The organism is Bradyrhizobium sp. BWC-3-1 (assembly GCF_032917965.1).
GTDB classification, from domain to species: Bacteria; Pseudomonadota; Alphaproteobacteria; order Rhizobiales; family Xanthobacteraceae; genus Bradyrhizobium; species Bradyrhizobium canariense_D.
On sequence record NZ_CP136625.1, the window covers coordinates 3077384 to 3191970 of the forward strand.

The window sequence follows — 114587 nt, forward strand, 5'->3', positions numbered from 1 at the left end:
ACGGAATCGAGTCCGCCGAGGATCGCCGCCGGAAACACCTTAATGCCGTAGCCGGCCAACCCGGACGAGACGCCGTTCACCACGGCAACGACGACGCCCGCGACGGCCGAAACCGTCGCTGAGATCGCCCACGCCATCGCGAACACGCTTTTCACGGAGATGCCGAGCGACTGTGCCACCTGCTGGTTGAACGCGGTGGCGCGCATCGCAAGTCCGTACTTCGAGGCGCGGAAGAACCAGGCCATGCCGATCATCATCGCGACCGAGACGACAAGGCTCATGACATAGACGGTTTGGATCTGGAGCCCGAGCAGGCTGACGGACTGGCTCTCGAACACACGCGGGAACGGCTGTGGATTGACACCGAACATCCATTTCAGCGTCGCCTGCAGCACGGTGGAGAGGCCGATCGTCACCATGATGACCGAGATGATGGGTTCGCCGATCATCGGTCGCAGGATCAGGACCTGCACCGCGATGCCGAACACGAACATGAACACCAGCGTCATCGGCATGCCGATCCAGAACGGCACCTGGTATTTCGCGAGCAAGGTCCAGCACACCCAGGCGCCGACAAGCAAGAGCTCGCCCTGCGCGAAATTGACGACCTGGCTAGCCTTGTAGATCAGCACAAAGGACATCGCGACCACGCCATAGAGCGTGCCGACCACGAGGCCGTTGACCAGGAGCTGGATGAGGAAGGCGGTGTTCATGAAGTGGTGCTCGCTGACAAATCCGGCGCGCTCTTCCCCTCTCCCCTTGTGGGCGAGGGTGGCTTCGCGAAGCGAAGACGGGTGAGGGGTTGTCTCAGCAATGAACGCGCGGAGAGAGGACCCCTCGCCGAAGTGAGGGTAGAGCGGGCTGCGGAGATGCCCTCTCCCACAAGGGGAGAGGGCGCAGCAATATGCATTGCACCTGTGATTGCCACGAAGTTCACTCCGCCGCCTCCGCCAAATGCCCCGGTCCGCCGAGATCCACCACTCGCAGCGTCGTCCGCACCCTTTGCGTGGTGCCGTCCTGGAAGCGGATCACGGTGTCCACGGGGATGTCGGCCTGGCCGCGGTAGATCGCGCCGATGATGCCTTCGTATTTTTCGTTGATGACGCTGCGGCGGACTTTCCGCGTGCGGGTGAGCTCGCCGTCGTCGGCGTCGAGCTCCTTGTAGAGCAGCAGGAAACGGGAGATGCGCTGTGCCGGCGGCAGTGTCGCGTTGACGGTCTCGACTTCCTTCTTGAGTAGCGCATAAACCTCGGGCCGCGAGGCCAAGTCGCTGTAGGTCGTAAACGAGAGCCGGTTCTTCTCCGCCCATTTCGAGATGATGGAGTAGCGGATGCAGATCATTGCGGCGAGCGCGTCGCGGCCCGAGCCCAGCACCACGGCTTCGGCGATATAGGGGGAGAACTTCAGCTTGTTCTCGATGAATTGCGGCGAGAAGCGCTCGCCGCGCGAGGTCTCGGCCAGATCCTTGATGCGGTCGATGACCACGAGCTGGCGATTCGCGTTGAAATAGCCGGCGTCGCCCGACAGCATCCAGCCGTCCTTGACGTCGGCGACGCTCGCCTCCGGGTTCTTGTAGTAGCCGAGGAACATGTTGGGATGCCGCACCACGATTTCGCCGACGCCGTGGACGTCGGCATTGTCGATGCGGATCTCGACGCTATCAGCCATCGGCACGCCGGTGGTGTCGGGATCGACCTTGCCCGCCGGGTGCAGCGTGTAGGCGCCCAGCAGCTCGGTCTGGCCGTAGAGCGTGCGCAGCGGCACGCCCATGGCCTGGAAGAACTTGAAGGTCTCGGGCCCGAGTGCCGCGCCGCCGGTTGCGGCTGAACGCAGGCGAGTGAAGCCGAGGCGGTCGCGCAATGCACGGAACAGGATCGCGTCGGCAAAGCCGGAACGCTCGCCCTGTTCGAGCGCGGCAAGCCCGCTCTTCATGCCGATGTCGAACAGGCGCTGTTTGAACGGCGTTGCGTCCATCACCCTGGCGCGGACATCGGCGGCGATCGATTCCCAAACGCGCGGTGCAAATAGGACAAACGTCGGTGCGATCTCGCGCAGATCGTTCATCATGGTCTCGGGCTCTTCGACGAAGTTGATCTTCATCCGGCACAAGAGGCCTTTGCCGAGTACATAGACCTGTTCCATGATCCAGGGCAGCGGCAGCACCGACACGTATTCGTCGTCCGGTCCTTTCGGGTCGAAAGCGAGATAGGTCGCGCAATGGCCGAGCACGCGGCCGGCGGCGAGCATCGCAAGCTTTGGATGCGAGGTGGTGCCCGATGTCGTGCAGAGGATCGCGACGTCCTCGCCCTTGGTCGTGTCCACCAGCCGGTCGTAAAGTTCCGGTTCGCGCGTAGCCCGCGCCCGGCCGAGCTCGGCAAACGTCTCCGCCGACATCAAACGCGGATCGTCGTACTTCCGCATGCCGCGCGGATCGGAATAGATGATGTGCTTCAGCTTTGGGACGCGGTCTGCCAGGGTGAGCAGCTTGTCGACCTGCTCCTCGTCCTCGGCGAAAACGAGCTGCGCCTCGCCATAATTGAGGAGATACGAAGCTTCTTCATCGAGCACGTCGCGATAGAGCCCGAGGCTCAAGCCTCCAACCGCATGAGTGGCGATTTCCGCCGCGACCCAGTCCGGCCGGTTGTCGCCGATGATGCCGATGACATCCTGGCGTCCAAGGCCCAGTTCGACGAGGCCGAGCGCGAAGTCGCGGACCCGCGTCTGGTAGTCGTTCCAGGTGAACGGGCGCCACAGCCCAAGATCCTTCTCGCGCAGCGCAATTTCGTTGCCGTACTCCTTCGCATTGAGCCGGAGCATCTTCGGATAGGTGTCGGCCTGCGCAACGCGGCCTGCGTAATCCATCATGCCGCGCTCTCCTGCGCCGGCGGCGCATCGTCAGGATCGACCAGCACCTCGTCCTCTTCGCCGAGATAGGCGCGCCTGACGTGGGGATCAGCGAGCACGGCGGCCGGATCGCCCTCGGCGATCTTGCGGCCGAAATCCAGCACCATGACGCGGTGGGAGATGTCCATCACCACGCCCATGTCGTGCTCGATCATCACTACGGTCATGCCGAACTCTTCGTTGAGATCGACGATATAGCGGGCCATGTCCTCCTTCTCCTCGAAGTTCATGCCGGCCATCGGCTCGTCGAGGAGAATGAGGCGCGGCTCCAGCGCCATGGCGCGGGCGAGCTCGACGCGCTTGCGCAAGCCGTAGGAGAGAGTGCCGGCCGGCGCCTTTCGCACCGACTGGAGATCGAGGAAATCGATGATTTCTTCCACCTTGCGGCGGTGCTCGAGCTCTTCCTTGCGCGCGCCGGTGAGCCAGTACAGCGAGCCCGTGAGGAAATTGTTCTTCAGGAGGTGATGGCGTCCGACCATGATGTTGTCGAGCACGCTCATGTGGTGGAACAGCGCCAGGTTCTGGAATGTGCGGCCGATGCCGAGCGACGCGCGCGCGTTGGGCGTCAGGCCGGTGATGTCGCGGCCCTGGTAGAACAGCTGGCCTTCGGTCGGCTTGTAGCGGCCGGAAATACAGTTCACGATCGAGGTCTTGCCGGCGCCGTTGGGGCCGATGATCGAGAACAGCTCGCCTTCCCTGATGGCGAAGCCGACATCGGTCAGCGCACGAACGCCGCCGAATCGCAAGGACACGCCGCGCACTTCAAGACTGGTAGCCACCAAACAGATCCCTCCCGGTGATGGCGCTTTCAGTGGCGCTCTTCGTCCGTTCTATCGGGCGATCCTAGTACGACCGTGCCGGTGAGGCCATGCAGCAGATGGTCTCGACCGGAGCCGCGCCGCTCTCGTTCCCGTTTGGGATCAAAAGCCGCATCGCCCGAGGTGGTCCTCAATAGGGGAAAGCGTTAGTTTAAAATGTCTCCCGCCTGACAATTCTGCGACAAAGTTTTTGGATGGGGGATCATCCATCTTTCGTCGGATGGTGGTCGAAACGCTCATGCTGCGTTGCAGCAGAACAGGAGTGACGAACGGTGCGGCTGGCTTCGGGATCATGATTTCAGAGGATCAACTGAAGCGCGTCGCTGCCTGGTCGCGCGAGCTCACGCAAGCGGAGATCGAGGTCGCTCGTACCGGGATCACGGAGCGGTCCTACGGCACTGGCGAGACCGTCTTCATGCGCGGCGACACGTTCGACTATTGGGCCGGCATGGTCTTCGGCCTTGCCCGGATGGGTGGGGTCTCGCGCGACGGCAAGGAGACGAGTCTTGCCGGGCTGACGGCAGGGGCCTGGTTCGGCGAGGGCAGCGTGCTCAAGAACGAGCCGCGCCGCTATGACGTGGTCGCGCTGCGCAACAGCCGCGTCGCGCTGATGGAACGCAGCGCCTTCATGTGGCTGTTCGAGAACAGCGTCGGCTTCAACCGCTTCCTGGTACGCCAGCTCAACGAGCGGCTCGGCCAGTTCATCGGCATGCTCGAGGTCAACCGCACGTTGGATGCCACTGCGCGGCTTGCCCGCAGCATTGCTTCGCTATTCAATCCGATCCTCTATCCGGAATCCACCGCGCATCTGGAGATCACCCAGGAAGAGATCGGGGCGCTTTCCGGCATGTCCCGCCAGAATGCCAACCGCGCGCTGAACCGGCTGGAGAAAGAGGGCTTGCTCCGGTTGGAGTATGGTGGCGTGACTATTCTGGATATCGAACGGCTAAGGGGGTACGGGGAGGAGTGAAGCCGCGTTCGCGGCCGCAACTGCGAGCGCCGCAACCCACCGCTTGCTCTTCCGGCACGACGAGCCCATCCTTGCCGAGATCCTGGGCCATCTGACCGGGTCCAGCAGGCTGCGCCATCGCGGCGCCCGCGGGGTCTCGACCCATGAACTGCTCCTGTTGCGGTTCCGAGGTTCAGAGCGGCTTTGCCTTCTGCCCGAAATGCGGCACGAAGCAGCCGAACGCCTGCCCAGGCTGCGGCTATCCGTGCGCACCGGATTTCGCGTACTGCCCGAAATGCGGCGTCCTCGTCAGTGAAGCCTCCAAGTCAGGCGGGCAGGCATCAATGCGGGCCAGCCGCGTGACAGTCCCGACCAGTGCGTCCTCGCCACCGCTGGCGCCGACGGCCGAAGCCCAATACGGGTTTCGATCGCAGCCGGACAAGATCGACAGCGAAGCCAACCGCCGCACCATTACCGTGCTGTTTGCCGACCTTAGCGGCTTCACCACGATGAGCGAGCGACTCGATCCTGAAGTCATGCAGGCGCTTCAGAACGAATTGTTCGAGGAGCTAACGGCGGCGGTGCAAAGCTTTGGCGGCTTCGTGGACAAATTCATCGGCGACGCGCTGCTTGCGCTATTCGGAGCGCCCGCCGCGCACGAAGACGACCCCGAGCGGGCCGTCCGCGCCGCGCTCGACATGATCGGCCGAACGGCGCAACTCAGCGAACGTGCAAAGGCGTATGCCGGGTCACCGCTCCTGCTTCATGTCGGCATCAACACCGGGCACGTGGTTGCTGGCCGACTGGGTGTTGGAGTTGCCAAATCCTACTCGGTCACGGGCGATACGGTGAATACGGCTCAACGATTGCAGTCGATGGCTTCCACGGGCGAGGTGCTGGTCGGGCCGCTGACCTACCGTCTTACGCGGCATGCATTCTCATATGAATCGCTTGGCGAGGTCTCGCTGAAGGGCAAGATGGGCAGCGTCCTGGTCCATCGCTTGAACGGACCGCTCGACACGCCCCGTGCGGCACGCGGCCTCGATACGCTGGGCCTGAGTGCGCCGGTGATTGGGCGCGACGCCGAGCTCGCCCGTCTAGTCGACAATCTTGATCTCGCGTGTGGCGGCGCGGCGCAGCTGGTGCGGCTGGTCGGTGAAGCCGGCATCGGCAAAACGCGTCTGGTGGACGAATTCGTTGCCCACGCCCGCGATGAGGACCGTTTCGCCGGCGTGGCGATCCGGCGCGCTGTCTGCTCGCCGCTGGGCGAACAGTCCTATGGCACCCTTGCCGCTGTGCTGCGCAGCGCCTACGGCATCGCGCAGAAGACGACCGTGGCGGAGGCCCAGGCCAAGCTGGCGACGGCACTGTCGGAGCTCGGCCTTGCGGTCGAAGAGGCCGATCGCCTGATGCCCCTTTATTTCCACGTTCTCGGCCTCGGCGATCCGGACGCCGCGCTGCAGCACGTCGAGCCCGAGCAGCTTCGGCGGCAGATATTCTTTGCGATTCGTACCGTGTTCGAACGGCGCCTGGTCCTGTCGCCGCTCCTGATCATTGTCGAGGATCTGCACTGGGCCGATGCCGTATCGCTTGAAGCGCTGCGGTTCCTGATGGACCGGCTGGAGCGTACGCGGCTGATGCTGTTGTTTACGCATCGGCCTATGCTGGAACTGGATCAGTTCGGCTCGGGGCGGATCAGCCATACAACCCTTCGATTGCTTCCGCTTGGTGATGCAGACGGACAAAAGCTGCTCGCGGCCTACTTCAGCCACGGTTGGAGTGAACCGCCGGGAAATCTGTTCAGTCGAATCCTGGAGCGCGCGGGCGGCAATCCACTCTTCTTTGAGGAAATCATCCGCGGTCTCATCGAAGCTGGCGCCTTGGAGCGTGACGGCTCACGGTGGCGGATCAAGTCAGATGAAGCCGCCGCCGATATACCGGCAAGCATTCAGGCCCTGTTACTGGCGCGCCTGGACCGGCTGCCGCATGAGGTGCGCCGCTTGGCCCAGGAGGCCGCGGTGATCGGCCCACGTTTCGATGCGGCTCTTCTCGGTGCGATGGCATCGCAGCGGACGAAGGTGGAAGCGGGGCTCGAACTTCTGTGCGATGCCGAGATTGTCGAGGAGGTCGCGGGCGCGAACTCGATCTCGCTGCGATCTTATCGCTTTACGCAAACCATGCTTCAGGACGTGATCTATCAAAACCTGCTCTTGCAGCGTCGGATCGAGCTCCATGGACGGATTGGTGCCGCGCTGGAGCGGCTCTATGGCAATGAGCCCGAGCGCCTCGAGGACCTCATACTGCTCGGACATCATTTCAGCCTGAGCGCGAGCAAGCCGAAAGGTGCGCGCTATCTGCGCGCGGCCGGCGATCGCGCCCGCGCGACCTACGCCAATGACGATGCCATCCGCTTGTACCAACAGGCCCTCGCCGTGTTGTTGGCCGGTGGGGAACGGGAGCCCGAACGCCTGATCCTCTGCGAGCGGATCGCGGAGCTGTGTGCCGCGGCCGGCCGGAGGATCACGGCTGAGGAGCACTACCAGAGTGCGCTGGAAGGTCATCGCAATGCGGAGGACCGCATCGGCGAAGCGCGAATTCTCCGCAAGCTTGGCCGATTGTTGTGGGACACCGGCAAGCGGATCAAGGCAGAGGCGCATTATGCCGAGGCGGCCGAACGGCTGGGAGGGACCGACGCGCCCATCGAGTGGGCGCACCTCCTGCAAGAGCGCGGCCGTCTTTCGTTTCGCACGGGCGATCACGTGGCCGCCGCGAGATGGGCGGACGAGGCGCTTGGCTACGCCCGAAGCGTACCGGCGGACGCCGACAGGCAAGTCGGATTCGAGGCGGCGCGCGCCATTGCAGAGTCGCTCAACACCAAGGGGGTGGCACTGGCGCGGCTTGGCCGACACCAGGAGGCGGTCCGCGAGGTGGAGCAAAGTGTCGCAGCAGCCGAGGCCGCCGGTCTCCTCAACGTGGCCTGCCGTGGCTACACCAATCTCGGTGTGCTCTACACGATTGTCGACCCTGCGAAAGCCGTGGAGATTTGCCGGCGCGGACTCGATGTCGCGCGTCGGGTCGGCGATCTCGGGTTCCAGGCGCGCCTTCTCGCCAATTTTGCCGTTGCCTGTTGCACTTTCACCGACAAATGTACTGAGGAGGGGGTGCCGGCCGCCGAAAAGGCGATCGAAATCGACCGCGCGCTTGATCAGCGCGAACATCTCTCCGTGCCGTTGATCGTGCTCGGGCAAATCCATCAATGCCATTTCCGGCCCGATCTGGCTGCTCGTTGCTACAATGAGGCAATCGAGGTGGCGAGCGAAACCGGCGAGCCGCAGCAGCTGTTTCCATGCTATGATGGTCTTGCGACGCTGAACCTTGATCGAGGCGACATGCCCGAGGCCGAGCGATATTTCGCGCTGGCACAGGACGTCTGCACGCGGCACGGGCTTGATCCCGCAGGGCTGATCGTACTGCCGTTTCTTGACTAGATCATGTGAAGGAGTGCCATCATGTCTGAACGTCACGTCGAGGGACCACTTCAACCGGGCGATCGTGCACCGAACGTCGTGCTGGACGCGATCACACGCGACGGAAAGATCGCGCTCGAAGACTTTCGCGGACAAAGCCCGATATTGGTGGGCCTGTATCGGGGGCTGCATTGCCCGTTCTGCCGCCGCCATATCGCGGCACAGGCGCAACTTGATGCCGCCTTGCACGAGAAAGGCGTCGAAAGTCTCACGGTGGTCAACACGCCGATCGAGCGCGCGCGACTCTATTTCCGTTACCATCCGTTGCCCAACCTGCTCGCTGCGTCCGATCCCGAGCGGCTCTCGCACCGCGCGTTCGGTCTGCCCAATCTCGAGTTCACGGAGAACGAGACCGAGTGGCCGCACAAGGTCGGCATGAACGTGGTCATGAGCATGCAAGTCGACATGCCCGGCGAATTGCCCGGCCCGATGAACCGGCCCGCGGCCGCGGAGTACCTCAATAACAAGGACGGCTATGAGATAACGGAAGCCGATCAGCGCATGGCGGCAACCGGCCAGGGCCAGCTCTTCGGGCAGTTTCTGCTCGACCGCGAGGGTGTTGTGCGCTGGAGCTTTACCGAGGTGCCCGAAGGCGGCCATCGCATGTTTGCCGCGCCGAGCCCGCAGGAGCTGATGTCGGCCGCCTCGCAGATGGCAAGCTAGGCACCGCGTCAGGCGATCATTCCGCCACCTTCGGCCGCTTGTCCACCAATGCTGCCGCCATCGCCGAGACCAGCGGGCGCATGAAATAGTGGTCTTCCACCGGCGAGACGTCCGTGCGCAAACCATGCGCGGTGAGCTCGCCCGAGACCGCCGGTCCGATCGACGCGATCAGCGTCCGCTCGAGGCCCGCGCGCAGCTTCGCCTCGCTGCCGTGGGCTCTCGCAGCTTCGATCAGCCGTCGGACCTGGCCGAGATTGGTCAGCGCGATGGAATCGATCCGCCCTTCGGCCATGTCATCAATGGCGGCGACGATGTTGGCGTCCGCCGCCTTGGTGTCATAGGCATAAGGCAGCACGGTATCGACCTCGGCACCTTGCGCCGACAGCGCACCGGTCAGCGCGCTGTGATCCTTGTCGGGATAGAGCTGGAGGCCGAGGCGGTGCCCCTTCAAATCGAGTTTGCCGAGCATCTCGATCACGCCCTCGGTGGTCGGCTTTTCCGTGGTCTGCTGCGCCTCGAGCCCGACTTCGCGCAGTGCCTTGCCGGGCTTCGGGCCGCGGGTGAATTTTCGCGATCTGGCAAGCGCCGCCACGAGGGCCTGATCGAGCCCTCGTGCGACGGCGAGCTTCATGATTCGCCGCAGCCCTTCGCCGGTCATCAGCACGAGATCGTCGAAGGGTCTGTCGATGGCGCGCCGGATCCAGGCCTCGACCGGCGTGGGGTCCGGTGCATCCTGGATGGTGAACATGGGGCATTGCACGACCTCGGCGCCTTGCTCGGCCAGCAGCTTCGAAAACTGCGCCTCCTCGCGCGTTTCCAGGATCAGGATGCGGGTGCCGTTCAAGCGGTGGGCCATGAGCCTACTCCGGTCAGTCAAAGCAATCGTGCGTTCATCCTGACTCCACGGTCGGGATTGGCGCAAGGTAGGGGCGGTGATAGAGCAGGGCGCAAATCGCGGGTCGTTCCGCAGCCGCTGCCCAAACCTTCATCAAGGCCCATGCCAGATCATCAATATGTCCTGACCCTGTCCTGTCCGGATCGTCCCGGCATCGTCTCGGCGGTGTCGACCTTCCTGGCCCATAACGGACAGAACATCCTCGACGCCCAACAATTCGACGACACCGAGACCAACAAGTTCTTCATGCGGGTGGTGTTCACCGCTGCCGATCTCGCCGTGGAGCTGTCGGCACTCCAGACCGGCTTTGCCGCGATCGCCGAGCGCTTCGGAATGGAATGGCAGATGCGCGATCGCGCTGCGCATCGCAAAGTGATGCTGCTGGTGTCGAAGTCCGATCACTGCCTGGTCGACATCCTCTATCGCTGGCGCACGGGCGAGCTGCCGATGACTTTGGCCGCAATCGTCTCCAATCATCCGCGCGAGGTCTATGACGGGCTCGATTTCGGCGGGGTTCCGTTCCACTATCTGCCTGTTACGAAAGAGACCAAGCGCGAGCAGGAAGCGCAGATCCTCGATCTCGTCGCCAGGACCGGGACGGATCTCGTCGTGCTCGCCCGCTATATGCAGATATTGTCCGACGATCTCTCGGCAAATCTGTCGGGACGCTGCATCAACATCCACCACTCGTTCCTGCCAGGTTTCAAGGGCGCAAAACCCTATCACCAGGCCCATGAGGGTGGCGTCAAGCTGATTGGCGCCACCGCGCACTACGTCACGCGCGACCTCGACGAGGGCCCGATCATCGACCAGGACGTCGAGCGCATCAGCCATCGCGACACGCCTGAGGATCTCGTCCGAAAGGGCCGCGACATCGAGCGCCGCGTGCTGGCGCGCGCGATCCGCTATCATCTCAACGACCGCGTCATCCTCAATGGCCGCAAGACCGTGGTGTTCGTGGATTGATTTCCTTCACTCTCGCCGCAAGCGGCGAGGGGGCGCGACTAGCGCACCGCGGTGCCGGACGCCGAGCCCGTTGCGCCCTTCTGCGCCTGCTCTTCCTTTTCGCGATCCGCTGCCGGCATCAGTCGCTTGCGCTCGCGCTCCTTCATGTAGGCATCGTATTGCGGCGTGCCCGCCCGCGGCGGGGCGTCCGCCGGCAAGCCGCCGGCCCATTGCGGGACGTAGTCGCCCATGCCGGACGTGAGCTTTTCGTTGACTGTGCCGCAGCCGGACAGGCCCGCGGAGAGCGCGAGGAGGATCAGGAGGGAACAAGAGGATCTAGGCATTGTACGGAGGCGAGGTCAGTCGTGTTGGACGCCAGGTCAGGCTGTCGCCCGGACATTAGTCTTCAACAAGGTAAAAGAGACTTATTCGAGGTGGGTAATTGGATACCGGATTGTGCCGGCGCCAAGCCTTGCCATGTTCAAATTCGGCAAACAAAAGGCAAAATCCTCCATCCACGCGACTGGCAGCGTTTCTAGCTGCGGCAAGGGGCTCGCGACAAAGTGGCTTGGTCCGAGAGGGGGCTTTCTCGTTGACAGGTCCATTTTGTTTGTACAATCGTACAAAAGATAGCGATCGCAGTCACGATGCCGGGGTTACCCAGATGTGACCCGATATTGCTTCTGCCGTCGGCAATCGGAACGCTCGGCTTGCGCCGAATGGTCGCCAAACGTCCGATTGACAATAAGGGCGCGAAAGACGCCATGTTGCGCGCGGCATCACGCGTGCGTGAGCCAGACTTAAGGCAAGGATCGGGCACTCGGTCCGGCGCACAAGAGATTAGGAATGAAGGGGAGGGACGTCTGATGTTCGAACGCAAAAAACTGTCTAAAAGGACTGCTTGGGCCACAGCAGCTGCCGCCATCGCAGGCCTTGTGGCCGTCGCTCCGGCCAAGGCCGAGGACAGCGTCAAGGTCGGCCTGATCCTGCCGATGACCGGCGGTCAGGCCTCGACCGGCAAGCAGATCGAGAACGCGATCAAGCTCTACATGCAGCAGAAGGGCGACAGCGTCGCCGGCAAGAAAATCGAGATCATCCTCAAGGACGATGCTGCGATTCCCGACAAGACCAAGACCGCCGCGCAGGAGCTGATCGTCAACGACAAGGTCCATTTCATCGCCGGCTTCGGCGTGACGCCGGCCGCGCTCGCGGCGGCGCCGCTCGCCACGCAAGCCAAGATCCCGGAGGTCGTGATGGCGGCGGGCACCTCCATCATCACCGAGCGCTCGCCCTATATCGTGCGCACCAGCTTCACGCTGGCGCAGTCGTCCACCATCATCGCCGACTGGGCGGTGAAAAACGGCATCAAGAAGGTGGCGACGCTGACCTCGGACTACGCGCCGGGTAATGACGCGCTCAACTTCTTCAAGCAGAACTTCACCGCCGGTGGCGGCGAAGTGGTCGAAGAGGTCAAAACGCCGCTTGCAAATCCTGATTTCGCACCGTTCCTCCAGCGTATGAAGGATGCCAAGCCTGACGCGATCTTCGTGTTCGTGCCGGCCGGCCAGGGCGGTAACTTCATGAAGCAGTATGCCGAACGCGGGCTCGACAAGGCCGGCATCAAGGTGATCGGACCGGGCGACGTGACCGACGACGATCTCCTCAACAACATGGGCGACGCCGTGCTGGGCACGGTCACCGCTCACCTCTATTCCGCGGCGCATCCCTCGCAGATGAACAAGGATTTCGTCGCGGCCTACAAGAAGGCCTACGGAAACCGGCCGGGCTTCATGGCGGTGAGTGGCTATGACGGCATTCACCTGATCTACGAAGCGCTGAAGAAGACCAATGGCGACACCGACGGCACCAAGCTGGTCGAAGCGATGAAGGGCCAGAAGTGGGAGAGCCCGCGCGGCCCGATCTCGATCGACCCCGAGACCCGCGACATCGTGCAGAACATCTACATCCGGAAGGTCGAGAAGGTCGACGGCGAGCTCTACAACGTCGAGTTCGCGACCTTCGAAGCCGTCAAGGATCTCGGCAAGACCAAGAAGTGACGCACGAAAGTGCGCCATCCCGGCGCGCGCATTAGCGCGCATCGGGGATCTCGCCCTCCACTCTCGTCATGCCCGAGCTTGACCCCGGCATCTACGCGAGAACCGAACCAAGAACGGGGATGACCGGGACAAGCCCGGCCATCACGATAACGCCAAGCTGAGACGATGACCTCAATCCTCACCAACCTGTTCGATGGCGTCGCCTACGGCATGCTGCTGTTCGTGCTGGCTTGCGGGCTCGCGGTTACGCTCGGCTTGATGAACTTCGTCAACCTCGCCCATGGCGCCTTCGCCATGGCCGGCGGCTATGTCTGCATGGTGCTGGTCAACCGGATGGGCTGGCCATTCTTCGCGGCATTGCCGCTTGCATTCGTCTCCTCCGCTGCGATCGGCATCGTGCTCGAGCGCACGCTGTACCGACACCTCTATGCGCGCAGCCATCTCGACCAGGTGCTATTCACGATCGGCCTCACGTTCATGTCGGTCGCGGCCGTCGACTACATCCAGGGCTCGTCGCGGGTGTTCATCAACCTGCCGGCGGCGCTCCAGGGTCAGTTCGACCTGTTCGGCGTTGGCATCGGCCGCTACCGGCTGATGATCATCGTGATCTGCGGGCTGCTCACCATCGGTCTCCAAATGGTGCTGGCCAAGACGCGGTTCGGCAGCCGCCTGCGCGCCGCGGTCGACGATCCCCGCGCCGCGAGCGCCCTCGGCATCAACGTGCCGCAGGTGTTCGCCTTCACATTTGCTTTTGGCTGCGGCCTGGCCGGTCTCGGCGGCGCGCTGAGCGCCGAGATCCTCGGCCTCGACCCGTACTTTCCGCTGAAGTTCATGATCTACTTCCTGATCGTGGTCACCGTCGGCGGCTCGTCCTCCATCACCGGCCCGTTTCTGGCCTCGCTGCTGCTCGGCATCGGCGACGTTGCCGGCAAATATTACGTGCCGAAGATGGGACCTTTCGTGATCTACACCATGATGATCGTGATCCTGATCTGGCGCCCGAACGGTCTGTTCGGCCGCACGGCCGCGCGTTGAGTTCGCCGATGAGCGCCTCCTCCGACGTCGGCTATCACGCCCAGCGCCAGGCACGCTGGCACTATGGCGAGGCCGCTTTCTGGCTGATCGTGCTGGCCTGCGGCTTCGTATTTCCCTCGCGCTACTTGATCATGACGGATATCCTGCGGCTCGCGCTGTTTGCGATGTCGCTCGATCTGATCCTCGGCTACGCCGGCATCGTCTCGCTCGGCCATGCCGCCTTCTTCGGCGTCGGCGCGTACGCGGCGGGGCTTCTTGCGCTGCACGGGATCATCAACGAGCCCGTGCTTGCGCTTGTCGTCGCCGGCGTTGTCGCGATGGTGCTCGGCTTCGCTACCAGTTTCCTCGTGATCCGCGGCGTCGATCTGACGCGACTGATGGTGACGCTCGGCATCGCCTTGCTGCTTGAGGCATTGGCCGAACGCTTCTCCAACATCACCGGCGGCACCGACGGTCTGCAGGGTATCGAGATGCAGCCGATCTTCGGTGAGATTCCGTTCGACATGTTCGGCAAGACCGGCTTCTTCTATTCGCTCACCGTTCTGTTCCTGTTGTTCCTGTTCGCCCGCCGGGTCGTGCATTCCCCGTTCGGGCTGTCATTGCGCGCGATCAAGAACAATCCGCTGCGCGCGGCCGCGATCGGCATCCCCGTCAACCGCCGCTTGATTGCGATCTACACGCTCGCGGCGTTCTATGCCGGCATCGCAGGCGCGCTGTTCACCCAGACTACCGCGATCGCCTCGCTCGATGTGTTCGCCTTCGAGCGCTCGGCGGACCTGATGCTTGTGCTCGTGATCGGTGGCACCGGCTATCTCTACGGCGGGCTGATTGGCGCGGTGCTGTTTCGCATGCTGCAGGAATTGTTCTCGACCATCACTCCGCAATACTGGCAGTTCTGGATCGGCCTCGTGCTGGTCGTGATCGTCCTGGTCGGCCGCCAGCGCCTGCATCGCTGGATGCTGTATGTGCCCAATCTGGTCATCAGGCAGATAGCGGGGCGCAAGGCCGTCGTCGCCGTGCCGGAGAGCGACGCATGACCATCGTGCTCGAAACCCAGAATCTCGAAAAGCAGTTCGGCGGTCTGCGCGTCACCCGCGACTTGTCGCTAAAAATCGAACAAGGCGCCCGCCACGCGCTGATCGGCCCCAACGGCGCCGGCAAGACCACGGTGATCAACCAGCTCACCGGCGTGCTCAAGCCGAACTCGGGCCGCATCCTGCTCGAAGGCCAGGACGTCACGGATCTGCCCGTGCACAAGCGCGTGTTGCGCGGCCTGTCGCGCACCTTCCAGATCAACCAGCTCTATCCCGACCTGACTCCGCTCGAGACCATCGGTCTCGCTGTCTCCGAGCGCCTCGGCCATGGCGGCGACTGGTGGCGGCGGATGGGCACGCGCAGCGACGTCAACGGCGAGATCGCCGACCTCCTGACGCGCTTCCACCTGCTCGACGTCATGAACGAACAGACGGTGACGCTGCCTTACGGCAAGCAGCGCCTGCTCGAGATCGCGGTCGCGATCGCCGCCAAGCCGCGCGTGCTGCTGCTGGACGAGCCCGCCGCCGGCGTGCCCGAGAGCGAGCGCCACGACATTCTCGCCGTCGTCGGCAGCCTGCCGCGCGACGTTACCGTGCTACTGATCGAGCACGACATGGACCTCGTGTTCTCCTTCGCCGACCGCATCTCTGTCCTGGTCTCCGGCGCGCTGCTCACCGAAGGCCCGCCCGAGCAGGTCGCGCGCGACCCGCAGGTCAAGGCGGTCTATCTCGGCGAGGAGGCGGTCAATGTCTGACCTGCTCGCGATCGACTCACTTCGCGCCGGCTACGGCGAGGCCGTGGTGCTGCCGAACATGTCGCTGCGTCTCGCCGAAGGCCAGGTGCTGGCGCTGTTGGGGCGCAACGGTACCGGCAAGACCACGCTGATCAACTCGATCGTCGGCGTCACCCGTCGCTTCTCCGGAACTGTCAGGCTCGCCGGTACCGACGTCACGACCTTGCGGCCCGACCAACGGGCGCGCTCCGGGATCGGCTGGGTGCCGCAGGAGCGCAACATCTTCCGCTCGCTCACGGTGGAGGAGAATATGTCCGCAGTGGCCCAGCCCGGTCCCTGGACCGTCGAGAGGGTCTACGAGATGTTCCCCCGGCTGAAGGAGCGGCGGAGCAATTTTGGCAACCAGCTCTCCGGCGGTGAGCAGCAGATGCTGGCGATCGGCCGCGCGCTGACCCTCAATCCGAAAGTGCTTCTCCTGGACGAGCCGACCGAGGGCCTTGCCCCCATCATCGTCGAGGAGCTCTTGAAAGCGATTGGGACCATCACGCGGGCGGGCGGCATCTGCTCGATTATCGTCGAGCAAAATGCCCAAAAGATTCTGAGGCTGGCCGACCGTGTTGTGATATTGGAGCGCGGAACGATCGTCCACGACTCCCCGAGCGCCGCGCTGAAGGCCGACCCGTCGGTCCTCGAGCGCCACCTCGGCGTCGCAGGGGCGGCGACCCACTAAAAATAACTGGGAGTAAGAAATGCAGCGAACCAAAGCCCCCTTCCGCGCCGACGAGGTCGGCAGCCTCCTGCGTCCCGCCAAGATCAAGGAAGCCCGCGCCAGGCTGGAGAAGGGCGAGATCTCGGCCGACGATCTGCGCAAGATCGAGGACTTGGAGATCGAGAAGGTCGTGCATAAGCAGGCTTCGCTTGGCCTGAAGCTCGCAACCGACGGCGAATTCCGCCGCTCCTGGTGGCATTTCGACTTCCTGGCCAAGCTCACCGGCTGTGAAATGTTTCACCCCGACACCGGCATCCAGTTTGCGGGCGTCGAGACCCGGCACGACGCGGTGCGCGTGATCGGCAAGCTCGATTTTCCCGATGACCATCCGATGCTGGATCACTTCCGCTTCCTGAAGAAGGTCGCCGACCAGGCCCACGTCACCGCCAAGATGACGATCCCGTCGCCGGCGGTGCTGCACTTCCGCGGCGGCCGCAAGGCGATCTCCAAAGACGTCTATCCGGATCTCGATGCTTTCTACGAAGACCTGGGCAAGACCTACCGCAAGGCGGTGAAGGCGTTCTACGACGCCGGCTGCCGCTATCTCCAGTTCGACGACACGGTGTGGGCCTATCTCTGCTCGCCGGACGAGTTGCAGAAGGCGCGCGAGCGGGGCGACAATCCCGAGGGTCTCCAGCAGATCTATGCGCGCGTCATCAACTACGCGCTGGCTGAGAAGCCTGCCGACATGGTGGTGACGACGCATGTCTGCCGCGGCAATTTCCGTTCGACCTGGATTTCGTCAGGCGGTTACGAGCCGGTTGCCGAGACCATGCTCGCCGGCACCAATTACGACGGCTATTTCCTCGAATACGACAGCGACCGTGCCGGTGGCTTCGAGCCGCTGCGCTTCCTGCCCAAGGGCAACAAGGTCGTCGTGGTCGGCGTCATCACCTCGAAGTTCGGTGAGCTCGAGAACAAGGACGCGATCAAGCGCCGTCTCGAGGAAGCCGCCAAGTTCGCCCCGCTGGAGCAGCTCGCGCTCTCCCCGCAATGCGGCTTTGCCTCAACCGAGGAAGGCAACATCCTCTCGGAGGAGGAGCAGTGGGCCAAGCTCAGCCTCGCCGTGGAGATCGCGAAGGAAGTGTGGGGCCAATAAGGCTCCACTCGTTCACTGTCATTCCCCGCGAAGGCGAGGAATCCAGTACGCCGCTGCTTCTCGGAGAATCGCTGACTTCTCGGCGTACTGGGTCGCCCGGTCAAACCGGGCGATGACAGCTGAGGGTGAGGCACACGCACCTCACTTCTCCGCCAGATAAACCTCGCCCAGCAGCGACGAGTTCGACCACGGTACCTGCTTGTTCTTCGTGGTCGAGACCACCTCGGCCCGCACCCGCGTCAGGATCTGCTGCACTTCCGGGCCGGGCGTGCCGAGATGGCGCGAGAGCGCGGCGGAGAACGGCGAGTTGGCGCCTTCCCGTCGAGCGCGACGTGGCCCGGCGCAGTGGCGAAGGCGATCAGCGTGCCGGCGCCGAGCGTCGCGCCGGCTCCGAGACTCGTTGGCGCTGCGAGGCCCGAGGCAGCTTCGATGGCGCGGTTGGTGCCGGCTGATGCGACCTGCTGTGCCATCGGATTATTGCGGCAGGCATCGAAGATCAAAATGTTGGTGCGGACCTGGTCGTCCAGGCCGGCCATGATCGTGTCCATGTCGATCATCGCGTCCGTCATCCTCGCGCCCGCCTTGAGTTCGACGTCGACGGGAATCAGATAGTTGCGACGGTCGACCTGCACGCCGTGGCCCGCATAGTAGACCAATACGACCTGCGCCCGCGCCGCCTCCCGCAAGAAGTCACGCGTCATTTCTTGCATCGCCGCACGGTCGAGATCGACGCCTTCCGACACGATGAAGCCGGTGTTGCGCAGGCTCTTCGCGACAGCGCGCGCGTCATTGGGCGGATTGGGCAGCGCCTTGACATGCGCATAGGCGCCGTTGCCGATGATCAGCGCCATGCGCGTGCCGCGCGCGGCCGGAGCAGGCGAGGGGGGCGGCGCGGCACCGGTCTGCTGGGGAGCCGGTGCCTTCCGGCTCGGTCGTCGGTGACGGCGAATCGCGCGGGATCGGTGCGCTTGCGTCGGTGATCAGCGACAGCCGCACCTTGCGGTGGCTTGATTGGCCTTGCTGCCGGCATCGGACGCCGCGATCGCCAGCGTTGCCTTGTAGTCGTCGCTCGCGTGCGCGTAATCGCCTTTCGCCTGATAGGCCAGCGCGCGATGGGTGTAGCCCGAGATCAGCACGCTGTTCGGCGGCGTCATGATGTTGACCGGCGGCTTCTCTTTCGCGAGCCGAATCGCTTCGCTGCCGTCGGCAATCGCGCGTCCGGAATCGCCTCTGACACGCCAGATCGCGGTCCGGTTGATCAGCGGCTGCGGCAGCGTCGGGTCGAGCCCTGGTTGATGTCGGTCAGCGCGCCGTCGAGGTCGCCGAGCGCCTCCTTGGAGATGCCGCGGTTTTGGAATGAGAACGCCGATTTTGGATTGGCCTTGATCGACATATCGTAGTCGGCGATCGCGTTGGCGTAATCGCCTTTGCCGCGCCAGGCATTGCCGCGATTGTGGAAGATGATGCCAACAGGCGGGCCAAGCTTCAGCGCATCGTCGAAATCAGCGATCGCGATCTCGTAGTCGCCTTTGTCGTAATACGCCGAGCCGCGCAGGTTGTAGACCACCTGGCTCGGCTGGAGCCGGATCGCTTCCGTGGCGTCAATGATGACCTTGGCGTAATCGCCCTTCTTATTCCAGCCCACTGCGCGCCAGAAGTAGACCGTCGCGAGCTGCTCGCCTTTGAACACCTTCAGCGCGACGATCTTGCTGCAGGCATCATCTGGTCTGCGGGCGTCGTGTCGGTGGTGCAGAGCGGCCCAAACTGGTTGCGCGCCTGCGCAAAAGCTGGCGCCGACCACAGGGTTGCGGCGAGCAGGCAGAGCGTGATGAGCAGGCGACGCATTGGAGGTGGTTCCCGTAGAGGAGCGGCGTCTGTTTGGGCCCGGCAGGGAAGGTGGTTCACGGCTGCCTGTTCTACACACGGCAAACGGGGCGGCTCTACCCCTATTCCCTCGGTGGGCAGATTTTGCTAGGAGGCATTACCCAATCCCTCTGCCCACTGCGTCCCACTCCATGAAGAATGACGAAATCCTGAGCCAAATCACCGAGTTCTGCCGTAAGGCGGACATGGCGGAGTCGACGTTCGGCCGGCGCGCGGTGAACGATGGGAAGCTCGTGCACCGCTTGCGCGAGGGCAAACGCATCACGATCGATACCCTGGACCGGATCCAGGCCTACATGGCCGCATCGATGGCCGGCGGCGTGCCGCCGCCGCGGGGGCTTCAGGTGCCCCCGGAAAAGCGCGATCCGCGCGGCAATTTCCGCTTTTTTGAGAATCGGCAGAAATACCTGCTGTTCGTCCACACTTGCAGTGAGAAGCGGGTGGTCGCCGAGCGCGTGGCGCTGGAGCTTGCCAGCATCCATCCCCGGCCCCCGGCGCTGCGCGTGTTCGATGCCGGCGTTGGCGACGGCACGGTACTGGCGCGCGTGCTGCGCGCGATGCACCAGCGCTTTCCGCACATGCCGTTCTATGTCGCCGGCAAGGAGCTCAGTCTTGAGGACCTCCGCCTGACGCTGGACAAGGTGCCGGATCGCATTTTCGAGCATCCGGCCTCGGTGTTCGTTTTTACCAACATGCTCTACGCGGAGGCGCCCTGGCTCACGCCGGCATCACCCGCGGCAGCCGCCGCGACCGTCTGGCATGAAGTTCCCCTGCGGGGGGCTTCCTCGGGCGAGTTCGAGACGCAAATCGCGGAGTTGAAGCCGTTTTTGGAGCAGAACTGGCGGGCGGCGGTCAGCCCGCGCACGGGGATGCCGCTCTATGAGCGGCCTGTCGTGCTGGTGCTCTACCGTGAAGATCAGCGTTTTCTGCTCGATTCGACCATTCCCCGACCGGGCCAGGCCGAGGCCAATTTCGACCTCGTTATCGCATCCCAGCCATACCGGGCGCTGTCCTCGGTCAATTTCAGGGCAAAACGGATCATTGCGCCCCTGGCCCGGGCCTTGCGGGCGGGTGGCCGCCTGATCGGTATTCACTCCCATGGCCAGGATCCAGGCATGGAGATGATCCAGGCGATCTGGCCCGGAGAAAATCCTTTCTCGGTGAGCCGTCATGAGCTATTGCGCGCGGTGAAGTACGAGCTCGGCTCGGTGGGCCGCGACTTAAATTTTAATGCTTACGCCGATACCCGCTCGATCTTCAGGTATGATATGGAAGCGCTGCCCAACGAGGTGACGGGCACTATCGGAACCTCGACAGCCTTTGCAGCCTGGAATGCGGCGGTGTATGTCGCTCAGATTGAGGACGACCGGTTGACGGAAATGACTCAAAACGGCCGCACTCTGGACGCCGCCAGGGACGTGCTGCGAAAGTACAATGGGCTCTGGTTTCTCGACGAATCCTACGTCATCTCGCGCCGGCGTGATTGACATCATTCAAAGCTAAATATCGCAACGCCCGCCAGCTAGCGGCGGAACAAGGGGTTACTGATGCGCGCGTCCTATCTCTTCACCAGCGAATCCGTGTCCGAAGGCCATCCGGACAAGGTGTGCGACCGGATCTCCGACGAGATCGTCGATCTGTTCTACCGCGAAGGACCGAAAGCAGGCATCGATCCCTGGCAAATCCGTGCCGCCTGCGAAACGCTCGCGACCACCAACAAGGTCGTGATCGCCGGTGAGACCCGCGGTCCTGCATCCGTCACCAATGAGCAGATCGAAGGCGTCGTGCGCGCCGCGATCAAGGACATCGGCTACGAGCAGGAAGGTTTCCACTGGGAGAAGGCGGACATCGAGATCCTGCTGCATCCGCAGTCGGCCGACATCGCGCAGGGCGTCGATGCGCTGCAGCCGGGCGAAGTCAAGGAAGAGGGCGCGGGCGACCAGGGCATTATGTTCGGCTACGCCACTAACGAGACGCCGGATCTGATGCCGGCGCCGATCTTTTACGCCCACAAGATCCTGCGCCTCATCTCGGAAGCGCGCCACTCCGGCCGCGAGAAGGTGCTGGGCCCGGACTCCAAGAGCCAGGTCACCGTGCAGTACGAGAACGGCAAGCCGGTCGGCGTGCGCGAGATCGTGGTGTCGCACCAGCATCTGATCGAGGACATCTCGTCCAAGCAAATTCGCGACATCGTCGAGCCCTATGTGCGCGAGGCGCTGCCGAAGGACTGGATCACGGCGAAGACCATCTGGCACATCAACCCGACCGGCAAGTTCTACATCGGCGGTCCCGACGGCGATTCCGGCCTGACCGGCCGCAAGATCATCGTCGACACCTATGGTGGCGCGGCTCCGCACGGTGGCGGCGCGTTCTCCGGCAAGGATCCGACCAAGGTCGACCGCTCCGCGGCTTACGCTGCCCGCTATGTCGCCAAGAACATCGTCGCGGCCGGTCTTGCCGACCGCTGCACGCTGCAGCTCGCCTACGCCATCGGCGTGGCGCGTCCGCTGTCGATCTACATCGACACCCACGGCACCGGTAAGGTGTCGGAGGATCAGCTCGAGAAGGCCGCGGCCAAGGCGATGGATCTCACCCCTCGTGGCATCCGCAGCCATCTCGATCTCAACCGCCCGATCTACGCGCGCACCTCCGCCTATGGCCATTTCGGCCGTACTCCCGACAACGAGGGCGGCTTCTCCTGGGAGAAGACCGATCTCGTCGAAGCGCTCAAGCGCGCGGTCTGATCACCGACGACCTTTCGGGGCGCCGCGATAGCGGCGAACCCGGAATTCCTAATCCGTCGCCTCGAAATTCCGGGCTCGCCCCTCCAGGGTGACCCGGGATGACCAATTCAACAACAGGACGCCCGCAATGAACGCGAAGCCCGGCTTCACCGATTACATCGTCAAGGACATTTCGCTGGCCGATTTCGGCCGCAAGGAGCTCTCGCTCGCCGAGACCGAGATGCCCGGCCTGATGGCCACCCGCGAGGAGTACGGCCCGAAGCAGCCGCTGAAGGGCGCGCGTATCGCGGGCTCGCTGCACATGACGATCCAGACCGGCGTGCTGATCGAGACGCTGGCCGCGCTCGGCGCCGACATCCGCTGGGTCTCCTGCAACATCTATTCGACGCAGGACCACGCCGCGGCGGCGATCGCAGCCGCCGGCATTCCGGTGTTCGCCGTCAAGGGTGAGAGCCTTACCGAGTACTGGGACTACACCGCCAAGCTGTTCGACTGGCACGGCGGCGGTCACCCGAACATGATCCTCGACGACGGCGGCGACGCCACCATGTACGTCCATCTCGGCCTGCGCGCCGAGAACGGCGACACCAAGTTCCTGGACAAGCCGGGTTCGGAAGAAGAGGAAGTCTTCTTCGCGCTTCTGAAGAAGCAGCTCAAGGAGAAGCCGAAGGGCTACTTCGCCGAGATCGCCAAGAGCATCAAGGGCGTTTCCGAAGAAACCACCACGGGCGTGCATCGTCTCTACGACATGCAGAAGGCCGGCACGTTGCTATGGCCCGCCATCAACGTCAACGACAGCGTCACCAAGTCGAAGTTCGACAACCTCTATGGCTGCCGTGAATCGCTGGTCGACGGCATTCGCCGCGGCACCGACGTGATGATGTCCGGCAAGGTTGCGATGGTCGCGGGCTTCGGCGACGTCGGCAAGGGTTCGGCCGCCTCGCTGCGCCAGGCCGGCTGCCGCGTCATGGTCTCCGAAGTCGATCCGATCTGCGCGCTGCAGGCGGCGATGGAAGGCTATGAAGTCGTGACCATGGAAGACGCCGCGCCCCGCGCCGACATCTTCGTCACCGCGACCGGCAACAAGGACATCATCACGATCGAGCACATGCGCGCGATGAAGGATCGCGCCATCGTCTGCAACATCGGTCACTTCGACAACGAGATCCAGATCGCGGGTCTGCGTAACCTGAAATGGACCAACATCAAGCCGCAGGTCGACGAGATCGAGTTCCCCGACAAACACCGCATCATCATGCTGTCGGAAGGCCGCCTCGTGAACCTCGGCAACGCGATGGGCCATCCGTCCTTCGTGATGTCGGCCTCCTTCACCAACCAGACGCTGGCGCAGATCGAGCTTTTCGCCAACAACAAGGACGGCAAGTACAAGAAGGAAGTCTACGTGCTGCCGAAGTCCCTCGACGAAAAAGTCGCGCGCCTGCACCTCGCCAAGATCGGCGTCAAGCTCACCGAACTGCGCAAGGACCAGGCCGATTACATCGGTGTCAAGCAGGAAGGTCCTTACAAGTCGGACCATTACCGCTACTGATCCGCTGATCGTATCTATTTTCGATGCAAAGCCCCGGAGCGATCCGGGGCTTTGTTGTCTTGAGCGTGACGCACGCGTCTCCCCGAGGTTGTGTCAGGCCGATTGCCGTTGACGAGCAATGATCCCGGTCAGACAATCCTTGGCAGCGGAGGAAACAATGGCTCAAGACCATTTCGACGTGCTGATCGTCGGTGCCGGCCTGTCCGGGATCGGCGCGGGCTATCATCTTCAGACCAAATGTCCGACCAAGAGCTACGTCATCCTTGAGGGACGCGACTGTATCGGCGGCACCTGGGACCTGTTTCGCTATCCCGGCGTCCGCTCCGACAGCGACATGTTCACGCTCGGCTATTCCTTCAAGCCCTGGACCGATCCGAAGGCGATCGCCGACGGCGCGCAAATTCTTAGCTACGTTCGCGAAACCGCAGCCGAGAACGGCATCGAGAAGCACATTCGCTTTCACCATCGGGTCAAGCGTGCGGCGTGGTCGACGAGTGAGGCGCGCTGGACCGTCGAGGCCGAGCGCATCACCGGCGAGGGCGTGGCACAAACCGTGCGCTTCACCTGCAATTTCCTGTTCATGTGCTCGGGCTATTACAAATACGAGGCGGGCTACACGCCGGAGTTTCCGGGGTTCGCGGATTTCGCCGGCCGCATCGTGCATCCGCAGAAATGGACCGACGACATCGACTGCGCGGGCAAGCGCGTCGCCGTGATTGGCTCGGGCGCGACCGCGGTGACGCTGGTGCCGGAGCTCGCCAAGACGGCCGCGCAGGTCACCATGCTGCAGCGCTCGCCGACCTATGTGGTGTCGCGCCCTGCACAGGATCCCGTCGCCAACAAATTGCGGCGCAATCTGCCGACGCGGCTTGCCTATCACCTGATCCGCTGGCGCAACGTGATGTGGGGGATGTTCTTCTTCCAGCTCAGCCGGCGGCGCCCTGCGAAGGTGAAGGAGCTGATTCTCAAGGGCGTGCAGATGGCGCTCGGCCCCGACTACGACGTCGCGACCCATTTCACGCCGCGCTACAATCCGTGGGACCAGCGGCTCTGCCTCGTGCCGGATGGCGACCTGTTCAAGGCGATCCGCGAGCAGCGCGCCTCCGTAGTCACCAAAGAGATCGACACGTTCACGCACGATGGTATCCGCCTGAAGGACGGCAGCGAGCTTGCGGCGGACATCATCGTGACCGCGACGGGACTGGTGCTCCAGGTCGTCGGCGGTCTTGACATCAGTGTCGACGGCCGCGCCGCGGATTTCGCCAACACGCTGACCTACAAGGGCATGATGTATGCCGACGTGCCCAACATGGCTTCTGCGTTCGGCTACACCAACGCATCATGGACGCTGAAATGCGACCTCACCTGCGAATATGTCTGTCGGCTCATCAACTACATGGACCGGCGCAATTTCCGGCAGTGCATGCCACATAATGACGATCCCACGATCACGGCGCAGCCGTCGCTAGATTTCACCTCGGGTTATGTGCAGCGCTCGGTCGCGAAGATGCCGAAGCAAGGCTCGAAGCAGCCGTGGCGGCTCTACCAGAACTACGCGCTCGACATCGTCTCCTTGCGGTTCGGCCGGATCGACGACGGCGTGATGCGGTATTCCTGATCGCGACCTATATCGCCAGGCTTACCGTGAAGAAGTCTCTGATATCGAACCCGACCGCTGATGCGGTCGGGTGCGGACTTGCTGCTTGGCATCTGCGTCTGCCATGTCGTCCTCATGCACGCGAAGGCGCGGCTGCGTTCAGTGGCCGGCGCTCTGGCCGCCGTCGACATGCAGGATCTCGCCGGTGACGAAGGAGGCACTCTCGAGATAAAGTACGGCATCGACGATGTCGGACATCTCGCCCATATGGCCGACAGGATGCAGCGCATCGAGCTGGGCGTGCGTCGCGACGGGGTGCATCGGCGACTTGATGATGCCGGGTGACACCGCGTTCACGCGGATACCGCGCTTGGCATATTCGATCGCGAGCGACTTGGTCGCGGCGTTCAGGCCGCCCTTGCTCAGCGAGGCCAGCGCCGAGGGCACGTTCGAATTGGCCTGGTCGACCAAAGTGGTTGTGATCTGGATGACGTGGCCGGACCCCTGCTTCTCCATCTCGGCGATGGCGAGCTGCGTGACGTGAAAGAAGCCCGCGACGTTGGTGCCCATCACCGCCGCATAGTCCTCCGCCGTGTACTGCGTGAACGGCTTTGCGACGAAGATGCCCGCGTTGTTGACCAGCGTGTCGACGCGGCCGTAGCGGGAGATGGCGTGCGAGACCACGCGCTCGGCCGTGGCCCTCTCGGAAATGTCGCCGGGAACGGCGAGAACATCGTCATCGCCCGACGGCTTGATGGAGCGCGCCGTCGCGACGACACGATAGTTGCGATCGCGAAAACCCTGGACCAGGGCGGCACCGATGCCCTGCGAAGCACCGGTGATGATGGCAACCTTCTGTTCGATACCCATGATGGGCTCCTGTTGTTGGCTTTCAGAACCTGCGCCAGCAGCGGCTGACTTAGTCGATGAGGTACGCCGCAGCGGGCCGGCTGCGAATACGCGTTGTCCGGCAGACACTCTTTCGCAGCGCGAACGAATGCCGGACCGGCTCCCGGCGGTGGTTGTCGCAGCGGGAGCGAACGCCTAGCTTGCAGTCGGAGCTCGATGGGCTGGCGGGAAACCTATGGATCGTCTGGATGCGATGAAGGTGTTTGTCCTTGCGGTGGACGAGGGCAGCCTCGCGGCCGCCGGCCGCAAGCTTGGCCGTTCGCCGGCGGCGGTGAGCCGCGCCATTGCTTTCCTGGAGCAGCGGGTCGGTGCCGAGCTGCTGCACAGGACCACACGCTCCATCAAGCTGAGCGAGGAGGGCGAGCGCTATGTCGCGGTCTGTCGCCGCGTGCTCACCGAGTTGGAGGAGGCCGACGACATCGAGGCCGGGCCGCGCACGGCGCCCCGCGGCTTGCTCACGATCACTGCGCCCGTGGTGTCGGGTGAGATGGTGCTGCGGCCGATCCTCGATGCGTTTCTCGATGCCTATCCGACCGTCTCGGCAAAACTCCTGCTGTTCGATCGCGCCGTCAATCTGATCGAGGAGGGGGTCGACGTCGCGCTTCGCATCGGTCATCTCGCGGATTCGGCAATGGTCGCGATGCGGGTCGGCGAGATCAGCCGCGTCGTGGTAGCATCACCGCGCTATCTGAAGCAGCACCCGCGCATCACCGAGCCCGGCGACCTCGCCAAGCACCAGATCGTCGCGATGGCGCACCTTCCCAATTCCTGGACCTTTGCACCGCAGGCCGGGTCGTCGGCCGCCCGCACGGTGCAGTTCACGCCGCGGCTCGTCGTCAACAGCACCTATGCGGCGGTGGCCTCGGCCGTCGCCGGCCGCGGTGTGGCGCGAATGTATTCGTACCAGGTAGGTGAGCAGGTTGCGCGCGGCGAACTCGAGATCGTCCTGGCCGGCCACGAGGATCCCGAGATGCCCGCGCATTTGATCTGTCCGCAGGGCCGGCTCTCGGTACCGAAGGCGCGGACCTTCACGGACTTTGCGGTGCCGCGGCTGAAGACACAGTTTGCTCGGCTCAAGAACGGCATCACTGCCCGGTGAGCCGCTGCGGGCACGGGCAATGCGTTGTTTTGCGTATACGGCGGGTCGGGTGAATCGGCCATGTTGCCCGAACGGTTAACGCCGGATTAACCGCGGAGTCCTAGCCTGTCTCGGCCGGGGTTACTTGCAAGGCCGAGGTGAGCCCAATGGAAGCCCAGAGAATCGCGGTCGACGCCGTCGTCGCGTTGACCGATTGCGACCGCGACGCCGTCATCGCGTTCATCCGCCGCCTGTATCTTGCCGGCGTCACCGACCCCAAGCGCCTGACCTTCAAGGGCCTCCAGGCGCTGTCACGGGCCTGATTCGGCTCGGTTCGGCCTCAAGTTCCCAACCCTGATCTCTGGAGCGTGATTGCAACCCACCGGCGAATATCTTGCCGCTTGGGCCGCGTCGGGATAGATCACGTCCCCGGTTGCATCACCGGGGAACGGGGGAGATGTTAAAACAGCTTTTTGCGCCGCAACTCGTCATTCTCTATGTGCTGGCTGCATCGACGATCTACGTTCATTTCCGCGGCAAGCAGCGGCTGCGCTTAGCGCGCCAGCTCGGGGACCACTCCACCTATCTCGCGCCCTACAATGTGTTGATGTACGCGGCCTCGGCGGTGCCGAACAAGCCGGTGATCCCGGTGGAGCAGTTTCCGGAGCTGAAAGCCCTCAGCGAAAATTGGGAGACCATTCGCGACGAGGCCGTTCGCCTGTTCGACGAAGGCTTCATTCGCGCAGCGGCGAAGAACAACGATTGGGGCTTCTATTCGTTCTTCAAGAGCGGCTGGAAACGCTTTTACCTGAAATGGTACGATGACTTCCTGCCTTCGGCGCGCACGCTGTGCCCGAAGACGGTGGAGCTGCTCAACTCCATTCCGAGCGTGCATGGTGCGATGTTTGCGATGCTGCCGCCGGGCGGCAAGCTCGGCGCCCACCGCGATCCCTTCGCCGGTTCGCTGCGCTACCACCTCGGTCTTGTCACGCCGAACTCGAACAAGTGCCGCATCCTGGTCGACGGCGTCGAATGCGTCTGGCGCGACGGCGAGGCCTTTATGTTCGACGAGACCTTCATCCACAGTGCGGAGAATGCCACCGACGTCAACCGCATCATCCTGTTCTGCGACGTCGAGCGTCCGATGAAATACGGCTTCATGACCGCGATCAACCGTTGGGTCAGCCACCACATCGTCAAGGCCTCTGCAACCCAGAACGTCGACGGCGAGAGCGTCGGCCTGCTCAACAAGGTGTTCGGCAAGCTCTACGAGATCCATCTTGCGAGCCGCAAGATCAAGGAATGGAATCGCAACGTCTACTACACGCTCAAATATTCGCTGACGGCGCTGATCCTCGGTATCATCGTGCTGTCGGCATTGCGGTGATCGCCTTTAGTGACGGTGCTTGTGTTCTTCGGAGCCATCAGGGCGTTGGTAACCGCGCAGCTCCGCGTATCGCTGCATTTGGCTCTGATCGAGCAAGGCAGTTGTCGATAGATGGTATTTGAGGTGGCTTTCGCGGAGCAGTGCCTGGGTTTCCGAAATGGCCACGAGGGCCGCCTTGAGTGACTCCGATGTCACGACGCGGGCGGAGAAGAGGCGGTCCAACTCCGTTTCCTGCTCGACCAGCTTGTTACCTAGCGGGACCGCCTCTTGCTTCATGGCATCGAAGAGGCGCTGAACCCGGATGCGCTGATCCGCAGTCAAATCAAGCCGATCACCGAGCTCGAGAACATGGCTCGGACCGGGATATCCATTGAGCTCGGCGGCAAGTGCCAGGCCCATGCCACGTCCGACTCGCAGATCGTCGATCTGCTGCGGCGACAGCGCCTTGATGGGGCGATGCTCAAGACCGGCATAGGGCTGAACGGACTGCGCGCTGGCAACGTTGCACGAGACGATAAGCGTGGCTGCAAGCAAGAGAAGGCGTCTCATGAGTCTGGCTCCATGAAATCGGCCCGGCTGGTCGATCGATCTCCACCGGTGCTCTCCACATATCTTGCTGGACGGTTCGCCTCATGGCAACAAAGACTGCCGCGATTGAGTTGCCGAACATGGAGCAGACGATGGCCTCCTTGCCGACCGCGAATAGCGAGATCACGCAGTTCTTCCGCGCGTGGCTGGAAACCTTCGCAGGCTATGTCCGCGAGGTCGACTATGCTTCGGCGCGGCCGCTTTTCCATCCGGAAGTGCTGGCCTTCGGCACGCACAATGACGTCATTCCCGGCCTCGACCAATGGATCACCACGCAATGGGACAACGTGTGGCCGAAGACGTCCGACTTCCGTTTCGTCATCAACCAGGCCTCGGTCCTGGCATCGTCCGATGGCACGATAGCGACCGTGGTCGTGCCGTGGACGAGCACGGGCTATCATCCTGATGGCAGCGCGTTTCCACGCCCCGGCCGGGCCACGATGGTGTTTTCAGGATATGGCGATGCTTGGCTATGTGTGCATTCCCACATGTCGCTCAATCGGGGTGTGCCGCAGACAAGCCACGCCAATCGGCCGGTGAAGGCTTGGTAGTGCCGCCGGGCTTGCGGGCCGACTAAAGTTTTACCCTCTCCTTCCAGCTCGGTTGGAACCCTTGGAACCCAATGTCGTTTTTTCAGCAACAATAACAGGTGAAACCACGCAAGCGGGGGCCTATCTGAGGATGCGCTCCCATGGCAACCCTTGATCTCGACGCCACCCGACTTACCGCCCCCGAGCATCAGCGCCAGCTTCGCCGCGCCGTGATCGCCTCCACAATCGGGACTGCGATCGAGTGGTATGACTTCTTTCTTTACAGCACAGTCACGGGTCTGGTTTTCGCAAAGCTCTTCTTCCCTCACTCCGATCCCTGGGTCGGCACGCTGGAGGCGTTTGCGATCTACGCGGTCGGATTCGCCGCGCGGCCCGTCGGCGCGGCAATCTTTGGCCATTATGGCGACCGCATCGGACGTAAATCCACGCTGATCGCGACCTTGCTCTTGATGGGACTGGCGACCGCTGCGGTGGCCGTGGTGCCGACCTATGCCAGCATCGGTATCTGGGGCGCCGTGATCCTGACCGTGCTGCGGTTCATTCAGGGCGTCGGAGTCGGTGGTGAGTGGGGCGGCTCGGTACTGATGTCGATGGAATGGGCGCGCAACGACCGATCCCGTGGATTGATCGCATCATGGCCGCAGTTCGGTGTGCCCTGCGGGCTTTTCCTCGCCAATCTTGCCGTGCTGGTGTTCAGCCAGATGGCGGGTGATCAGTTCCTGGCATGGGGCTGGCGTATTCCCTTCGCGCTCAGCATCATCCTGGTCGGCGTGGGCCTCTATATCAGGCTCGGCATTCTCGAAACCCCGGTGTTCTCCAAGCTCGTGGCCGAACGCCAGGTCGATCGCACGCCGATGCTCACGGTGATCCGGGAATACCCGAAGGAGATTCTACTGTCTGCCTTTGCGCGCATGTCGGAGCAGGCGCCGTTCTACATCTTCACGGCCTTCGTGTTCTCCTATGGCATCGGCACCCTGCACGTATCGCGCGATTTCCTGCTGACCGCGGTGCTCTCGGCCTCGGTGCTGTCGTTCGTGTCGATCCCGCTGTGCGGACATATCTCCGATCAGATCGGCCGCAAGAACATGTATATGCTCGGCGCTGCCGTGACGGGCATCTTCGGCTTCGTCTATTTCGCCATGCTCAATACGGGGTCGCTGACCATCATCTTCCTCGCGATCATCCTGTCGCTGATTCCGCACGACATGCAGTATGGACCGCAAGCCGCCTTGATCGCCGAGAGCTTCACCGGACGCCTGCGCTACAGCGGCTCCTCGCTAGGCTATCAGCTCGCATCCGTGATCGCCGGCGGCCCCGCACCGCTGATCGCTACCTGGCTGTACGGCACGTTCCACTCGGCGACCGCGATCGCGATCTACATAGCGATTTGCGCGGTCGTGACGCTGGTGGCGACCGCGATGATGACCGATTACACGGGAAAGGACATCAACGCCGCGGGGGCGTACGAGCGACGAACTTGAATCCGCAAAAAAGCCCCGGACGCGATGCCCGGGGCTTTGCTGTCCCGTGATCTCGAGCTCAGCCTTATTCCGGCTGACCGATGCTCACCTTCAGCGTGCCGACGCCGTCGACGCCGCATTCGAGCTTGTCGCCGGGCTGGAGCTGCGACACGCCGGCCGGCGTGCCCGTCATGATGATGTCGCCGGCGGCGAGCTTCACCTGCTGCGAGAGCTGCCAGATGATCTCAGGCACGTTCCAGATCAGCTCGGTGAGGTCGCCCTTCTGCGCTTCCTTGCCGTTGACCGTGAGCCAGATCTTGCCCTTGGCGGGGTGGCCGATCTTCGATGCCGGCTGCACCGCGGAACAAGGCGCCGAATAGTCGAACGACTTGCCGACCTCCCACGGACGCTCCTTCTTGCGCGAAGCGATCTGCAGGTCGCGGCGGGTCAGGTCGATGCCGACGGCATAGCCGTAGACATGGTCGAGCGCTTTCTCGGCGGGAATGTTGAGGCCGCCGCTCTTCATTGCGACGATCAGCTCGACCTCGTGATGGAGATCCTTGGTCAGCGGCGGATAGGGAATGGTGGCGCCGTCGGGCACCAGCATGTCGGCGTGCTTGGCGAAGAAGAACGGCGGGGCGCGCTCGTCATTGCCCATCTCGCGGATGTGCTCGAGATAGTTGCGGCCGACGCACCAGATGCGGCGCACGGGATAACGGCCGCTTTCCCCGACGACGGGAAGCGAAGCCTGGGTCGGAAGCGGGATGACGTAGGGGGCGGCGTTCATGGTGCGATCTCGCTGCTCTTGAGGTGAAGGGAACTCTATGCGGTTGCGCTGATCGGCGCCAGAGCACCGGCGTCGTGATGTTGCAGGCGGAAGAACGAGGCGTAGCGGCCGCCGCGGCGGAGCAACTCGTCATGCCGGCCCTGCTCGACGATCTCGCCGCCCTCGACCACCAGGATCGCATCGGCGTGCATGATGGTGTGCAGGCGGTGCGCGATCACGATGGTGGTGCGGTTCTGGCAGAGATGCTCGATCGCCTCCTGCACCTGCCGCTCGGACTCGGAATCGAGCGCGGCGGTGGCTTCGTCAAGCAGGATGATCGGCGCGTTCTTGATCAGCGCGCGCGCAACCGCGATGCGCTGGCGCTGGCCGCCGGACAGCTGCGTGCCGTGCTCGCCGACGGGCGTGTCGTAGCCGAGCGGGAAGCCCATGATGAAATCATGCGCGCAGGCCGCCTTGGCGGCGTCGATGATCTGGTCTTCGGTCGCGCCCGCGCGGCCGAACGCGATGTTGCTGCGGATGGTGTCGCGGAACAGATAGACGTCCTGACCGACATAGGCGGTCTGGGCCCGCAGCGATTTTCGCGAGACCGCGCCGATCGACTGGCCGTCGATCACGATGTCGCCTTGCGTCACCTCGTAGAAGCGCAGCAGCAACCCCAGCACGGTCGATTTGCCGCCGCCGGAGGGGCCGACCAGCGCAGTGACCTTGCCGGGCTCGGCAACAAAGCTCATGCGGTTGAGGACGGTCTCACCGTTGCGATAGGAAAAGCTGACGTCGCGCAGCTCGATGCGCGCAGTCGACAGTTTCAGCGCCGGCTTGCCGTCGTCGGAATGCTCGCTCGCGGGGCTGTCGACGACTTCCAGCAGCATGCGGGCGCCAACGAGCTGGCTGTTGAGATCGATGTTGAGCCGCGCCAGCCGCTTGGCCGGCTCGGTCGCCATCAGGAACGCGGTCATGAAGGAAAAGAACGCGCCAGGCGTGGCGTTGAGGGCGACTACGCTATAGCCGCCGTAAAGCAAACAGCCGGCGACCGCGAAGCCGCCGAGCATCTCCATCAGCGGATTGGAGCGGTTGGCGACGCGAGCCATCTTGTTGGCGTTGCGCTCGACGATCGCGATGTTCTCGTCGATGCGGGTCTGCATGGTGTCTTCGAGCGTGAATGCTTTCACCGTGCGGATGCCCTGCAGCGATTCCTGCATCGTCTCCAGGATGTCGGCGGTGCCGGTGAACTGGTTGTAGGCGAGCCCCTTGATGCGCTTGACCAGCTTGCGCAGCACCAGCATCGCCGGTGGCACGGCGACGAGGCCGATGAACGACATCACCGGATCCTGCCACACCATCACGCCGATCATGGCGAGCAACATCATGAGGTCGCGCCCGACCGCATTGACCAGCATGTTGAGGACGTCGGTGATGGACTTGGCGCCGGCCGTCAGCCGCGCCAGGAATTCCGACGAATGCCGCTCGGAGAAGAATCCGACGCTCTCGCGCATGAGCTTGGCGAACAGCTGGCGCTGGTTGGTGGCGAGGATGGCGTTGGAGATCTTGGTCAGGATCACCATGTGACCGTAGGTCGCCACGCCCTTGATGAAGAGCAGGATCACCGTGATGCCCGAGAACATCGCGATGCCCGGGATGTTCTTGTCGACATAGGCCTGGTTGATGACCTGGCCGAGCACGTAGGTCGCGCCCGCGGTCGATCCGGCGGCAAGCGCCATCAGCGCGAAGGCGACGAGGTAGCGCCGCCAGTAGATGATGCCCTGTTCCGTGACCAGGCGGCGAATCAGCACCGCTGCCGCATAGGGATCGTCGGTGATTTTCTTTGGAAACTGAGCCATCCGCAGTCCATTGACGGCACAGGAATAAGCCTGCCCGCGCGTCAGGGATCGAACGGCCTCTGTGCCCGCTAAGCCAGCGCTTTTCAAGCCCAATTAGGGCTTGCGCTGGAATGGAATCTAGGCCGAGGCGGCGTGGCGGAGCTCGCCGTGGCGCTCGCGGAACAGCTTGTCCTCCCACGCCAGCGCATGCGCGGCGATGGTCTCGAGGTCGTCGTATTGCGGCTTCCAGTCGAGCAGGCCACGGATGCGGCTGGTGTCGGCGACCATGGTCATGATGTCGCCGGGCCGGCGCGGAGCGTATTGCACGGCGAAGCTGCGGCCCGACACACGGCGCACCGCGTCGATGGTCTCCAGCACCGAGTAGCCGCGGCCATAGCCGCAATTGAGCGTCGTCGAGGCGCCGCCGTTGCGCAAATAAGCGAGCGCCGAGCGATGCGCCTGCGACAGGTCCGTGACATGGATGAAGTCGCGGATGCAGCTGCCGTCCTGGGTCGGATAATCGGTGCCGAACACGTCGATCTTGGCGCGCTGGCCGGTCGCGGCTTCCACCGCGATCTTGAGCAGGTGCGTGGCGCCGACGGTGGCCAATCCAATGCGCGCCTGCGGATCGGCGCCCGCGACGTTGAAATAGCGCAGGGTGACGTACTGCATGCCGTAGGCGGCGGCGACGTCGTGCAGCATGATCTCGGTCATCAGCTTCGACGAACCGTAGGGCGACAGCGGCCGTGTCGGCGCATGCTCGGGCACCGGCACCTGGTCCGGATCGCCATAGACCGCCGCGGTCGAGGAGAAGATGAAGCGGTCGATGCCGCGCTTGACCGCGACGTTGAGCAGGTTGCGCGCGGTCGTGAAATTGTTGCGGTAATAGCCGAGCGGATCGCGCATCGAATCCGGCACGACCACCGAGCCCGCGAAATGGATGATGCTCTCGATGTTGTGCTGGGCGATCACGCCCTCGAGCAGGTTCTCGTCGCCGGCATCGCCAATGAACAGCGGCACGCCTTCGGGCAGATAGGCCGAGAAACCGGTGGAGAGATCGTCGATCACGACGACGTCCTCGCCGGCTTCCGCCAGCGCCAGAACCGTGTGGCTTCCGATATAGCCGGCACCGCCGGTGACAAGCACAGTCATGATCTCACCCGTCCTCGATCAACGCTCCAAGCTAACGTTTACGTGGTGAAGAGTGGGTATCGGCGCGGCTGAACTGGTCACTATGCTTAATGTTGCGTATAGGGACTTTCGAAACGGAGCGTAGCGTGGCGAATTCCCCAGGCGATCTCGAAGTGATCGTGCCAAATCTGCACAGGCGCTATTCCGGGGTCACCGCGACCAACCGGATGGTGGCGCCGCGGCTGGCAAAGCTGTTTCGCGCCGCGTGGTTCGGCTCCGACGCGCCGGAGGGGATCGCACGCCTGGGCGGTGCCGATCTCCTGAGATTGTGGCGCCGCAAGGCGCCGCTGATCTGGCACGCGCGCCGCAACAACGAGATGATCGCGGGTGTGCTGTTGCGCGCGCTCGGTTGGCCGCTCAAGCTCGTCTTCACCTCGGCGGCGCAGCGCCATCATAGCTGGATCACGCGCTGGCTGATCCGGCGCATGGACGCGATCATCGCGACATCAGATCTTTCGGCCTCGTTCCTGAAGGTGAAGGCGACGGTGATTCCGCATGGCGTCGACACCGCCGTCTATGCCCCGCCCCTCGACCGCACTGCTGCCTTCGCGGAAACCGCGTTGCCGGGCCGCTATGCGATCGGCTGCTTCGGCCGCGTACGCGCGCAGAAGGGCACCGACGTGTTCGTCGATGCGATGTGCCGCCTGCTGCCGCGCTATCCGGATTTCACCGCAATCATCGTCGGCCAGGTCACACCGGAGCAAACCGTTTTTGCAAACGACCTGAAGAAGCGGATCAAGGCCGCCGGCCTGCAATCGCGCATCGTCATCATCGGCGAGCTGCCGATCGAAGACGTGCAGCGCTGGTATCAGCGGCTGACCATCTACGCCTTCACCTCGCGCAACGAAGGTTTTGGCCTGACCTTGATCGAGGCGATGGCGGCTGGCAGCGCGCTGGTCGCCGCGCGCGCCGGGGCGGCCGAACTCGTGGTCGAGGATGGCGTGACCGGCGTGCTGATCCCGACCGGTGATGCGGACGCGCTGGCTGCAGCGGTCGAACCGCTGATGCGTGACGTGGCCGCCGCGATCGCTATGGGCGAGCGCGGGCGGGCACGGGTGCTCGCGCAATTCAGTCTCGATGCGGAGGCCTCACGGATCGGGGACGTCTATCGGCCGCTGCTTTGAGCATCGCCTTCAGGGCAGCAAACAAAAAAACCTCGAAAACAACCCCATGCACAGTAGCCGAGGCCAACGAAATGAACGGCTTGGCCGGCATCCCGAAGCTGCGGATTTTACGAAGTCGATTTGACTCGTCGAGCAAAACACCGGTATGATGTCATCATCGGCGTAGCCTCGACGGCCTTCACGTCGAAGCCCTTGTCCCCACCTCACCCAGCACCCGCTGCGCAATCTCCACCACCTCGCTCGCCGCGATATCTCGCATGCAGCGGTGGTCGTTCATCTTGCAGATCGTGCTCTGGCAGGGTTGGCAGGAGAGCACGCTCTTGTCCTGCACCACGGTCGCGGCGAGGCCGTTGAGGGGGGCCCAAAGATAGGGGCTGGTTGGCCCGAAGATGCCCATGGTCGGCGTGCCCAGGGCGGCTGCGATGTGCATCAGGCCGGAATCGTTGGAGATCGCGACGCCGGCTGCAGCCATGGCCAGCACGCCGTTGCGCAGGTCATTGCCGGTGAGGTCCCGGACCCCCGGGCGGCCAGCCGCGACGATCTCCTGGGCCAGGCCCTTTTCCCCGGGGCCGCCGACAACCCAGACCTCAAGGCCGCGCTCGGCCAGCAAGCGGGCGGCCTCGGGATAGTAGGTCCAACGTTTTGAGACGCCGACCGAGCCGGGGGCCAGGGCCACCGCGGCGCCGGCGCTGAGGCCATTGGCCTGCCGCCAGCGGAGGATGTCCTCGGTCGGAACCCGCAACTGCGGCACCGGCCATTCCGCCGGCAGCGGGGCGCCATCGGGCTGGGCGAGGGCGGCGTTCTTGTCGATGAAGCGGGGCAGCTTCTTTTCGCCCCAGCGCCAGCGATTGAGCAGGCCGAATCGGAACTCGCCGACGAAGCCGACCCTTTCCGGAATCCCGGCCAAAGCGGGCGCAATGGCGGCCTTCCAGGTCCGGGGCAGCACCAGGGCGGTGCCGTAGTTCCGCTCGCGCAGGAGCTTCGCCAGGCCGAGCTGACGGCCCACGGCGAGTCGCCCGCGCGGCAGGTCCCAGACGATCGCTTCGCGCACGCCCGGCATGTAATCGACCAGGGGCGCGCATAGCGAGGTCGTGAGCAGATCGACGGGCCGGTTCGGCCAGCGCTCATTCAGGACCCGCACGACGGTGTGATTCCGGACGAAATCGCCGATCCACATGTAGGGGACGATCAGGATCGGGCGCGTGTCGCCCCGATCTGCCTCCCCATTAAATTGCGAATCTTGGTTCATTCGTTAAAGGGCCGGGGTGCGCTGATGTGGCGGTTCGGTTAGCCGCTCCGGGCCGGCAGGTAAAGCCGGCTGAGTGGCAATCCCAAAACCGCTTACACTTTGGCGGATCATGCGCTAGGGCAGAACCGGGCCGCAAAACTTCGGGCAGGCGGAATCTGGCAGGGAAGTTGGAATGTTGCTGGTGACCGGCGGGGCCGGTTTTATCGGATCGAATGTCGTCGCCGCGCTGAACGAGGCCGGCCGCAGCGACGTGGTCGTCTGCGATTTCCTTGGCAACGAGGGCAAATGGCGCAACCTCGCCAAGCGGCAGCTTTTGGATATCGTGCCGCCAGCTGAGCTGCCGGACTGGCTGCAGGGCCGCAAGCTCGATGCCGTGATCCATCTCGGGGCGATTTCCGCGACCACCGCCACCGACGGCGACCTGGTGTTCGAGACCAATTTCCGCCTGTCTATGCGCCTCCTGGACTGGTGCACGGCGAATGCGGTGCCGTTGATCTACGCCTCCTCGGCGGCGACCTACGGCGACGGCGAGGCAGGATTTGACGACGATGCCTCGGTCGCTGCGTTGAAGAAACTGCGCCCGATGAACCTCTACGGCTGGAGCAAGCACCTGTTCGATCTTGCCGTCGCCGAGCGCGCTGCGAACGGCGAGAAGCTGCCGCCGCAATGGGCCGGACTGAAGTTCTTCAACGTGTTCGGCCCCAACGAATACCACAAGGGCTCGATGATGAGCGTTCTGGCGCGCCGCTTCGACGACGTCAAAGCGGGCCGCGTCGTGCAATTGTTCAAGTCGCATCGCGAGGGCATCGCCGACGGCGATCAGCGCCGCGATTTCATCTATGTCGACGACGTCGTGCGCGTGATCATGTGGCTGCTGGCAACGCCCTCGGTGTCCGGGCTGTTCAATGTCGGCACCGGCAAGGCACGCAGCTTCAGGGACCTGATGTTGGCGGCTTATGCTGCGCTCGGCGCCGGCCCCAACATCGAATACGTCGACATGCCCGAGCAGATCCGCGGCAGCTACCAGTACTTCACCCAGAGTGAGGTCGATCGCCTCCACCGCGCCGGCTACAATGGCGGTTTCACGACGCTCGAGGACGCGGTGAAGGCCTATGTCGGGGATTATCTCGACCGGCCCGACCGCTTCCGCTGAGGTCCATCACCATGCCGACGCCCATTCTCGATTTCGATGCCCTCGCGCAAGCCATCTCAGGCTGCACGGTGCTGTGCATCGGCGACATCATGCTGGACGAGTTCGTCTATGGCGAGGTGTCGCGGATATCACCGGAGGCGCCGGCGCCTGTCATCGCGGCCCAGCGCAGCGAGATCCATATCGGCGGCGCCGGCAATGTCGCGCGCAACGTCGCCGCGCTCGGCGCGCGCTGCATCTTCGTCGGCCTCGTCGGCGAGGACGAGGCGGGCAGGCAGCTCGCCTCGACGCTTGCGGAGCAGGGCGCCATCGAAAGCGTGCTGGTGTGCGATCCCTCGCGTCCGACCACGCGAAAAGTGCGTTTCGTCTCCGAGCATTTTTCCACGCATATGCTGCGTGCGGATTGGGAGCAGGCACAGCCTGCTTCCGATACGATCGAGACCAAGCTGATCGAAGCAATCCTGCCGCAGATCGCGCGCGCCGACATCGTGCTGCTGTCCGACTACGCCAAGGGCGTGCTGACCGCCCGCGTCCTCCGCCACACCATCGACGCCGCGCGAAAACTCGCTAAGCCCGTGATCGTCGATCCCAAAAGCGTAAACTGGGCGATCTATCGCGGCGCGACGCTGCTCACGCCCAATCGCAAGGAATTTTCGGAAGCGACCCGAAGCCGCGCCGACACGCCGCAGAGCATCGTCGATGCCAGCGAGGACGTGATGCGGCTCGCCGATTGCGAAGCGATCCTGGTCACCCAAGGCGAGCACGGCATGACGCTGGTGCCGCGCAACGGCGAGGCCGTTCACGTTCCGGCGTTTCCGGTCAAGGTGCGCGACGTCTCCGGCGCCGGCGACACCGTTGCCGCGGCGCTCGCGGTCTCGCTCGCCATCGGCGCGGACTGGGACACGGCGCTTCGCATGGCCAGTGCCGCGGCCGCCGTCGCGGTCGGCAAGCAGGGCACCGCCAGCGTGAGTGCGGCCGAGCTGAAACGAAAAATATTGCCGCATGCCTATCTCGCGGCCGAGGAGAAGATCGTGCTCGAGCCCGGCGCGCTCGACGCGCAACTCGCGGAATGGAAGAAGCAAGGCCAGCGCGTCGGCTTCACCAATGGCTGCTTCGACATCCTGCATCCCGGCCACGTCAAGGTGCTGACAGCGGCGCGCTCCGCCTGCGACCGCCTGATCGTGGGGCTGAACAGCGACGCCTCGGTACGGCGGCTGAAGGGCGCCGACCGCCCCGTTCAGGACGAGCGAGCGCGTGCGGAAGTGCTGGCGGCGCTCGAAGCCGTCGATCTCGTCGTTATTTTCGATGAGGATACGCCGATCGACCTGATCACCCGCATCAAGCCTAGCGCGCTGATCAAAGGGGGCGATTACACGCGCGAGCAGGTGGTCGGCCATGAGGTCGTCGAGGCCGCGGGCGGGACCGTGGTGCTGGTCGACATTCTCCAGGGCTTCAGCACGACGGCGCTGGTTCATCGCGCGCGGGGAGAGGGCAAGTGACGACGCTCGCCGGGGCGACGACCGGCCAGGTGCTGTGGCGGCGTCTGCGCAGTCCGGCGGCCTGGTCCGAGACGGTCGATCTGTTTGCGATCCTGACTGCGGCCTCGCTACCATGGTCGACGTCGCTTGCGGCGATATTCAATGTCCTGATGCTGCTCTGCATGGTGCCGTTCCTCGACGTCCGTGAGTTCCTGCAATCGCTCAAGCGTCCGATCTGTGCGGCGCCGGTTGCGCTGGTCCTGCTCGCGCTGGTCGGGACGCTGTGGTCGGACGCGGCCTGGGGGGCGCGCTTCTACGCGGTCAATCCGACCGTCAAGCTGCTGGTGCTGCCGATCCTGTTCTATCATTTTGCGCGCTCGCCGCGCGGACATTGGGTGTTTGTCGCCTTCCTAATGTCCTGCGCGCTGTTGTCGGTGATGTCCTGGCTCGTCGCCTTCTACCCAGACCTCGCGCTCAAATCCGACCGCGTCGAGCGCGGCATCTTCGTCAAGAACTACATCGACCAGAGCCAGGAGTTCACGCTCTGCGCGGTCGCGCTTGCCTATCCGATCGTGCAGTTGCTGCGCGAGAGGCGCTACTGGATCGCCGCGCTGCTCACGGCGCTTGCGCTCGCCTTCTTCGTCAACATGGTGTTCGTGGTGGTATCACGCACCGCGCTCCTCACCATTCCGATCCTGTTCGGTGTGTTTGCGTTGCTTCATCTGAGATGGCGCAGCATCGCGATCATCTCCGCCGCCCTGCTCGCGGGCGCGGTTCTCGCCTGGCAGGCCTCGCCGCAATTGCGCAAGACCGCCGACAGCTTTGCCAGCGATTACACGCGCTATGTCGAAAAAGGCGCGCCGACCTCGGCCGGCTTGCGGCTCGAATTCTGGCGAAAATCCCTCGGCTTCTTCGCGGAGGCGCCGGTCAAGGGGCACGGCACGGGCTCGACGCGCGGATTGTTCGAACGTGCCGCGACGCCGGGGGATGCTCAGTATCAGGCGTCCGCCGAGGTGATCGGCAACCCGCATAACCAGACGCTGAACGTGGCCGTGCAATGGGGCATCATCGGGGTCGCCGCTCTCTACGCCATCTGGATCCTGCATCTGCTGTTGTTTCGCGGCGACGGGCTCGCAAACTGGGTCGGCCTCCTGGTCGTGGTCCAGAACGTCTTCACCTCGCTGTTCAACTCCCATCTGTTCGACTTCCACGAGGGCTGGATGTACGTCATCGGTGTCGGCGTTGCCGGCGGGATGGTGATCCGGGCCCAGCAGGCCGAGACGAAGGCGGCGGAAGCCGGTTCCTGAGTGGCCGGCCGGATGGCAAGCCTTGACCGGCAAACCTTGACTGGCAAACCTTGACTGGCAAGCCTTGACTGGCATGTCCGGCCGAGATGGGTTATCAGCGCGGTCAGGTTGCACCTCAACGGATTTTCATCGGTCAGCGGATGACGCGTCTTTCGCATCTCACCTTGCGCAATGCCATGATCGCGCTCCACGACCTGCTGGCGACCACAGCGGCGCTGTTCGCCGCCTTCTATCTGCGCTTCGAGGGCGGCGACGGCTTCTTCGACCGCCTGCCGCTGCTGTTTCAGATCCTGCCCTATTTCCTCGCCTTCAGCGTGGTCGTGTGCTTCGTCTTCAACCTGACCACGACCAAATGGCGCTTCATCTCGCTGCCCGACGCGCTGAACATCATCCGCGTCGCGACCGTGCTCACGGTTGCGCTCCTGGCGCTCGACTACATCTTCGTCGCCCCCAACGTCCGCGGCGCCTTCTTCCTCGGCAAAGTGACCATCGTCCTCTACTGGTTCCTCGAGATCTCCTTCCTCAGCGCGTTGCGCATGGCCTACCGCTATTTCCGCTATACGCGGGTTCGGCGTCACGCCCGCACCGGTGATGCCGCGCCGACGCTGCTGATCGGCCGCGCCGCGGATGCCGAGGTGCTGTTGCGCGGAATCGAGAGCGGGGCGATCAAGCGCATCTGGCCGGTCGGCGTGCTCTCGCCGTCGAGTGCCGATCGCGGCCAGTTCATCCGCAACGTCCCGGTTCTGGGCGGCGTCGACGACATCGAGGATGTCATCGCCGACTTCACCAAGCGCGGCAAGCCGATCGCGCGCGTCGTGATGACGCCGACGGCATTCGAGCCGGAGGCCCATCCCGAATCGATCCTGATGCGGGCGCGCAAGCTCGGCGTGATCGTGAGCCGCATGCCCTCGCTCGAGAGCGGCGATACGCCACGGCTCACGGCCGTCGCCGTCGAGGACCTGCTGCTGCGGCCGAGCGAAAAGATCGACTATGCGCGGCTCGAGGCCCTGATCGAGGGCAAGGCGGTGATCGTCACCGGCGGAGGTGGCTCGATCGGTTCCGAGATCTGCGAGCGTGTCGTCGCGTTCGGCGCCGCGCGCCTTCTGATCGTGGAAAATTCCGAGCCGGCCCTCTACGCGATCACAGAAACGCTCGCGGCCCTCGGCACCGCTGCTTTGATCGAGGGGCGGATCGCCGACATCCGCGACCGCGAGCGCATCATGCGCCTGATGGCCGAGTTCAAGCCGGACATCGTGTTTCATGCCGCCGCGCTCAAGCACGTGCCGATCCTCGAGCGCGACTGGAGCGAGGGCGTCAAGACCAACATCTTCGGCTCGATCAACGTTGCCGATGCCGCGCACAGCGCCGGCGCCGAAGCCATGGTGATGATCTCGACCGACAAGGCGATCGAGCCGGTGTCGATGCTCGGCCTCACCAAGCGCTTCGCCGAGATGTATTGCCAGGCGCTCGACCATGATCTTGCGGCAGGTCACGGCGGCGCCAGGCGGTCGATGCGGCTGATCTCGGTCCGGTTCGGCAACGTGCTGGCGTCGAACGGCTCGGTGGTGCCGAAGTTCAAGGCCCAGATCGATGCCGGCGGTCCCGTGACGGTCACGCATCCCGACATGGTCCGCTACTTCATGACCATCCGCGAGGCCTGCGATCTCGTCATCACGGCGGCAACGCATGCGCTCGGAACGCGGCGTTCGGACGTGTCGGTCTACGTGCTCAACATGGGCCAGCCGGTGAAGATCGTCGATCTCGCCGAGCGCATGATCCGTCTGTCGGGCCTGCAACCCGGCTACGACATCGAAATCGTGTTCACGGGCATGCGGCCCGGCGAACGCCTGCACGAAATCCTGTTCGCCTCCGAGGAGCCGACCCGCGAGATCGGGGTCGCCGGAATCATGGCGGCGCAGCCGAACGAGCCGCCGATGCAGACGCTGCGCAAATGGATTGCGGCGCTGGAGCAGGCGATCGCGCGCGACGATCGGGCCACCATCAGGACCATCCTGAAGGACGCGATTCCGGAATTCGGGTCGACCGCGGCCTGATCATGCAGCCTCGAGGCAAGATCGTCGTGGCGAGCCAGCATTACCCGCCTGATCCGAGCACGACCGCGGCGATCATGGCCGAGATCGCCTGCCGCATCGCCGGGGATCACGACGTCGTGGTGCTGTCGGGCTCACCGGGCGCGTTGCCGGCCTCGCAGACCGGCCCGGGCAAGCCGCGGGTCGTCGCCGTCAAGAACCGGATGGCGGGCAAGGCGGCGCTGGTGCGGCGCGGCGCCTCCGAGCTGCTGTTCGCGGTGCGCACGTTCCTGGCGTTGACACGGGAGCTGAGGCGAGGCGACGTCGTGCTCACCGTCACCGCACCGTTCATGCTGCCTTTCGCCGTCGCGGCGGCGGCGAGGCTGAAGGGTGCGCGTTCGGCGCTGATCATGCACGACCTCTTCCCGGACGTGCTGGTGATGGCGGGCCTGCTGAAGCCCGGTTCGATCATCACCATGACGATGCGCGCCGCCAACGGCCTGATGTTCCGCGCGCTCAATGCCGTCATCACCATCGGCCGCGATGCGGAACGGCCGCTACTGAGCTATTCCGGCATGACGCGGAACAAGATCCGCTTCATCCCGAACTGGGCGACGCTCGTGGCCGCACCCCGGCCGGTGACGGCGGATAATCCGTTCCGCAAAGCGCTCTCGGCGGGTTTCGTTGTCGGCCTGTCGGGCAATCTCGGCTTCACCCATGATCCGGAGATCGTGTTCGAGGCGGCGCGTCTTTTGAGGGCCGAGCCTGACATCCACTTCCTGCTCTCCGGCTGGGGCATCGGCTTCGAGCGGTTGAAGCAGTTGCAGACTGAGGCGAGCTTGCCCAATGTCTCCTTCGTGGGGCGGGTCGAGGATGCCGAGCTCGAGGCATTCCTGGCGGCGGCCAATCTCTGGATCATTCCGTACCGAAAGGACGTTGCGGGGGTGTCGGTGCCGAGCCGGTTCTACAATCTGCTGGCGGTCGGCCGTCCCGTGGTGCTGGTCTCGGAGCCGGAGGCCGAGGCTGCGTTGACCGTGGTGGAGAACGGGCTGGGCTGGGTCGTGACGCCCGGTCGTGCCGATCAACTGGCCGAGGCGATCCGCGCGGCGTCTCGCTCCGACGCAGTCGCCATGGCGGAGCGCGCGGTGACGGCGGCGGCGAAGTTCGATCGCGTCACCGCGATGAACGCCTATGCTACCCTGGTCGACGAATTGTTGCGCAACCCCGAACTGGCGGAGCAACGATGAACGAGCGCAAGCCAGTCGTTTTGGTGACGGGTGCGAACGGTTTCGTCGGCCGTCATGTCGTGCCCGCACTGGCGCGCGAGGGGTGGTCGGTCCGCCGCGCGGTGCGCAGATCGGAAGGCAGGGACGACGAGGTCGTGATCGAAACGATCGGGCCCGAAACCGACTGGCAGGCGGCGCTTGAAGGCGTCGATGCCGTCGTTCATCTCGCCGCGCGGGTGCATCACAAGCACGAAGAGCATGCGGTCCAGCTCTACCGCAACGTCAACATCGCCGGCACGCTGCAGCTGGCGCGCAGCGCGGCGACGGCCGGCGTGCGCCAGTTCATCTTCATCAGCACGGTTCTCGTGCACGGTCGCAGCAATGAGGGCCGCGCGCCGTTCAGCGAGGACGATGTCCTGACGCCGCGCGGTCTCTACGGCATGTCCAAGGCCGCGGCCGAAGCGGGCTTGAAGACGCTGGCGCGCGACAGCGCCATGAAGGTCTCGGTGATCAGGCCGCCGCTGGTCTATGGTGCGGGCGCCAAGGGCAATTTCGCGCTGCTGACGCGTGCCGTGAGCCTCGGGCTGCCGCTGCCCTTTGCCACGATCCGCAATCACCGCGCCTTCCTTGCCGTGCAGAACCTGTCGTCGTTCATCCTGCGCCGGCTCTCTCAGCCAGACCCCGCGAGCAATTTCGAGATCTTCCTGGTGGCCGATATCGAGCAGGTCTCGACGCCCGAGTTCATCGCGCGTCTGGCCAAGGCTGCCGGCAAGAACTCGCGGCTGTTTGGCATGCCGCCGGACCTGCTCGGGACGCTGCTGAGAGTGATGGGCCGGCAGGATACGCATGACAGCCTGATCGGCTCGCTCGAGCTCAACCTCGCCAAGGCGATTGCGACCGGGTGGCAGCCCCAGGTGTCTCTCGACGAGGGGCTGCGGCTGGCGCTGGTGGCTCAGGACGCCTGACGGCGGGAGAACCGCCGCAGCACGATGCCGATCGCGATTGCGCCCGCCAGCAGCGCGGTCAGCGTGATCGTCAGCGAGCCGGCGCGAGCGGTGGCGATGGCAAGCCCCGCGAGCACGAGATTGAGCGCGAACACCTCGCCGATCACGCGGGAGACCGTGAAGCCGTGGTCGGTGGCGCGCTGGTAGAAATGCGAGCGATGCGCCGACCAGAATTGCTCGCGCCTGGTGATGCGCCGGAACAGCGTGATGGTGGAATCCACGAGGTAATAGGCCGGCAGCAACAGCGCCGCGGCGGGCTGCCCGCGCCAAGCGAGCTCGAGCAGGCACCAGCCGAGCAAAAGGCCGATCGGCAGGCTGCCAACATCGCCCAGGAAGACTTTTGCGACCGGCTTGTTGAACGGCGCAAAGCCGAGCATGGCGCCGCACAGCGCCGCGGCGATCAGCGCGGCCGGCCACGACAGATCGCCGAGCAGTCCCAGCAGCAGCAGCGCCGCGGTGACGGGCACCACTTCCGCCACCGTCATCAGGTCGAGCCCGTCCATGAAGTTGACGAGGTTCACGAACCACACGCCCGCCAGCAGGATCAGTCCGCGCTCCAGCGCGAGCGGCAGCGCCGGCACGATGCGCGCGGTCTCGGGCGTGGTGAACACGACGGCGCCGACGGCTGCGGCCTGCAGCACGAGCCGTACCAGCACCGGCAGCGACTTGATGTCGTCGGCAAATCCGACCACGGCGATCAAGACCGTCGCAGCGATCAGCGCCGGCGGAATCGCGACGTTCGCCCAGACTGCCCAGGCTGATGCGACCAGCAGCGTCGCTGATATCACGGCGATGCCCGCACCCTGCGGGGTCGGGATGCGATGAGAGGACCGCGCGTTGGGCCGCGCCAATGCGTAACGCTGGAGCAGGGGGCGGCTGGTCCAGGTGATGACGCCCGACACCAGCGCGGCAATCGCAACGGCAAGCAGCGAGGGGACGGCGCCGAGCGCATCGATGGCCGCGTTCACTGCGGCACCCCGAGCGGCGCCGATCCCTGCGCGGCTTTCTCGGCGCTGAGAATCCAGACCAGACCGCCGATCGCGCCGACGATGAAGTACACGGCGCCGAACAGCAGCGAGACGTTGACGCCCTCGTTCGCGGCCAGGCCCGCGAAGCCGAACGCGAGGCCCATGGTGGCTTCCCGCACGCCCCAGCCGGCGATCGAGATCGGCATCATCGTGATCAGCATCACCGGTGGCACCAGCATAAAGACGTCGCTGAATCCGACCGGCGCGGCGATCGACTGCACGACGCACCAGGCGACCACGACGGCCAGCACATGCACGGCGAGCGACAGGATCACGACGGCCGGTCCGCGCGAGCGGCTGAAGATCACGCGGTTGGCGATCACGGCACAGGCGTGGATGTGGTGCGTGGCCCACCAGGTTTTCAGCCAGTGCCATTTCAGCGCGCCGAAGACCAGGAAGCCGAGGCCACCCGCGAGCGCCGCGAGGTCGACGAGCAGCAGCGCCGAGCGCCCGTGCGGATCGGCGATGAGGCCGTAGCTCCAGGGCAGGCTCGCGACGATCATGATCGCGAGCGCGATCAAACCGATCGCGCGGTCGACGAAGATCGAGTAGGTCGCAGCGCGCCAGCCGGCGCCGGCGCGCGCGACGAGCCACAGCCGGACCGCATCGCCGCCGATCGCCGAGGGCAGGGTCTGATTGAAGAACGATCCGATTACGTTGTAGCGCATGGCCCGGCCGAGCTCGAGCGGGGCGCCGCATGCGGCGCTGATCTCGCGCCAACGCAACACGCCGACGAAGATTTGCAGGAACGTGACGGCGATCGCCAAGCCGATCCAGAACAGGCTGGTCACGGTGAAGCGCGAAAACAGTTCGGACAGATCGACCTTGCGTAGCGCCATGTATAGCAGCGCTCCGGAAATCAGGATCTTGGCCGTCGACAGCAGGATTCGGCGCATTTCGCCCGCATGAACAAGGGTTTTGAAGCAACCCGACGCAAGGCGCCGAATTCGGCCGCTTTGGTATGGTTTTGGCGCCGATCTTGCAATAGCGGTGATCAGGAGCCCGCATGCAGGGCGGCGGGGCTATTGCGGCCCCGTCGATGCGGAGGCTAAAGAGGCGCCGCGGGCGGAAGATCGAGCGACGGATCGGGCGAAGCGGTCCTTGGGAACAGGATGAGGGATCACCGCAGATCGTCCGGCTGCCGCAAATGCGCCGTCTAAGGTCTACAATGTCGGCAACCACAACCCGGAAGAGCTGATGCACGTCGTCGGAGTTCTGGAGCCGGAGCTGGGTCGGACGGCGATCAAAGAATTGCTGCCGAGAGACCTTTTGGAAACGTTCGCGGATGTCGAGGATCTGATGCGGGATACCGGCTTTGCACCGTCAACGCCGATCGCGCACGGAATTCGTAATTTTGTCACCTGGTATCGGAACGACCTCAAGGTTTGAAATGACGATGGACAAACGCATTATCCCCCTGATCATGTGCGGCGGTGCCGGAACGCGGCTGTGGCCGGCTTCGCGCGAGGTGCGCCCCAAGCAGTTCCTGCCGCTGTTCGGCACGCGCTCGACCTTCCAGGACACGCTGTTGCGCGTCTCGGAAGCCTCGCTGTTCGATCGCCCGATCGTCATCACCAATGCCTCCTACCGCTTCATGGTGCTGGAGCAGCTCGCGGAAATCGGCATCGAGGCCGACGTGATCCTGGAGCCGATGCGGCGCGATTCCGGCCCGGCGATCGCCGCGGGCGCGGTGTTCGCGCAGAACCGCGCCAGTGAGGCGATCGTGCTCGCGCTCGCCGCCGACCACGTGGTGCAGGACAATGCCGCGTTCGTCGCGGCGTGCCGCCAGGGCCTCACCGCCGCGAGCGCCGGGCGCATCGTCACGTTCGGCGTCAAGCCGGAGCGGCCGGCGACCGAATACGGCTATATCAGCCCGGGCGAGGTCATTTCCGGCGAGGTGCACGCGGTCGCGCGCTTCGTCGAGAAGCCGGATGCGGTGAAGGCAGCCGACTATGTCAATTCCGGCTATCTCTGGAACAGCGGCAACTTCATGTTCCCGGCCAGCGTCCTGCTCGACGAATACCGCAAGGTCGATGCGGCGAGCGTGGAGACCATCTCCAATGCCGTGACCAATGCCGGTCGCGATCTCGGCTTCGTGACGCTGGAGCCCGAGGCGTTCGGCGCGGCCAAGGCGATCTCGATCGACTATGCGGTGATGGAGAAGACCGCGCGCGCCGCGGTGGTGCCGGTGTCGTGCGGCTGGTCCGACGTCGGCTCCTGGCACGCAGTGTGGGAATTGTCGGACAAGGACGCGCAAGGCAATGCTTCGCATGGCGCCGCCGTGTTCGAGGATAGCCGCAATTGCAACGTCACCACCGACTCTGCGCTGGTCGCGCTCGAAGGTGTCGACGATCTCATCGTGGTGGCGACCGCGGACGCAGTGCTGGTCTCGCGTCAGAAGGATGCCAACGGGCTGAAGCGGCTGGTCACGAAACTCAAGGCGGTCGCGCCGAAGGTCACCGAGGAGCACCTCAAGGTACATCGGCCCTGGGGCAGCTACCAGTCGGTCGACAATGGCGAGCGCCACCAGGTCAAGCGCATCGTGGTGAAGCCGGGCGGGCGTCTGTCGCTGCAGAAGCACCATCATCGCGCCGAGCACTGGATCGTGGTCCGCGGCACAGCCCGCGTCACCGTCAACGAGACCGTCAAAAGCGTGCACGAGAACGAGTCCATCTACATCCCGATGGGCGCGGTACACCGGATGGAGAATCCCGGTAAAATCATGCTGGAGCTGATCGAGGTCCAGACGGGAAGCTATCTCGGGGAAGACGACATCATCCGGATTGAAGACGACTATCAAAGGTCGTAACCAGCACACTCCGAATCACGCGCCCCGGGCCAAAAGAGTGGTCTCTTCCAGAGGCTTAAGGCCCGGGGAACGTGTAACTTTTTGAATCAAATCGTGTCCGGACCGCTAGCTCCGCATTCGCCACAAATGTGGCGTCCGTGCTAGAAGCGCCCCGGGGATTTGCGTTGAATCGGGGTTTGCTCAAATGAGTTCCACAGGATCTGCACCGGCAAAAGCCGGCTTGCGCGTCGGCGTCATTGGCGCCGGCGTGATGGGCAGCAACCACGCGCGCGTGCTCGCGGGTCTTCCCGGCGTCAGCCTCGTCGGCGTCGTCGATCCTTCGCCGGCACATCGCACGCGGGCGATGGAGCTTGCCAATTGCGCGAGCTTTGAGACGCTCGACCAGCTCTTGGCCGAAGGCGTCGATGCCGTCACCATTGCGGCGCCGACTCATCTGCATCACGAGGTCTCGCTCGCCTGCATCGCCAAGAACATCCACGTGATGGTCGAGAAGCCGATTGCGTCCACGGTCGCGGAAGGCCGCGAGATCGTCACGGCTGCGCAAAAGGCCGGCGTGACGCTGATGGTCGGCCATGTCGAGCGCTTCAATCCAGCCGTTGCCGCCGTCAAGCAGGCGATCGCGGGCGAGGATATTCTGTCGATCGCGATCACGCGCGTCGGCCCATTCCCGCCGCGCATGTCCAATGTCGGCGTCGTCATCGATCTTGCCGTGCACGACATCGATCTCATCCGCTGGTTCACCGAGTCCGACATCGTCGAGGTGCAGCCGCAATTGTCGAGTGCGGTCGCCGAGCGCGAGGACATCGCGCTCTTGCAGTTCCGCACCGCCAACGGCGTGCTCGCGCACATCAACACCAACTGGCTGACGCCGTTCAAGGCGCGCAGCGTCACGGTCGCGACCCGCGGCAAATACGTGATGGGCGATCTCCTGACGCGCCAGGTCACCGAATGTTTCGGCTTCAAGCCTGACGGCAGCTATTCGATGCGGCATCTTCCGGTCGGCCATGACGAGCCGCTCCGCGCCGAACTGATCGCGTTCCTCAAGGCCGTGCGCAACGGCGAGACGCCGGCGGTCACCGGTGACGAAGGCGTCGCCAGCCTTGAGATCGCGACGCAGTGCCTGGAAACGCCGTCGCGGCCCGCCGCCAAGTCGTCCGCCCTCAAGGGCCCGCGCCGCGTCGCCGGCTGATCCCATTCCATGTTGACCGATCAAAACCCGCAAGGCGCCATGAACCAGCATCTGCGTTCCGAACCCATTCCCTTCATCGACGTCGCCTCGCAGCGCCGCCGGCTCGGCGACTCGCTCGATGCCGCCGTGAAGCGCGTTCTCGATCATTGTCAGTTCGTCAACGGCCCTGAAGTCGCCGAGCTCGAGAAGCAGCTTGCGGCCTATTGCGGCGCCAAGCACGTCATCGGCTGCGCCAGCGGCACCGATGCGATCCTGATGGTGATGATGGCGAAGAATGTCGGGCCGGGCGACGCCGTGCTGTGTCCGTCCTTCACCTTCATCGCGACGGCTTCGCCCGTGGCCCGGACCGGCGCGACGCCGGTTTATGTCGACGTCGACGAGACCACCTTCAACATGAGCCCGGAATCGCTCAAGCGCGGCATCGCGACCGCCCGCAAGGCCGGCCTCAAGCCGGTCGCGGTGATTCCGGTCGATTTGTTCGGCCAGCCGGCCGATCACGACGCCATCGCGGAGATCGCCAAGGCCGAAGGCCTGTTCGTGCTCGATGACGCTGCGCAGGGTTTTGGCGCGAGCTACAAGGGCCGCAAGCTCGGCACCTTTGGGCTCGCCACTGCGACCAGCTTCTTTCCCGCGAAGCCGCTCGGCTGCTTCGGTGACGGCGGCGCGATCTTCACCGATGACGATGAGCTCGCGGCGACGCTGCGCAGCATCCGCGTGCACGGGCAGGGCGTCGACAAATACGACAACGTCCGCCTCGGCCTGACCGGCAGGCTCGACACCATGCAGGCCGCGATCCTGATCGAGAAGCTGAAGATCTTCGACGACGAGATCGCCGCCCGCAACAAGGTCGCGGAGCGCTACGCACGCGGTCTCAGCAATGTGGTCACGGTGCCGCGCGTGGCGCGCGGCAATACGTCGGTCTGGGCGCAGTACACGATCCGCCTCCCTGAGGGTACCGACCGCGACGGCTTTGCCGCCGCGCTGAAGGCCCAGGGCGTGCCGACGGCGATCTACTACGGCAAGTCGATGCATCAGCAGACGGCCTACAAGCAGTACCCGGTCGCCGAGGGCGGCCTGCCGGGCTGCGAGAGCCTGTCGCAGGACGTCATCAGCCTGCCGATGCATGCCTATTTGACCGAAGCCGATCAGGAGCGAATCATCGCGGCCGTGCGCGGCGCGCTTTCAGCCTGATTTCCCCGTTTTGCTGCGCGAGCTCTTCCTTTAGAAGGGAACGATGCTCGGACGTATCTTCACGGTTGGTGGCTACACGCTGCTCTCGCGGCTGACGGGATTTGCCCGCGACATCATGCTTGCGGCGATTCTCGGCGCCGGCCCCGTGGCCGACGCCTTTTTCGTGGCGCTGCGGCTGCCCAACCATTTCCGTGCGATCTTCGCCGAGGGCGCCTTCAACGCCGCCTGGGTGCCGGCCTATGCGCACGTGCACGGTGAGCGCGGGGAGGGGGCGGCAAGATTGTTCGCCGACCGCATCTTCACGCTGCTGCTGGCCTCGCAGGTGGTGCTGCTGATCGTCGCCTGGGTGTTCATGCCGCAGGCCATGAGCATTTTGGCGCCCGGCTTTTCCGAGGACGCCGAGCAGCGCAAGCTCGCGATCGAGCTGACCCGGATCACCTTTCCCTATCTACTGCTGATCACGCTGGTGACGCTCTATGGCGGCATGCTCAACGTGATGCAGCGCTTTGCGAGCGCCGCAGCCGCGTCGATCTTCCTCAACATCTCGATGATGATGACGCTGGCGCTCGCCGCATGGTTTCCCGGCGCGGGCCACGCTGCCGCCTGGGGTGTCCTGATCTCGGGTTTTTTGCAGTATTTCCTGCTCGCCGGCGATCTCGCCCGCCATGGCGGCCTGCCGCGCTTTGCGCCGCTCAAGCTCGACGAAGACGTCCGCGCATTCTTTAAAGCACTCGGGCCGGCGACGCTGGGCTCGATGGGCACGCAGCTCGCGCTGTTTGCCGACACCATCATCGCGACTTTCCTGCCGGCGGGCGCGCTGTCGGCGCTGTATTACGCCGACCGTCTCAACCAGCTCCCGATCGGCGTGATCGGCATTGCCATCGGCACGGTGCTGCTGCCGGAGATGTCGCGGCGGATCACGGCCAACGACCAAGACGGTGCGATGAAGGCGCAGCGCCGCGCGTTCGATTTCACGCTGCTGTTCTCGGTGCCGTTCGTCGCCGCCTTCCTCACCGTGCCCGACGCGATCATGCGCGCGCTGTTCGCCCGTGGTGCGTTCTCGAAAGCCGATGCCGCCGCTGCCGGCGCCACGCTCGCGGCCTATGCCATCGGCCTGATCCCCTTCGTACTGATCCGCAGCGCGGTCGCGACCTTCTACGCGCGCAAGGACACGGCGACGCCGGTGCGGGCGTCGCTGACCGGCATCGCGGTCAACGTCGCCTTGAAAATTGCCTTGATGGGATCGCTGGCCCAGATCGGGCTTGCGCTGGCCACTGCCGTCGGCGTCTGGACCAACCTGCTACTGGTGCTGTTCTTCGCGGTGCGGCGAGGCTTTCTCGTGCCGGACCGCGCCTGGCTGTTGTCGCTCGCCAAATTCCTGCTGACCGGGCTCATCCTGGCCGCCGCCTTCTGGCTCATCGCGCGCTTCAGCAGTCCTTCGTTGGGCTCGATGCACTTCCGGGACGAACTGACGCTGCTTCTGCTGGCCGTCGGAGGTACGGTCGTCTATGCGCTCGCCATCCTTGCGCTGTTCGGGCGCCGCTGGCTGGTCTCACTGGTGCGGGGTTAACTTTTTCATATTTTCAACGCATTGACGGCTCGAGCTTGTCGGCACGGGCCAGTCTCGATCGTCCTTGGATGGACACATCTCGGAAGTGCGGCGGATGGACCCTGCACACGTGACGTGATGCCGTCACCTCGAGCCGGCAAAATTCGAACCAGGAGCACTGTTTATGAGGATCACCGTCGAAACCAACGTAGCAGCCCCTATCGATCAGGTCTGGCGCGCTTATACGACGCCTGCCGACATCATGAAGTGGAACGCCGCGTCCGACGACTGGCATACGACCAAGGCGACCGTCGACCTGCGAGAAGGCGGTGTCTTCTCATCGCGCATGGAGGCCAAGGACGGCAGCATGGGCTTTGACTTCGCCGGTACCTACACGAAAATCGTCGAGCACAAGCGTATCGAATACGCGTTCGGCGAGCGAAATGCCGAAGTCGAGTTTGTGCCCGGCCCGAAGGGCATTCTGGTTCGCGTGGTCTTCGATGGCGAATCGACGCACTCGGTCGAGCAGCAGCAAGGCGGTTGGCAGGCAATCCTCGACAACTTCGCACGATACGTGGAAGCGAAGCAGACGAAGTCCTGAGGCGTGTGTAGGGGTAAGAAAGCGCCAGAATAAGGGGCTCGCTTCCAGGGTGCAACCGACCTCCACACATCTCTTGATTTTGCGCGATTGCTATGGTAATCGCAGCGCATGATCAGATCAGTGCGCAAACTCAACTGCATTCACATGACCCGCTTCGGCTGGGCCGTGGAAGGAGTCGCGCGCTAGGAATTCGACGACGACATCTTTCCACCAGGCCCCGCCGGCATCGGACGGGGCCTTTTGTTTGGCCACGCTTCCCTGCCGGCACAACAGCAGGAGCGTCCCATGCCACCCCAACAGACAATCATGACATCCGAGACGGAGAGGCTCCCCCTCGAGCTTGCCTCGACGTGGAGCATCCCAGGCTTGCTCGCGCGATACTGGCGTGCGCTCCAGGACTGGCGCCGGCGGCAGGGCCCACAAATCGCCTTGCGGGACCTGAGTGACCGGGAGCTGATGGATATCGGCCTGACGCGCGGCGAGATCGACTACATCTCGCCGGAACGGGCTATCGATAGGCTGAGGGATCACGCCAGAGATCTATGGAGCCGCGGGGGATGTAACTGATGAGCCATCCGAAGCGGAGATGCGCTTTGCGAGCAAGCAGCCGTCAGCACGGCTGCTTGTTCTCAGGCGTGCACTGCGGGCGGGTTCGGCAACTATCATGCCATCAAGCGGACCGTTCCTCACGGCGAAATGACCGAGTTGCGGCGCTCCCGTTCCATCCTGCTCTGACAGGTGAGGGCGCTGGACGGTTTTCGCATGGCTAAACCCGTTTGCCTTGCCAGTTTTTCCACGGCAATATGCCGGCAAAACAACCATGAGAAACGGGACGAGAAAAATGGCGGCTCCCATCAAGTTTGGCGTTGGCCAAAGCGTGTTGCGCAAGGAGGATGACGCTCTCATCCGCGGCAAGGGCCGCTATACCGACGATTATGCGCCGCAGGCCGTGCTTCACGCCCTGATGCTGCGCTCGCCGCATGCGCATGCCAAATACACCATCGATGCGAGCCGCGCCCGCACCCTTCCCGGCGTCGCGCTGATCCTGACCGCCGATGACGTTGGGGATCTCGGCAATCTGCCCTGCCTGTTCAATCTCGAGACAGATCCCTTCACCGGCCCGCCTTACCCGATCCTCGCCAAGGACGAGGTGCGCCATGTCGGCGATTCCATCGCCTTCGTGGTCGCCGAGACCATCGACCAGGCCCGCGACGCGATCGAGGCGATCGAGGTCAAATGGAGCCCGCTGCCGGCAGTGACCGGCGTCGTCAACGCCGTGAAGAAGGGCGCGCCGCAGGTCTGGCCGGACAAGCCCGGCAACGTGCTGTTCGACGTCTCGATCGGTGACAAGAAAGCGACCGAAGCTGCCTTTGCCAAAGCGCATGCGGTGGCCGAGATCTCGATCGTCAATCCGCGCGTGGTCGCGAACTTCATGGAGACGCGCGCGGCGGTGTGCGAATACGACGCCAAGCGCGACCATCTGACGCTGACGGTCGGCAGCCAGGGCAGCCATCGCCTGCGCGATATCCTCTGCCAGAACGTGCTCAACATTCCGACCGACAAGATGCGGGTGATCTGCCCCGACGTCGGCGGCGGCTTCGGCACCAAGCTGTTTCCCTATCGGGAATACGCCCTCTTGGCAGTCGCCGCGCGAAAGCTGAAGAAGGCGGTGAAATGGGCGGCCGACCGCACCGAGCATTTCATGGGCGACGCGCAGGGCCGCGACAACGTCACCACCGCGAAGATGGCGCTGGCCGAGGACGGCAAGTTCCTGGCGATGGATTGCGACCTGATGGGCGACATGGGTGCCTATTTGTCGACCTTCGGGCCCTATATCCCGCATGGCGGCGCCGGCATGCTGCCGGGCCTCTACGACATCCAGGCGTTCCACTGCCGGGTGCGTACCATCTTCACCAACAGCGTGCCGGTCGATGCCTATCGCGGCGCCGGGCGGCCCGAGGCTGCTTACGTCATCGAACGTCTCGTGGACGCCTGCGCGCGAAAACTCGACATGACGGTGGATGCCATCCGCCGCAAGAATTTCATCCAGCCGAAGGCGCTGCCGTACAAGACCGCGACCGGTAAGGTCTACGATTCCGGCGACTTTGCCGCGCATCTGAAGCGCGCGATGGAGATCGCCGAGTGGAAGGAGTTTGGCAAGCGCGGCAAGGCGGCCAAGAAGAACGGCCTGGTCCGCGGCATCGGACTTGCGAGCTATGTCGAGGTCTGCGGCACCATGGGCGAGGAGACCGCCAATGTGCGGATGGACCCCAATGGCGATATCACCGTCCTGATCGGCACCCAGTCGAGCGGGCAGGGCCATCAGACCGCCTATGCGCAGATCGTTGCCGAGCAGTTCGGCGTGGCGCCCGAGCGCGTGCACGTCCATCAGGGCGACACCGACATGATCGCCACGGGCCTCGGCACCGGCGGCTCGGCTTCGATCCCGTCGGGCGGTGTTAGCGTCGAGCGCGCGACCCGCGAACTGGGGCAGAAGCTGAAGGAAATCGCGGCCCAGGCGCTGGAAGCCAGCGCCGGCGACCTCGAGATCACCGACGGCATCGTGCGCATCGCTGGCACCGACCGCTCGATCTCGTTCGCCGATCTCGCCAAGCGACCCGGCGCGGATCCCTCGAAGCTGAACGCGAGCGCGACCTTCGCCAGCGCCGACGGCACCTATCCCAACGGCACCCATGTCGCGGAGGTCGAGATCGATCCGGCCACCGGCATCATCAAAATCGTCAACTACGTGATCGTTGACGATTTCGGCATGACGCTCAATCCACTGCTGCTGGCCGGCCAGGTCCATGGCGGCGCCATGCAGGGCATCGGCCAGGCGCTGATGGAGCAGGTGGTCTATGGCGCGGGCGACGGCCAGCTCGTCACCGCGACCTTCATGGACTACGCGCTGCCGCGCGCGGCGGACGGCCCGGCCTTCGTGTTCGAGACGGCCAACGTTCCCTGCAAGACCAATCCGCTGGGGGTGAAGGGCGCGGGCGAGGCCGGTGCGATCGGGTCCTGCCCGGCGGTCGTCAACGCCATCGTCGACGGGCTCTGGCGCGAATACAAGATCGACCACATCGACATGCCGGCGACCCCGGAACGGGTGTGGATCGCCATCAACGAGCACCATCGCCGTCACAGCCTGTGACAATCTTCCACGGGAATGAAATCTGCCGAGCGGTGTTGGCCCATTGAGGGGTCAGCACGATCCTGCATCAAGGAAAGGGATTTTGCGAATGAAGCGAGTGTTGGTGGTTGGGGGTGCGCTCCTGCTCGGTATGGGCGCGGTTTGGGCACAACAGGACTCCGTCAAGGAAGTGCAGACTCTCATGAAGGGCAACGGCAAGAACGCCGGCGCAGTGGCGGCCATGGTCAAGGGCGAGAAGCCCTATGATCAGGCCACTGTGGACAGCGCGCTGGCGCAGTTCGAGGACACCGCCAAGAAGCTGCCGCACCTGTTTCCGGCGAGCGCAAAGGGCATGAAGCCCGAGGGCGACTACAGCGCCTCGCCGAAGATCTGGGAGGACAAGGCCGGGTTCGATGCGAAGGTCGCGAGCTTCGCCAAGGTCGTCGGCGAGGCCAAGGGCAAGATCAAGGATCTCGACTCGCTCAAGGCGAATTTCCCCGCGGTCGGCAAGGAATGCGGCGGCTGCCACGAGACGTTTCGTGTGAAGAACGGTTGACGGAAGAAAAAGATTCGTAGCCCGGATTGCGCTTCGCTCCATCCGGGCTACTGGGAATCGGGAAAAAGCGGTTGCGAAAGCAGCCGCTTTTTTCATATCGGCGCGCAGCGCTGCTGGAAATTCTATCCGCAAGGCCTGACGGATCGCTACCGGAGCAGCTATCTTTGCTCCAGCCGCCGCGGCATTGGCGTGAGCTTTTGACGCTGACGCATCTCGCTCCTGACTGCGTCACGACATCAGGAGTTCCTACCCGCGGCGAGCGCCTCAATCAGCAACAGCGAGACAAGCCATGGTAAAACCGTTCCCGTCTAAGACGCACATCGGCAACCATATGCTGCATCCGGAAACGCTGATGCTGACCTATGGCTACGATCCTCAATTGTCGGAAGGCGCGGTCAAGCCGCCGGTGTTCCTGACCTCGACCTTCGTGTTCAAGACGGCCGAGGACGGGCAGGACTTCTTCGATTTCGTCTCCGGCCGGCGTGAGCCGCCGGAAGGGATGGGCGCGGGCCTGGTCTATTCGCGTTTCAATCACCCCAACAGCGAAATCGTCGAGGACAGGCTCGCGATCTACGAGCGCACCGAGAGCTGTGCGCTGTTCTCATCCGGCATGGCGGCCATCGCGACCACGATCCTGGCGTTCGTCCGCCCCGGCGACGTCATTCTGCACTCGCAGCCGCTCTACGGCGGCACGGAAACGCTGCTGACGAATACGCTTGCGCGTCTGTCGATCGGCGCCGTCGGCTTCGCCGATGGCGTCGATGAAGCCGTGGTCAGCCAGGCCGCGGAGGAGGCCATGCGCAAGGGCCGGGTTTCGATGATCCTGATCGAGACCCCGGCCAACCCGACCAACGGGCTGGTCGACATCGCGGTGATGCGGCGTGTCGCTGAGAGCATCGGAAAGACCCAAGGACACGTTCCGATCATCGCCTGCGACAATACGCTGCTCGGGCCGGTGTTTCAGCGACCGATCGAGCACGGCGCCGATATTTCCCTGTACTCGCTCACGAAATACGTCGGCGGTCATTCAGATCTGATCGCGGGCGCCGCGCTCGGCGCGAAGGCGGTGGTGAAAGGCATCAAGGCGCTGCGGGGCGCCATCGGCACCCAGCTCGATCCGCATTCCTGCTGGATGATCAACCGCTCGCTCGAGACGCTGAGCCTGCGCATGGAAAAGGCGGATACGAATGCGCGCCTCGTGGCGGACTATCTGCGCGATCATCCCAAAGTGGCCAAGGTGCACTATCTCGGTCATCACGACGCGGCGTCGCCGGACGGACTTGTGTTCGCGCGGCAATGCTCGGGGGCAGGGTCCACGTTCTCGTTCGACATCGTCGGCGGCAAGGCCGCGGCGATGAAGTTCCTCAACGCGCTGCAAATCCTCAAGCTGGCGGTGAGCCTTGGTGGAACGGAGTCGCTTGCGAGCCTGCCTGCCACCATGACCCATTCCGGCGTTCCCGCCGACATCCGCCGGAAGATCGGCGTGCTCGATTCCACGATCCGGCTGTCGATCGGCATCGAACACCCGTCGGATCTGATCGCCGACCTCGCGCAGGCGCTGAACGCGGCCGAACCTGAGGTGTGACGCCTGCGCCAGCGCTACGGAAAATGGGAAAAGGCGGCTGCGATGGCAGCCGCCCTTTTTGTTGGTCTGTGGGAAGCTTACTTCGTCACCTGACCACGGATCTCGCCGCCCGGATTGGCCGCGGTGTGGATGTTGACGTAGAGCTTGCCGCCCAGCAGATCGGCGGCCTGCGCGTCGGTCAGTGTCGCCGAGCCCTCGGCCGGGCTGGTGGCAGCGCCTGGGATCGGGATCGCAACGCCGGCGTTCTTGCCGGGCTCGGCAGGTCCATGGAAATGGGCGGCGGTGGCGGGGCCGGACAGGCCGGAATAGGTGACCTTCCAGGACAGCTTCTTGCTGGCGGCGTCGTAATCCAGATCGGCCGTTCCGGTGCCGCTGCTGGTCGTTGCGGGGACCTCGGACTTGGCGTCGAGCGTTGCTTTCAGCTTTTCGGCGCTGGCCGAACCCGCAAAAGCAACGGCGCCAAGCACTGACATGGCGATGACGATCTTGTTCATGATTTTTCTCCCTGCTGAACCCGTTTGGGCTGCCAAACTTCCAACAGCCGGCATTGCAGTTTATTCCCGTTTCATGCTGCGGTGGGCTAAATTCTTCGTGGCTGGAGCCGCGAGGACATCGGTCATAAGCTTCGCCGCGACGACGAAAGGACCGCATGTTGCGACGAACAATCTCCGTGGCGCTGCTCGCCGCACTCGCCACAGCCGGCGTCTATTGGTGGCTCAGCGCGCCGGTGGGGGCGGCCGTCGGCACCCCGCCTGCCCGCGTCCCTGATCTTGCCAATGGCCAGGTGATGTTCAACGCCGGCGGCTGCGCCTCATGCCATGCCGTCCCCGACCAGCCCGATCGTCTCAGGCTCGGCGGCGGCGTCGCGATCAAGTCGCCGTTCGGAACGTTCTATGCGCCGAACATCTCGTCCGATCCGACCGATGGCATCGGCAAATGGAACGACGCCGAATTCGTCAATGCGGTGATGCACGGGGTCTCGCCGGATGGAGGGCATTATTTTCCGGCCTTTCCCTATACGTCCTATCAGCACGCCAGGCGCGAGGACGTGCTCGATCTCTTTGCGTACCTGAAAACGCTGCCGGCCGTCGCAGGCAAGGTGCGCGACCACGACGTGCGCTTTCCGTTCAGCATCCGGCGCAACGTCGGCATCTGGAAATTCTTATTTCTGGACGACAAGCCCTTCGTCCCCGACAGCGCGAAGTCGCCGCAGTGGAATCGTGGCGCCTATCTCGTCAACAGTTTTGGCCATTGCGCGGAATGCCACAGCCCGCGCAACGCGCTTGGCGGCATCATGGCCGGACAACGCTTCGCCGGCGGTCCCAATCCGGAAGGCGAGGGATGGGTGCCCAACATCACCCAGAAGGGCCTCGGCGAGTGGAGCGCGAAGGATATTGCCTATTTCCTGAAGACCGGCGAATTGCCCGACGGCGACAGCGTCGGCGGCGCGATGACGCGGGTGATCAAGAACACCTCGCAACTGCCGGACGACGATCTCGCGGCGATGGCGGACTATCTCAAATCGCTGCCGCCGGTGGACGGTCCGCCGCGTCCCAAGCGCAAGGAGGGCGGCACCTGATCGGGCCTGCCCGTTTTCGGACGGTCAACTCGCGCCAAACGCCTTGAAGGTGATGATGGTGAGGGTGTCCTGGATGCCGGGCAGCACCTGCACCTTCTCGTTGACGAAGTGGCCGATATCGGTGTCGTTGTCGACGTAGAACTTCACCAGCAGGTCGTATTGCCCGGCCGTGGAATAGATCTCGGAAGCGATCTCGGCTTCGGCAAGCGCATTGGCGACCACATAGGATTGGCCGAGCTTGCATTTGATCTGGACGAAAAAGGGAACCATCGCGGTCACTCCGAAAGCATATCTGACGGCTAATAGGCCAAACCCGGCCGGATTTAGCAAGCGAACTTGCTGGGCTGGGAGAGGCGCGCTAGGACGGGCCATGGCTTCGAAAACGCTGAAGATCGCCCCATGACGACACCCGTAGCGCTGACCATTGCCGGCTCCGATTCGAGCGGCGGCGCCGGCATCCAGGCCGACCTGAAGACCTTCGCCGCGCTCCGCGTTTTTGGCGCTTCGGCCATCACGGCGCTGACGGCGCAGAACACCCGCGGCGTCACCGGCATTCACGCGGTGCCCGCCGAATTCGTCACCGCGCAGATCGACGCGGTGTTTTCCGATCTCGAGGTCGGCGCGGTCAAGATCGGCATGGTGGCGCAAGCCGCCAGCATCGATGCGATCGCGGTCGCGCTGTCGCGCTGGGCGCCCGGGCATATCGTGCTCGATCCCGTGATGGTGGCGACGTCGGGCGATCGCCTGCTGGCGTCCGATGCCGTCGATGCCCTGCGCATCAAGCTGATGCCGCTGGCCTCGGTGATCACACCCAATCTGCCCGAGGCCGCGGCTCTGCTCGACGAGCCGGTCGCGGCCAGCGAGGCCGAGATCGAAAGCCAGGGGCGCCGGCTGCTGGCGCTCGGCTGTCGTGCGGTCCTGATCAAGGGCGGCCACGGCGAGGGCGCCGAGAGTATCGATTATCTCGTCGATGCCAGCACCACGATCGCGCTCGCCGCGCCGCGCGTTGCCACAAGCAACACCCATGGCACCGGCTGCTCGCTGTCCTCGGCGGTCGCCGCAGGGCTCGCCAGAGGCGAGGATCTCGAGCGCGCCGTGCGCAACGCCAAGACCTGGATCAGCGCGGCGATCGCCGCCGCCGACCGCTTCAGCGTCGGCCACGGACACGGCCCGATCCATCATTTCCATAAATTTTACTGAACGCCGCTCGCGAGCGCGCCGCCGTTCACCCATCGAGCCCATGCAGTTCCGGCTTCTTGCGGAGGCTGCCGCGACGCCATGTCGCCTGATTGTCGCATGCGACTGATAATCGCGGTTTGGGCGAGGCAAGCGCGATTCGTATCTGAGGGTGCCTCAAAGGTTCGATTGGTCATCCCCCTGTCACGGGACATTGTTACAGGCTGGCGCATGGGAAGTTACGATGTGAGTGACGAGAGCCCGGAGCGGCGCTTTCGCACGTTGTTCATCTCCGACGTTCATCTCGGAGCCCGCGGTTCTCAAGCCGATCTTCTGCTCGATTTCCTGCGTTTCCATGATGCCGACACGATCTATCTCGTCGGCGATATCGTCGACGGCTGGGCGCTGAAATCGAGCTGGCATTGGCCGCAATCGCATAACGACCTCGTGCAGAAGCTTTTGCGCAAGGCGCGCAAGGGCGCCAAGGTCATCTACATCCCCGGCAATCACGATGAGTTCCTGCGTAACTATTACGGCACGCATTTCGGCGGCATCGACGTGGTCGAGAACACCGTCCACATCGGCGCGGACGGCAGGCGTTATCTCGTCATCCACGGTGACATCTTCGACCTCGTGGTGCAGAACGCACGCTGGCTCGCCCATCTCGGCGACAAGGCCTACGATTTCGCGATTCAGCTCAATCGTTTCGTCAACTTCTTCCGGCGCATGTTCAAGGTGCCCTATTGGTCGCTGTCGCAATGGGCCAAGCAGAAGGTCAAGAACGCCGTCAACTATATCGGCGCATTCGAGCAGGCACTCGCTGCCGAGGCACGGCGCCACGACGCCGACGGCGTGATCTGCGGTCACATCCATTACGCGGTGATCCGCGACGAGGGCGGAATCCGCTACATGAATTGCGGCGACTGGGTCGAGAGCTGTACGGCGCTGGTCGAGCACGACGACGGCCATTTCGAGATCATCACCTGGGCGGACCAGGCCGAGAAGCCGGCACAGGTCCCGCAGGTCGCAGCCAGAGCTGCATGACAAAGGCAGCCTGATGCGCATCCTGGTCGCGACCGACGCCTGGCACCCGCAAGTCAACGGTGTGGTTCGGACGCTGACCAAGCTTGCCGACGCCGCCAAAAGTCTCGACGTCGAATTCTCGTTCCTGACGCCGCAATCGTTCCGCACCTTTGCGATGCCGAGCTATCGGGACGTGCGGGTGGCCATGCCGCGCCCGGGCAGAATCGCGAAGCTGATCGAAGAGGCGCGCCCGGACAGCATCCACATCGCGACGGAGGGGCCGATCGGCCTGATGGTCCGCCGCTATTGCCGGCAGCGCAAGCTGCCCTTCACGACCAGCTTCCACACCCGCTTTCCCGAATATGTCCGCGCCCGCGTGCCGGTGCCGGGCTCGCTGATCTGGCGGGCGCTGCGCCGATTCCATAGCCCCAGCCGCGCCGTGATGGCGGCGACGCCGGCGCTCGCCAGTGAGCTGACCGAGCGCGGCTTCGACAATGTCGTGCTGTGGCCGCGCGGCGTCGACCCCCATCTGTTCCATCCCCGCGCGATTGATCTCTGCCTGCCGGCGCCGGTGTTCCTCTCGGTCGGCCGCGTTGCCGTGGAGAAGAATCTCGAGGCGTTCCTCGACCTCGACCTGCCCGGCACCAAGGTGATCGTCGGCGATGGTCCGGCGCGTGTCGCGCTGGAGGAGGCCTATCCGGACGCGATCTTCCTCGGCGAAAAGCATGGGGAGGAGCTGGCGGACATCTACGCTGCCGCCGATGTCTTCGTGTTTCCGAGCAAGACCGACACGTTCGGCCTGGTCCTGCTCGAAGCGCTGGCGAGTGGGCTGCCGGTCGCGGCGTTTCCGGTGAAGGGCCCCCGCGACGTGATCGGCGATGCGCCGGTCGGCGCGCTCGATCACGATCTGCGCAGCGCCTGCTTCGCCGCGCTCGACATCTGCCGGCAGGACTGCGTGGAATTCGCCGCCAACTACACCTGGGAGGCCTCGGCCCGGGCTTTTATCGACAGCATTTTGGCGGTCGGCGCGGTGCTGCCGGGCCGGAACGGGGCGGAGCCGGCGCGATTCGTCGCTTGAGAGCCCAAAGCCTCGCGCGGAGATGCCTTGCCCGCGCCTCATCCGGCGCGATAACATTCAGGCATGACAGAACAGCTTCTCCCGATCGGCCCTGCCGATATCGACGCCGCAGCACGCGTGATCGCACCCTTCGCCGTCCGCACCCCACTGTTGTCCTTTCCCGTGCTCAACGAGCGTGTCGGTGCAAAGGTCTATCTCAAGCCGGAGATGCTCCAGCGCACCGGCTCGTTCAAGTTTCGCGGTGCCTTCAACAAGGTCGCCTCGATCCCGCAGGACAAGCGCGCCGGCGGCGTGGTCGCGTTCTCCTCCGGCAACCATGCCCAGGGCGTGGCGGCGGCGGCAAAGATCCTCGACATGCAGGCGACGATCGTGATGCCCGCGGATGCGCCGTTGTCGAAGCGCGAGCGTACCAAATCCTACGGTGCCGAGGTCGTGCTGTACGACCGCGACCGCGACGACCGCGAGGCGATCTCGCGCGGCATCGCCGAGAAGCGCGGCGCGACGCTGGTCAGGCCCTATGACGATCCCTTCGTGATCGCGGGCCAAGGCACCGCCGGCCGCGAGATCGCCGAGGACATGGCGGCGCTCGGCCTCAGCCCCGACATCGTGGTCGCCCCGGCCTCCGGCGGCGGCCTGATCGCCGGCGTTGCAACGGCTGTGAAGGCGCGTTTTCCGCTGGCCGAGATCGTGGTGGCCGAGCCCGACGCGTTCGACGATCACGGCCTGTCGCTGACCGCGGGCCATCGCGAGCCGCACGCACCCGCCGGCCGCACCATCTGCGATGCGCTGATGGCCCTGATACCCGGCGAGATGACGTTTGCGATTAACAGCAAGCTGCTCGCGCGCGGCGTGACCGCCTCGGACGAGGAAGTCGGCGCGGCCGTCGCGTTTGCCTATCGCGAGCTGAAGCTTGTGGTCGAACCGGGCGGAGCGGTGGGCCTGGCCGCGCTGCTTGCGGGACGACTTGATGTGGCCGGCAAGAACGTCGTCATCGTGCTCTCCGGCGGCAATGTCGACGCTGATCTGTTTGCCGAGCTGGTGGCCTGATAATCAATCTTCTGACATCAAGAAGGGCAGAGCGTCTCCGCTCTGCCCTTTGTCGTGTGTGGCCGACCGCGATCAGTGCATGAAGCCGCGGTGGTTGTTGCCGCCGTTGCCACCCTGGCTCTGGTTCATCGACTGCCGGAAGTTGTTGCTGCCGTTGTTGACGATCCGGTTGGTCTCATTGAACTGCGGGTGGTTGTTGTTCTGCACCTGCACCTTGTTCACGGGGTTGTTGCTGATCTTCGCCCCGTTGTTGATGCGGATCGGGTTGTTCTGCGTCTGAACGTTGACGGGCTTCGTATCGATGGTCGTGCCGCCCTTGCCGACATTGACCGGCATGCTCACGATCTTGCCAGGATTGCCACTGGTTGTGCCGTTGCTTGTGCCGTTGGCCGTGCCGGCATTGCTGCCGCCGTTCGGCGTCTTGTTGGTCGCAGGCAGCGTCACGATCTTGCCGATGCCGCCATTGTTGTTGGTGGTGTTGGTCGGCGCAGGCAGGGTCACGATCTTGCCCGGGGTCTGCGACGGCGTGCCGTTCTGCTGGTTGGGCTGGTTGTTGCCCGCCGGCAGGTTGACGATCTGGCCGCCATTGCCGAGCTTGCCGATGCCGTTATTGTCGCCCGACTTCTGCACGATCGGCAAATTGCCGTTCACTTGCGCGCCGCCATTACCCTGCTGCAGCGGCATGTATTTGGGCTGGCCGAGATTGCCGATCTTGAAGGTCGGGGCGATATTCTGCGGCGCCAGGAACTTGGTCGCCTGCATCAAGGGGATCTGCTTCGGCTGCATCTGGAGCTTCAGCGCGACCTGAGCATAGGGCGTGTTGCCGTAGTTGTCGTAGAAGTTCTTGTAGCCGAGCGGCGAGTTCGCGAGCACCGCCTTGTGCCAGGCCTGCGTGAGCAGCAGGTTGTTGAGCAGCCAGCGGACGTGATCGCACAGCGGATCGTGCGGATACATTGTGATGAATTCCTGATAGTACTCCGGCCGTGCTTCGGACACGACGTAGTCATAGGCTTGGCGCGTCGAGCGGCTCGGCAGATTGGAGGCCATCTGCACCACAGGCGCATTCACCGGTGCGCGGCTGGCGGCAACCGCGGTGTCGCCGAAGAAGGTGAAGTCGGACGTGAGCGACGAGCTCTCCCACGGGATCTGCGCGCCGCTGGTGGTCTGGTTCACTTCGAGGCGCACGCGCTTGAACAGCTGCTCGATCGGCACGTTGGGCTCGCGCGCGACGTTCAGGAAGGCCTGCGTGTAGGGGCTGTGGCCGCCGGTGCCGTCCTGCGCTTCGGCGCCCGGCGCGGTCGAGTAGCCGACGATCGAGCCGTTCGGGGCATCGACGATGGCCAGGCCGCGGCCGGCATCGTTCACGTTCGGGAACGGGTTATTGCGGCAGGCATCGAGGATGACGATGCGCATACGGCTCGGGATCGTCTCCAGCGTCGACATCACGTCGACCAGGCGGACGGAGTTGTTGACGAGTTCGGTCTGGCTCGAGACCTTGGCGTCGACCGGAACGAGGTAGTTCTCGCCGGCGAGTTGCACGCCGTGACCGGCATAGTAGACCATCGCCACCGTGTTCGGACCACGCGCCGACACTTTGGCGGAGAAGTCCTGGACGACGCGGAGCATGTCGTTCTGGGTCAGGTCGGTCGCGGCGACCACTTCGAAGCCGGCGGAGTTCAGGAACTTCGCCATGGACTCCGCGTCGTTGTCCGGATTGGCGAGCTGCGGCGCGTTCTGATAGTTCGAATTGCCGATCACCAGCGCGACACGCTGTTCCGGGCCTTGCAGCGCGGTGGGGGCCGGCTCGACCGGGGCGACTTGCGCGGAAACTGGGCCGCAGGCAAAGCCGAACAGGCTCCCGAGCAGGCTAGCCGTCATCAGGAAAGGTTTTAGGCGGAACATGGCGTGCTCCTTTGGCACTGATCTCGATACGAGATTGGTTGCCGGCAAACTTGGCCGCGTTCGAGTTTGATGTCCGTGATCCCCATCACCATGGTAGGCTGCGTGATCTGAATCACGCTTGGAACCTGCCTAGGTGGGCGCCCAATGGGAGGACAGTCCGTCACATGCTGAAATCGATCGATCCGATCCTCACGCCCGACCTGCTTTGGCTGCTGGCTTCCATGGGCCATGGCGACGATCTCGCTTTCGTCGATGCCAATCACCCCTCGGCGCGCATCGCGCAGAGCACGCATTCGCAGCGCTTGATCCAGTTGCCAGGCATGAGCATGGAGACCGCGATTCGCGCCATCATGTCGGTCTATCCGCTCGACGATTTCGATCCCGATCCGGTCCGCGTGATGATGCCGGTCGACGATCCCGACCGCGTCCCCGACGTGCAGCGCGCGGTGCTCGCCGAGATCGAACGCGCCGCCGGCCGGCCCGTCACACCCGGAAAACTCTCGCGGCCGGATTTTTATCGCGCGGCGGCGGCGAGCTTTGGCGTCGTGCAGGTCGGCGACAGCAGCAGTTACGGATGCTTCCTGATCAGGAAGGGTGTGATCAGCTAGCAGCGCACGATCGAACGATGCGGGACGGCGTCACGCGTGCTCGAATGGTCCGACCTCGCGGATCACCTTGCAGATCTGCAGGAAGCCGCTGGCGTAGAATTCGGCATGTCCTCGCTTCATCGTCTCGACATGTTCGGGATGGGTGCGCCAGGCTTCGAGCGCTTCCTCAGACGCAAAACGGAACACGGTGAGCTCCTCGCCGTCGTCGGCCTTGAACGACTTGACCGATACAAAGCCGGGAAGACGACTGACGATGTCGTACATGCGCGCGCCGAGCCGGTCGTGCTCGTCGACAGAGGCGCCGTCACGCAATTGCAGATCGCCAATGACAATCAGTTCGCCAATCATGTTTCCTTGCCCTTAATCAATAGGATTCCTGCCGCTCGATCTGCTATTCGGTTTCGTGAGGGTTTTGTTACTTGGCACTCGAAATTGAATGGTCATTCCGCAAGCGGCCGTCTATCGTCCATCCATGTCACGCTTTTTATGTCTATCTGTCGCTATCGTCCTATCGCTGCCGGCTGTCGCGCCGGCTGCTTCGATCCAAAAGCGTCCCAAGCAAGCTTGGCATGGTTACGGCTTCCTGCCGGGCTATCGCCAGCCGCCGAGCAACAGCATTCCGCTCTACAAGCAGAAGGAAGCGATGCGGCGGATGTCGCCTAGCGACCGGCGCCATTGGTATATCGATCCGGTCCCCCAATATTACGGCTGGGACGGCGAGTGGCGCTATTTCGGCCGGCCCGGCTTCGGCGGCGGCCGCTACAATGGCGGCAGTTTTGGGCCGTGCTGGACGCGGACGCCGATCGGTGCGGTGTGGAATTGCGGGTGATCGGCTGAGCATCCGTCATGGCGAGCGGAGCGCGCTGCGCTCGCAATGACGTTGAGGAGAGAGTGTTTTCCTCATTCCGCTCTCGTGCCGCGGACGCAGCGTGGCGTCTCTTCGACGGTGCGCTGCAGAGCCGGGGCCATGTGGCGATGGAAGCTGTGGCTCGTGGGTCCCGGATCTGTGCTTCGCTTGTCCGGGACACGAGACGGAGCAGGCCGCATCCCCTTACGAGAAGAACGCGATCTTCTCGGCCTGGGTCATGCGGCGGATTGGCGCCATGGGATCGTTGGCGGCGGCGCGGGGCTTTTGCAGGATGCCGCTGGCGAGGATGGTGGCGCCAAGCGAGGCTTCCGGAACCGGCGACGTCATCGGGAGCGTCGTGGCGTGCGCCGCGCCGAATGTCGCGGATGCTGCCATGACGGGCGCCGGCTGCTCCATCACTTCGGCGGCGGCTTCCGCAATGGCGTTGGTGAGGCGCGCCAGCGATTCCATCGCGATCGGCGCTTCCTCTACGGGCTCCTCCACCACCGCTGCGGCGGCGACTGGCTCTGGTGCGAACGGCTCGGGTGCGATCGGCTCCGGTACCTCGGCTGCGATGGGCGCTGCGGTCTCCGCAACCACCGGCTCCGGAACCGTCGCTTCCATCTCGACCGGTTCGATGATCTCGTCAAATTCCGGATCGGGCGCGGCCATCTCCAGCGCGATGGCCTCGAGGATGGCTTCGTCCTCGGCTTCGGCGGCGGCATCGAGGGAAAATTCGTCCGTCACCTCCGCGAAGGCCTCAGTGGCCGGTTCTTCAAAACCGATGTCTTCAGGCGCGATCCGGCTCTCGGTGACGGTCTCCGGCTCGAGCGCGGCGTCCGTCGCCTGCTCGGCAACGGAGAAGGCCTCGGCGACGATTCCGGCCGCGTCCGTGGCGGCTTCGGGCTCGATCGCCTCTGCGATGTCCTGCGGCGCCTCCGTAAAAGCCACGGGTGCTTCGCTGACCATCGCCGCAGGCGCGGCCTCCACCAGCGGAGCTTCCGCAGGGGACGACGGTGTCTCCTGCACCGGAGCCGGCGAGGGGCGCGCGGCTTGCGGCGTTGCGTCAGCGTCGGTCTGGTCGATCCGGTCCTTGAGCAGATCGAATGCGGCCTTGAGATCGGCGCGAGGGTCGATGGTCGAAACCTGCGCGCAGGCCGCCTCGATCGAGGCGAGCTGCGAATCAATCAGGTCGCAGATTCGCCCGTCGGCGCCGATCTCGCGCCAGCGCCAGGATATCTCCTTGATGATACGCAGGCCGCGCGGAATCGGCGCGAGGCTAGCCTCGATCGCCGCGGGATCGAACGCCGCGATCGCAATCGTCTCGGCTTCACGGATCGCGTGCCGGATCGCGATCAGGGCCTCGGGCAGGCGGTCCTCGACGACGGGTTGGCGCTGTGCCGCAAGGGTTTCTTCGATTTTCGCGACCGCGTCGAGCACCATGCGGGTATCCGCATTGCGGTTGCGCTTGGCGTATTCGCCGAGGAACCAGCGGCCGCGCGCGGTCTCCATGAAGGCTTCGCGGATCGCGTCGTAATCCTGCTCGTTCGGCTCGGCCGCACGGGCAGACATAGGCGAGAGGGCGAATGCTTCGTTGGCCATGTCAATCTCGTCGCGCAAATCACCGCGCGTTACAGTAACGATCATCACGATATCGACCGAATCGCAATTGGTTTGATGGCACCCGAATCACAAATCCCCATCGCAGCATCTCAGAAGCGGCGATTCGCCGTGAGCCTCGCGCTGTTCTACTCGGCCGTGTTCGCGGTGTCGGGAACGCATCTGCCGTTCTTTCCGGTCTGGCTGAAGGCGATCGGCATCGACGCGGCCTGGATCGGCCTCATCAACGCGCTGCCGGCGATCACACGCTTCACCACGCTGCCGCAGATCACCGCCTTTGCTGAAAAGAGACATGCGATTCGCGCCGGCATGATGGTGTCGGTGCTGGCGACGGCGATCGGGTTCACGGCGGTCGGCTTGCAGCAGCAGCCGCTGGCGCTGTTCCTGATCTATGCGCTGACCTGCATGATGTGGACGCCGACCATGCCGCTGACCGACGCCTATGCGCTGCGTGGCGTCGCCCGCTACGGGCTCGATTACGGGCCGGTGCGGCTGTGGGGTTCGGCAGCGTTCGCGGCCGGCTCGCTCGCCTGCGGCTATCTCGTAGACCACATCGCGGCGCGCGATCTGATCTGGGTCATCGTCGCCTGGGCCGGGGTTGCGGTCGCCGCCGGCATGCTGCTTCAGCCGCTCGACGACGTTAGGCGACGGACGACAACGGTGCACGCCGGCAAGGCGCTGCTGCGCGATGCCGGCTTCTGGGCCATCATCGTTTCGGCCGCGCTGATTCAGGGCAGTCACGTCGCGTACTATACGTTCTCGGCCATCAACTGGCAGGCCCACGGCCTCGGCGGGCTGACGATCGCGGGCCTCTGGACGTTAGGGGTGATCGCCGAGATCGTCGTGTTCGCGCTGTCGCCGCGCTTCTCGCTGCATCCGTCCTCGCTCATGGCGATCGGGGGCGCGAGCGCGGTCGTGCGCTGGGTCGTCACCGCGTACGATCCGCCGCTCGCGCTGCTCGCGGTCGTGCAGCTCGGCCACGGCCTGACCTTCGGGATGACGATCCTCGGCACCATGAGTCTGCTGGTGCAGCGCGTGCCGTCGCATCAGATCGCGCGGGGGCAGGGTTATTACGCGGCGTGCAACGGGCTGCTGGGTGCGACCACCTCGATCGCGTCAGGCGCGATCTACGCTCGCATCGGCGACGGCCTCTATTATGTGATGGCGGCAATGGCCGCTGCCGGCGGGCTTGTGATCTGGTCGGCGCGGCACCGGCTGGAAGCTCATCCCCAGAGCGACGAGTCCGGCGGGTAGACCAGGCTGTCATCATAACGCAGGCCATGATCGCGGTCGCGCGTCAGCAGCAGCGGGCCGTCGAGATCGACGAAGCGCGCCTGCGGCGTCACCAGCATCGCAGGCGCCATCGACAGCGAGGTCGCGACCATGCAGCCGATCATGATCTCGAAGCCGAGCGCCTGCGCGGCATCGGCCATCGCCAGCGCCTCGGTGAGGCCGCCGGTCTTGTCGAGCTTGATGTTCACGGCGTCGTAGCGCTCTCGGAGCGACGCCAGCGAAGTGCGGTCGTGCACGCTCTCGTCGGCGCAAACCACCAGCGGCCGCTTGATCCGCGCCAGCGCGTCGTCTTGGCCCGCGGGCAGCGGCTGCTCGACCAAGGTGACGCCGACGGCCTCGCAGGCCGCAAGATTCTGCTCCAGATTGGCTTCGGTCCAGGCCTCGTTGGCATCCACGATCAGCTCGGATTCGGGTGCGGCGTTGCGCACCGCGGCGATCCGCTCCCCGTCGCCGTCGCCGCCGAGCTTGATCTTGAGCAGCGGCCGGTGCGCCGCCTTGGCAGTCGCCGCCGCCATGGCCTCGGGCGTGTCCAGCGAGATCGTGTAGGCCGTGGTGCGTTCGCCCGGCGCCGGGCGGTCGAGCACGCTCCAGGCCCGCAATCCGGCCGCCTTGGCTTCCAGATCGATCAGGGCACAATCCAGGGCATTGCGGGCCGCCCCGGGCGGCATGGCGGCTTGCAGGGCCTGGCGGGTGAGGCCGCCGGCCACGGCCTCCCGCATGGCCTGGATGGCGGCAAGGGTCGCCTCCGGCGTCTCGCCATAGCGGGGATAGGGCACGCATTCGCCGCGGCCGGTCAGGCCCTTCCGGCGGACCTCGGCCACAACGGTGACGGCCTCGGTCTTGGCGCCCCGGCTGATGGTGAAACTGCCTGCGATGGGAAAGCGCTCGATTCGCGCAGCGAGGGCAGGAACTTTGCTGGAAGTCATTTTGAACTCTGGCGAAATCTGAACCTGCTGGTTACCTCTAGCAACTAAGGTTAACCAGTTGGGGATACCTTCTCCGGGTAAGGGCGCGTGCGCAACCATCTGATTTCAACCGTTTCTCGCGCCCCGGCACGGGAGCGGACATCTTGAACGGCGATCCGAAGCTGGAACGGATTGCGAAGGGCAATGCGCTGGCACTCTGCGCCACCGGAACCTGGACCGCGAGCTTCGCGCCGGTCCTCGAGCGGATGGTGGCTGACGCCGAGAAGCTCGCCGGCGGCCCACAAAGCATCTTCATCGACGTGTCCGAGGTCTCCAAGCTCGATACCTTTGGTGCCTGGCTGATCGAGCGGCTGCGCCGCAGCCTGACGCAGGGCGCCGTCGAGGCGCAGATCGCCGGCCTCTCCGCCAATTATTCCAGCCTTGTGGACGAGGTGCGGCGGGTCAGGGCGACGCCTGTCATCGACAGCAGCACGATCACCATCACCGGCATGCTGGAGCAGATCGGCCGGGCCGTGGCCGGCGTTGCCGGCACGGTCGCAGGCCTGATCGACATGCTCGGCGCGGTGCTCGCGGCGGTCGCGCGCACCCTGATTCATCCGCGCTCGTTCCGCCTGACCTCGACCGTGCATCATCTGGAGCAGGTCTGCTGGCGCGCGGTGCCGATCGTGGTGCTGATCACCTTCCTGATCGGCTGCATCATCGCCCAGCAGGGCATCTTCCATTTCCGCAGGTTCGGCGCCGACATCTTCGTCGTCGACATGCTCGGCGTGCTGGTGTTGCGCGAGATCGGCGTGCTGCTGGTCGCGATCATGGTCGCCGGCCGCTCGGGCAGCGCCTATACGGCCGAGCTCGGCTCGATGAAGATGCGCGAGGAGATCGACGCGCTGCGCACCATGGGCTTCGATCCGATCGAGGTGCTGGTGCTGCCGCGCATGCTGGCGCTGGTGCTGGCGCTGCCGATCCTGGCCTTCCTCGGCGCCATGGCCGCACTCTATGGCGGCGGTCTTGTCGCCTGGCTCTACGGCGGCGTCGATCCCGAAGCCTTCCTGCTGCGCCTGCGCGACGCCATCTCGATCGACCATTTCATCGTCGGCATCGTCAAGGCGCCGGTGATGGCTGCGGTGATCGGCATCGTCGCCTGCGTCGAGGGCCTCGCCGTGCAGGGCAGTGCGGAATCGCTCGGCCAGCACACGACCGCGTCGGTGGTGAAGGGCATCTTCTTCGTCATCGTCATGGACGGCGTGTTCGCCATCTTCTTCGCCTCGATCGGGATGTGATGGTGGGCGAGATCCAGAACCCCATCATCCGCGTCCGCGACATCACCGTGCAGTTCGGCGCGACGCGCGTGCTCGACGGGCTCGACCTCGACGTCAAGCGCGGCGAGATTTTAGGCTTCGTCGGCCCTTCCGGCGCGGGCAAGTCCGTGCTGACACGCACGATCATCGGCCTCGTGCCGAAGGTCGCAGGGAGCATCGAGGTGTTCGGGGTTGATCTGGATGCCTCCAATACGTCGCAGCGGCGCGCCGTGGAGCGGCGCTGGGGCGTGCTGTTCCAGCAGGGCGCGCTGTTCTCCTCGCTCACGGTGCGGCAGAACATCCAGTTTCCGATGCGCGAATATCTGCGGGTGTCGCAACGGCTGATGGACGAGATCACGATCGCCAAGCTCACCATGGTGGGTCTGAAGCCTGAGGTCGCCGATCGCTTTCCCTCGGAACTGTCGGGCGGCATGATCAAGCGCGTGGCGCTGGCGCGCGCGCTGTCGCTCGACCCGGATCTCGTCTTCCTGGACGAGCCGACCTCGGGCCTGGACCCGATCGGCGCCGGCGACTTCGACGAGCTGGTCAGGACGCTGCAGCGTACTTTGGGGCTGACCGTTTTCATGGTAACCCACGACCTCGATAGCCTTTACACAGCATGTGACCGCATCGCCGTTTTAGGCAACGGTAAGATCATTGCGGCAGGGTCGATCGCCGACATGCAGGCCTCGCAGCATCCCTGGCTGAGGCAATATTTCCATGGCAAGCGCGCTCGCGCGGTGATGGGCTGAGGTGCCGGAGTAGCTGATGGAAACGCGCGCAAATTACGTGCTGATCGGGTCGTTCACGCTGGCGGTGATCGCCGCCGCGATCGGCTTCGTGCTGTGGTTTCAGTCGCTGCACACCACCAAGCAGCGCAGCCCCCTGCGCGTCGTGTTCGAGGGCCCGGCCGCGGGCCTGCGCAACGGCGGCAGCGTCAATTTCAACGGTATCCGGGTGGGCGAGGTGGTCTCGGTGAAGCTCGACAACCCGCGGCGGGTTGTCGCACTTGCCATGGTCGAGAACAATGCCCCGATCCGCAAGGACACCCTGGTCGGCCTCGAATTCCAGGGCCTGACCGGCGTCGCCGCGATCTCGCTCAAGGGCGGCGAAGAGGCGGCGCCAGCGCCGCCGCTGGACGAGGACGGCATTCCGACGCTGACGGCCGATCCCAACAAGCTCCAGGACGTCACCGAGGCGATCCGCGGCACGCTCCAGAACATCAACAAGATCGTCGCCGACAATCAGGAGTCGGTGAAGAACTCGCTGAAGAACCTCGAGACCTTCACCAACTCGCTCGCCCGCAACTCCGAGAAGATCGACGGCGTGATGGCCAAGGTCGACGGCGTGATGCTCAAGGCCGATAGCCTCATGCTCGGCCTCAACACGCTCGCCGGCGGCAAGGACGGCGGCGAGCTGTTCCAGGCGGTGAAGTCGATCCGCGAACTGGCCGACGATTTCGACAAGCGCTCCGGCGCATTGATGACCGACGGCCGCCGCACGCTCGGCGACATCAGCCGCGCCGTCAACAATTTCGACCGCAACCCGACCCGCGTCCTGTTCGGCGCCAGCAACAACGCACCGCCAGCCGCGCCGCCAGAGCCGCCGAAGCCAGCCGCGGCGCCCGAGCGCAGGCGGCAGTAGCGACGTTGCACTCGTCTCTCACCTCGTCATTGCGAGCGAAGCGAAGCAATCCAGACCGTCTCCGCACAAGCAGTCTGGATTGCGTCGTCGCAAGAGCTCCTCGCAATGACGAGTTTGTGGAGGCAACAACCTCCCCAAAACAAAACGGAGGCCGTGAGGCCTCCGTTTTCATTCGTCATGCGTCTTGGCGATTGACCGCTTATCCCAGCCGGCCCGCTGCGTGAGCGAGCAGCGTGTACACCAGGCCTGTCTCGGAGGTCAGGTGGTTGCGCAGCTCCTGCGGGCCGCGGCCGTCGCGGGCGACTTCGTCGAGGAGGCGTTCGAACTCGGCGACATAGCGGTCGACCGTGGCCTTGAAGTTGCGGTCGGAGCGATACTTGCGAGCGACCTCGTCAAAGGCCTTTTGGCCGGCGGGCGTGTAGAGGCGCTTGGTGAAGGCCTTGTTCTCGCCGCGCTGGTAGCGGTCCCACATCTCGGACGCGAGGTTGCGGTCCATCAGCCGGCCGATGTCGAGCGACAAGGATTCCAGCGGATTGCCGCCACCTTGCGGAGCCTGCGGCTGCGGAACCGGTGCAGCCTGGCGGCCGCGCTGGGGCTCACGTCCGGTGGGCGCGCCCTGGTTGGCGTCCGTGCGGCTCAGCAGGTCGGACAACCAGCCGTCACGGCCCTGGTCATTGCCGGCCGGCGCCACCGGGGGAGCTTCGGTGCGGCGCGAGGAGGCCGGCATGCCGAGGTCCGGCGGCGGCAGCGTCGAGGCGCTGGCGCTCTCGCGCATGCGCGTCTCGATGCTGCGCGCGCCGACGGCCGCCAGCATCGGCTCTTCCTGGCGTTGCACGCTGGCGCGGCCCGTCGTGGAGACGTCGAGGCCGCGGCCGTGCTGGGCCACGATGCGGTTGAGCTCGGCGAGGGCCTCGATCTGGTCGACGATCACCTTGCGCATCTGCGCAGTGCTCTCGGCGGCCTCCTGCGGCATCTCGAGCACGCCGCGGCGCAGCTCGTTGCGGGTGGCTTCGAGCTCGTTGTGCATCTCGAAGGCCATCTGCTTCATGCTGGAGACGAGATTGGTGAACTTCTCGGTCGACTGCTTGAACATCGCATCCGCCTCGTCGGTGGTCTGGCGGTAGATGTCGTGCATGGCCTCGACGGTCTGCCGGTGCTCCTCTTCGGAGGCCGACCGCACCGCTTCGAACTGGCGGGTGATCGCGGCGGAACCGGCGCCGGCGGTCTCCGCGACGACGCGGGCGATGTCGCGGGCACGCTCTTCGGCGGCCGCCAGCGATTCGTCGAGCAGGCCGGTGAAGCGCGACAGGCGCTGGTCGAGATCGGCCGTGCGCAGGTCGATCGTGGTGACGAGCGATTCCAGCGCCTCCTTGCGTTCGGCGAGCGAGGCGGTGGTGTTCTTGTTGCTCTGTTCCACCACCTGCGCGGCCTCGACGAGTGCCTTGCCGTGCGCGTCGAACTGGGTCGACAGCTCGCCGAGATCCTGGAGCGCCCGGGTGGTCTTGCTGTTGAAGACGTTGAGCTGGTCTTCCAGGTTCTGCGTCGCAGCGCCGTTGCGCGAGGTGACGTCGTTCATCGCCGAGACGAAGTCGGCGACGCGCGTCACCAGCGCCCGCTCGAGCGAGTTGAGGTTATCGTGCGCACCGGTCAGCACCTCCTGGAGCAGGATGTTGCCTTCGCGCAGGCGCTCGAACAGGGCGACCGTGTCGGTGCGCAGGATCTTGCTGGTCTCCTGCATCTCGGTGACGGCCGCGATCGAGACCTGGCGCGACTGGTCGATTGCCGCGCGGGAGGCCTGCTCGAGGTCCTTGAGCGACTTGTTGACGGCACCCGTCGCCATCTCGCTCGCCGAGTTGATGGTTCGCGCCACCTCGGAGCCGTTGCCCATCATGGTCTGCGAGAACGCATGTCCGCGCGTCTCGATCGACTTCAGCGCGTCGGACGTGACGCGGTCGATGTCGAGCGTGAGCTGGCTGGTCTTCGAGCCGATCGCGTCCACGAGCGAGCCGCGCTTGGCGTCGATCATGTTGGCGAGACGGTCGGACTGCTGCTGCACGTAGGTGACGATCTCGTCGGTCTTGCCGGTCATGGCCTGGCCGAAGCTGCTGCTGGCGGCGAGCACCGAGCGCTCGACGTCGGCCGAACTCGACTTGACCCGCGAGCTCGCCTCGTTGGAGGCGTTGATCAACGCGTTCTGGGCGTTGAGCGCGCTGGTCTGGATGTCGTTGGCGGCGTTTGCGGTGGCGGTGCTCAGCGTACGCTCGATCTCGCTGGAGATCGTGCGGATCTGGCTTGCCGCATCCGCCGAGGTGGAGACCAGCGAGGTCTGCGCTTCACGCGCGCTGTTGAGGATGGTCGAGGCGGTGTCGGCGCCGACCGAGGTCAGCGTGCGCTCGATGTCCGTAGTCAGCGACTTGATCTGGCTCGCAGCGTCCGTCGAGGCGGAGATCAGCGTACCCTGGGCCTCGCGTACGCCGCTGGTGAGCGCCTCGATGGTGGCGCCGCCGGCGGTCGCCAGCGCGCGCTGCATCTCGGCCGCCAGCGAACGAACCTGGCCGGTCTGTTCGGCGGAGACCGCCAGCAGGGTGCTCTGGGCATCGCGGGCGCTGGTCGTGATCGTCTCGGCGGTCGACTGGCCGACCTGCGAGAGCGAGCGATGCACTTCGGTGGCGAGAGACTTGACCTGGTTAGCCGCCTCGGAAGATGCGGTGACCAACATGTTCTGGGCTTCGCGGGCGCCAGCCGTGATGGTTTCAGCGGTGGTGGTTCCGGCCATTGAAAGCGAGCGCTGCACATCGGCCGCGAGCGATTTGACCTGGGCCGCCGCATCCGAGGATCCGGCAACGAGCGTGTTCTGAGCCTCCCGAGCGCCGGTCATGATGGTCTCGGCCGTCGCCGTGCCCGCCATCGAGAGCGAGCGCTGCACGTCCGAGGACAGCGCCTTGATCTGGTTGGCGGTCTCGCTCGAGGCCGCGATCAGCGCGCTCTGCGCATCGCGGGCGCCGGCGGTGATCGATTCCGCCGTGGTGGTGCCGGCCATCGACAGCGAGCGCTGCACGTCGGCGGTGAGGGTCTTGACGTGGTTGGCGGCGTCCGAGGACGCCGTGACGAGCGTGGTCTGTACCTCGCGGGCACCGGCCAGGATCGAGGCGGCGGTCGCCGAGCCTGCCGACGACAGCGTGCGTTCGACGTCGGCGGTGAGAGTCTTGACGTGGTTGGCCGCATCCGAGGACGCCGTCACGAGCGTGGTCTGCACCTCGCGGGCACCGGCCAGGATCGAGGCGGCGGTCGCCGAGCCTGCCGACGACAGCGTGCGTTCGACGTCGGCCGCGAGCCCCTTGATCTGGTTGGAGGCATCGCCCGACGCGGCGACCAGGGTCGACTGGGCTTCGCGGGCGCTGGTCAGGATCGAGTTCGCGGCACCGGTGCCGACGGCGGTCAGCGCACGCTCGACCTCGGCGGAGGTCATCTTGAGCTGGGCGTTGACGTCGGAGGAAACCGTCATCAGCGACTGCTGCGCGGTGCGCGCACCGGTCTGGATGGTCTCGCTGGTGTTGACCACGAGGTTGGTGAGCGAGCGCTCGGCGTCCTCGACATGCGAGCGGATCGCGGTCGATATCATCTCGGCGCGGGACATCATGTCCTCGCTGGCCTGGCGTCCGCTGCTCTCGATGCGGCCGGCGACGGCCTCGACGCGCGAGCCGAGCAGGTCCTCGAACTGCGCCACGCGCACGTCGATGTCGCTGGCGACGGCACCGACCTTGGTCTCGATGGCCTGCTGGATGTCCTGGAAGCGCGCCGTGACCGTGTCGGTCAGGTGCATGCTGCGGCCATCGATGATCTCGGCGACGCCGGTGATGCGGCGATCGACCGCCTCGATCGCCTGCGCGGTGCCGTCCGTAAGTGTCGAGGTCAGCAGGGTGAGGCGGGAATCGATCGACTGCACGGCCTGCGAGGCGCCGTTCGTCACCGCGCTGGTCAGGTAGGTGAGGCGCGTGTCGATGGATTCGAGCGCCTGCGACGCGCCGCCGGTGAGGGTGGTCGTCAGATGCGTGAGGCGCGTGTCGATCGTGTGGATGGTCTGCGACGCGCCATCGGTCAGCGAGGTCGCGAGGTGGTTGAGGCGGTTGTCGATGGTCTCGACAGCCTGAGACGCGCCGTCGGTCAGCGACGTCGTGAGGTGGGTGAGGCGGGAGTCGATCGACTGGATCGCCTGCGCGGCGCCGTCGGTCAGCGACGAGGCGAGGTTGTTGAGCCGTCCGTCGATTGTCTCGGTGACCGACCTCGCACGGGTATCGAACGACTGTTCGAGCGCGGCGACGCGGCCGACGAGCTGCTCGTCGAAGGTCTTGATGTGACCGTCGATCGTGGAGTCGAGGCTCGAGATCTTGCCGTTCAGCGAGGCATCGAGGTTGCTGACACGTTCGCCGATCGTGGTCTCGAATTGCACCAGGCGCTGGTCGAGCACGGCCGTGATCGCGCCGCCGTTGGCGGTGAAGCGGGTGTCGAAATTATCGACATAGGTCTTCAGCGATTCATGGATGTCCTGCGTGCGCTGGCCCATCCGATCGACGATCTCGCCGCCGAAGGTCTTCACGGTGCGGTCGAACTCGGAGATGTGGCGGGTGATCAGCGCGCCCAGCGTGCCGGAGTCGCGGGCGAACTTCTCGACCAGCTCGGTGCCCTGGTTCTTCACCAGCTCATCGAAGGCGCTCATCTGGAGCGACAGCGAGTCGTGCGCGGTCTCGGTCTGGCTGACGACCTTGGCGACCAGCGTGTTGACGGTGGCGTCGAGTGCTTCGCTCGCCTTGTCGCCGGAGGTCATGATCTGGCCGGCGAGGCGGTTGCCGGCGTCGTCGATCTTGGCGGAGAGGTCGTTGGAGCGCAGCTCGAGCTCGAGCAGCAGCGAGTCCGACGAATTCTTCAGGCTGTCGTGCACCTGCTCGGTGCGCTCGGAGATGCCATCGACGATCGCGGCGGAGCGCTGCTCGAACTCGCCGGTGATGCGGTCGATGCGCTCGTTCAGCATCTCGTGGACGCGGTCGGCGAGGTCGACGAACTCGTCGTGAACGTGGCCGGTCTTGAAATTGAGGCTGGTGGTCAGCCGCTCGCTGGCGTCGAGCACGGCGCGCGTGGTCTCGTTGCTGGCCTCCTCGAGACGGTCGAGCAGGTCGCCGCCGCGCTCGCCGAGCGCGAGGATCATGTTGTCGCCGGCGTTGCTGAGCGCACCGGTGATGTGGGCGCCGCGCTCTTCGAGTGCGCCGGTGATGGACTTGGCGACCTCGTCGACGCGCGAGGCAATCGCGTCCGAGATCAGTGCGATGTCATGGCGCAAATCGATCTGCACGCCGGAGATGGCGCTGCGGACCTGCTCGGCCTGGCCGACCAGATTGTCGCGCTGATGCGCGATGTCCTGGAGCAGGGCGCGGATGCGCACTTCGTTGTCGGAATAGGCGCGTTCGAGCGCCGCGACCTCGTTGGCGACCAGCGTCTCGAGTTCGCCGGCGCGCGCGATGGCGCGCTCGATGCCGTCGCCCATCGCCGCAACCTCCCGGCGGATGGCCTGGCCGACGGTCACCATGGAATCCGAAGCCGAGCCTTCCGGCTCGGAAAAGCGGATCGCAACCTGGGCCATAGCCTGCGCGACCGAGCTCATTTGCTGGCCGCGCCAGACGAGGCTCGCCAGGAAGAAGAACAGCATGATCGGCGCGAAGAACATCGTGACGAGGCCGGCAATGGCCAACACGCCGCCGCTCTGGCCCATCACCGCCTGGATCGAAGGCAGGAAGCCGACCGTCAGCGCGGCGCAGGCGGCCAGCCAGATGACGGTGAAGATTGTCGCGCCGGTGTAGATGTTGCGGGTCGGGCGTCCCGTCTGCAACGTCTGCAAGAGCTGGCCGATGGTCGCACGGTCGTCATTGGCGGCGCGGCGCGAGGAGCGCGGCTCCTCGATCTGGTCGAACACCGCGCGTTCGTTCGCGGCAGGGCGCGCGTCGAAGCTCGGTTCGTCGAACATCGGGGGAGCCGGTGGCGCGACCGGGGGCGACGTTTCGCTGCGCATCGAGGCGTTGCGGCTGGTGTCCGCGGCCGTGTCGCTGATGTTCAGGGCTTCCTGGATCGCAGAAAGCGCATCTTCTGTGGGGTCTTTGACCTTTTTCGGAGTGTTTGCCATGTTCAGTCCGAGCCCTCGTTACTTGTACGCGTCCCCCCGCGAGCTCTGCGCGCTACGCAAGCCCACAGTCCGGATCATGCCGCTTGCGCGGATCTCCGAGCCATCCCCACCCGGACGGCTTGTCCGCCAATTTCTCCAACATCCTATTGGCAGAGCGTCGCGAATGAAATGCCCGCGATTAAGACATTCTTAATCATCGTTAACAGGATCGCGCCGTAAGGCCTTAGCAATAAATGCAATTCTCCACCGGACTCGCCGGATTGCGGCAACTTTTCGTCAATAAACAGGCAGATTTGCGCAAAACGGCCGGAACATTTCGTTAACCATTTCTATGCTTGGGTGGAGGGAACTTGACCGCCGGACCGGCGGACATCGCGCGATGCCGGGGCCTGCGCCATGATACCTGAACTGCAACGGATGGACTGGATGCCCTCGCCCCCGCTTGCACCCATCGACAGCCCGCTCGACCTCGATCATCTCTCCCGCATGACGCTCGGTGATTCCGAGCTGAAACAGGAAGTGCTGGCGATGTTTGCCGAGCAGGCGGTGCGCCTGATCGCGGCGATGGCAGCGCTGCCGGCCGAGGCCGGCGCACTCGCCCACAAGCTCAAGGGCTCGGCGCGCGGGATCGGCGCCTTTGCGGTGGCGGACGCCGCAGCCAGCCTGGAGACCGCGATCCAGACCGGCCAGGGCCGGCCTCACGCCTTCGCCGCACTGAAAGAGGCGGTGACCGAGGCTCGCGCCGCCATCGAGGCGATCCTGAATCCTTAAGCCGACAGGGCCAGAACCGTGCTGTAGTCTTTTGTTTTGACGGGTCTTCTTCCCGCGAAGCGGTATTCGCGACTTCATCAAAACGCTATGGCGCCGGGCTGACCGACCCGTTATAGGACAGCCCGGACCCTCCTTCATTCCCTAGATCGCGGCAGCACGAGCACACATGGCCAAAATCCACTTTGTCGATCACAAGGGCGAAACCCGTACGGTGGACGTCGAGAACGGCGCGACTGTGATGGAAGCCGCCATCCGCAACAGCATTCCCGGCATCGAGGCCGAATGCGGCGGCGCCTGCGCCTGCGCCACCTGCCATGTCTATGTCGACGAAGCGTGGCGCGAGAAGGTCGGCAGCCCGACGCCGATGGAAGAGGACATGCTCGACTTCGGCTTCGACGTGCGCCCGAACTCGCGCCTGTCCTGCCAGATCAAGGTCTCCGACGAGCTCGAAGGCCTCGTGGTGGCGACGCCGGAACGGCAGGCCTAACTCTCTTAGCTATCATGTGCTGGGCTGCGCGACCTGGATGCCGCGCTTATGCCAGGGGCTGAGCTTCTCGAGCACTTCCGCGGTCAGCGGCGTTGGCCGGCGCGACGCCTCGTCGATCATCACGGCGACCGATGTCGCTGATGCAATGCACTTCCCTTCCGAAAACACCACCTGCTCGAACGTCACCGACGTTCGTCCCAGCTTCACGACGCCGAGACCGAGCTCGATCGTGTTCGGCCAATGCAGCTCCGCGCGAAAATGAATGTCGAGCCGCACCATGATCCAGGCAAGTCCCGGCGGCGTCAGGCCGTATTCCGGGAGCTTCATCAACGTGACGCGGCCGGTCTCGAAATAGGTGGCGTAGACCGCGTTGTTGACGTGCTGGTTAGGGTCGAGATCGCCGAAGCGGACATTGTCGCTGAGGCGAAAAGGGTAGTCCTCCAGGCGCGGCGTCGTATCGAGGCGGCTTGGTGCGTTCACCGATTGATCTCCATCATATCGTTGTTCGTTACAGCTCAGTTATCCTGACCCGGCAAGTGGGGCCGGCTGCGGGGCGCTCCTGCTTTTATGCCTTCCCTGATCCATCCCCGTTGGCTAGACAGGCAGGGTCACCTCGGCCCACAGGGCGCCGTCCCACCGATATCGACCGATAAAGAGACGACATGAGCGACGCGATCAAAACCGACGTGCTGATTATTGGTGCCGGCCCCTGCGGTCTGTTCGCCGCCTTCGAGCTGGGCCTTCTCGACATGAAGACGCATTTCGTCGACATCCTCGACAAGGTCGGCGGGCAGTGCGCAGAGCTCTATCCGGAAAAGCCGATCTACGACATTCCCGGCATTCCGCAGGTTTCGGGGCAGGGCCTCACCGACGCGCTGATGGAGCAGATCAAGCCGTTCCATCCGACCTTCCATCTTGGCGAGATGATCGAGACCGTCGAGAAGGTCGGCGATCCGCTGTTCCGCTGCACCACGGACGCCGGCAAGGTGTTCGAATGCAAGGTGCTGGTGATCGCTGCCGGCGGCGGCTCGTTCCAGCCCAAGCGTCCCCCGGTGCCGGGGATCGAAGCCTATGAAGGAAGCTCGGTGCACTACGCCGTGCGCAAGATGGAGACGTTCCGCGACAAGAACGTGCTGATCGTGGGCGGCGGCGATTCCGCGCTCGACTGGACGCTCAATCTGCATCCGATCGCCAAGCGCATCACGCTCTTGCACCGTCGCGACGATTTTCGCGCCGCCCCCCACAGTGTCGAGCAGATGCGCGCGCTGGTCGCTGCCGGCAAGATGGATCTGCGGCTCGGCCAGGTCACCGCGCTGTCAGGCAACGAGGGCAAGCTGAGCGGCGCCACCGTTAAGGGCAACGACAACAGCCTGAGCGAAATCACCTGCGACACCATGCTGCCGTTCTTCGGGCTGACCATGAAGCTCGGTCCGGTCGCGAACTGGGGCATCGCGCTGGAGAACAATCTGGTGCCGGTCGAGACATCCGCGTTCGAGACCAATGTGCCAGGCATCTTCGCGATCGGCGACATCAACACCTATCCCGGCAAGATCAAGCTGATCCTGTGCGGCTTCCACGAGGGTGCGCTGATGTCGCAAAAAGCCCATCGTTACGTCTATCCAGAGAAGCGGCTCGTGTTCCAGTACACGACATCGTCCTCCAGCCTGCAAAAGAAGCTCGGCGTCAACTGATGGCGGCGGGCGATGCCCCATGTTTCTGGTGCTGGAACAGTTCGCGAAATCGCCGTAGTCTGCGGCCATTGCAGTTGGCGGCTTAGCAAGGCGATTGGCTCAGCAAGGTGATGATAATGCGGACTCTCTTTTCCAGCTTTCGGCTGTTCTCGCTCCTCGCGCTCGCGATGACGCTCGGTGCGGTGAGCCCGGTTGTGGCGCAAGTGCAGCAGCCGACCGCCGCAGGCCTCTGGCAGAAGGTCGAAGACGGCAAGACGGTGGGATGGTTTCTCTTCATCGACCACAACGGTGTGTTCGAAGGAGTCATCGCAAAAACCTTCCCGCGGCCCGGCGACGACCCGAACGAGGTCTGCGCGAAATGCACGGACGATCGCAAGAACGCGCCGGTGCTTGGGCTCTCCTTCATCCGCGACATGAAGCGCGACGGCCTGAAATATGACGGCGGCAACGTGGTCAATCCTCGCGACGGCAACATCTGGAAGGCCAAGATGACGGTCAGCCCGGATGGGCAGACGCTGACGATGCGCGGTTTCCTCGGCATCTCCCTGTTCGGCAAGGACGAGACCTGGACGCGTCTTCCCGACGCCAACATCGCGCAGGTCGATCCCGCCATCATCGCCAAATATCTCCCGGCGCAAGCAACCGCCGCGACCAAGCCCGTCCCCGTGCCCGCGGCGAAGAAGGGCGGCGCGATGATGGCGCCGGTGCCGAAGCAGTAGGGTCTACGTCACGCGCTGTGCCGCCTGAACTTCCGTAGCTCCACACACCGCCGTCATTGCCCGCGAAGGCGGGGACTCCAGTACGCCGGAGCCTCTCGGTGTTCTTGCGCGGTGTCCGTGGACCCCGTGCGCAATCGCGCATGCGGCCGGCTGAGACAGCGGAGAACTTGGCGCGCGAGCAGCGGTCATACCCGTCGAAAGACCAATGCGTGCCGGACGCGCGCCAGTAGTTCCCCGGAATGCGCGGTGGCGCCGGAATTGCATAGCTATCCGCAAAGCTGTTGGGGGATGAGTCGCCGTCCTTGACGCCTTCGCCGAGTCGCGGAAGGCGGACGGCAGCTATCGCCCCGCGGCGATGATCTCGATCCGCGGAGACGACATGAGACGTGCAATATCGTGTGCCGCCATGCTGCTGGTCCTGACGGTGCTGCTGACGGCCCCAATGATGGCGCGGCGCGACGACGGGCGCTACGCCAACTCGCCATTAAAACCCTGGTTCGAGAGCCTGCACAGCGAATACGGCCAATGCTGCTCGGATGCCGACGGCTATATGGTCGCCGACGTGGACTGGGAATCCGACAAGGGCCGTTATCGCGTGCTTCTCGACGGCGAATGGGTGGTCGTGCCCGACGGCGCCGTCATCACCGAGCCGAACAAGATCGGCCGCACCATGGTGTGGAAGCACTATATCGACGGCCATCCGCGGGTGCGCTGCTTCATGCCAGGCAGCATGACGTAGAGTGAAACGTCATCCCGGGCGACGCGCAGCGTCGAACCCGGAATGGCGTCGAGGCTTAGCGCGCCTCGTTGTTCGCGCTGACGCTCGCAAGCCGCTTCACGCGTGGCGACAGCACCGACATCTGCGCGGGCGAGGCGGGCATGCCGGCGACGATCATCGCGGGCGCAGTCGACTGCTCCTCGACGCCTGCTCCGCCGAGCACCTGGACTTGCGTCGCCGAGATCGAAAACGACGTCACTTCGTAAGAGGGAAGCTCGCCAGCGAACGCGCCTGACGAGTTGGCAATCATCGCTGCGGCAACGGCAATCATCGAAAGAACGCGCATTGGAAAATCTCCGTGAGAAGTGGCAATCGGAGGTTAGGTCGCGGCGATGCCGCAACAGGTTTGCTCGTATGCGAACATTAGATCGCGGTCGCTGATCTATTTGATTGCGTGATGTCGAGCGACGAAGCGCGAAGGAAGTTTTCCGCGCCAATGTTTCCGGACGGTTTCGCGGGAGTAGTCGCGCGGTGACGCGTCGGTGCCCCACGTCCCGAAACCGCACCAATGATCCACGCGGCGAGGCAGCGTCCGCGCGCGGCGCTCAGGTCACTGGCGCCGGATTGAACAGCGTCAAATCGTTGTGGATGCCCCAACGATCCGACCAGGGCTTGGTGCGGCCGCTGGCGACGTCGAGGATCAGGCGGAACAGGTCCCAGCCGGTCTGCTCGATGGTCTTCTCGCCGGTGGCGATCCCGCCGGCATCGAAATCGATCAGGTCCTTCCAGCGTCGTGCCAGCTCGGTCCGGGTCGCGACCTTGATCACGGGCGCAGCCGCAAGGCCATAAGGCGTGCCGCGGCCGGTGGTGAACACCTGCAAGGTCATGCCGGAGGCGAGCTGGAGCGTGCCGCAGATGAAGTCGGACGCCGGCGTTGCCGCGAACAGCATGCCCTTCTGCGTCGCCTTCTCCCCGGGCGAGAGGACGCCGGTGATCGCGCTTGATCCGGACTTGACGATCGAGCCGAGCGACTTCTCGACGATGTTGGCGAGGCCGCCCTTCTTGTTGCCGGGCGTGGTGTTGGCGCTGCGGTCCGCGCCGCCACGGGCCAGATAGGAATCGTACCAGGCCATCTCGCGGACCAGCGCGCGGCCGACGTCCTCGTTGATGGCGCGCCGCGTGAGCAACTGGATCGCGTCGCGCACTTCGGTGACTTCCGAGAACATCACGGTGGCGCCGGCGCGCACCAGCAGGTCGGCGGCGAAGCCAACCGCAGGGTTCGCGGTGACGCCGGAGAACGCGTCGCTGCCACCGCATTGCAGGCCGATGACGAGATCGGCGGCCGGGCAGGTCTCGCGGGTGCGCTTGTTAAGGATCTTGAGGCGGGCCTCTGCCTGGGTCATGATGGCGTCGACGATGGCGCCAAAACCGTCGAAGGCTTCGTCCTGCATGCGCACGATGGCATTGCTGACGCCTTCCGGCACCAGACGTTCGGGCGCAAGCTTCTCGCAGCCGAGGCTGATGACCAGGATCTCGCCGCCGAAATTCGGGTTCTGTGCGATGTTTTGCAGCGTGCGGATCGGAATCACGGCATCAGGCGCGTTGATGGCGACGCCACAGCCATAGGCATGCGTCAGCGGCACGACGTCGTCGACATTCGGATATTTCGGCAGCAGCTCGGCGCGGATGCGCTTCACCGCATATTCCATCGTGCCCTTGACGCATTGCACCGAGGAGGAGATGCCGAGGATGTTCTTGGTGCCGACCGAGCCGTCGGAATTGCGAAAGCCTTCGAACGTGAAACCTTCGAGCGGCGGCAGCGGCGCGGGAACGGCGGTGGAGATTTCCAGCTTGTCGAGGGCAGGGGCCTCCGGCATACGGATGCGCGCTTCGTCCACCCATTCGCCGGCCAGGATCGGCGCGAGCGCATGGCCGATTACCTCGCCATAGCGGATGATCGGGGCGTCCTGCGGGATGTCGACCAGCGCCGTCTTGTGTCCCTGCGGCACGAAGGCGCGCAGCGTCAGCCCGCTGGCGAAGCGGGAGCCGGCGGGAAGCCCGAAATCATTGACAACGATCGCGACGTTGTCGCGCTCGTTGAGCTTGATGTAGCGAGGCTGCTCTTTCGCTGCGACTGACTGGTCCATCTGCTTTACCTCGGAAACTCAAGTCGTAAGGTGGGCAAAGGCGCAAAGCGCCGTGCCCACCATGCTTCGTGCCGCACGTAAGCGGTGAGCACGCTTCGCTTTGCCCACCCTACGATATCTTCCCCGTGGTTAGCCGGGATAGGTATAGGCGGTCTTCACCGTCGTGTAGAACTCGCGGGCATAGGAGCCCTGTTCGCGGGCGCCGTAGCTCGAACCCTTCCGGCCGCCGAACGGCACGTGATAGTCGACGCCGGCCGTCGGCAGATTGACCATCACCATGCCGGACTCGCTGTTGCGCTTGTAGTGCGAGGCGTATTTCAGGCTGCTGGTGCAGATGCCGGAGGCAAGGCCGAACTCGGTGTCGTTGGAGATCGCGAGCGCCTCCTCGTAGTTCTTGGCGCGAATGACGGCGGCGACCGGGCCGAAGACCTCCTCGCGCGAAATGCGCATGTTGTTGTTGGCCTCGGTGAACAGCGCCGGCTGGAGGTAATGGCCGGGCGTTTCGCGCTTGAGCAACTCGCCGCCCCAGGCGAGCTTGGCACCCTCGTCCTGGCCGATCTTGATGTAGCGCAGGTCCTGGTCGAGCTGGCTCTGGTCGACCACCGGGCCGATATGCACGCCGGCCTTGAGCGCGTCGTCCACCGTGAGGCCTTTCAGGCGCTCGGTCACCGCCGCAACGAAACGGTCGTGAATACCTTCGGTGACGATCAGGCGCGAGGACGCCGTGCAGCGCTGGCCGGTGGAGAAATAGGCGCCGTTGACGGCGACTTCGACGGCGGTCTTGAGATCGGCGTCGTCGAGCACGACCAGCGGGTTCTTGCCGCCCATCTCGAGCTGGAATTTCTTCATGTTGCTCGAGGTCACGCAGGCCTGCGCGATCTTGCGGCCGGTCTGCACCGAGCCGGTGAAGGTGATCGCGGCGACGTCGGGATGCTCGATCAGGGTCTGGCCGACCACGGAGCCCGAGCCGACAACGAGGTTGAACACGCCGGACGGGATGCCGGAGCGGGTGATGATCTCGGACAGCGCATGCGCCGAGCCCGGCACCAGTTCGGCAGGTTTGAACACCACGGTGTTGCCGTAGCAGAGCGCCGGCGCGATCTTCCAGGCCGGGATCGCGATCGGAAAATTCCAGGGCGTGATCATGCCGACGACGCCCATCGGCTCACGGGTGAGCTCGACGTCGATGCCGGGACGGACGGAAGCGCCCTTCTCGCCGATCATGCGCAGCGCCTCGCCGGCGAAGAATGCGAAGATCTGGCCGGCGCGCGCGACCTCGCCAATTCCTTCCGGCAGCGTCTTGCCTTCCTCGCGGGCGAGCAGGCGGCCGAGCTCTTCCTTGCGGGCGATGATTTCGAGAGAGATCTTGTTCAGCGCGTCGTAACGCGCCTGCGGTGTCGACTGCGCCCAAGCGGGGAAGGCGGCCTTGGCGGCTGCGATCGCCTTCTCGGTCTGGGCCTTGTCGGCCTTGGCGTATTCGCCGACGACGTCGTTGGTGTTGGAGGGGTTGATGTTCTTGGTGACGGCGGAGCCATCGACCCATTCGCCGCCGATGAAGTTCTTCAGGATCGCAGTCATAGCTTCCTCCAGAGTTTTTAACGAACCAGGCAAGGACGCTTGTCGTCGAAGGTCCAGCCGGGGATCAGGTCCTGCATGGCAATAGCGTCATCGCGGGCGCCGAGTCCATGCTGCTTGTAGAGGTCATGCGCGGCGTCGATGGCGGCCCTGTCGATTTCGATACCTAGGCCCGGCCTATCCGGCACCGCGATCTTGCCGGCCTTGATCTGGAGCGGCTCCTTCGTCAGGGCTTGACCGTCCTGCCAGATCCAGTGTGTGTCGATCGCGGTGACCTTGCCGGGGGCGGCGGCGCCGACATGGGTGAACATGGCGAGCGAGATGTCGAAATGGTTGTTGGAGTGCGAACCCCAGGTCAGGCCGTTGTCGCGGCAGGTCTGGGCCACGCGCACCGAGCCTTGCATGGTCCAGAAATGGGGATCGGCCAGCGGAATGTCCACCGCGCCGAGGCGCAGCGCATGGGACAATTGCCGCCAATCGGTCGCGATCATGTTGGTCGCGGTCGGCAGGCCCGTTGCGCGGCGGAACTCGGCCATGATCTCACGGCCGGAGAAGCCGCCTTCGGCGCCGCAGGGGTCCTCGGCATAGGCGAGGATGCCGTGCATGTCCTTGCAGAGGCTGATGGCCTCGTCGAGCGACCATGCGCCGTTCGGATCCAGAGTCACGCGCGCATTCGGAAAGCGCTTGGCGATCGCGGTGACGGCCTCGATCTCCTGCTCGCCGCGCAGCACGCCGCCCTTGAGCTTGAAATCGGCGAAGCCGTAATGGTCGTGGGTGGCTTCCGCGAGCCGCACCACGGTCTCCGGCGTCATCGCCTCCTGATGGCGGAGGTTGAACCATTCCGCCTTGCCGGTCTCGCCGCCGACATAGTCGAGCTTGGATTTGCGGCCGTCGCCGACGAAGAAGAGATAGCCCAGCGTCTCGACGCTGGTGCGCTGCTGGCCCTCGCCGAGCAGGGCTGCGACCGGCAGGTTGAGATGCTGGCCGAGCAAATCGAGCAGCGCGGACTCCACGGCCGTGACGGCGTGGATCATGACGCGGAGATCAAAAGTCTGCTTGCCGCGGCCGCCGGCATCGCGATCGGCGAAGGCGGTCCTGATATCGGCGAGGATGTTGTTCATCGCGCCGACGGTCTTGCCGATCACGAGATCACGGGCGTCCTGCAGTGTCTGCCAGATCTTCTGCCCGCCAGGCACCTCGCCGACGCCGGTGTGACCGGCATCGTCGGTGAGGATGACGATGTTGCGGGTGAAGAACGGCGCATGCGCGCCGCTCAAATTGAGGAGCATGCTGTCACGGCCTGCGACCGGGATCACCTGCATCGCGGTGACGACCGGTGCGCCAGTGATCTCGGTCTTGATCATCGCAGGCTCCTCCCTGTGTTGTTGTTATTCTGCAGCCTGTTGTGACGATCGGATGGCGGGCAGATTCTTCACCAGCGCCGTGACTTCCGCGATCTCCTGCTCGGTGAGGTCCGTCAGCGGCGGGCGGACCGGGCCGGAATCGCGGCCGATCACTTTCATGCCGGCCTTGATGATCGAGACCGCATAGCCCTTCTTGCGGTTGCGGATCGCGATGAGGGGCAGGATGAAGTCCTTCAGGCCGGCGTGGATCGTCGCGTGGTCGCGCTTGCGCACGGCGGCGTAGAAATTGGTGGCGAATTCCGGAACGAAGTTGAATACCGCCGAGGAGTAGGTGGTCACGCCCATGTCGAGGTAGGGCAGTGCGAAGGTCTCAGCGGTCGGCAGGCCGCCGATATAGGTCAGGCGGTCGCCGAGCTTGGTGTAGACGCGGGTCATCAGCTCGATGTCGCCGATGCCGTCCTTGTAGCCGACGAGGTTCGGGCAGCGTTCGGCGAGGCGGGCGAGCGTATCGGGCTGGAGGATGGCGTTGTCGCGGTTGTAGACGATGACGCCGATCTTCACGGAGGCGCAGATCGCTTCCACGTGGGCAGCAAGGCCGTCCTGCTCGGCATGGGTGAGATAGGGCGGCAGCAGCAACAAGCCGTCGGCGCCGGCCTTCTCCGCGCCGATCGCGATCTCGCGCGCGGTGGCGGTGCCGTAGCCGGTGCCGGCGAGGACGGGCACGCGGCCCTTGGTCTCGTCCACGGCGATCTTGACGACCTGCGGAACCTCGGCCGCCGTCAGCGAGAAGAACTCGCCGGTGCCGCCTGCGGCAAACAGGCCTGCGACGTCATAGCCGCACAGCCAGTCCATGTTGGCGCGGTAGGTCGCCTCGTCGAAGGAGTAATCCGCCTTGAACGGCGTGACGGGGAAGGACAGGAGGCCGGATCCGATCTTCTGGGCCATTTCCTGCGGGGTCATCTTGCTCATGGGCGCTGCTCCCTGGTCTCGTGTTGTGGAGGACGCAAAGGCTGCGCGTCCATGCGACCGTGGTTTAGGAGACCGTTCGATGCGGGTCCAAGCCAAAGCCTATATCGACCAATGCGAAATCAGCATCAATCTTCCATCACCTCCGCCGAGGACAATTCGCTCGCGATTTTGACGAGCGCCGAGAGCAGCGGATTCTCGTCGTCGCGGCGCCAGACCATGAACAACTCGACCGGGACGCGGGTGCGCAGCTTCAGTGGCCGCAGGCGGACGTCCGCGATCTTCAGGCTCGCGGCCGCCGCCGGCACGATGGCGAGGCCGAGGCCGGCGCGCACCATGGCGAGGATGGAGTGGATCTGGCTCAGGTGCTGGACATAGCGCGGCAGGATGTCGGCGCGGGTGAACAGCGCCACCAGCACGTCGTGGAAGTAGCGGCTCTCATAGGGCGAATACATCACGAAGGGCTGGTTGTCGAAATCCTTGATCGTGATGGTCTCGGCATTTGCCAGCGGATGCTTTTTCGGGATCGCGGCGAGCAGGGGCTCGGCGACGACGCGGCGGCTGGCGATTTCGGGGCGCGCGATCGGCGGCCTGAGCAGGCCGGCATCGATCTGGCCCGAGGTCAACGCCTCGAACTGGTCGCCCGACACCATCTCCTTCAGCGAGAAGTCCACCTCGGGCAGCTTGGCGCGGCAGGCGGCGACGAGTTCGGGGAGGAAGCCGTAGGCGGCGGCCGCGGTGAAGCCGATCTTCAGCGAGCCGGACTTGCCGAGCGCGATACGGCGGGCGACCTGCGAGGCGCTTTCCGCAAGCTTCAGGATGCGCCGCGCTTCCGGCAGGAAGCTGCGCCCGGCAGGCGTCAGGCGCACCGAGCGGCTGGTACGCTCCAGCAGCGGCGCATCGATGATGTGCTCGAGCACCTGGATCTGCCGGGACAGCGGCGGCTGGGTCATGTTCAGCCGCGCGGCGGCGCGGCCGAAATGCAATTCCTCCGCTACCGTGACGAAACAGCGGAGCTGGTTGAGGTCGAACATCGATACATGCCTTAGATGGATAAGGCGTTTCCCCGGCGCTTCTAGCATCGATTACTCCCAAAACAAAGACGGCGGCCGTGAAGCCGCCGTTAAGTTGCCTGGTCAAGCTCCCATGGGGAGCCCTCAGGAGGAACGTTTGAGCACCACGCGCTCGATCTTGCCGACAACCACGAGATAGGCGAATGCGGCCACCAGCGCATTGGCGCCGACGAATATCAGCGCCCCGTTGAAGGAGCCGGTCGCGGCCAGGATGTAACCGATCACGATCGGAGTGCTGATCGAGGAGAGATTGCCGAAGGTGTTGAACAGGCCGCCCGAGACGCCGCCGGCTTCCTTCGGCGAGGTGTCGGAGACGACAGCCCAGCCGAGCGCGCCGATGCCCTTGCCGAAGAAGGCGAGCGCCATGAAGCCGACCACCAGCGCTTGGCCGTCGACATAGTTGCAGGCGATGATCGACATCGACAGCAACATGCCGCCGACGATCGGGATCTTGCGCGCCATCGTCAACGAGCCGGTCTTGCGCAGGATCGCGTCGGAGATGACGCCGCCGAGCACGCCGCCGATGAAGCCGCACAGCGCCGGCAGCGTCGCGACGAAGCCGGCTTGCAGGATCGACAGGCCGCGCTCCTTGACGAGGTAGACCGGGAACCAGGTCAGGAAGAAATAAGTCAGCGTGTTGATGCAGTACTGGCCAAGATAGACGCCGAGCATCATGCGGTTGGAAAGCAGCTGGCGGATATGGTCCCATCCGGAGCCGGGCTCGGGCGCGCGCTCTTCCTTGGGAGCGTCGAGGTCGACCAGCGCGCCACCGGCCTTGATGTAATCGAATTCGGTCTCGTTGATGCCGGGGTGCTCTTTCGGCCCATAGACGGTCTTGATCCAGACCAGGCCCATGACGATTCCGAGCGCGCCCATCACGAAGAATACGTAGCGCCAGCCGTAGTCGTGCGCGATCCAGCCCATCAAGGGTGCGAAGATCACGGTGGCGAAATACTGCCCGGAATTGAAGAACGCAGACGCGGTGCCGCGCTCATTGCCCGGAAACCAGGCCGCAACGATGCGGGCGTTGGCGGGGAAAGACGGCGCTTCGGCGATACCGACGAGGAAGCGTAGGCCGAATAGCACTGTGATCGCGGTGCCGGCGCTGAAGAAGCCGACCCAGCCCTGCATCGTCGTGAACAGCGACCAGACGATGATGCTGAAGGCATAGACAAGCCGGGAGCCGTAGCGGTCGAGCAGCCAACCGCCCGGCACCTGCGCGATCACATAGGACCATCCGAACGCCGAGAAGATGTAGCCCATCGCGACGGGATCGAGGTGCAACTCCTTGGAGAGCGCGGGCCCCGCGATCGACAACGTGGCGCGGTCGGCATAATTGACGGTCGTGACCAGGAACAACATGGTCACGATGAACAGCCTGACGCGAGACCTTCTCACATCCGCTGCGGACATCACTGCGCTCATTGCGCGCCTCCTTAGAACTCGAAACGTTTCCCCACTGCGACTCCTAGAGGCGCGCGCGGCAAAGTGTCCAAGTTCAAGGCAGTATCGATCGATGCTGCTTTTGGATTGATGGAACGGCAGGTGGGAGGAACGACTGAAGTGACGGCGAACCCGATCGCACCACGCGCGCCGTTGTCATTCCCCCGCGAAGGCGGGGAATCCAGTACGCCGCGACGTCTCGATTCAATCACGTCTGTCACGGAGTACTGGATCGCCCGCCTGCGCGGGCGATGACAGTGTGCGGGTAGAGGCTGCGCGCGTCTACTGCCGCGCGGCCGGCAGCAGCGGCGCGAGCAGCCCGCGTGTCACGCCCGGCGGTGCCGCATCCAGACCCAGCACGGCGCTTGCGGCCGGCAGTGCCGCGTCCGCCATCGCGGCGTGGCCTTCGGCGCTCGGATGCACGGCGCCGCCATAGACGGCGGAGAGCACGCCCCAGGTCGCGTCGTGAATGTCGGTCGGCTGGCTCGCCGCCGGTAGGCCTTGCGGATAGGTCATCGCGGCGAAATAGCTGTCGTTGGCGTCGCGGATCCACCGCGCGCGCGGCAAATAGGCGCGGAATTCGGAGGCGCCGCGGCCGCACAGCATCGGCTGGCTCGCCGCACTCACGATGTCAGGATTGAAGCTCTGGCCGTTCTCGGCAAAGCAGGTGCGGTCGAATTCGGGATCGTTGCCCGAATGCGCGCAGAAGCCGTGATCGGCGAACGCCGCCTGATGCGAATCCACGAAGGTCATGCGGTCGGCCTCGGGATCGCGGCACAGCGCGCCACGGGTGCAGGTGGCGAGCCCCTTGAGTTGCGGCAGGAATTCAGTGTCGACGAAAGTCGAGACGCGGGCGAGGCGCTGCGGATCGGCGTTGAAGGACGGATGGATGTCGAAGCCGGCGCGGCCGCCGCGGCAGGGCACGCCGCCATCGGCGAGCGCCGGGTTGGCGTAGGAGACGTAGACCACATGCGAGAGGTCGCCGCCGACCAGCGGCTTCAGCGCCTCGCGCAGCTTGACGAAATTCTGCGGCAGTTCGCGCGCCAGCGCATCGCGGGAATCATCGACGCTCGCCATCACGCCGGAGCGGCGGAATATCGCGCGCTCGGTTGCGGTCTCGACGATCACGTCGGCGACGAGGCCGGAGAAATAGACGTCGTTCGCGCCGACCGAGAGCAGCACGAGGTCGAGCGTGCGCTCGGGCTGGCGTTTCCTGGCGGCGGTCAGCGCCTCGCGCAGCTCGGCGACCTGCGCGTTCACGCTGATGTTGCAGACGCCGGTCTTGCCGGGCGGGCATTCGCGGGCGCGTTGCGAGCCGAGCAGCCCGTCGCTGATGCTGGCGCCGGTGCAGGCGAGCGGCAGAAAGGTCACCGCGACGTGGGTGTAGCGTACCGCAAGCGCCAGCGCGGTGCGGGCCTGGTAGCTGTAGAGCGATCGGTGGCAAGGCGAGTTGAACCAGAGGGCGCTGTAGCGCTGCCAGTTGGCAAGCGTATCCGGCGCTTCGCAGGCGCGGCCGCCCTTGAAGCCGGCGCGGCTCGGCCGATAATACTGCGCGCCGGCGGTGCCGAGATAGGAGCGGAAGCAAAAACCTTCGTCCGACAGCGCCAGCGGCCGGTCCGGATTGCCTTCGCCCGAGGCGATGCTGTCTCCGAGGCCAGCGACGAAGATGTCGCGGACCTGGATCTCGGTCTGGACCCGCTGGGTCGGATCGGAGCCGGAGGAGACATCGACGCTCGCGACCGTCTGCTTGCCGTAGCGGACCCGCAGATTGATCGGCTCGGCGCAGTCGAAGGTGGATTGCTGCGGCCCGTCGCCGTCGTCGAACGACCAGGCGCAGGTGGCGCCGACCGGCACCGGGCCGGCGAGGCGCACGGTGACGGGATGGTCGATGGGGGTGAGGTAGTTTTCCTTCGTGTTGTCGCGGGTGCAGGGCTGGTTGACCCGGCCCTGGAGGTCGATGCAGAGCCGGTTGACCATGTTGCGGGCCCAGCCGCGGCCCTCGCTCTGGAGCTCTAGCGATTGCTCGGCGGCGAGGATGCTGCGGTTACGCGCGTTCTCGACATGGAGCAGGAAGTCGCGCTCCTCGCGGAACAGCCGGAAGCGGTTGCGCACCTCCCAGCTGATCTGCATGGCGCCCGCGTCCTGCGCGGCCGTCCGCTCCGGCGGGAAGGCGGTGAGGAGCCCGGCGAGCAGCAGGGCACCGGCGAGGAAACGGCGATGGAAGAAAGGGATCATGGCCCGCGTCTTCAACGGCAAAGTTGAGGCGGAAATAAGAGAGCTGCTCTCCGCCTGCAACATTGGTCTACGGTTTTGCGGGCCGGCGTCCAGCGGACTATCGTGGGAGCATGATCTTTTCGGAAAACAGCTTCGCACTTTTCCGGATCACGCTTAGCGTTTGCTGGCCTGCCGCAGCGACCGCTCGCGCTCCATCGCTGCCACCTGCTTGGGCAGGTTGGCCTGCGCACAGGCCTCCGCCAGCCGTCGGCGCTCCTGCCAGGGCTCCACCACATTCATCCAGAGCTCGCGTGCGCCCATGATGGAGATGGCAAGACCGAACGGGATCACGAAATAGAGGATGCGGAAGACGAGGAGCGTGGCCAGAAGCTGCTCGCGGCCGAATTCGGGCAGCGCCACCAGCATGGCGGCGTCGAACACGCCGAGCGAGCCGGGGGCGTGGCTGGCGAAGCCGAGCAAAGTCGCCAAAATGAACACCACGGAGAGCGACAGGAAGTCGATCTGCGGAGTGGCCGGCACCAGAAGGTACATCGCCAGCGCGCAGAATCCGAGATCGACGACGCCGATCAGGATCTGCACCAGCGTCAGCGGCGCTGAGGGCAGCACCACCTTCCAGCCTTTCTGGCCAAGCTCGCGGCGCTTCTCGCCCATGCATAGCCAGACCAGATAGGCGCCGATCGAGGCGAGGCCGCCGATCGCAATCAGCCGGTTGATCGACGACGGCAGCTGATCCATGTAGGAGGCGGCATCCGGATGGATGGCCATGCCGATCGAGAGCACGAAGATGTTACCGAGCCAGAAGGTCAGGCCCGACAGGAAGCAGATTTTTGCGACGTCGATCGCATTCAGCCCGTAATCCGAATAGATCCGGAAGCGGATCGCGCCGCCGGTGAAGACGGTGGCGCCGATATTGTGGCCGATCGAATAGGACGTGAAGCTGGAGAGCGCTGCGATGCGATAAGGCACGTGCTTCTTGCCGATCGTTCGCAGTGCAAAAAAGTCGTAGAAGGTCAGCGTACAGAACGCGAAGCATACGCAGATCGCCGCCAGCCCGATATTGCCGCGGGGGATCTCGGTCAACGCGGTCAGGATGACCCCGGTGTCGATGCCCTTCAGCGTCCGTACCAGTGTGGTGATCGCGAACGCGATGATGAAGACGCTCGCCGCAACGCCGAGTCGCCGCCAGCCGATCCATCTCTTGAAGCCGCGCTTCAGCGCGGTCAGCAGTCCGTGCATTCATCCTCCCGGCGGGGGGCAAGACCGACCAGGCCAGACATTGGCCGGTCGGATGCGATCAGTGCCCGATGTGGGCTTGGATCGCTAGACATGATGTAGCTCATTTAAGGCAAAAACAGTGACTTGTGCAGCCCTTGACAAGGATAGGTTCTGCCTTGGACCAGCCACTTTGTCATACGCGGTTCACATCGGACGCGCGTTAAGCATATGAGTCGGGGGATCGGTCGCGTCCGTCCGTGACATAGTCTCAGATCCTGCATGGCCGGCATTGTTCCAGCGCAAGAGATGAGGGCTTTTTTGGAACGACGATGCCGTGCGCTGGTTAGTGCCGCATCAGCAATCGAACATGGCGGAATAACCGGCTTCTCCTGCAAGCCGGTGCCTCCGTGTTCCCACAACCCGAGAGGATCGGACCGATGGGATTGTTCACAAAAGACATCAAAACCATGAACGACCTGTTCGTGCATCAGCTCCAGGACATCTATTACGCCGAGCAGCAGCTCACCAAGGCTCTGCCGAAAATGGCGGATAAGGCGACCGATCCGCAGCTGAAGCAGGGCTTTTTGACGCACCTCGAAGAAACCAGGGAGCACGTCAAGCGCCTCGAGGAAGTGTTCAAGATGCACGGTGCGCAGGTGAAGGCGGTTGATTGCCCCGCGATCGACGGCATCATCGAGGAAGCCGACGAGACCGCCGGCGAAGTCGCCGACAAGGCGGTGCTCGACGCCGCGCTGATCAACGCGGCACAGGCGGCGGAGCATTACGAGATCGTCCGCTACGGCAGCCTGATCGCCTGGGCCAAGCAACTCGGCCGCAACGACTGCGCCAGCGTGCTCGCCAAGACGCTCGAGGAGGAGAAGGCCACCGACAAGAAGCTGACCACGATCGCCGAGAGCAAGGTGAATCTGCGCGCTGCGAGCTGAGGCCAGGCGTAGCCAGAATAGAGCGTCGCGCGGCCATCCGCGCGACGCTCGAACATGACGCATCCGTCACGCATCCATCATTCGATCCTTGTCGTAACATGACGAGGGGCTGGAAGCGTATCGTTCGCATGGGGCGGCAACCGAGATGGCAGCATGCGAGTAAGCACCGCAAGATACGAAGCCTTCGAAGCCGGCGTGCCGCATTCCGGCTCCCGGCTTGCAACGTCCCTCACCCTTGCCGCGATGAGCCTTGGTTATGGCGTGGTGCAACTTGACGTCACCATCGTCAACACCGCGCTCGACGCGATGGGCAGGACGCTCGGCGGCGGCGTCGCTGAGCTGCAATGGGTTGTCAGCGCCTACACCATTGCGTTTGCCGCCTTCATCCTGACGGCCGGCGCGCTCGGCGACCGCATCGGCGCCAAGCGCGTCTTCATGGCGGGCTTCGCAATCTTCACCGCGGCCTCGCTCGCCTGTGCGCTGTCGCCCAATGCGACCGTGCTGATTGGGGCGCGGCTGGTCCAGGGCCTGGCGGCGGCGATCCTGGTGCCGAATTCTCTTGCCCTGCTCAATCATGCCTATCCGGACGACCGCGAGCGCGGCCGCGCCGTCGCGATCTGGGCGGCCGGTGCGAGCCTCGCGCTCACCGCGGGCCCCTTCGTCGGCGGCGCGCTGATCACGCTGGTCGGCTGGCGCGCGATCTTTCTCGTCAACCTTCCGATCGGCCTCATCGGCCTTTGGCTGAGTAGGCGCTATGCGACCGAGACCACGCGCGCGCCCTCACGCGAGATCGATCTGCCCGGCCAGCTCGCGGCAATTGGTGCGCTGGGGGCGCTCGCCGGCGCGATCATCGAGGGGGGCGCGCTTGGCTGGCAGCATCCGGCTGTGCTCGCGGCGTTCGCTTCAGCCGCTCTCCTGGCGGTGCTGTTCGTCTGGCGCGAGAGCCGCGCGACGCAGCCGATGCTGCCCCTGTCCCTGTTCGATCACCGGCTGTTCAGCCTGACCGCGCTCGTCGGCCTGCTCGTGAACGTCGCGATTTACGGGTTGATCTTCGTGCTCAGCCTTTACTTCCAGAGGATCAACGGCCTGTCGGCGTGGTGGACCGGTCTCGCCTTCGTGCCGATGATGGCGGTGGTGCTGCCGGTCAATCTGCTGGCCCCGCGCCTCGCCGAGCGTATCGGCCCGTGCCCGACCATCGTCGTCGGAGCCTGCGTCTCGGCGCTCGGCTGTCTCGGCCTGCTGTGGATCGAGGCCGGCACAAGCTATTGGGCGATCTTTGCGCAGATGATCGCGATCAGCAGCGGACTTGGGCTGCTGGTGCCGCCGCTGACCTCGACCTTGCTGGGCAGCGTCGAGAAGGCACGCTCCGGCATCGCGGCGGGCGTCCTGAACGCGACGCGGCAGACAGGCAGCGTGCTCGGCGTTGCGCTGTTCGGTTCGCTGGTGGCCTCGGAAGGCGCGTTTGTGACCGGCCTGCACCTGTCGCTGGTCGTGTCGGCGGCCGTGCTGCTGCTCGCCGCCGCCGTGATCGGCCTCGGCGCGCCTTCGCGCGGATGAACAATCCGAGCGATTGAACACAGCTTCCGTTCACCATCCCCGAAACAGGCACGTAGCCGGTTACCGACTGTCCATCTCTGTCGGTTCAAGTGCGGGTCGATAGGGGCCCGCAATGCATCAAGTTCTCTACTGTCTCACCGAGGAGCACGACTGGCGGCTCGTCGCGCTTGGTGGCGCGGTGTGCCTGCTCGCAAGCGCGGCGGCGATCAGCCTGTTTCACCGGGCGCGCGCGACGCACGGCTCCGGGCGTCTGGTCTGGATCGCCCTGGATGCCGCCGTCAGCGGATGCGGCATCTGGGCGACGCATTTCATTGCGATGCTCGCCTACGGGCCGGGCGGTGCCGGCGCCTACAACATCCCGGTGACGATCCTTTCCCTGATCTTCGCGATCTCCTTAACCTTCGTGGGGTTGAGTCTTGCGGCATCTTCCGTGCGCGCGCCGTGGATCGTGCTCGGCGGCGCCATCGTCGGCGCCGCGGTCGCGACGATGCATTATACCGGAATGGCGGCGCTGGAGATGCCGGCACGGGTCGACTGGATCGGGAGCACGGTTGCCGCCTCGGTACTGTTCGGAATTGTTTTCGCGGCGCTCGCGCTGTTCGTCGCTGCGCGGCGCGACGACCTCTTCCACGCGCTGACCGCAAGCACACTGCTGACGGTCGCCATCGTCGCACATCATTTCACCGCAATGGGCGCTGTCGTTCTGACGCCGGATCCGACGCTCGCGATCAGCGGGTTATCGATCCCGCCGGCCTCGTTGTCCTTTCTTACCGCGGGTGCCGCAGTTGCGATCATCGCGATTGCGCTGGTGGCCGCGCTGCTCGATCGCCGCGCCAAGGGCGAACTGGGCCGCCAGCAGGTCGTGCTGGATACCGCGCTCGAGAACATGTCGCAGGGACTGTGCATGTTCGATGCGGACGGCAAGATCATCCTGTTCAACGAGCGTTATGCTGCGATGCTTGGCCGCACCGACATCCTGCTCACCGGCCGACTGCTGGTCGACGTGCTGCGGGAGGAGCAGGCGAAAGGTCAGTGGCAGGGCGATGCCGGCGAATTCTTCGCGCGCCTCGTCGCCGACGCGCGCGAGAGCCGCACCACGACCGACATCGTGACCAGGTTCGGCCGCTCCATCCGCGTCGTCAACCAGCCGATGCAGGGTGGCGGCTGGGTCGCGACCTTCGAGGATATCACCGAATGGCTGGAGGCCCAGGCCAAGATCTCGCACATGGCCCGCCATGACGCGCTGACCAGTTTGCCGAACCGCGTGCTGTTCCACGAGCAGCTCGTGCAGGGACTGCGCCGGACCGGATCGGGCGACCAGCTCGCCGTGCTTTGTCTCGATCTCGATCAATTCAAGGACATCAACGACTCGCTCGGCCACCCCATCGGCGATGCGCTGCTCAAGGAGGTCGGGCGCAGGCTGAAGGTCACCGTCGGCGAGAGCGACACCGTGGCGCGGCTCGGTGGCGACGAATTCGCCGTGGTCCAGATCGGACGTTCCGAGGAAGCCGCGGCAAGGTCCCTTGCCGGCCGCCTGGTCGAGGTGATCTCGGCGCCTTACGAGATCGACGACCATCAGATCATCATCGGTGTCTCCATCGGCATCTCGCTGTCCCCGCAGGACGGCGACAATCCCGATGAACTGCTGAAGAACGCCGACCTCGCGCTGTACCGCGCCAAGGCGGATGGTCGCGGCACCTATCGCTTCTTCGAGACCGGCATGGATGCGCGCGCACAAGCACGGCGTCTGCTGGAGATGGATATGCGCGCGGCGCTGCAACGTGACGAGTTCCAGCCGTACTACCAGCCGATCCGCGACGTCGCCAGCGGTCGCGTCGTCGCGTTCGAGGCGCTGCTGCGCTGGAATCATCCGCAGCGCGGCCTGATCGCGCCCCTCAGCTTCATTCCATTGGCCGAGGAGACCGGCCTCATCATCCAGCTCGGCGATTTCGTGCTACGCTCCGCCTGCACCGACGCCGCGACCTGGCCTGACGATGTCGACGTCGCGGTCAACCTGTCGCCCGTGCAGTTCAGGAACCCAAATCTGATCGCATCCGTGACCGAGGCGTTGGCGTTGTCGGGCCTCGACGCGCGCCGTCTCGAACTCGAGATCACCGAATCCGTGCTGCTGCAGAACAGTGAGGCGACGCTGACCACCCTGCACGAGCTGCGCGCAATGGGCGTGCGCATCTCGCTCGACGATTTCGGCACCGGCTATTCGTCCCTGAGTTATCTGCGCAGCTTCCCGTTCGACAAGATCAAGATCGACCGCTCCTTCGTGTCGGAACTCGCGACGCGCGAGGATTCCATGGCGATCATCCGTGCCGTGACTGGCCTCGGCCGCAGCCTCGGCATTGTCACCACGGCAGAGGGGGTCGAGAACGACGGGCAACTCGAGCTGCTCCGGCGCGAAGGCTGCACCCAGGCGCAGGGCTATTTGTTCAGCAAGCCGCGGCCGGCTTCCGATGTCGCGATCATGCTGGACCGACCGCCGTTGCGCGCAACCGCCTGAGGTTAGCCGCGGCGCAGTGCGAAATGCGCGCCGCAGAACGCCATCACAGCACCGAGGCCCAGCGCGGCAATTCCGGCCAGCACGCCCGAGACCGTCGGCACCGGGCTCGGCGCCGAGGCCACCTGGCCAGCACCCGCAAGCAGCAGCACGCCGACCGCGATCAGGAATTGTCGCATCCGTTGCGGGATCTGGCCCGAGACGGCGCTCTGCATCAATGTCGCCGTGAAATAGCCGCCGGAGAAGCCGACGGAGGCGATCAGCCACCAGGCGATCGCCGCGCCCGCCGGTATGAACTCGTGCGTGTCCGAGTGCCAGAGGCCGCCGAGGTCGAGCCCGTAGCGCGCGCCCAGCATGTGCACGGCGAGCGCGAGCAGCACGCCGGAGATCACGGCGGCGCCGAGAATCAGGCGGCGCGGAAAAAAAATCGTCTCAGCCATGGCTCGCTTGTAGGATGGGGCAGGGCGCTCACGCAAGCGGATCGCAGAGTGGATCGCCCGGATAGGATCGATTGTGAAGATGCGGGATTCGGGAGCTGAGATGGCTGCGGGTGCGAGCTATGCCTACAAGGCGTCGCTGATCGGCTCGGCGCATCGCTTCGAGCTGACGGAGGAGGGGCTGTCCTGGCACATCGGCAGCCGTTCGGGCCTGTGGCGTTATGGCGAGATCAGTGCAATCCGGCTGTCGTTCCGCCCGGTGTCGATGCAGCAGCACCGCTTTCGCGCCGATGTCAGCCATGCCAGTGGCGGCCGCATCGCGATCCTGTCGACGAGCTGGCAGACCGCGGCCCTGATGGCGCCGCAGGACAATGGCTTTCGCAACTTCATCGTCGCGCTGCACGCGCGCATGGCGCAGGCCGGCAGCCGCGCCGAATTGACCGCGGGCCTTGGCCGCAGGACCTACGCGACAATACTGGCTTTTCTTGCGGTGCTTGCGGTGGCGATGACGGGGCTCCTGGTCCGCGCGCTCGCGATCGGCGAATTCGCCGGCGCGCTGTTCATCATCGGTTTTGCCGCGCTGTTCGCCTGGCAGATCGGCGGTTTCGTCCGGCGTAACCAGCCGCGGAGCTACAGCTTCGATCGCCTGCCGAGAGCGTTGCTGCCCTAAATGCCTTGCCTTTGGTGCAATGGGCCGCAATCAAACGTGACTTCGCGCCGTTGCGGCGGTGTCGCATCGTGCTGCCATGTCAACCCTGGATCGCAGCACGCGGAGGCCTTCGGCGGATGAGATCTCCGAGATCAACCGCGCCCATCTCATCGAGACGCCGCTGCAGCCGGCGGACCTCCTGTTCATGTTCGGCACCCGAGAGGACGTGGCGCTGCGGGCCGATACGGCGGGGCGACTGTGGCGCCAGGGCTATTTTCGCTGGTCGATTGTCAGCGGCGGCGTGACGGCGGGCTCGGAGCAATCCGAGTGCACGATCATCAAGGCGGCGATGGTCGCGGCGGGCATTCCGGCCGACCGAATCCTCGAGGAGCATCGTGCCCTAAACACCGGCGAGAACGTGATCCTCTCGCTGCCGATCATCGACGCGGCGCTCGGGCTGCACAATGTCCGCCGCGTGATCTGCCTCGGCAACACCTGGACCGCGCGGCGTTATCCGATGACGCTGCACCGGCACTGGCCGGAGGTCGAGAAAATGCTGCTCACGGTCGACAGCTTTGCGACGTCACGCGCGCTCTGGCACACCGATCCCGAATTTTGCCGCCGCATGCTGCATGAATGGGACAAGATCGAGCCTTACAAGGCGAGGGGCTTCATCGCGGAATGGCCGGCGGCCTGAGCTTGGGGCAAGCGCGCGCTACTCCGTCGAGTCGAAATCCTCTTCCTTGGTGCCGAGCAACGACACGAGCGTGCGCAGACCGGAATCGAGCTGCTCGAACGAAGGCGGAGCGAGGGCGAGCCGCACTGCGTTCGGTGCGTGGCCATGGGCGATCGCGAAGGTCGAGGACGGTGTCAGCGCGATGCCGCGCCGGGCTGCCGCGGCGACGAAGGTCTGCGAGCGCCAGTGCGCCGGCAGCGTGAGCCAGAGATGATAGGAGCGCGGATCCGCGGCGAGCTGGTAGCCGGCGAGCAGCCTTGCCGCGGTCTGCTGGCGGCGCGCGGCGTCGATGCGTTTCAACCGCGTCAGCTCGGCGACGGTGCCGTCTGCCATCAGTCGCTGTCCGGATGCCAGCGCATGACCGGACGCGATCCAGCCGCCGGTGCGGACCGCGCTCATCACGTTCTCGCGCAATCGAGGCGGCGCGACCAGGATGCCGAGCGCGAGGCCAGGGGCGACCTTCTTGGACAGGCTGTCGATCACGATGCAGCGGTCGGGGCCGAGCGCGGCCAGCGGCGTGTCATCGGCCAGGAAGCCGTAGACGGCGTCTTCGATGATGGTGAGATCGAGCTTCTCGGCGACGCGCATGATGTCGGCGCGCCGCGTGGCGTTCATGGTGACGCCGAGCGGGTTCTGGATGATGGGCTGGAGATACAATGCCGACAGATGCGCCTCGCGATGTGCCTTCTGGATGGCATCGGGGCGCGCGCCAAATTCGTCGATCGGTATCGGGACCAGCGTCACGCCGAGCCGCGCGGCGATGCTCTTGACGTAAGGATAGGTCAGCGCCTCGACGCCGCAGCGACCGCCGGTGGGAACGAGGGCTGCGAGGGCGGCCGCGAGCGACTGCTTGCCGTTCGCGGTGAAGACGATCTGTTCGGCCTGCGGCGCAAAATCCTTGCGCGCGAGATAGGCGGCGGCCGCATTGCGCGCGCTCTTGGTCCCGGTGCTGGTGGAGACGCGCAATGCGGATTCGAGCGCGTCGACACGCTCGAGGCCCGCAAGGCTTTTGGCGATCATTGCCCATTGCTGCGGCAGCAGCGGGTAATTGACCTCGAAATCGATCCGCGCGTCGCGCGGCTCGCTCAGCGCCTCGACCTCGCGCCTGATGTCGCCGGAGATGAAGGTGCCACGGCCGACCTCGCCGACGACGAGGCCGCGGCGGAGCAACTCCGTATAAACCCGGCTCGCGGTTGAGACCGCGATGCCGCGGTCATAGGCAAAATTGCGCTGCGGCGGCAGCCGGTCGCCGGGCCTTAACGTACCGTTAGAGATATCCGAGGCAATGGCATCGGCAAGCTTCACGTACTCGAACTTGGACATTATTGCACCGAGAGCAATGTTTTCACTTGCTCCGAGTAGTGTACTGGAGCATTTAAATTCCATCAAGCTTCACGATTGAGCCGAGGAGAGCGAGAGCAATCCAATGGCAAATAAGGTGCATGCGCTCAGGCGCTTGCGCCAACGGCATCCGCTTCGCCGCGTGGACAACAGGCCGGAGAAGGACAATGACCACGATCTCGCAGACCGCCGGGCGGAGTTTACGCTCATCCTCGTCAAACGGATTTTTCCGCAAGCTGGCCAACGGCGCCTATGCGCTGTTCGACAGTCTGGAGCGCCGCTCCGCCGTCAAGACGCTGAACGACCTCGATGACCGCGCATTGCGCGACATCGGTATCACGCGCAGCCAGATCGAAGACGCGGTCTACGGTCAGGCCAAAGCAGAGCTGACGCGGTATTTGTAAGCGCTTCGCTCTTGTCCCGGACGCGCAGCAGCGTTCTGACGCTGCTGCGCAGAGCCGACGAGACTGGAGCTTCTGGCATACCTGCTTCGACATCGTTATTGCGAGCGCAGCGAAGCAATCCAGAAATCCCACCGCGGAAAGACTTTGGATTGCTTCGCTGCGCTCGCAATGACGGCGTTTGTGGACAGCACCGTCGCTCCTTTAGCTCGCGCTTTCATTGCAGACACACCTTCGCCCTCTCGCGGCTTGTTCGCCCGAGCTTTGCTTGATCGCCTCACCCTCGAATGAAAGAGGGCGCAGGGAAGACCGGGCGCCGGCTGGCACCCGCGGTCCACTGTGCGAAGTTGCAGTAAAAAATCTGCACAGCGGCATACAGGTGAAGCCAAAACGTCCGGCCTTCCCTGCGCAGCGGTTTTACGGCTTATGCCGTGCTCTCCCCGGGGAGCGATGCACTATTGCCCCCCGTCGCCTTGCGGATGGCTGATGCGCGAACCCGGTCGGGCCGCCACATCACCACAAGACTTGACGCACAGACCCCGGGCGTCAGGACGACACGGTTTTACCGTACGCTGTCAGCACCGGTCGTGTGCGCGACGCCTTCGCTCACGGTTGCCCGCCCTGCGAAACCATTCGCGCCGGTGTGGCCCAGCGTCCGCCGCTGTCCGGCCCGCGTTCGTGACGATCGCGATACGCCCCTCTTCCTTGGGCCGGGTTGCGGCGACACATACGTCGTTTCCGAATTTCGGTAAAGTGGAATATTTTCAGCGGCGGGCGTTGACCGACAGCTTGGGTGTTTTGCCCGACGGGCAATGCAAGGGCTCGTAGCCCGGATGAGCGAAGCGATATCCGGGAATCGTGATACGAGTCGTCGCGGGTATCGCTTCGCTCACCCGGGCTACGAGCTTGTATATGGCTCAGGCGAAGGCGGCCTGGTCCCAAACACCGCCGAGAGCTCGATCGTCTTCAGAGCGCTCGGGCTTGCGGTGAGGTCGTGTCGCTGCGCCGCGTTGGCGCCGATGCCGGACATCCCGACGCGGCAAATGTGCAGCGACGTTGCCCGCGAACTTGGCGATACGTGCGGCGGCCTGTTTAAGGACGAACAGCATCGTCGTGACGCGGCTAAGAGCGCCGAGCAGGATCAGCACCGAGAAAATGTCGATATAGGCGAGGAAGTCGCCGACCAGCATCAATTCCGGCGGGATTGGGATCCTGTGGTAGTAAGCCAGTACGAGGATCACGACGGGGATGAAGGCGATCACCTTCCGCACCGTCAGCCTGTCCAGCAGTGCGGCCAGTTGCACGACCAGCACCTCCCACAAAGCATCGCCGATCGCGAGCGGGATCTCGTACGTCCATCTCCGCCACCATTGCTTCACGACATTGCTCCGAGCTCAGTGCCTGACCACCAGCACGGAGCATTTTGCGTAGCGCACGACGTGCCCGGCATTGGAGCCGAGAAAGTAGGTGCGCATCGCCGGCCGGTGCGAGGTCATCACGATCAGCTCGGCCTTCATGTGAACGGCTTCCTCCAGGATCTCGTGATAGATGCCGCCCTGGCGCACCACGCTGGAGATGCGGGAAGGCTCGATGCCGGACTCGCGTGCGACGATGGCGAGGGCTTCTTCCGAGGTCTGGCGCTGCTGCTCGTCGAAATCGGCCGGCACGTATTCGGCCAGCATCACCGGCGTCATCGGCAGCACGTTGAGCAGGCGGACCACGCCGCTCCAGGTCTGCGACAGCGTTGCGGCGGTCGCGATCGCCGGCTTGGCCAGGTCGGTGTCGGCGAGGTCGATGGGCACGAGAATCGACTTGAACATCTGCGCCTCCAAATCTTCCAGTCAGGACGTCTTGCCGGCACGTCGCGCGATCAACCCGATCGAAACAGCCTTAGCTTCGAAGCAACCTTAACTTCGAAGTAGCCTTAGCTTCGAAGCAGCCTTGGACTGACGAACAGCACCAGCCTACCGCGGCGGTAAGCCACGTCACCCCAATCCTTGACGTCAAACTCGAAGATCGCAAGCCCCGACGTGGGCAGATTGTCGGCGAGCGCCTTGGCGGCGGCCGGATCGCCGCCGCCCGTCAGCATCAGGGCGATCTCGTGCATGCCCGGATTGTGGCCGACCAGCAGCAATTGCCTCGGATCAGCCGGGATGGTTGCAGTGCGAATGGATTCCAGGATCTGGGCGGGATCGGCGGCGTAGAGTTCCGGCAGGACCTCGACCTGCGGCGCTGCGACGCGGTCCTTCATGGTCTCCCAGGCAATGTCCCAGGTCTGCCGAGCCCGGACGGCATGCGATACCAGTACGGCCTCGGGAAAGGGGGGATGGGCGGCCATCCAGTCGCCGATTTCGGCGGCATCCTTGTGGCCGCGGTCGTCGAGCCGGCGGTCCTGGTCACGGCCGCTCGGCGCGTCAGTCTCGGTCTTGGCGTGACGCAGCAGCATCAAACGGCGCATGGCACTCTCGAATCGTTGCGCGTCCAGAATAATCTACAGGTGCCGGTTGAGGGCAAGGTGACAAGGGCCTGCACAGTCCTCTAAAGCGCGATGAGATTAGGATAATCCCCATCGCGCTTTAAATTTTTGTTTTGAGCATGATCTTTTCGGAAAACCGCTGCACACTTTTCCGGATCATGCTCTAAGAAACGGCATGAGCGAGACTTTCACAAGCGTGTCCCAGGAAGAAGCCGGCTTTCGTGAACGCGCGCGACTGTCGTTTGATCTCGACGCCGATATCTGCGTGATCGGGGCGGGGCTTGCAGGGCTCTCCATTGCGCTCGAGGCGGCCCGGCTGGGGGCCAGCGTCGCGGTGCTCGAGGGCCGCCACATCGGCTGGAACGCTTCCGGCAATCAACTCGGCACCGTGATGCCGGGCTTCGCGCTGCCGCTCGCCGAGCTGATCGAGCGCATCGGCTTCGAGGATGCGCGGGAATTGTGGACACTGTCGAAAGAGGGCGCCGAGTTCGTCCGGGCCAACGCCACCGAAGAGAACATGCCCGGGATCGGCCCGACCGACGGCGTGCTCGAGGTCTCCAACGTCGATGCCGGCGACCGGCTGATCAGCCGGTTGCAGATGCTGAACGAGGATTTCGACACCGAGGCCGAGGGCTGGCAGGTCGATCGCGTCCGCGCCGCACTCAAGACCGATCGCTACTTCCACGGCGTGTATTATCCGAAGGCGTTCCAGGTCGACGGGCGCAAATATGTGCACGGCCTCGCGGCGCTGGCGCGGCGCGCAGGCGCCCGCATCTTCGAGGACACGCCGGTCGTCAGCATCGATCATTCCGGCATCCGCAAGCGCATCGTCACGCCCTCGGCGCGGCTGCGCGCCACCCATATCGTGCTCGCCGGCAACATCCATCTCGGCGCGCCGTTGCGGCGCCTGTCGGAGACGCTGCTGCCGGTCTGGCGCTATGCCGGCATCACCGCGCCGCTCGGCGAGCGCGTGCACGAGATCATCGGCTTCAAGGGATCGGTGATGGATTCCGACGGCGTCGACCATTTCCGGATCGTCGATGGCGACCGGCTGATGTGGGAAAGTCCGGAGACCACTTGGGCCGCACGGCCGCAGCGCTTTGCAGGCAGCGTCAGGCGGCGGATCCGGTCGATCTTTCCCCAGCTCGGCAATGTCGAGATCACCGACATGTTCGGCGGCGCCACCGGCCAGACCGTGCACGGGATGCCGCAGATCGGCCAGTTGCGCAAAGGCCTGTGGGTCGCAAGCGGCTTCGGCCGCCAAGGCATGAACACCTCGGCCATGGCCGGGCAGATGATCGCCCGCAGCATCCTGTGGGGCGACGAGCGCTGGAAGCTGTTCTCGCCGTTCGAGCTGGTCTGGGCGGGGGGAACGACGGGGCGGGTTGCCGGGCAACTGGTCGGAATCTGGGGCAGGGCGAGTTCCGCCGCCGCAGGCTCGCTTGCCCGCTATCGCGAGCGTGCCAGGGTCAAGGACCGGGAACGCGAGGCGCGGCTGGCCGAAGCCAACCGGGCCGCCGGGACCGGTCCGCGCCGTCCGCCGCCCGGGGTTCGGCCCCGGCCGGCCTCACCGCCGAAGCCTGTGGCGGAAGCCGTGGAACCAGTCCCGCAGGACGACAGCGCCTCGCGATAAGGTGAGAAAAACTCCGCCCGGAAGTGTAACGTCGACGGTTAGAGCCCGTATCTCAGGGCGTAGACGCTCCCGCATGGAGAATGAGATGTTTGACCGCCGCATCCTGTTGACGACCGTCGCCGGCCTGTTCGGCCTTGCGGCCTTCCGCTGGCTCAGAGCATCGCCGGCTGAGGCTGGAGAGAAAGCCGCGCAAAAATTCGAGATCGAGAAGACCGACGCCGAATGGCGTGCCCAGCTCACGCCGCAGCAATATGAGATCCTTCGCAAGGAGGGTACCGAGCGGCCGGGCTCCAGCCCGCTGCTCAAGGAGCACCGCAAGGGCGTCTTCGCCTGCGCCGGCTGCGACCTGCCGCTGTTCGCCTCCGACACCAAATTCGAGAGCGGCACGGGCTGGCCGAGCTTCTACCAGCCGATCGAGGGCAATGTCGGCAAGACCGAGGACCGGACCTACGGCATGCTCCGCACCGAGGTGCATTGCCGGCGCTGCGGCGGCCATCTCGGCCACGTCTTCGACGACGGTCCGAAGCCGACCGGATTGCGCTACTGCATCGACGGTTTCGGGCTGGTCTTCCATCCCGCGGCGGCGTCCGCAACCTAGGTTTCGTCCCGGCAATTGTTGCCGGTCCCGGCAATTGTGCCCCGGTCATCAGACCGGGGCTTTTTCGTCAAGCCATTGATTTCATGAGAAAACCCGCATTGGCATAGCCCTTGCGACAGTCTCCTCCGACTGCGGCCATGGTCGACCGGCCGCCGAGATCGGATCTGGAGACAAAGTTATGGGTATCTTCGATGCAATGAACACCTCGGTGGGTGGCCTGCAGGCGCAGTCCTACGCGCTGCAGAACATTTCCGGCAACATCGCGAACTCATCCACCACCGCTTACAAGGGCATCGGCACCAGCTTCGTCGATCTCATTCCCGACTCCTCGGTCCCGAGCAAGCAGGTCGCGGGCGGCGTGACCGCCAACGCCAAGGCCACCATCACCACGCAGGGCACAATCTCGGGCTCCAGCGTCGCCACCAACATGGCGATCACCGGTGACGGCTTCTTCTCGATCCAGAAGGCGACGGGCGTCGTCGACAATGCGCCGGTGTTCAGCGGCGTCACCTATTACACGCGGCGCGGCGACTTCCAGCTCAATGCCAACGGCAATCTGGTCAACGGCGCCGGCTACTATTTGATGGGTGTCACAGTCGACCCGAAGACCGGCAACCCGCAAGGCAACGTTGCGACGGTCCTGAAATTCCAGAACAACTTTATCCCGGCGCAGGCGACGACCTCGATCCAATACGCGGCGAACTTGCCGACCCAGCCGAACACCGTGGCGAGCACGACGGCGGCAACCAAGACGCTGCTGGCCGCCGGCGGACTGAACCCGTCGGACTTCGCCGCCAACCCGCTGCCGGTCGGCACGCCGCCTCCGCCCTATGCAAACGCCACGACGTCCGGCGCTGCCGCGACCGGCAATGTCCGCTCGCCGTACTCGTCGACCACGGCGACCGGCACAACGGCGCTCCAGAACAACTCTGCGGCGGTCGCATCGACCACAACTTCGCTCGACAACGCCCTGGGTACGCATCTCGCCTCCACCACCCTGACCGCGCTGAGCGGCCAGGTGCTCAACATCAACGGCAACACGGTCACGTTCAACGGCGGCACCACCGTCACGACGGTCGGCAGCAACACCACGATCGGTCTCGGCGCGGGCACGACGGCCACGGTGGCCAGCATCCTGAGCGCGATCCAGACCGCCGGCGGCGCCGGCGTTACCGCATCGCTCAGCGCCAGCGGCAACATCGTGATCTCCAGCGGCACCGGCACCGACGTAGCGGTTGGTAGCGGCCAGGCGGCCACGGCGCTCGGCATCAGCAGCGTGACGCGCGGCGGCAACGTGCTGTCCTCGCCCGCGATCTCGGGCGCCACGGTGCTGAGCGGCGCGGCGGCGGCCGGCGGCGCCGAGGTGATCACATCGGGCTTCTCCGCCGGCGACGTCATCACGGTCAATGGTCAGCCGCTGACCTTCGTGGCCGCCGGCGCGTCAGGCCCGAACCAAATCAACGTCACCGACAACATCACGATGCTGCTCGGCAAGATCGACGCTCTCTCCGGTGCAACGGGGTCGTCGGTCAGCAGTGGCGGCGTGATCACGCTGAACACCGGCACAGCTTCCAACCTTTCGGTGGCGAGCTCCAACAGCGCCGCCTTCGCCGCGCTCGGGTTCACCTCGACCATCACCAAGAATCGTGACGGTGGTGGCGTTGCCGGCACCGGCGGCGTGATCGGCAATGACATCGCCACCTTCACCAAGGAATCGATCAGCGGTGGCGCGGTGACCGCCTACAACGCAGCCGGCACGCCGGTGAACCTGCAATTGCGTTGGGCCAAGACCGACAGTGCCTCGCTTGGCGCGGGCCATGCCGATACCTGGAACATGTTTTACCAGACTGACCCGAATGCGACCGGCACGACGGTCGGTTGGGTCAATACCGGCCAGGCCTTCACCTTTGCCGCCGACGGCTCGCTGACCTCGCCGAGCGGCTCGGGTATCACCATCAACAATGTCAGCGTCAGCGGCCAGTCGCTGGGCTCGGTCTCCTTCAACATCTCCTCGGGCGGGCTGACGCAATATGCCAGCACCAGCGGCGCGGTCACCATCAACACCATCACCCAGAACGGCTACGCCGCCGGTCAGCTTCGATCGGTCGCCGTCAACAACAACGGCCTCGTGGTCGGGACCTTCTCCAACGGTCAGAACCTCGACCTCGCACAGGTCTCGTTGTCGCATTTCAACGGCACCAATTACCTGAAGGCGCAGGACGGCGGCGCCTACGCCGCGACCGAACAGTCGGGCCCTGCCATCGACGGTGCTTCCGGTTCGATCAGCGGCTCGTCGCTGGAAGGCTCGAACACCGACATCGCCGACGAATTCACCAAGCTGATCGTGACCCAACAGGCCTATTCGGCCAACACCAAGGTGATCACGACGGCGAATACGATGGTTCAGGATCTTTTGAACGTGTTGCGCTGATTGGGGCGTGACGTAACCAAAGGCGGCAAGTCAACATGGGTTTGAGTTCAGCCCTGGCCAGTGCGATGAGCGGTCTGCGTGCCAATCAGGCTGCGCTCTCGATCGTTTCGTCGAACGTCGCCAACTCGCAGACGCCGGGTTACGTCGTCCAGACGCCGAACCAGATCGAGGTCACCACCGGCGACTTCGGCTCGACGGTGACGACGACCGGCGTCAGCCGCGAACTCGACACCTATGTGCAGAAACAGCTGCGCACCGAGACCGGCGGCAGCGGCTACGCCGACCAGATGGCGAACATCCTGAAGCAGCTTCAGAATGTCTATGGCACGCCCGGCAACAGCGGTACGCTCGAAACCGCGCTGAACAGTTTCACCACGGCGCTGCAGGCGCTGTCGACCAACGCGGGCTCGTCGTCGGCGCAAACGGTTGCGCTCGGCGCCGCGCAGACGCTGGCGCAGCAGCTCAACCTCACCACCAAGGGCATCCAGTCGCTGCGCTCCAACGTCGAGCAGGATCTCAGCACCTCGGCGCTAGCTGCCAACGCGGCGATGCAGCAGGTCGCCGACATCAACTCCCGGCTCCAGGGCCTGTCGGAACACGACCCCTCTGCTGCGACATTGATGGACCAGCGCGACCAGGCCATCAACACGCTGTCGAAATATGTCGACGTCCACGTCACCACCGACGGGTCCAATCAGGCCAACATCTACACGACCACCGGCATCCAGCTGGTCGGCGCCGGGCTGGCGTCGCAATTCACCTTTGCGTCCGCCGGCGCGCTGTCGGCGACTTCGCTCTACAACATCGATCCGGCCAAATCCGGCGTCGGCGCGTTCAACATCAAGCTCCCGAACGGATCCTCGGTCGACGTCATCGCCAACAACGTGGTGTCTTCGGGCCAGATCGCGGCCGATCTGAAGCTGCGCGACCAGACGCTGGTGCAGGCGCAGAACCAGATCGACCAGTTCGCCGCGACGATGTCGAGCGCGTTGTCGGACAAGACCACGGCCGGCAGCACGGTCACCGGCCCGCCGGCCGGCTTCGATCTCGACCTTGCCGGGGCGGCGCCGGGCAACAGCGTCAA

At 64.6% G+C, this 114587-nt stretch carries 96 protein-coding genes and 2 pseudogenes (2 of these 98 running past the window's edge); 62 read left to right on the plus strand and 36 right to left on the minus strand.

The genetic code is table 11. The features are described 5' to 3' along the window. The 3 genes from RX329_RS14740 to RX329_RS14750 form a co-directional block, all read right to left on the minus strand. Nucleotides 1–713, minus strand: the 5' portion of a protein-coding gene (locus RX329_RS14740; RefSeq protein ID WP_018457279.1) for a branched-chain amino acid ABC transporter permease. Its footprint begins 181 nt before the window's first position; only the first 713 of its 894 coding nucleotides appear in the window; its start codon is at nucleotides 711–713; its stop codon lies off the left edge, out of view. A 220-nt stretch (nucleotides 714–933) separates the two neighbouring features. Then, nucleotides 934–2865 (minus strand): long-chain fatty acid--CoA ligase, encoded by a 1932-nt coding sequence (locus tag RX329_RS14745; protein ID WP_317246061.1) that lies wholly within the window; start codon nucleotides 2863–2865, stop codon nucleotides 934–936. Next, entirely contained in the window at nucleotides 2862–3683 is an 822-nt protein-coding gene (locus tag RX329_RS14750; RefSeq protein WP_007601963.1) for an ABC transporter ATP-binding protein, read from the minus strand. The genes RX329_RS14745 and RX329_RS14750 overlap by 4 nt, the downstream gene beginning before the upstream one ends. Nucleotides 3684–4014: 331 nt before the next feature. On the opposite strand from RX329_RS14750, the gene RX329_RS14755 reads away from it, so the two are divergent. The 3 genes from RX329_RS14755 (at nucleotide 4015) to RX329_RS14765 (ending at nucleotide 8861) form a co-directional block, all read left to right on the plus strand. Beyond that, a complete protein-coding gene (locus RX329_RS14755; RefSeq protein WP_026233339.1) occupies nucleotides 4015–4692 on the plus strand; it encodes a Crp/Fnr family transcriptional regulator in 678 nt (225 codons plus the stop codon). A gap of 143 nt (nucleotides 4693–4835) precedes the next feature. Continuing rightward, the gene (locus RX329_RS14760) at nucleotides 4836–8159 is read left to right on the plus strand and encodes an adenylate/guanylate cyclase domain-containing protein (protein WP_317246062.1); all 3324 of its coding nucleotides are present in this window, start codon (nucleotides 4836–4838) and stop codon (nucleotides 8157–8159) included. 21 nt (nucleotides 8160–8180) lie between these two features. Beyond that, complete coding sequence (locus tag RX329_RS14765; RefSeq protein ID WP_085359998.1) at nucleotides 8181–8861, plus strand: redoxin domain-containing protein; 681 nt, start codon at nucleotides 8181–8183, stop codon at nucleotides 8859–8861. 16 nt (nucleotides 8862–8877) lie between these two features. On the opposite strand, the gene RX329_RS14770 is transcribed toward RX329_RS14765, so the two are convergent. Next, on the minus strand, nucleotides 8878–9717 hold the full coding sequence (locus RX329_RS14770; RefSeq protein ID WP_317246063.1) for a uroporphyrinogen-III synthase: 840 nt from the start codon (nucleotides 9715–9717) through the stop codon (nucleotides 8878–8880). Between the two features lie 141 nt (nucleotides 9718–9858). On the opposite strand from RX329_RS14770, the gene purU reads away from it, so the two are divergent. Beyond that, entirely contained in the window at nucleotides 9859–10722 is an 864-nt protein-coding gene (gene purU, locus RX329_RS14775) for a formyltetrahydrofolate deformylase (RefSeq protein ID WP_317246064.1), read from the plus strand. A 38-nt stretch (nucleotides 10723–10760) separates the two neighbouring features. On the opposite strand, the gene RX329_RS14780 is transcribed toward purU, so the two are convergent. Then, nucleotides 10761–11045 (minus strand): hypothetical protein, encoded by a 285-nt coding sequence (locus RX329_RS14780; protein ID WP_317246065.1) that lies wholly within the window; start codon nucleotides 11043–11045, stop codon nucleotides 10761–10763. A gap of 522 nt (nucleotides 11046–11567) precedes the next feature. Here RX329_RS14780 and RX329_RS14785 point away from each other — a divergent pair. The 6 genes from RX329_RS14785 (at nucleotide 11568) to RX329_RS14810 (ending at nucleotide 17429) form a co-directional block, all read left to right on the plus strand. Beyond that, complete coding sequence (locus tag RX329_RS14785; RefSeq protein ID WP_317246066.1) at nucleotides 11568–12758, plus strand: ABC transporter substrate-binding protein; 1191 nt, start codon at nucleotides 11568–11570, stop codon at nucleotides 12756–12758. Nucleotides 12759–12923: 165 nt separating this feature from the next. Beyond that, nucleotides 12924–13793 (plus strand): branched-chain amino acid ABC transporter permease, encoded by an 870-nt coding sequence (locus RX329_RS14790; RefSeq protein WP_317246067.1) that lies wholly within the window; start codon nucleotides 12924–12926, stop codon nucleotides 13791–13793. 8 nt (nucleotides 13794–13801) lie between these two features. Beyond that, nucleotides 13802–14830 (plus strand): branched-chain amino acid ABC transporter permease, encoded by a 1029-nt coding sequence (locus RX329_RS14795; RefSeq protein WP_085348722.1) that lies wholly within the window; start codon nucleotides 13802–13804, stop codon nucleotides 14828–14830. Further along, nucleotides 14827–15582 carry an ABC transporter ATP-binding protein gene (locus tag RX329_RS14800; RefSeq protein WP_085394522.1) on the plus strand — a complete coding sequence of 252 codons (756 nt, stop codon included), beginning with the start codon at nucleotides 14827–14829 and terminating at the stop codon, nucleotides 15580–15582. The genes RX329_RS14795 and RX329_RS14800 overlap by 4 nt, the downstream gene beginning before the upstream one ends. Then, nucleotides 15575–16291, plus strand: coding sequence for an ABC transporter ATP-binding protein (locus RX329_RS14805; RefSeq protein ID WP_247378056.1), 717 nt, complete (start codon nucleotides 15575–15577; stop codon nucleotides 16289–16291). The genes RX329_RS14800 and RX329_RS14805 overlap by 8 nt, the downstream gene beginning before the upstream one ends. A gap of 19 nt (nucleotides 16292–16310) precedes the next feature. Further along, the gene (locus RX329_RS14810) at nucleotides 16311–17429 is read left to right on the plus strand and encodes a cobalamin-independent methionine synthase II family protein (protein WP_204511800.1); all 1119 of its coding nucleotides are present in this window, start codon (nucleotides 16311–16313) and stop codon (nucleotides 17427–17429) included. Nucleotides 17430–17570: 141 nt separating this feature from the next. Here RX329_RS14810 and RX329_RS14815 read toward each other — a convergent pair. Further along, a pseudogene (locus RX329_RS14815) lies at nucleotides 17571–19274 on the minus strand (caspase family protein). A 170-nt stretch (nucleotides 19275–19444) separates the two neighbouring features. On the opposite strand from RX329_RS14815, the gene RX329_RS14820 reads away from it, so the two are divergent. The 4 genes from RX329_RS14820 to RX329_RS14835 all read left to right on the plus strand — a co-directional run bounded on the left by RX329_RS14820 (nucleotide 19445) and on the right by RX329_RS14835 (nucleotide 25224). After that, on the plus strand, nucleotides 19445–20800 hold the full coding sequence (locus RX329_RS14820) for a hypothetical protein (RefSeq protein WP_317246068.1): 1356 nt from the start codon (nucleotides 19445–19447) through the stop codon (nucleotides 20798–20800). Nucleotides 20801–20860: 60 nt separating this feature from the next. After that, nucleotides 20861–22057 carry a methionine adenosyltransferase gene (gene metK, locus RX329_RS14825; protein WP_018457295.1) on the plus strand — a complete coding sequence of 399 codons (1197 nt, stop codon included), beginning with the start codon at nucleotides 20861–20863 and terminating at the stop codon, nucleotides 22055–22057. Between the two features lie 127 nt (nucleotides 22058–22184). After that, the gene (gene ahcY, locus RX329_RS14830) at nucleotides 22185–23606 is read left to right on the plus strand and encodes an adenosylhomocysteinase (RefSeq protein ID WP_007601979.1); all 1422 of its coding nucleotides are present in this window, start codon (nucleotides 22185–22187) and stop codon (nucleotides 23604–23606) included. A 157-nt stretch (nucleotides 23607–23763) separates the two neighbouring features. Then, nucleotides 23764–25224: an NAD(P)/FAD-dependent oxidoreductase gene (locus RX329_RS14835; protein ID WP_317246069.1), complete on the plus strand. Its 1461-nt coding sequence runs from the start codon at nucleotides 23764–23766 to the stop codon at nucleotides 25222–25224. Between the two features lie 138 nt (nucleotides 25225–25362). On the opposite strand, the gene RX329_RS14840 is transcribed toward RX329_RS14835, so the two are convergent. Continuing rightward, on the minus strand, nucleotides 25363–26073 hold the full coding sequence (locus RX329_RS14840) for an SDR family NAD(P)-dependent oxidoreductase (protein WP_247412101.1): 711 nt from the start codon (nucleotides 26071–26073) through the stop codon (nucleotides 25363–25365). Between the two features lie 214 nt (nucleotides 26074–26287). Between RX329_RS14840 and RX329_RS14845 the strand changes: the two genes are divergently transcribed. The 3 genes from RX329_RS14845 to RX329_RS14855 all read left to right on the plus strand — a co-directional run bounded on the left by RX329_RS14845 (nucleotide 26288) and on the right by RX329_RS14855 (nucleotide 28577). After that, a complete protein-coding gene (locus tag RX329_RS14845; protein ID WP_317246070.1) occupies nucleotides 26288–27211 on the plus strand; it encodes a LysR family transcriptional regulator in 924 nt (307 codons plus the stop codon). Nucleotides 27212–27357: 146 nt separating this feature from the next. Beyond that, nucleotides 27358–27513, plus strand: coding sequence for a hypothetical protein (locus RX329_RS14850; protein WP_007612486.1), 156 nt, complete (start codon nucleotides 27358–27360; stop codon nucleotides 27511–27513). A gap of 134 nt (nucleotides 27514–27647) precedes the next feature. Beyond that, nucleotides 27648–28577, plus strand: a complete 930-nt coding sequence (locus RX329_RS14855; protein ID WP_317246071.1) for an aspartyl/asparaginyl beta-hydroxylase domain-containing protein — start codon at nucleotides 27648–27650, stop codon at nucleotides 28575–28577. 6 nt (nucleotides 28578–28583) lie between these two features. Here the strand turns inward: RX329_RS14855 and RX329_RS14860 are convergent, their stop codons facing one another. Next, nucleotides 28584–29126, minus strand: coding sequence for a periplasmic heavy metal sensor (locus tag RX329_RS14860; protein WP_317246072.1), 543 nt, complete (start codon nucleotides 29124–29126; stop codon nucleotides 28584–28586). Between the two features lie 131 nt (nucleotides 29127–29257). On the opposite strand from RX329_RS14860, the gene RX329_RS14865 reads away from it, so the two are divergent. Then, entirely contained in the window at nucleotides 29258–29716 is a 459-nt protein-coding gene (locus RX329_RS14865) for a YybH family protein (RefSeq protein WP_317246415.1), read from the plus strand. 140 nt (nucleotides 29717–29856) lie between these two features. Then, a complete protein-coding gene (locus RX329_RS14870; protein ID WP_247378041.1) occupies nucleotides 29857–31197 on the plus strand; it encodes an MFS transporter in 1341 nt (446 codons plus the stop codon). Nucleotides 31198–31261: 64 nt separating this feature from the next. Here the strand turns inward: RX329_RS14870 and RX329_RS14875 are convergent, their stop codons facing one another. The 3 genes from RX329_RS14875 to galE form a co-directional block, all read right to left on the minus strand. Beyond that, complete coding sequence (locus RX329_RS14875; protein WP_317246073.1) at nucleotides 31262–31963, minus strand: fumarylacetoacetate hydrolase family protein; 702 nt, start codon at nucleotides 31961–31963, stop codon at nucleotides 31262–31264. A 35-nt stretch (nucleotides 31964–31998) separates the two neighbouring features. Next, a complete protein-coding gene (locus RX329_RS14880) occupies nucleotides 31999–33801 on the minus strand; it encodes an ABC transporter ATP-binding protein (protein ID WP_317246074.1) in 1803 nt (600 codons plus the stop codon). A gap of 117 nt (nucleotides 33802–33918) precedes the next feature. Next, nucleotides 33919–34932, minus strand: coding sequence for a UDP-glucose 4-epimerase GalE (galE, locus tag RX329_RS14885; RefSeq protein ID WP_007612473.1), 1014 nt, complete (start codon nucleotides 34930–34932; stop codon nucleotides 33919–33921). A gap of 125 nt (nucleotides 34933–35057) precedes the next feature. On the opposite strand from galE, the gene RX329_RS14890 reads away from it, so the two are divergent. Continuing rightward, entirely contained in the window at nucleotides 35058–36095 is a 1038-nt protein-coding gene (locus RX329_RS14890; protein WP_317246075.1) for a glycosyltransferase family 4 protein, read from the plus strand. Nucleotides 36096–36273: 178 nt separating this feature from the next. Here the strand turns inward: RX329_RS14890 and waaF are convergent, their stop codons facing one another. Continuing rightward, entirely contained in the window at nucleotides 36274–37344 is a 1071-nt protein-coding gene (waaF, locus tag RX329_RS14895) for a lipopolysaccharide heptosyltransferase II (protein ID WP_317246076.1), read from the minus strand. A 172-nt stretch (nucleotides 37345–37516) separates the two neighbouring features. On the opposite strand from waaF, the gene rfaD reads away from it, so the two are divergent. The 6 genes from rfaD (at nucleotide 37517) to RX329_RS14925 (ending at nucleotide 45500) form a co-directional block, all read left to right on the plus strand. Then, a complete protein-coding gene (rfaD, locus tag RX329_RS14900) occupies nucleotides 37517–38497 on the plus strand; it encodes an ADP-glyceromanno-heptose 6-epimerase (RefSeq protein WP_247392502.1) in 981 nt (326 codons plus the stop codon). 11 nt (nucleotides 38498–38508) lie between these two features. Further along, nucleotides 38509–39993 (plus strand): D-glycero-beta-D-manno-heptose-7-phosphate kinase, encoded by a 1485-nt coding sequence (gene rfaE1, locus RX329_RS14905; protein WP_317246077.1) that lies wholly within the window; start codon nucleotides 38509–38511, stop codon nucleotides 39991–39993. Then, nucleotides 39990–41279, plus strand: coding sequence for an O-antigen ligase family protein (locus RX329_RS14910; protein ID WP_317246078.1), 1290 nt, complete (start codon nucleotides 39990–39992; stop codon nucleotides 41277–41279). Before rfaE1 ends, RX329_RS14910 begins: the two co-directional genes overlap by 4 nt. A 140-nt stretch (nucleotides 41280–41419) precedes the next feature. Beyond that, nucleotides 41420–43333, plus strand: coding sequence for an SDR family NAD(P)-dependent oxidoreductase (locus tag RX329_RS14915; RefSeq protein ID WP_317246079.1), 1914 nt, complete (start codon nucleotides 41420–41422; stop codon nucleotides 43331–43333). Nucleotides 43334–43335: 2 nt separating this feature from the next. After that, nucleotides 43336–44556: a glycosyltransferase family 4 protein gene (locus RX329_RS14920; RefSeq protein WP_317246080.1), complete on the plus strand. Its 1221-nt coding sequence runs from the start codon at nucleotides 43336–43338 to the stop codon at nucleotides 44554–44556. After that, nucleotides 44553–45500, plus strand: a complete 948-nt coding sequence (locus RX329_RS14925) for an NAD-dependent epimerase/dehydratase family protein (protein WP_317246081.1) — start codon at nucleotides 44553–44555, stop codon at nucleotides 45498–45500. The genes RX329_RS14920 and RX329_RS14925 overlap by 4 nt, the downstream gene beginning before the upstream one ends. On the opposite strand, the gene RX329_RS14930 is transcribed toward RX329_RS14925, so the two are convergent. Beyond that, entirely contained in the window at nucleotides 45488–46507 is a 1020-nt protein-coding gene (locus RX329_RS14930) for a glycosyltransferase family 4 protein (protein WP_317246082.1), read from the minus strand. The genes RX329_RS14925 and RX329_RS14930 overlap by 13 nt on opposite strands. After that, on the minus strand, nucleotides 46504–47463 hold the full coding sequence (locus RX329_RS14935; protein WP_317246083.1) for a lysylphosphatidylglycerol synthase transmembrane domain-containing protein: 960 nt from the start codon (nucleotides 47461–47463) through the stop codon (nucleotides 46504–46506). Before RX329_RS14935 ends, RX329_RS14930 begins: the two co-directional genes overlap by 4 nt. A 223-nt stretch (nucleotides 47464–47686) precedes the next feature. Here RX329_RS14935 and RX329_RS14940 point away from each other — a divergent pair. From RX329_RS14940 to RX329_RS14985, 10 genes and pseudogenes are all read left to right on the plus strand, one after another. Continuing rightward, nucleotides 47687–47956, plus strand: a pseudogene (locus tag RX329_RS14940) (UDP-glucuronate 5-epimerase); the annotation flags it as partial. A 7-nt stretch (nucleotides 47957–47963) separates the two neighbouring features. After that, the gene (locus RX329_RS14945; RefSeq protein ID WP_317246084.1) at nucleotides 47964–49376 is read left to right on the plus strand and encodes a mannose-1-phosphate guanylyltransferase/mannose-6-phosphate isomerase; all 1413 of its coding nucleotides are present in this window, start codon (nucleotides 47964–47966) and stop codon (nucleotides 49374–49376) included. 184 nt (nucleotides 49377–49560) lie between these two features. Beyond that, a complete protein-coding gene (locus tag RX329_RS14950; protein WP_026233387.1) occupies nucleotides 49561–50565 on the plus strand; it encodes a Gfo/Idh/MocA family protein in 1005 nt (334 codons plus the stop codon). Nucleotides 50566–50604: 39 nt separating this feature from the next. Beyond that, entirely contained in the window at nucleotides 50605–51756 is a 1152-nt protein-coding gene (locus RX329_RS14955; RefSeq protein WP_317246416.1) for a DegT/DnrJ/EryC1/StrS family aminotransferase, read from the plus strand. Nucleotides 51757–51799: 43 nt separating this feature from the next. Next, nucleotides 51800–53326, plus strand: coding sequence for a murein biosynthesis integral membrane protein MurJ (gene murJ / locus RX329_RS14960; RefSeq protein ID WP_317246085.1), 1527 nt, complete (start codon nucleotides 51800–51802; stop codon nucleotides 53324–53326). 163 nt (nucleotides 53327–53489) lie between these two features. Next, nucleotides 53490–53906, plus strand: coding sequence for an SRPBCC family protein (locus tag RX329_RS14965; RefSeq protein ID WP_085348818.1), 417 nt, complete (start codon nucleotides 53490–53492; stop codon nucleotides 53904–53906). A 306-nt stretch (nucleotides 53907–54212) separates the two neighbouring features. Beyond that, nucleotides 54213–54473, plus strand: coding sequence for a DUF1127 domain-containing protein (locus RX329_RS14970; protein WP_317246417.1), 261 nt, complete (start codon nucleotides 54213–54215; stop codon nucleotides 54471–54473). A gap of 274 nt (nucleotides 54474–54747) precedes the next feature. Then, nucleotides 54748–57057 (plus strand): xanthine dehydrogenase family protein molybdopterin-binding subunit, encoded by a 2310-nt coding sequence (locus RX329_RS14975; RefSeq protein ID WP_317246086.1) that lies wholly within the window; start codon nucleotides 54748–54750, stop codon nucleotides 57055–57057. An 88-nt stretch (nucleotides 57058–57145) separates the two neighbouring features. Next, the gene (locus RX329_RS14980) at nucleotides 57146–57592 is read left to right on the plus strand and encodes a c-type cytochrome (protein ID WP_018457514.1); all 447 of its coding nucleotides are present in this window, start codon (nucleotides 57146–57148) and stop codon (nucleotides 57590–57592) included. A gap of 289 nt (nucleotides 57593–57881) precedes the next feature. Continuing rightward, entirely contained in the window at nucleotides 57882–59177 is a 1296-nt protein-coding gene (locus tag RX329_RS14985) for a cystathionine gamma-synthase family protein (RefSeq protein ID WP_317246087.1), read from the plus strand. Between the two features lie 77 nt (nucleotides 59178–59254). Here RX329_RS14985 and RX329_RS14990 read toward each other — a convergent pair whose 3' ends face one another. Then, nucleotides 59255–59671 carry a CHRD domain-containing protein gene (locus RX329_RS14990; RefSeq protein ID WP_007602019.1) on the minus strand — a complete coding sequence of 139 codons (417 nt, stop codon included), beginning with the start codon at nucleotides 59669–59671 and terminating at the stop codon, nucleotides 59255–59257. 155 nt (nucleotides 59672–59826) lie between these two features. Between RX329_RS14990 and RX329_RS14995 the strand changes: the two genes are divergently transcribed. Then, complete coding sequence (locus RX329_RS14995; protein ID WP_247475332.1) at nucleotides 59827–60756, plus strand: c-type cytochrome; 930 nt, start codon at nucleotides 59827–59829, stop codon at nucleotides 60754–60756. 24 nt (nucleotides 60757–60780) lie between these two features. Here RX329_RS14995 and RX329_RS15000 read toward each other — a convergent pair whose 3' ends face one another. Then, entirely contained in the window at nucleotides 60781–61026 is a 246-nt protein-coding gene (locus RX329_RS15000) for an Lrp/AsnC ligand binding domain-containing protein (RefSeq protein WP_007602021.1), read from the minus strand. 129 nt (nucleotides 61027–61155) lie between these two features. Between RX329_RS15000 and thiD the strand changes: the two genes are divergently transcribed. From thiD to RX329_RS15020, 4 genes are all read left to right on the plus strand, one after another. Continuing rightward, nucleotides 61156–61956 carry a bifunctional hydroxymethylpyrimidine kinase/phosphomethylpyrimidine kinase gene (thiD, locus tag RX329_RS15005; RefSeq protein ID WP_247475328.1) on the plus strand — a complete coding sequence of 267 codons (801 nt, stop codon included), beginning with the start codon at nucleotides 61156–61158 and terminating at the stop codon, nucleotides 61954–61956. A 207-nt stretch (nucleotides 61957–62163) separates the two neighbouring features. Further along, nucleotides 62164–62976 (plus strand): UDP-2,3-diacylglucosamine diphosphatase, encoded by an 813-nt coding sequence (locus RX329_RS15010; protein WP_085383974.1) that lies wholly within the window; start codon nucleotides 62164–62166, stop codon nucleotides 62974–62976. A gap of 13 nt (nucleotides 62977–62989) precedes the next feature. Then, nucleotides 62990–64033 carry a glycosyltransferase family 1 protein gene (locus tag RX329_RS15015; RefSeq protein WP_317246088.1) on the plus strand — a complete coding sequence of 348 codons (1044 nt, stop codon included), beginning with the start codon at nucleotides 62990–62992 and terminating at the stop codon, nucleotides 64031–64033. Nucleotides 64034–64096: 63 nt separating this feature from the next. Beyond that, on the plus strand, nucleotides 64097–65080 hold the full coding sequence (locus tag RX329_RS15020) for a threonine/serine dehydratase (RefSeq protein ID WP_247377997.1): 984 nt from the start codon (nucleotides 64097–64099) through the stop codon (nucleotides 65078–65080). A gap of 72 nt (nucleotides 65081–65152) precedes the next feature. Here the strand turns inward: RX329_RS15020 and RX329_RS15025 are convergent, their stop codons facing one another. Continuing rightward, nucleotides 65153–66982 (minus strand): caspase family protein, encoded by a 1830-nt coding sequence (locus RX329_RS15025; protein WP_317246089.1) that lies wholly within the window; start codon nucleotides 66980–66982, stop codon nucleotides 65153–65155. Nucleotides 66983–67146: 164 nt separating this feature from the next. Between RX329_RS15025 and RX329_RS15030 the strand changes: the two genes are divergently transcribed. After that, nucleotides 67147–67590, plus strand: coding sequence for an RbsD/FucU family protein (locus tag RX329_RS15030; RefSeq protein WP_018457525.1), 444 nt, complete (start codon nucleotides 67147–67149; stop codon nucleotides 67588–67590). A gap of 30 nt (nucleotides 67591–67620) precedes the next feature. On the opposite strand, the gene RX329_RS15035 is transcribed toward RX329_RS15030, so the two are convergent. Continuing rightward, nucleotides 67621–67938: an antibiotic biosynthesis monooxygenase family protein gene (locus RX329_RS15035; protein ID WP_317246090.1), complete on the minus strand. Its 318-nt coding sequence runs from the start codon at nucleotides 67936–67938 to the stop codon at nucleotides 67621–67623. An 88-nt stretch (nucleotides 67939–68026) separates the two neighbouring features. Between RX329_RS15035 and RX329_RS15040 the strand changes: the two genes are divergently transcribed. Next, entirely contained in the window at nucleotides 68027–68419 is a 393-nt protein-coding gene (locus RX329_RS15040; protein ID WP_317246091.1) for a hypothetical protein, read from the plus strand. A gap of 222 nt (nucleotides 68420–68641) precedes the next feature. Here RX329_RS15040 and RX329_RS15045 read toward each other — a convergent pair whose 3' ends face one another. Then, entirely contained in the window at nucleotides 68642–70039 is a 1398-nt protein-coding gene (locus RX329_RS15045; RefSeq protein WP_317246092.1) for a hypothetical protein, read from the minus strand. 75 nt (nucleotides 70040–70114) lie between these two features. Here RX329_RS15045 and RX329_RS15050 point away from each other — a divergent pair, with 75 nt between their 5' ends. Next, on the plus strand, nucleotides 70115–71311 hold the full coding sequence (locus RX329_RS15050) for a major facilitator superfamily domain-containing protein 6 (RefSeq protein ID WP_317246093.1): 1197 nt from the start codon (nucleotides 70115–70117) through the stop codon (nucleotides 71309–71311). Here the strand turns inward: RX329_RS15050 and dgcA are convergent. After that, the gene (dgcA, locus tag RX329_RS15055; RefSeq protein ID WP_085383968.1) at nucleotides 71281–72276 is read right to left on the minus strand and encodes an N-acetyl-D-Glu racemase DgcA; all 996 of its coding nucleotides are present in this window, start codon (nucleotides 72274–72276) and stop codon (nucleotides 71281–71283) included. The genes RX329_RS15050 and dgcA overlap by 31 nt on opposite strands. Before the next feature lie 143 nt (nucleotides 72277–72419). Here dgcA and RX329_RS15060 point away from each other — a divergent pair, with 143 nt between their 5' ends. From RX329_RS15060 to RX329_RS15070, 3 genes are read left to right on the plus strand one after another with little or no spacing between them, the layout of a single operon-like run. Then, nucleotides 72420–73553 carry an ABC transporter permease gene (locus RX329_RS15060; protein WP_317246094.1) on the plus strand — a complete coding sequence of 378 codons (1134 nt, stop codon included), beginning with the start codon at nucleotides 72420–72422 and terminating at the stop codon, nucleotides 73551–73553. Then, on the plus strand, nucleotides 73553–74323 hold the full coding sequence (locus tag RX329_RS15065; RefSeq protein ID WP_247377986.1) for an ABC transporter ATP-binding protein: 771 nt from the start codon (nucleotides 73553–73555) through the stop codon (nucleotides 74321–74323). The genes RX329_RS15060 and RX329_RS15065 overlap by 1 nt, the downstream gene beginning before the upstream one ends. Before the next feature lie 16 nt (nucleotides 74324–74339). Beyond that, entirely contained in the window at nucleotides 74340–75215 is an 876-nt protein-coding gene (locus tag RX329_RS15070; protein ID WP_317246095.1) for an MlaD family protein, read from the plus strand. Nucleotides 75216–75414: 199 nt separating this feature from the next. Here RX329_RS15070 and RX329_RS15075 read toward each other — a convergent pair whose 3' ends face one another. Beyond that, complete coding sequence (locus tag RX329_RS15075; RefSeq protein ID WP_317246096.1) at nucleotides 75415–81387, minus strand: negative regulator of septation ring formation; 5973 nt, start codon at nucleotides 81385–81387, stop codon at nucleotides 75415–75417. A 426-nt stretch (nucleotides 81388–81813) separates the two neighbouring features. Here RX329_RS15075 and RX329_RS15080 point away from each other — a divergent pair, with 426 nt between their 5' ends. Further along, complete coding sequence (locus RX329_RS15080) at nucleotides 81814–82158, plus strand: Hpt domain-containing protein (protein WP_085383991.1); 345 nt, start codon at nucleotides 81814–81816, stop codon at nucleotides 82156–82158. A 166-nt stretch (nucleotides 82159–82324) separates the two neighbouring features. After that, nucleotides 82325–82645 (plus strand): 2Fe-2S iron-sulfur cluster-binding protein, encoded by a 321-nt coding sequence (locus RX329_RS15085; protein WP_085383962.1) that lies wholly within the window; start codon nucleotides 82325–82327, stop codon nucleotides 82643–82645. A gap of 12 nt (nucleotides 82646–82657) precedes the next feature. On the opposite strand, the gene RX329_RS15090 is transcribed toward RX329_RS15085, so the two are convergent. Next, complete coding sequence (locus RX329_RS15090) at nucleotides 82658–83125, minus strand: acyl-CoA thioesterase (RefSeq protein WP_317246097.1); 468 nt, start codon at nucleotides 83123–83125, stop codon at nucleotides 82658–82660. A gap of 182 nt (nucleotides 83126–83307) precedes the next feature. On the opposite strand from RX329_RS15090, the gene RX329_RS15095 reads away from it, so the two are divergent. From RX329_RS15095 to RX329_RS15105, 3 genes are all read left to right on the plus strand, one after another. Further along, nucleotides 83308–84336, plus strand: coding sequence for an NAD(P)/FAD-dependent oxidoreductase (locus RX329_RS15095; protein WP_317246098.1), 1029 nt, complete (start codon nucleotides 83308–83310; stop codon nucleotides 84334–84336). Nucleotides 84337–84452: 116 nt separating this feature from the next. Beyond that, nucleotides 84453–85055, plus strand: a complete 603-nt coding sequence (locus RX329_RS15100; protein ID WP_166517514.1) for a DUF2147 domain-containing protein — start codon at nucleotides 84453–84455, stop codon at nucleotides 85053–85055. 379 nt (nucleotides 85056–85434) lie between these two features. Next, complete coding sequence (locus RX329_RS15105; RefSeq protein ID WP_198959221.1) at nucleotides 85435–85794, plus strand: hypothetical protein; 360 nt, start codon at nucleotides 85435–85437, stop codon at nucleotides 85792–85794. 55 nt (nucleotides 85795–85849) lie between these two features. Here RX329_RS15105 and RX329_RS15110 read toward each other — a convergent pair whose 3' ends face one another. The 9 genes from RX329_RS15110 to RX329_RS15150 form a co-directional block, all read right to left on the minus strand. Continuing rightward, on the minus strand, nucleotides 85850–86119 hold the full coding sequence (locus tag RX329_RS15110) for a hypothetical protein (RefSeq protein ID WP_317246099.1): 270 nt from the start codon (nucleotides 86117–86119) through the stop codon (nucleotides 85850–85852). Between the two features lie 259 nt (nucleotides 86120–86378). Then, complete coding sequence (garD, locus tag RX329_RS15115; protein WP_317246100.1) at nucleotides 86379–87920, minus strand: galactarate dehydratase; 1542 nt, start codon at nucleotides 87918–87920, stop codon at nucleotides 86379–86381. A 129-nt stretch (nucleotides 87921–88049) separates the two neighbouring features. After that, a complete protein-coding gene (locus tag RX329_RS15120) occupies nucleotides 88050–89498 on the minus strand; it encodes an aldehyde dehydrogenase family protein (protein ID WP_085348840.1) in 1449 nt (482 codons plus the stop codon). A 17-nt stretch (nucleotides 89499–89515) separates the two neighbouring features. Then, nucleotides 89516–90859 carry a glucarate dehydratase gene (gudD, locus tag RX329_RS15125; RefSeq protein WP_085348841.1) on the minus strand — a complete coding sequence of 448 codons (1344 nt, stop codon included), beginning with the start codon at nucleotides 90857–90859 and terminating at the stop codon, nucleotides 89516–89518. Nucleotides 90860–90883: 24 nt separating this feature from the next. Beyond that, nucleotides 90884–91828 (minus strand): 5-dehydro-4-deoxyglucarate dehydratase, encoded by a 945-nt coding sequence (gene kdgD / locus RX329_RS15130; RefSeq protein ID WP_007602056.1) that lies wholly within the window; start codon nucleotides 91826–91828, stop codon nucleotides 90884–90886. A gap of 125 nt (nucleotides 91829–91953) precedes the next feature. Beyond that, the gene (locus RX329_RS15135) at nucleotides 91954–92859 is read right to left on the minus strand and encodes a LysR substrate-binding domain-containing protein (RefSeq protein WP_027518955.1); all 906 of its coding nucleotides are present in this window, start codon (nucleotides 92857–92859) and stop codon (nucleotides 91954–91956) included. A gap of 123 nt (nucleotides 92860–92982) precedes the next feature. After that, complete coding sequence (locus RX329_RS15140; protein WP_085348842.1) at nucleotides 92983–94323, minus strand: MFS transporter; 1341 nt, start codon at nucleotides 94321–94323, stop codon at nucleotides 92983–92985. A gap of 300 nt (nucleotides 94324–94623) precedes the next feature. Further along, entirely contained in the window at nucleotides 94624–96576 is a 1953-nt protein-coding gene (locus RX329_RS15145) for a hypothetical protein (protein ID WP_085348843.1), read from the minus strand. A gap of 153 nt (nucleotides 96577–96729) precedes the next feature. Continuing rightward, complete coding sequence (locus RX329_RS15150; RefSeq protein WP_018457547.1) at nucleotides 96730–97812, minus strand: YbhN family protein; 1083 nt, start codon at nucleotides 97810–97812, stop codon at nucleotides 96730–96732. A gap of 416 nt (nucleotides 97813–98228) precedes the next feature. On the opposite strand from RX329_RS15150, the gene RX329_RS15155 reads away from it, so the two are divergent. From RX329_RS15155 to RX329_RS15165, 3 genes are all read left to right on the plus strand, one after another. Then, nucleotides 98229–98735, plus strand: coding sequence for a ferritin-like domain-containing protein (locus tag RX329_RS15155; RefSeq protein WP_007612365.1), 507 nt, complete (start codon nucleotides 98229–98231; stop codon nucleotides 98733–98735). Between the two features lie 153 nt (nucleotides 98736–98888). Continuing rightward, nucleotides 98889–100292: an MFS transporter gene (locus RX329_RS15160; RefSeq protein WP_317246101.1), complete on the plus strand. Its 1404-nt coding sequence runs from the start codon at nucleotides 98889–98891 to the stop codon at nucleotides 100290–100292. A gap of 112 nt (nucleotides 100293–100404) precedes the next feature. Beyond that, nucleotides 100405–102804, plus strand: coding sequence for an EAL domain-containing protein (locus RX329_RS15165; protein WP_317246102.1), 2400 nt, complete (start codon nucleotides 100405–100407; stop codon nucleotides 102802–102804). Nucleotides 102805–102806: 2 nt separating this feature from the next. Here RX329_RS15165 and RX329_RS15170 read toward each other — a convergent pair whose 3' ends face one another. Next, on the minus strand, nucleotides 102807–103241 hold the full coding sequence (locus RX329_RS15170; protein WP_027566871.1) for a hypothetical protein: 435 nt from the start codon (nucleotides 103239–103241) through the stop codon (nucleotides 102807–102809). A gap of 79 nt (nucleotides 103242–103320) precedes the next feature. On the opposite strand from RX329_RS15170, the gene RX329_RS15175 reads away from it, so the two are divergent. Both RX329_RS15175 and RX329_RS15180 read left to right on the plus strand, forming a co-directional pair. Next, on the plus strand, nucleotides 103321–103908 hold the full coding sequence (locus RX329_RS15175; RefSeq protein ID WP_085348853.1) for a hypothetical protein: 588 nt from the start codon (nucleotides 103321–103323) through the stop codon (nucleotides 103906–103908). 76 nt (nucleotides 103909–103984) lie between these two features. Continuing rightward, nucleotides 103985–104584 (plus strand): YdcF family protein, encoded by a 600-nt coding sequence (locus RX329_RS15180; RefSeq protein WP_085348846.1) that lies wholly within the window; start codon nucleotides 103985–103987, stop codon nucleotides 104582–104584. 18 nt (nucleotides 104585–104602) lie between these two features. Here RX329_RS15180 and RX329_RS15185 read toward each other — a convergent pair whose 3' ends face one another. Continuing rightward, a complete protein-coding gene (locus RX329_RS15185; protein ID WP_085348847.1) occupies nucleotides 104603–105946 on the minus strand; it encodes a PLP-dependent aminotransferase family protein in 1344 nt (447 codons plus the stop codon). Between the two features lie 185 nt (nucleotides 105947–106131). Here RX329_RS15185 and RX329_RS15190 point away from each other — a divergent pair, with 185 nt between their 5' ends. Further along, nucleotides 106132–106368, plus strand: coding sequence for a DUF1127 domain-containing protein (locus RX329_RS15190; protein WP_162496269.1), 237 nt, complete (start codon nucleotides 106132–106134; stop codon nucleotides 106366–106368). A 914-nt stretch (nucleotides 106369–107282) separates the two neighbouring features. On the opposite strand, the gene RX329_RS15195 is transcribed toward RX329_RS15190, so the two are convergent. From RX329_RS15195 to RX329_RS15205, 3 genes are all read right to left on the minus strand, one after another. Next, the gene (locus RX329_RS15195; protein ID WP_085348849.1) at nucleotides 107283–107744 is read right to left on the minus strand and encodes a hypothetical protein; all 462 of its coding nucleotides are present in this window, start codon (nucleotides 107742–107744) and stop codon (nucleotides 107283–107285) included. A 15-nt stretch (nucleotides 107745–107759) separates the two neighbouring features. Further along, nucleotides 107760–108185, minus strand: a complete 426-nt coding sequence (locus RX329_RS15200) for a universal stress protein (RefSeq protein WP_007602088.1) — start codon at nucleotides 108183–108185, stop codon at nucleotides 107760–107762. Nucleotides 108186–108289: 104 nt separating this feature from the next. Further along, nucleotides 108290–108823: a SixA phosphatase family protein gene (locus RX329_RS15205; protein ID WP_085348850.1), complete on the minus strand. Its 534-nt coding sequence runs from the start codon at nucleotides 108821–108823 to the stop codon at nucleotides 108290–108292. 193 nt (nucleotides 108824–109016) lie between these two features. On the opposite strand from RX329_RS15205, the gene RX329_RS15210 reads away from it, so the two are divergent. The 4 genes from RX329_RS15210 to flgK form a co-directional block, all read left to right on the plus strand. Further along, on the plus strand, nucleotides 109017–110474 hold the full coding sequence (locus tag RX329_RS15210; RefSeq protein WP_317246103.1) for an FAD-binding oxidoreductase: 1458 nt from the start codon (nucleotides 109017–109019) through the stop codon (nucleotides 110472–110474). Nucleotides 110475–110559: 85 nt separating this feature from the next. Further along, nucleotides 110560–111072: a peptide-methionine (R)-S-oxide reductase MsrB gene (gene msrB, locus RX329_RS15215; RefSeq protein WP_026233843.1), complete on the plus strand. Its 513-nt coding sequence runs from the start codon at nucleotides 110560–110562 to the stop codon at nucleotides 111070–111072. A gap of 178 nt (nucleotides 111073–111250) precedes the next feature. Then, nucleotides 111251–113503 carry a flagellar hook-basal body complex protein gene (locus tag RX329_RS15220; protein ID WP_085348255.1) on the plus strand — a complete coding sequence of 751 codons (2253 nt, stop codon included), beginning with the start codon at nucleotides 111251–111253 and terminating at the stop codon, nucleotides 113501–113503. 35 nt (nucleotides 113504–113538) lie between these two features. Next, nucleotides 113539–114587: the 5' portion of a flagellar hook-associated protein FlgK gene (gene flgK, locus RX329_RS15225; protein WP_085348254.1), read on the plus strand. It continues 835 nt past the right edge of the window; the window shows 1049 of its 1884 coding nt (coding positions 1–1049); it begins with the start codon at nucleotides 113539–113541; its stop codon lies off the right edge, out of view.

What these genes read in the sequence shown, in the direction of transcription:
- rfaE1 (WP_317246077.1), top strand. Translation starts at nt 38,509, where the DNA reads ATGCCGACGCCCATTCTCGATTTCGATGCCCTCGCGCAAGCCATCTCA.
- waaF (WP_317246076.1), bottom strand. Translation starts at nt 37,344, where the DNA reads ATGAACCAAGATTCGCAATTTAATGGGGAGGCAGATCGGGGCGACACG.
- murJ (WP_317246085.1), top strand. Translation starts at nt 51,800, where the DNA reads ATGCTCGGACGTATCTTCACGGTTGGTGGCTACACGCTGCTCTCGCGG.
- RX329_RS14780 (WP_317246065.1), bottom strand. Translation starts at nt 11,045, where the DNA reads ATGCCTAGATCCTCTTGTTCCCTCCTGATCCTCCTCGCGCTCTCCGCG.
- RX329_RS14880 (WP_317246074.1), bottom strand. Translation starts at nt 33,801, where the DNA reads ATGGCTCAGTTTCCAAAGAAAATCACCGACGATCCCTATGCGGCAGCG.
- RX329_RS15000 (WP_007602021.1), bottom strand. Translation starts at nt 61,026, where the DNA reads ATGGTTCCCTTTTTCGTCCAGATCAAATGCAAGCTCGGCCAATCCTAT.
- dgcA (WP_085383968.1), bottom strand. Translation starts at nt 72,276, where the DNA reads ATGACTTCCAGCAAAGTTCCTGCCCTCGCTGCGCGAATCGAGCGCTTT.
- RX329_RS14790 (WP_317246067.1), top strand. Translation starts at nt 12,924, where the DNA reads ATGACCTCAATCCTCACCAACCTGTTCGATGGCGTCGCCTACGGCATG.
- RX329_RS15160 (WP_317246101.1), top strand. Translation starts at nt 98,889, where the DNA reads ATGCGAGTAAGCACCGCAAGATACGAAGCCTTCGAAGCCGGCGTGCCG.
- RX329_RS14870 (WP_247378041.1), top strand. Translation starts at nt 29,857, where the DNA reads ATGGCAACCCTTGATCTCGACGCCACCCGACTTACCGCCCCCGAGCAT.
- RX329_RS14920 (WP_317246080.1), top strand. Translation starts at nt 43,336, where the DNA reads ATGCAGCCTCGAGGCAAGATCGTCGTGGCGAGCCAGCATTACCCGCCT.
- RX329_RS15050 (WP_317246093.1), top strand. Translation starts at nt 70,115, where the DNA reads ATGGCACCCGAATCACAAATCCCCATCGCAGCATCTCAGAAGCGGCGA.
- RX329_RS14785 (WP_317246066.1), top strand. Translation starts at nt 11,568, where the DNA reads ATGTTCGAACGCAAAAAACTGTCTAAAAGGACTGCTTGGGCCACAGCA.
- RX329_RS14915 (WP_317246079.1), top strand. Translation starts at nt 41,420, where the DNA reads ATGACGCGTCTTTCGCATCTCACCTTGCGCAATGCCATGATCGCGCTC.
- RX329_RS14995 (WP_247475332.1), top strand. Translation starts at nt 59,827, where the DNA reads ATGTTGCGACGAACAATCTCCGTGGCGCTGCTCGCCGCACTCGCCACA.
- RX329_RS14980 (WP_018457514.1), top strand. Translation starts at nt 57,146, where the DNA reads ATGAAGCGAGTGTTGGTGGTTGGGGGTGCGCTCCTGCTCGGTATGGGC.
- msrB (WP_026233843.1), top strand. Translation starts at nt 110,560, where the DNA reads ATGTTTGACCGCCGCATCCTGTTGACGACCGTCGCCGGCCTGTTCGGC.
- RX329_RS15095 (WP_317246098.1), top strand. Translation starts at nt 83,308, where the DNA reads ATGAGCGACGCGATCAAAACCGACGTGCTGATTATTGGTGCCGGCCCC.
- RX329_RS14855 (WP_317246071.1), top strand. Translation starts at nt 27,648, where the DNA reads ATGTTAAAACAGCTTTTTGCGCCGCAACTCGTCATTCTCTATGTGCTG.
- RX329_RS15105 (WP_198959221.1), top strand. Translation starts at nt 85,435, where the DNA reads ATGAGACGTGCAATATCGTGTGCCGCCATGCTGCTGGTCCTGACGGTG.
- RX329_RS15070 (WP_317246095.1), top strand. Translation starts at nt 74,340, where the DNA reads ATGGAAACGCGCGCAAATTACGTGCTGATCGGGTCGTTCACGCTGGCG.
- metK (WP_018457295.1), top strand. Translation starts at nt 20,861, where the DNA reads ATGCGCGCGTCCTATCTCTTCACCAGCGAATCCGTGTCCGAAGGCCAT.
- RX329_RS15205 (WP_085348850.1), bottom strand. Translation starts at nt 108,823, where the DNA reads ATGCGCCGTTTGATGCTGCTGCGTCACGCCAAGACCGAGACTGACGCG.
- RX329_RS14840 (WP_247412101.1), bottom strand. Translation starts at nt 26,073, where the DNA reads ATGGGTATCGAACAGAAGGTTGCCATCATCACCGGTGCTTCGCAGGGC.
- RX329_RS15145 (WP_085348843.1), bottom strand. Translation starts at nt 96,576, where the DNA reads ATGATCCCTTTCTTCCATCGCCGTTTCCTCGCCGGTGCCCTGCTGCTC.
- RX329_RS15190 (WP_162496269.1), top strand. Translation starts at nt 106,132, where the DNA reads ATGACCACGATCTCGCAGACCGCCGGGCGGAGTTTACGCTCATCCTCG.
- RX329_RS14765 (WP_085359998.1), top strand. Translation starts at nt 8,181, where the DNA reads ATGTCTGAACGTCACGTCGAGGGACCACTTCAACCGGGCGATCGTGCA.
- gudD (WP_085348841.1), bottom strand. Translation starts at nt 90,859, where the DNA reads ATGATCAAGACCGAGATCACTGGCGCACCGGTCGTCACCGCGATGCAG.
- RX329_RS15140 (WP_085348842.1), bottom strand. Translation starts at nt 94,323, where the DNA reads ATGAGCGCAGTGATGTCCGCAGCGGATGTGAGAAGGTCTCGCGTCAGG.
- RX329_RS14755 (WP_026233339.1), top strand. Translation starts at nt 4,015, where the DNA reads ATGATTTCAGAGGATCAACTGAAGCGCGTCGCTGCCTGGTCGCGCGAG.
- RX329_RS15220 (WP_085348255.1), top strand. Translation starts at nt 111,251, where the DNA reads ATGGGTATCTTCGATGCAATGAACACCTCGGTGGGTGGCCTGCAGGCG.
- RX329_RS15080 (WP_085383991.1), top strand. Translation starts at nt 81,814, where the DNA reads ATGCCCTCGCCCCCGCTTGCACCCATCGACAGCCCGCTCGACCTCGAT.
- RX329_RS15020 (WP_247377997.1), top strand. Translation starts at nt 64,097, where the DNA reads ATGACAGAACAGCTTCTCCCGATCGGCCCTGCCGATATCGACGCCGCA.
- RX329_RS14850 (WP_007612486.1), top strand. Translation starts at nt 27,358, where the DNA reads ATGGAAGCCCAGAGAATCGCGGTCGACGCCGTCGTCGCGTTGACCGAT.
- RX329_RS15200 (WP_007602088.1), bottom strand. Translation starts at nt 108,185, where the DNA reads ATGTTCAAGTCGATTCTCGTGCCCATCGACCTCGCCGACACCGACCTG.
- RX329_RS14770 (WP_317246063.1), bottom strand. Translation starts at nt 9,717, where the DNA reads ATGGCCCACCGCTTGAACGGCACCCGCATCCTGATCCTGGAAACGCGC.
- RX329_RS14970 (WP_317246417.1), top strand. Translation starts at nt 54,213, where the DNA reads ATGACATCCGAGACGGAGAGGCTCCCCCTCGAGCTTGCCTCGACGTGG.
- RX329_RS14975 (WP_317246086.1), top strand. Translation starts at nt 54,748, where the DNA reads ATGGCGGCTCCCATCAAGTTTGGCGTTGGCCAAAGCGTGTTGCGCAAG.
- RX329_RS14945 (WP_317246084.1), top strand. Translation starts at nt 47,964, where the DNA reads ATGGACAAACGCATTATCCCCCTGATCATGTGCGGCGGTGCCGGAACG.
- RX329_RS15015 (WP_317246088.1), top strand. Translation starts at nt 62,990, where the DNA reads ATGCGCATCCTGGTCGCGACCGACGCCTGGCACCCGCAAGTCAACGGT.
- RX329_RS14955 (WP_317246416.1), top strand. Translation starts at nt 50,605, where the DNA reads ATGAACCAGCATCTGCGTTCCGAACCCATTCCCTTCATCGACGTCGCC.
- RX329_RS14925 (WP_317246081.1), top strand. Translation starts at nt 44,553, where the DNA reads ATGAACGAGCGCAAGCCAGTCGTTTTGGTGACGGGTGCGAACGGTTTC.
- rfaD (WP_247392502.1), top strand. Translation starts at nt 37,517, where the DNA reads ATGTTGCTGGTGACCGGCGGGGCCGGTTTTATCGGATCGAATGTCGTC.
- RX329_RS14800 (WP_085394522.1), top strand. Translation starts at nt 14,827, where the DNA reads ATGACCATCGTGCTCGAAACCCAGAATCTCGAAAAGCAGTTCGGCGGT.
- RX329_RS14835 (WP_317246069.1), top strand. Translation starts at nt 23,764, where the DNA reads ATGGCTCAAGACCATTTCGACGTGCTGATCGTCGGTGCCGGCCTGTCC.
- RX329_RS15180 (WP_085348846.1), top strand. Translation starts at nt 103,985, where the DNA reads ATGTCAACCCTGGATCGCAGCACGCGGAGGCCTTCGGCGGATGAGATC.
- RX329_RS15035 (WP_317246090.1), bottom strand. Translation starts at nt 67,938, where the DNA reads ATGATTGGCGAACTGATTGTCATTGGCGATCTGCAATTGCGTGACGGC.
- kdgD (WP_007602056.1), bottom strand. Translation starts at nt 91,828, where the DNA reads ATGAGCAAGATGACCCCGCAGGAAATGGCCCAGAAGATCGGATCCGGC.
- RX329_RS14760 (WP_317246062.1), top strand. Translation starts at nt 4,836, where the DNA reads ATGAACTGCTCCTGTTGCGGTTCCGAGGTTCAGAGCGGCTTTGCCTTC.
- RX329_RS15170 (WP_027566871.1), bottom strand. Translation starts at nt 103,241, where the DNA reads ATGGCTGAGACGATTTTTTTTCCGCGCCGCCTGATTCTCGGCGCCGCC.
- RX329_RS15150 (WP_018457547.1), bottom strand. Translation starts at nt 97,812, where the DNA reads ATGCACGGACTGCTGACCGCGCTGAAGCGCGGCTTCAAGAGATGGATC.
- RX329_RS15135 (WP_027518955.1), bottom strand. Translation starts at nt 92,859, where the DNA reads ATGTTCGACCTCAACCAGCTCCGCTGTTTCGTCACGGTAGCGGAGGAA.
- purU (WP_317246064.1), top strand. Translation starts at nt 9,859, where the DNA reads ATGCCAGATCATCAATATGTCCTGACCCTGTCCTGTCCGGATCGTCCC.
- RX329_RS15165 (WP_317246102.1), top strand. Translation starts at nt 100,405, where the DNA reads ATGCATCAAGTTCTCTACTGTCTCACCGAGGAGCACGACTGGCGGCTC.
- RX329_RS15175 (WP_085348853.1), top strand. Translation starts at nt 103,321, where the DNA reads ATGCGGGATTCGGGAGCTGAGATGGCTGCGGGTGCGAGCTATGCCTAC.
- RX329_RS14950 (WP_026233387.1), top strand. Translation starts at nt 49,561, where the DNA reads ATGAGTTCCACAGGATCTGCACCGGCAAAAGCCGGCTTGCGCGTCGGC.
- RX329_RS15085 (WP_085383962.1), top strand. Translation starts at nt 82,325, where the DNA reads ATGGCCAAAATCCACTTTGTCGATCACAAGGGCGAAACCCGTACGGTG.
- RX329_RS15120 (WP_085348840.1), bottom strand. Translation starts at nt 89,498, where the DNA reads ATGACTGCGATCCTGAAGAACTTCATCGGCGGCGAATGGGTCGATGGC.
- RX329_RS15025 (WP_317246089.1), bottom strand. Translation starts at nt 66,982, where the DNA reads ATGTTCCGCCTAAAACCTTTCCTGATGACGGCTAGCCTGCTCGGGAGC.
- RX329_RS15210 (WP_317246103.1), top strand. Translation starts at nt 109,017, where the DNA reads ATGAGCGAGACTTTCACAAGCGTGTCCCAGGAAGAAGCCGGCTTTCGT.
- galE (WP_007612473.1), bottom strand. Translation starts at nt 34,932, where the DNA reads ATGACTGTGCTTGTCACCGGCGGTGCCGGCTATATCGGAAGCCACACG.
- RX329_RS14990 (WP_007602019.1), bottom strand. Translation starts at nt 59,671, where the DNA reads ATGAACAAGATCGTCATCGCCATGTCAGTGCTTGGCGCCGTTGCTTTT.
- RX329_RS15185 (WP_085348847.1), bottom strand. Translation starts at nt 105,946, where the DNA reads ATGTCCAAGTTCGAGTACGTGAAGCTTGCCGATGCCATTGCCTCGGAT.
- RX329_RS15010 (WP_085383974.1), top strand. Translation starts at nt 62,164, where the DNA reads ATGGGAAGTTACGATGTGAGTGACGAGAGCCCGGAGCGGCGCTTTCGC.
- RX329_RS15030 (WP_018457525.1), top strand. Translation starts at nt 67,147, where the DNA reads ATGCTGAAATCGATCGATCCGATCCTCACGCCCGACCTGCTTTGGCTG.
- RX329_RS14820 (WP_317246068.1), top strand. Translation starts at nt 19,445, where the DNA reads ATGAAGAATGACGAAATCCTGAGCCAAATCACCGAGTTCTGCCGTAAG.
- RX329_RS15040 (WP_317246091.1), top strand. Translation starts at nt 68,027, where the DNA reads ATGGTCATTCCGCAAGCGGCCGTCTATCGTCCATCCATGTCACGCTTT.
- RX329_RS15155 (WP_007612365.1), top strand. Translation starts at nt 98,229, where the DNA reads ATGGGATTGTTCACAAAAGACATCAAAACCATGAACGACCTGTTCGTG.
- RX329_RS14805 (WP_247378056.1), top strand. Translation starts at nt 15,575, where the DNA reads ATGTCTGACCTGCTCGCGATCGACTCACTTCGCGCCGGCTACGGCGAG.
- RX329_RS14795 (WP_085348722.1), top strand. Translation starts at nt 13,802, where the DNA reads ATGAGCGCCTCCTCCGACGTCGGCTATCACGCCCAGCGCCAGGCACGC.
- RX329_RS14845 (WP_317246070.1), top strand. Translation starts at nt 26,288, where the DNA reads ATGGATCGTCTGGATGCGATGAAGGTGTTTGTCCTTGCGGTGGACGAG.
- RX329_RS15065 (WP_247377986.1), top strand. Translation starts at nt 73,553, where the DNA reads ATGGTGGGCGAGATCCAGAACCCCATCATCCGCGTCCGCGACATCACC.
- garD (WP_317246100.1), bottom strand. Translation starts at nt 87,920, where the DNA reads ATGGACCAGTCAGTCGCAGCGAAAGAGCAGCCTCGCTACATCAAGCTC.
- thiD (WP_247475328.1), top strand. Translation starts at nt 61,156, where the DNA reads ATGACGACACCCGTAGCGCTGACCATTGCCGGCTCCGATTCGAGCGGC.
- RX329_RS14965 (WP_085348818.1), top strand. Translation starts at nt 53,490, where the DNA reads ATGAGGATCACCGTCGAAACCAACGTAGCAGCCCCTATCGATCAGGTC.
- RX329_RS15100 (WP_166517514.1), top strand. Translation starts at nt 84,453, where the DNA reads ATGCGGACTCTCTTTTCCAGCTTTCGGCTGTTCTCGCTCCTCGCGCTC.
- RX329_RS14860 (WP_317246072.1), bottom strand. Translation starts at nt 29,126, where the DNA reads ATGAGACGCCTTCTCTTGCTTGCAGCCACGCTTATCGTCTCGTGCAAC.
- RX329_RS14875 (WP_317246073.1), bottom strand. Translation starts at nt 31,963, where the DNA reads ATGAACGCCGCCCCCTACGTCATCCCGCTTCCGACCCAGGCTTCGCTT.
- RX329_RS14985 (WP_317246087.1), top strand. Translation starts at nt 57,882, where the DNA reads ATGGTAAAACCGTTCCCGTCTAAGACGCACATCGGCAACCATATGCTG.
- RX329_RS14865 (WP_317246415.1), top strand. Translation starts at nt 29,258, where the DNA reads ATGGCCTCCTTGCCGACCGCGAATAGCGAGATCACGCAGTTCTTCCGC.
- RX329_RS15110 (WP_317246099.1), bottom strand. Translation starts at nt 86,119, where the DNA reads ATGCGCGTTCTTTCGATGATTGCCGTTGCCGCAGCGATGATTGCCAAC.
- ahcY (WP_007601979.1), top strand. Translation starts at nt 22,185, where the DNA reads ATGAACGCGAAGCCCGGCTTCACCGATTACATCGTCAAGGACATTTCG.
- RX329_RS15045 (WP_317246092.1), bottom strand. Translation starts at nt 70,039, where the DNA reads ATGGCCAACGAAGCATTCGCCCTCTCGCCTATGTCTGCCCGTGCGGCC.
- RX329_RS15075 (WP_317246096.1), bottom strand. Translation starts at nt 81,387, where the DNA reads ATGGCAAACACTCCGAAAAAGGTCAAAGACCCCACAGAAGATGCGCTT.
- RX329_RS14810 (WP_204511800.1), top strand. Translation starts at nt 16,311, where the DNA reads ATGCAGCGAACCAAAGCCCCCTTCCGCGCCGACGAGGTCGGCAGCCTC.
- RX329_RS14935 (WP_317246083.1), bottom strand. Translation starts at nt 47,463, where the DNA reads ATGCGCCGAATCCTGCTGTCGACGGCCAAGATCCTGATTTCCGGAGCG.
- RX329_RS14745 (WP_317246061.1), bottom strand. Translation starts at nt 2,865, where the DNA reads ATGATGGATTACGCAGGCCGCGTTGCGCAGGCCGACACCTATCCGAAG.